The following is a 115,343-nucleotide window of genomic DNA, read 5'->3' as shown; positions in this document are numbered from 1 at the left end:
TATCCCGAGGGCATTTGGGGCGAGCGGGCAAGATGATCACGTTGTAGTGTTCCGCAAAGTCTTGATAACTCCGATTGATACCGGGCTCATAACGGCACGGATCTGTGACTCCTGACTTGAGGTTGTCTGGAACGATAGCGACCGGCACTCCACCAAAGAAGGCCAATGACCGTTGATGAGATCCGAGCCAGTTCTTGATGGTTTGGCTTTCGGTCGCCTCTGCATAGGTGTAGTTACTCGCTCCACAGCAGGCCACAAACACTTGAGCTTGAGTGACCTCACCGGTTTTGGGATGGACCACCGGCACGGTCATACCACAGTAGTCTACAAAGATTTTTTCCGCTCCCTTGTGGGTCTGGCGCATGGATAGCGAGTGCTGTTTTTTCCACTTGCGGTATCGACGGCAAAAGCCACTATAGCTACAGTTCCAATCCCCTCTCTCTTTACCTTCCATCCACAGTAGGCCGAGGGTGACCCCTTTACGTTGCATCTCTCGATGCACATACTCGAAGTCAATCGCAGGCTTCTTACGGGAGGACTGACGTTGACCTTTTCCCAGCAGATGCTGGATATCACTATCACTTAGTCGGCTTAACTGGTCATAACTGAGGGATTGACCCTGAGCACGATGCAGATAGTCTCGGACAGCGGTACGGGAGATGAAGCAGCTACGGGCGATCTCCGATTTATTGTGGCCGAGTTCATGTAAGCGAATAATTTCTCTAAATTTACTCATCGACAGGGTTGCTCCTTGACGTTTATAGGCCATTGCCATCTCCATTCCTCTGGCTAATGCACAGAAGTTTAGAGGATGGCCTGGCTAGGGATAATGACCTGTCGAAATGATGGTTAGGGGGGTGGAGAAGTTAACTGCCACTTATCCGGTGAAGATAACTTCCACAAGGGTGGAGAAGTTTATTGCCATTTGACTGGCGAAGATAACTTCCACAGGGGTGGAGAAGTTACTGCCATTCGACCGGAGAAGTTACCCTCCCAAGGGGTGGAGAAGTTACTGAGAATATGCAGCAACTTCGCTTTTTGCGGGACGGCCAGATCAATCAGTAAAGCTTATAGAAAAAGGTTTAAAATCTCTCTTTCCTAAGACTTCGCCAGATGCTTATTCATTGTGGGTGTCTAAAGCTTCAGATGAGTTATTATTTCTGGGTGATAACCAAGCAGCTATAAATTCTTATTTGAACGCTGCCCAGTGGGCCCAAGATAGCTCAGAGCCTGGTGCTAAAAGAATCGGAGCTATTGTTACAAAGACTGCTGAATTCCTGAAAAATAACCCTGATAGCAAGAATGCACGAATTAGTGCTTGGCTGATGATATTAAATAACGTACCTGATGAGGAGTCTCGTCAGCGAGCTATAGCTGAAATACGTGCTTTAGGTGGTCAGATCACTGTCACAAAGCAAAATACACTTAAGATCCAATTTCCTGAAGAAGAGTAAGAATAAGCGAAGGGATTTTAACTGGTTTCAAGCTGTAGCGTAGGTCTTTTTTTATAGAAGTAGTATTGCTGATAGTCATTTAAAATTTGACTATGGTCAAAACAAAGGTGTTGGGGAAGCTGCCACGTTTCAAATAGTTTTAGAGTCTTAGCATCATCTGCGGCTTGTGGTTCACCGATGGCTTTTGCAATAAATACTAAACTGAGAGTATACTCTAGACGGCTAAGATATTAACTTCTTTAAAAGACTGAAACTTGAGTGATAGAAGGCTTGTTAGTTTCGCCTTGTGCTCTCCATTGCATTGATCAATGCAATGTTGAATGGCCCCTTTGAAAGAGTGAAAATCGGCATAATACTTCGAGTAGAGACATTCCTTGCGCACAAAGCGCCAAAGCCGCTCAATCAAATTCAAATGGGGTGAATAGGAGGGCAAATAGACTAACTCAATATCGACGATCTCAGCAAAGTCAGTCACCAGCTGGCATTTTTGATATCGGGCATTGTCTAAAATGACGCTGATGGGTATGACTGGGTCGAGTAGTGCCAGCTTGGCTAGCAACAGACACATGCTATGAGAGTTGATGTAGGTGTGGTTGGTGATACTGGTGACTTCTTTGGTGACAGCGTTGAGTGCACCCAGAACATTGAATCGTTGACGGCCAGAAGGAGACGGGATGAAGATCCGACGAAGGCACCAGAGAAACCCCAGATAAGCCCGGTGAACAAAATGAGCAGCATCCACAAAAAAGACAAGACGCTCTTGGCGTTGAGCTTCCTCTAATAAGGGTTCAAGGCGAGTTTGTCGAAACTGCTCTTGCTCCTCAATTTTCTCGGGCAGACTCGACTTTCCCGGCACATACCCCACTTTTCGATAGCGACAACCAATGCGCTTGAGGAAGGCTTTGATCTGGGTTGGAGAACGCTTAATGCCTGTCAATTGTTCAATGACTGCTTGGGCTTCTGCACTGGTGCGGGGCGGGTGGTGCTCAAAGTAGGCTCTCACACTATCGCTATGAGCATTGAGTGAACTAGGTTGACCTTTGTATTCCAGGGTCTTCAGTCCTTCAATTCCGCCTTGTTGATACTGACGAAGGGTTTTAGCTAAGGTCGGACGACTAATCTGACAAAGCTGACAAATCTGGGCATGGGGAAGACCCTGACTTTTCAAGTAGAGCACTTCCATCCGTCGCTGCACCCGTGGGTGAGGATGATGATAGCGTTCGTAGTTGAGGTGTTGGATTTCCTCTGCGGTGAAATCAATTTTAATCATGCAAGTAAGAGAGTAGGTGGGGGATACTCCCAGTGTGCCAAATCTCTCCGCTACTATGTTAAGTCACAAGTCGTCTGCAGTATATGCTGACGTAAATCTCGATCTGGAGATGAATAAACGTGAAATTGTTCTAGCAAATCGACTGATAAACTGGTTTCTTCTTGAGCTTCTCTGATTGCTGCGGATTCCATGGACTCTCCATAATCAACAAACCCCCCTGGTAAGGCCCAACCATAGGGTGGGTTTTTGCGCTCGATTAAGACAATAGGGCGATGTGGTCTATCCCACATTTCAATGATGATATCGACTGTAGGGATAGGGTTGCGAGGAGGCACTCAATGACACCTAATTCTTTGCTTTACTGCAATAGTTTTTGATAGGAGGCCCCTGGTTGAAATCACACCTTATATTTCAGATGCTTGGATAAATTGGGTGTGTCACCAGGTAAAAAAAGTAATCTAATCATCTACGAAAATATATTTGTAGAGATCTTCAGGCTTAGGATCAGGACTTTCCTCAGCGAATTGAACGGCTTCTTCTATCAAGGTTTGAATTTTCTTGTCAATGTCGAGTAACTCTTGCTCTTTAACAAGTTTTTGATCGACTAAGTAAGACTTAAATTTTGTGATCGGGTCGCGGGCTAACCATTCTTCTTTCTCTGTTGCAGATCTCAGTTCATCTGGATCGGCAAGGGAGTGACCTCTAAAACGATAGGTCAATGCTTCGATTAAGGTGGGACCTTCACCTGCACGGGCTCTAGCAATGGCTGCTTGGGCTACTTCATGGACAGCCAATACATCCATGCCATCAACTTCAACCCCTGCCATGCCAAAGACTTTTGCTTTTTTGTAAATCTCAGTCTCTGAGCTAGCACGTTCATGGGCCATACCAATTGCCCACTTATTATTTTCCACGACGAACAAGATAGGCAATTTCCAGAGAGAGGCCATATTTAGGCACTCAAAGAACTGGCCATTATTACTAGCGCCATCCCCAAAGAAACAGGCTGTGACGTGATCGGACGCTGCATCCCCCATCGCTTCTCGACGATAGCGGCTTTGAAATGCCACTCCAGTGGCAACGGGAATCCCTTCTGCGACAAAGGCGAAGCCACCGATCAGGTTATGCTCTGAGGAGAATAGGTGCATGGATCCTCCCCGGCCTTTGCTGCAGCCAGTCTCTTTGCCAAATAGTTCAGCCATGACTTGTCGAGCTGGGACACCTGCACTCAGGGCATGAACGTGATCCCGATAGGTACTGCAAATGAAGTCATCTGGGCGCATGGCCTTGGCAATGCCTGTAGAAACAGCCTCTTGACCGTTATAGAGATGGACAAAGCCAAACATCTTGCCCCGGTAATACATCTCGGCACATTTATCTTCAAAAGCCCGTCCCAAAACCATATCCTCATAAAGGATAAGCCCCTCATCATGAGTAATGTTGATGGTAGGGGTGGGAAATTGGGGTAGAACTCTTTCTTGAACCATTGATGTATAGTGTCCTCAGTTGGGGTGATGTTGCCAAGGCTTAGTTAATTGAGCCACCTGTCAGGGTCTAGTATTTGGGGATGCTTAGATTTCAATAATCCAACATCATAACTAACAAGGAGTAGCTGATATTTGTCAACCTTCTTGTTAAGCTGCTATGAATGTACGTTGCTGAACCTCTATAGAGTATACGTTTACAAGCAGCAGGTTATGATATTTTCAAGTGCTTTGCTGTCTTGTATTTTCATCACTCATCTGTTGTTCACGTCCGGTAAATGGCTCACAAGGATACTGAATTGTGCGTATTCCTTTAGATTTATATCAAATATTGGGTGTGCCAATTCAAGCGACACCAGAGCAAGTTGAACAGGCATTTGCCGATCGGTGTCAGCAGCTCCCCCGTCAAGAGTACTCTAAATCAGCAATTGCAGCTCGAACACAGCTATTGCAAGATGCCCATGCTGTGCTGTCTAATTCCGATGCACGCACTGCCTATGACCAGTCTATTTTAGCGGAATCTGCCCCTCCAGATATAGGGAGCATGGAACTGCAAGAATCTCAGTTGGTCGGTGCTTTATTGCTTTTGCAAGAGCAAAGTGATTATGAGCGAATTGCTCACTTAGGAGCAGAATATCTAAAGCGTTCTATTGATCTCAATCGTTTACCATCTGCGAACAATGGCTCTGATGAAGATGTCATCTTAGCGATGGCGTTAGCGAATTTAGAAGCAGGACGAGAATGTTGGCAGCAAAAGCAGTTTGAAAAAGCTTCGGATGTTTTGCAGTCTGGTTTGAAGTTGTTGACTCAAGAGCAATTGTTTTTTGCGGTACAACGAGAAATTGAATTGGATTTATATAAGCTTCGCCCCTATCGAATTTTGGAATTGCTGGCTGAGCCTGAAGGGGATATAAATAAGCGACAGCAAGGCTTTTCTCTTCTCCAAGTTATGTTGGATGAACGGGGAGGAATTGATGGGCCGCAAGATGATCTGTCAGGATTGAGCGTTGACGATTTTCTGCGATTTATTCAGCAGTTACGATGTCATTTAACGGTAAAAGAACAGCAAGACCTTTTTACAAAAGAGAGTGAACGCCCGTCTGCGGTGGCAAGCTATCTATTGGTTTATGCACTAGTTGCTAAAGGCTGTTCCCAGGGAAAGCCGGAGTTTATTCAGCAGGCAAAGTTAGCGTTGACAGAGTTGGCTGATCGGCAAGATATTCAAGTCGAAAAGTCTATGTGCTATTTGTTGCTAGGCCAGCCGGGGGCTGCAATTCAGACCCTTCCCTTGAGTCGAGACCAAGAATCATTAGAGTTTATTCATCAGTATTCTGAAGGGTCTGAAGATTTAGTTCCAGGCTTGTTCCTATATACAGAGCGCTGGTTACAGCAAGAAGTTTATCCCTACTTTAGGGATCTTGCTGACACCCAAGTTTCTTTGCAGAGTTATTTTAATGATGAGCATATTCAGGCTTATCTGAATGGATTAGCACCGGAGCCTGTGTCGCCTCGGATGCCCGCAGCAACAACATCTGCAGATTTACCTCTATTGGCCAAGCAAGGGAGCGACACTCTTAGTTCTGCTCGAGAAGGACGTCTTTCTACCCAGGCTGCCCATCGCCAGGATGTAAAACGTTCAAGACCTCAAGGGAAACAGCCGGTACCGACTCAAAACGTTACTCCTTTGGCTGCTGTGAAGGGGCTAGACGGCAGTCCAAAACGACCTATCACGCCAATAACACCTGCCTCTGCACCAAAGGTTGAGTCGAGTGATGATGGCCGACGGAATGAAGGTGTCTCTAAAGCTCGACGCCAGCGATCGCAACTTCAATACCGCCGCTGGTTTTTTGCAGCAGGGGCTGTAGCACTGGTTTTATTAGCCTTATTTGGCCTCATCAGTCAGTGCTCTCGCCAAGAAGACCCTGTGCCAGGTGTAGAGAATCCATCTCCTGAACCGGTCAGCCCTGACCCCATTCCTACTCCCGCGAGCCCTAGTGTAAGCCCGACGGCCAGTCCGCCAATCGCCATTCCAACGCCTTCTCCTGCGCCAGCTACTAGTGAAGAAATCACGACAACGAGTGCTCGGCAAATTATTCAGTCTTGGCAATCGGCTAAAGCTGAGGCAATGGGTAAAGATCACCAACTGGCTTCCTTGGACAAAATTTTGGCAGAGCCCAGCTTATCGGAATGGAAGACGGGTGCTCAATCGGATCAAGCGAATCGGATTCATTTGGAATATACCTTTGATGATCTGAAAATTAATGCGATTAAGCAGCAGAGCCCTACTGAAGCTACTGTCGAGGCAACGGTGACCGAGACGGCGAAGGTTTTTGAAGGGGGGCAACAGACAACCGATGCTTATACGGGTGATACCTATCGTGTCCGCTATCAGCTTGTTCGGGAACAGGAGCAGTGGAAGATCAAGCAAATGAAGGTGCTGAATTAAGGGTTAGAAGTCTGAGTCAGACGGGAGTGGAGGGATTACCTCAATTATGAAGTTGAGTGAGCTGATTGAGCGGCTTGCTATCACGCCTGTAGCAATGAGTTCTCCCTTAACCGATCCAACTTTGCATGGATGTGCCGCGCTGGATCAGGCTGGCCCTGGAATCCTTAGCTTTGTTGAAGGAGCACACCGGGCTCACCTGATTGAAAAAACTCAAGCCAGTGTCTTGATTTTGCCCCCTGATGCTGACTTACAGGCTCTGGCCACTTCTAGGGGGATGGCTTGGTTTGCGGTAGAACATCCGCGATATTGGTTTGCCCGAGCCCTGACCTGTTTTTATCAACCTTGGCGATTGCCGTCGAACTGTCATACCACCGCTGTTATTGATGCTGAAGTCCAAATAGGAGAAGGTGTGGGGGTTGGAGCTCATGTGGTGATCCATGAGGATGTCAGGTTAGGAAATGATGTGCAAATTTTCCCTAATGTGGTGATTTATCCAGGGGTAACGATTGGCGATCGCACCCTTCTCCATGCCAATTGTGTGATTCATGAGCATACGAGTATTGGGGCTGATTGTGTCATTCATAGTGGAGCAGTGATCGGGGCAGAAGGATTTGGGTTTGTCTCTATCGTGGATCAAGCTCGTCGTTGGTATCCAATGCCCCAATCGGGTCAGACGATTCTTGAAGATCAGGTTGTGGTGGGCTGTAATACGACTATTGATCGGCCAGCTGTGGGCGAGACTCGTATTGGTGCAGGGACGAAAATTGATAATCTCGTCCAGATTGGCCATGGCAGCCAGATTGGAGCAGATAGTCTAATTTGCGCTCAGGTCGGTTTGGCGGGGGCAACGAAGTTAGGGCAGCAGGTGATTTTGGCGGGACAAGTGGGTATCTCGGGGCAAGTCACCTTGGGGGATCGAACGACCGTTGCTGCCCAGAGTGGGGTTCACCAGTCTTTAATGCCAGATTCGAAGGTAGCGGGCTATCCAGCGATTAATCACCGGCTATGGTTACGGGCAATGGCGGTGGTCAAAAGGTTACCCCAGCTGGTCCAGAGAGTGAGGGTGCTAGAACAGAAAATTGCCAAGCTGTTAGGGTCTCATTAACCTGCAATTTGCTTGGATGTCAGAGACCTGCTGTTAATTCTGGGGGGAAGGCAACCTGCAAGGTAGAATAGGAGGACGAAATGCATAGGACTTCGTCCTTGAGGCTGTATGCCAGCATGTTCTAAACCCCTTGGACTTGACTAAATATCCAATTTCTATGGTTGTTAATTTAATCCTCTTATTGGGACTGTTGGGTGGCTATCTGCTGGTGATGCCCGCCATTACCTATTTCTATCTGCAAAAGCGCTGGTATGTTGCTAGCTCTTTTGAGCGTGGATTTATGTACTTTATGGTGTTCTTTTTCTTCCCCAGTTTGCTGTTGCTCAGCCCTTTTTTGAATTTCCGTCCCCAACCTCGCAAAATTTGAGCCCATGCGCCGAATAGATGCGATCGCAATTGGTATCGGTGTGTTTTTGGCCGGGGGACTCATTTATGGAGGACTGCGATACGCCGGTATCGAACCCCAAAGTGCAGGAGTCTGGAGCCAAGTTGTTTTTGCTGCAGGGCTGCTGGGCTGGGTAGCCTCTTACTTTCTGCGGGTGGTCACAGGTAATATGACCTATAACCAGCAGCGAGAAGACTATGAAGATGCCATGCTGGAAAAGCGTTTGAAAGAAATGACTCCAGAAGAACTTGAGGCCTTACAAGCTTCTATTGACGATGAGACTGATTCGTAATGACCTCTGTTTCTGATTGTTTTGCTCAGCTGCGCAACCGTGGCCAATGCGCACTGATTCCGTTCTTAACGGCTGGAGACCCAGATTTAGACACCACAGCCAATGCCCTACGCCAATTGGATGTGAGTGGTGCAGATTTAATTGAGCTAGGAGTGCCCTATTCCGATCCCTTGGCAGATGGACCCGTCATCCAGGCCGCAGCGACTCGGGCATTGCAGCGAGGGACCCGTCTGGATCATGTTTTAGGGATGGTGACAGAGCTATCTCCTGAAATTCGAGCCCCCATTATTTTATTTACCTACTACAACCCCATTTACCATCGAGGGGTTACTGAATATCTGCAGCAGATTGCCAAAGCTGGGGTGCGGGGTTTAGTGGTTCCTGATTTACCTTTAGAAGAATCAGAGTATCTATTGCAGCAAGCGACTGACTTGGGGATTGAAGTGACGCTGTTGGTCGCACCGACTAGCTCAAAAGAACGAATTGAGAAAATTGCCTTGTGTTCCCAAGGCTTTATTTACCTAGTGAGCACTACTGGCGTCACGGGGATGCGGACCAAGGTGGAAAATCGCGTTCAAGATTTAATTGCAGATTTGCGACAAGTGACAGATAAGCCGATCGGTGTTGGCTTCGGTATTTCGCGAACGGAACATGCTCGTCAGATGATGGAATGGGGAGCAGATGCTGCTATTGTGGGTAGTGCGTTTGTGAATCGTTTGAGTGAGGGTAGCCCCAGTCAAGGGCTATCAGCGATCAGTACTTTTTGCCGATCCCTCAAGTCTTCACTACTGATGGAAGTATAAATTGCCAAGGGGAAAGCAATTTCCACTCCCCAGAAAGCGATTAACTCAAAAGCCGATGATGCGATTTGAACGCACGGCCGCTCGATTACGAATCGAGTGCTCTACCACTGAGCTACATCGGCATGAAATTTGAAAACCCAGTATATCAGGTTGTTCATTGCCAGTAACAGGTTCTGGAGAATTAGGCCCAAGCTGTTTGCGGACGGGCAAAAATCATGCGACCTGCTGAGGTTTGTAAGGCACTGGTCACCACGACTGGCACCTTATCACCGATATGGTTGCTGGCTTCTTCTACCACCACCATCGTGCCGTCCTCTAAATAACCTACTCCTTGGGCGGGTTCCTTACCGACCTTGATGATTTTGAGATCTAAGCTATCTCCAGGCAGATAAACCGGCCGTAGTGATTTCGCCAAATCATTGACATTGAGAACCTGGATACTTTGGACACTCGCCACTTTGTTGAGATTGTAGTCATTGGTGACCATGGATGCATTGATATCTTGGGCCAGTCGCACTAACTTAGCGTCTACGGTAGAGACATCCTCGTAATCAGCAGGATGTATGGTGATGCGATCTGGGTATTCCATTCGTAGGCGGTTGAGAATATCCAACCCTCGCCGCCCTCGAGCTCGTTTTTGGTCATTGCCTGCATCGGCTAAAGTTTGTAGTTCTTGCAAAATAAAACGAGGAACTAAAATTTGGCCATCCAAAAATCCCGTCAGTAATAGACCCTCAATCCGGCCATCAATAATGCAGCTAGTATCCAAAACCTTCGTTGGGGAGGGTTGTAGCGTTCCTTCCGCCAGTAGCATGGTTTCAAGGGAGTTGGGATTGATCAACCGCAAAATGGTTTGGCCATGAATATCGGCTAGGGTTAATCCCAAAAATGCAAAAATGAGGCTGCCTAAAACCGCTGCAGTGGGTTTAATAAACGCAAACTCTTTGGGTAAAGGAAATAGAAAGATGGGGGCCAACATCAGATTGGCCACTAAAAGCCCTAAAAATAGACCGGCTGATCGGCTGAGTAAGACATCCGTGGGTAAGGCTTTAATCCTTTTCTCAATCCGTCGGCAAGAGACCTGAGCGGCAAACCCAATGCCCAAGCTGAGAAGGGCCCCAAAGCCCGTGGCCACCCACCGCAGACCATCAATGTTAACCCCTTCTAATTCGCTGGGGGTCAACAGGTCGGGTAAGATATCGACGCCCCGAAAACCCACTGCTGCACCCACAGCAATGAAGGTCAAGATGATAAATAGGTCTAGCATTGTCCTAGCTTACCGTTTAATAGGAGGGGCACACTTTTTCGGAGATAATAAGGACACGTCATCGGACTTGTTATTTTCTCAGAGGAAAATACCTCTAATAATTATTATAGTGTCCTTAATTCAGGACCTTACGGCGTTTTTTCCCTTGGCCAAAAAGATTCTATTAAAATACATAGATCTAGATCAACGTTGGCGGTCAACGGTCTGATTTAATCCTGAGGCAATCCAGTTTGTGAAAATAGTTCAACCCTCACGTTCTTCACGGATTGTTCGCCCTTGGCCAACGTCGGCTTATATTCACATTCCGTTTTGTCGGCGGCGATGTTTTTATTGTGATTTTCCCATCTCGGTGATTGGGGATCGAAAGCGGGGAGAGACTTCCCTTGCCATTGCCCATTATGTCGATCTTTTATGCCAGGAAATTGAGGTCACTTCCACGGGGCCACACCCGCTAAAAACCATCTTTTTCGGTGGTGGGACGCCTTCTCTGTTATCTGCTCAGCAGTTAGGGCAGGTGTTGCAGGTTTTAGAACAACAATTTGGCTTTGAACCGGACATAGAAATTTCGATTGAAATGGATCCAGGAACCTTTTCTTTGCTGCTAATGCAGCAGTTCAAAGCTTTGGGGGTTAACAGAGTCAGTTTAGGGGTTCAAGCTTTTACGGAGGAGCTGTTGCAGGCTTGCGGGCGTTCCCATACGGTGGCGGATATCGATGATGCGATCGCAATTCTCCACCAAGCCGGTATCACCAATTTTGGTCTGGATTTGATCTCTGGTTTACCTAACCAGACCCTGGGCCAATGGCAAGCTAGTTTAGAGGCAGCCATTGCTTTGGAACCGACCCATCTTTCAACCTACGACTTAGTGATTGAACCCACGACAGTCTTTGGAAAAAAGTATCAGCCAGGGATGCAGCCCCTACCGTCAGATGAAACCGCAGCTCAGATGTATCGTCTCGCTGCTACCACCCTCAGTGCTGCTGGCTATGACCATTACGAAATCTCTAACTATGCTCGTCAGGGCTATACCTGTCGGCATAATCAAGTCTATTGGCAAAACGGTCCCTACTATGGTTTTGGCATGGGGGCGACCAGCTATGTTCATGGGCAAAGGGTCAGCCGTCCTCGGACCCGTAAAGATTACGCCGACTGGGTGAATCGGCTGATTGCTGCTCAAGGGCAGATGGACGATGAAGTGAGTTCTGATCTGGATATTTTGTTGGAAACGTTAATGATGGGACTCAGATTGGCGACGGGTGTCTCCCTCGCCACATTGCAAGATCTTGCCAGTCCTGAGTCAGTGGATATTTTGTTAGGTTGCCTAGTCCCTTACCAGGAGCAGGGCTGGGTTCAGTTGCCTCACCATCCAGAGGATGCTATCTGTTTAACGGACCCAGACGGCTTCTTGTTCTCCAACACGATTCTGACGACGATCTGGCAAGCATTAGATCCATAGGTTGTTCCACCAGCCCTGGCGATTGGAGATTTTGTGCAAGAGCGGGTGGAACATTGGCGATCTAGGTGGTTAGATCCAAGCCCGCTTGGATGGTTAACTCTAAGGATGCTGGATCGACCACGATCACGCTGTCTTTGGGGGCAGAGGGACTGGTGCCCACACCGCTCAGCAAAGCGCCAGTAAGTAAACTGCCTAAGTTAAACCCACTTCCTAGGACAGAGTTGAGGATGGTTCGACCGGCTGCTGTGCTAATGGCACCCTTAATATCATTGGGTTTGACGGATTGACGAGAAACCGCCACCTGTGGATCAGAGCTGGCCCTCATATCGTAAGTGCGAGTCCCGACTTTAAGGGTTTTAGCCACAAACTGTGTTCCAGGGGTTGTGCCGACATTCACTGGCACTAGCGTTCCTTCGATTAGACTGCCTTTAGGAATGAGCACTGTCCCTGCAGCATTGGCAATGTCCTCTGCGACTTCCAGCGTAGTTTCTACTGTCTCTCCTGGAGCAACAATCAAATTAACTTTGTTGGGACCTGGATACCGAACGGGAATCTTTGAGCCAGAGGCAATGATACTACCCGTATTGATCGGTGTGCTGGGTTCCCCAGGGGAGGAGGTGCCATCTAGTTTGACAATGTAATTATTGGCACGAGCCTTGTCAGGGATCGGCTCTAAATCTCCTTGATCGACCAATGCTTGGTAGACAAAGGCTGCAATTTCGGCCCGGGTAGCTTGCTGGTTTGGATTTAGAAAGTTGGCATTGGGATAGTTCACGACTAACCCCGCTTCTGTTGATGCCGTGATGCCTTTATCGGCATAGCCAGGGATATCTGCTGCATCACGAAAGGTGGCTAATACTTCATCAGTGGGGGCATCGGGTTCTAACTCTAGACCACTGGCTAAGGCTACTAGCGCTTGGACCTTGGGGATTCTTTGATTGGGCTGAAACAAATTTCCAGGGTAGCCTGATAAAAAGCGAGTGCTATAAGCCTTATCAATGGCAGGCTGAGCCCAATGATTGGTGGGAACATCAGCGAAGCCGCGATACTGGCGAGTAGACTCACGATCAAAGGCTTGGCGAACAATTGCCGCAAATTGAGCGCGGGTTACGGGCTGATCAGGTTTGAAGGTCCCATCAGGGAATCCTTTAATGACATTCTTTTCAGCTAGTTTTTCGATAAATGGGCGCGCCCAATAGCCAAGGCTGACATCAGAAAAATTGGTTTGGGCTGATGCCGGGAGTGTAGAGAAAAGGGGAGCCATGGTACTGAGGGAGACTCCCCAGGCCAGAGCAATTCTAGGAAGTTGTGGGGAAACACGCAGCATGCAAAAAGACCTTCCAGGTAAATGATGTAAAATGTATTTTTTCTTTCCCTTGAGTATCGAAGAAATTGGTTTAGAAACCAGAAAGCCTGGGATTTATTTTATTTTATTTGCAAAAAATAAATCTGTTATTGCTATGAACCCGCTGCATAGCAGTCATCGTGAGCGTTAGGGATTTAACAAACACTGGTGAAGTGTTTGAGCAATCTTGGCAGAGGCACCGGGTAATCCCATGCGGTGGCGACCATTCTCAATCCAACCTTGTGGATGTCGGCCTTGTTCCTGAACGACCGACAGCATATGAGGCAACTCTTCCGGTGTTTTGATTTGATAAATAGAGGGGCCCAGTAGCTGGGCTTGGGCTGCTGCAAACTGAGCAGTGAACTGCGGTCCATGACCCGGCATCGTGATCACGGGTTTACCGAGGCCAACTGCTTGCTCTGTAGCGGTGCCAGCCATCCCCAGCACGATATTGGCAGCAGACAAACAATCTCTAAAACCATTGGGAACCAGTAGTAAGGAATGGTGCTGGTGCTGATAATAAGGAAATGCGGTGTCTTCCTGAGGAGTCCATCCATATTTCACCAGGGTTTCTTGAAGGGGCAGCCCATCAATACCGGGTGAGATCGCACCTAAAAATACGTACTTCTGTTGTGTCTGATGTAAGTCTGCAATTGCCGAGATCATTAACTCCCAATTCCTAAAGACTTCAGGAGTATGCGATCCCGGTAACAGCAAGATTTTGCAGCCAGGGGGCAACTCAGGTAAATGACCTTGAGGCTCTAAGTCGTCCATCATTGAGTTGCCGCAGTTGAAAACGGGGATGGACCAGCGTTGTAAGGTTGTTGCCGTGATGCGATCGCGAGGAAATACTCCCCGACATTGCTTATGGGTCATGAGCCACCGTTCCCAAGGCCAATAAATAGAAGACCTTAAATAGGGCGGATGACTGCCTCTGTAATATTCAGACTTGGCAGTACCCACGAAGGCATAGGGCAAACCACTCCACCATGCCAACATCAAAGGCACAATATCCCCAACGGCTAGTACTGCCCCGCCCTTGCGAGACCACTGCTGCATCGCCCTGATTTGCTGCAGAGTGAAGCCCATGAAGCCATCCTGTAGATCTTGGCCAAATTCACGCCCCCAAAAACCTCCCGATAAAAAGACCTTGCCCTTCACCAAATAGGAGACATGCTGCGTTTGATAAGCCAGGCCTTGGCCCACCATCGGTAATACGGCAATCTGGAGTTTTGGCTGGGCTTGAATTAATGCTTGCAGAATACGAACCGCAACTTGGTCTTCGCCATGGCCATTACTAATGACTAGTAGTTGACCTTTTCTATATGGAGAGGTCTGCATACCCATCAGCGCCACTTCTTGAAGTAATCATTGGAGGCTGTGGTCTGTCTACATCAGTTGAGATAGAGGAGCGGATCCCATGCCTGCTAGATAACCTACGGGGATGGCTGGAAAATCACCTACATCTTTACCCGTAATCGCGCTCTGGAAATCTTATGAATAAGAGGGCAGTGATATTATCCCAACCTCTGTATAAATGGATCCCGCTACTTGAAAGGCTTTGCGTACCTGAGAGTACTTCATAAAACATTACATTTTGTTACTTTCAGTACAGGATCTTAGTGCTGGAAATGCTAAAGATTAAGTAGTCTTAAGTGTTATCCCGATTCCTTTCATCAACAACAGTTTGGAGGTGAAGGCCTGTTGATCTGGATATTCGGTCTAATACTGAGTATGGATAACGGATTGAATGCATTCTGCAAGGTATACTTGAGCTTCAATTGGCTGGTCAGATAGTGGGCTTCCCGCATTTGCTGGTTCCTTACGAGTCGCCTTAACAATAGAGCGCTAATGGATAAATACCAGAACCGCTTGTTGTACAGGGCATGGCGTCGTAACATTATTTCATCCGCCTGTTTAAGATAATTGCATTTTCCTGTGACATAAGTTTTATCAGGCGAAATTTTATAGAGTCGTTTTTCCTCAAAACATTATCCTTTTGGAATAAAGAAAATGGCAACAAAAGTCGATACTTCTCCTGAATATCCCTGGTATCAGGGTAATAGCCGGTTAGTAGACACCAGCGCGCAGGGCAAATGGTTAGCAGCTCACATCCTGCAGATTGGTTTGATCATGTTTTGGGTTGGGTTTAATACTTTTTCTGAAAATCAAGTGTTTGACCCCAACCTTCCCATGTTTGACCAAGGGTTGGTTTTAATTCCCCACCTTGCTGCAGAAGGCTTTGGTATTGGGCCTGGTGGTGTTGTTACTAACACTTTCGTTTACACACAAGTTGGTGCTATCCACATGGTGGCTAGCTTAGTGCTGTTTGCAGGTGCTTACTTCCATGCCAAGCTTGGTCCTTCCGCTCTATCAGATGGCGGTCGTGGAAATACTGAGCGATTTTCCTTTGAATGGGATGATCCCAAGCAACTCGGTTATATCCTTGGTAACCACCTACTCTTCATCGGATTCGCTTCCTTGATCTTTGTCGGTTGGATGAAGTTCCACGGTCTTTACGATCCAACAGTTGGTGAAGTGGTTAAAGTTGCTGCTCCTGGTTCTACCATCGCTAACGTCTTTAAGTATGGTTGGTCTACTCCTGGATACAATCCTTTCTTCGTTGACAACCTTGATGACCTAGCTTCTGGTCACCTGTTCATTGGTTTGTTTGATATGGCTGGTGGAATCTGGCACATCAACGTTGCTCCTTTCAAGTGGGAGCAAGACCTCGGATCTCGCATCAGTATCTACACTCCTGATGGTTTGATCGGAACTTCCCTTGGTGGTGTTGCCATCATGGGTTTCATCTCTGCCTACTTCTGTGCAGTGAACACCTTTGTTTATCCTGTTGAATTCTACGGCGCTGCTTGCGAAGTTAAGTTCGGTATTGCCCCTTACTTCAAAGACACTGCTGATTTAGCTGAAGGTTTTTACACGTCTCGTGCGTGGTTGGCTAACGTTACCTATTATGTTGCTTTCTATTGCCTACAAGGACACCTTTTCCATTCCTTGAGAGCAATGGGCTTCAAGTTCGAGAATATCCCTGCTGTTATTGCTCGTGATACAGGTAATGCTCCTGCATAAACCATCACCTATTGTCTGATAATTGAGAATCTGCTAGCTCTTGAAGCTAGCAGATTTTTTTGTGGCTAAACCTGAGCTCAGAGTCTTAAGGATGCTGCCATCTGATCTAGTTCTTGGCGAGATGGGGTGGGAATATCTTTATCACCGAATTTGGCTTCTCCACCCTCACAGTAGGCATAGTGTTTATGCATAATATCTAGGGGGCCATATTGTGGAATGAGATGGAGATGAGCGTGGGCTACTGTAAAGCCATGTACTAGCATGCCAATCCGCAGCGGTTTATAAACGGCCATGATCCTCCGCCCCACCTGTTGGGCAGCGACCATCACTTTTGCCGCGAGTGGATCAGGAATATCTGTGAAATGGTCAATATGAGCTTTAGGAATGACCAAACAGGCCCCCGGATAGACCGGATGTAATGGGATAAAGGCCATCACCGCTTCATCTTCATAGACGGTGCTGACGGGCGCATCACCTTGTGCGATCGCACAAAAAGGACAATTATCCATCACATTGATCACTCCAACTTTTCAGGGGGCTTGCCTAGGTTTCCCATCCTTCGGGTAAACCTGGAGTAGCCCACTTAAACCCTAATTTTTTTTGCCTTTCCCATGATGACTGCAGGGGAAGCTTCTGTCCAAAATAGAATGCAGATATTAAGTCCTACTAAGACAAGGAGAGCCATTGACAGATTTGTCAACAATATGGGTGCTTTAATTTCTGTGACTACGGCCAAGTAACCATTGATGTCTATGCCATTTGATCCGAGTTTTGCTCAAAAGCGACTAGAAAAATTTTGGCAACTGTCTGCCAATTTTGGCATGGAAAGGAATGCCTATCACAATTACCTCAACGAAATTGTCAGTGATCGGTATGCTCTGATCAATGGGCTGCAGCTACTCCGAGATGAACTACAATTTGCGGCGGCTAGCAAAACTGATATCAACGTGTGCGGTGCCGATTTAAGCTTACCGAGTGTCGTCACAACCTTGGCCTATACCAATTGTGGTGATCGGATTCATCAAGGTGAAGCGACAAAGCGATATCGAGACGTTGTCGCCTCAAGGTTTGCAACCCTATCGGAAATTGGAGAGCTGAAACTAGAAGCTTTTTTCCCCGCAGGTGGAGGGACGGATAATGGGGCAACCCTTGCCCATGTCACTGTTGCTCATCAAATTGATGAATCCCTCCGCCGTCGTCTATATGCAGGTAATCCTCAATCCATGGTGCTAGTTGCCATTGATCTCAAAACCCATGTAGGGCGATTACGAGAAGACGGGCAACGAGTCTATGGTAAAACCCGTGAGTCTCCCTGGCGGGAACCTCGGGCAGCCTGTGGAGCCATTGCAGATGCCTTAAGTCACTATCATCCCCATAACTTGATTCATAGACGCATTCGGGATGACTTAGGCGAAAAAAATTTCCAGTACCTTTCCACCCAAAAAATTTATACAGAAGAAGGCGTAGATATTACCTTAGCTGTTGCATCCGCTATCGTAGCCATTCGTGGGATTCGCAATACCTCCATGGCCTTGACCCAAGAGATGGATGAGAGAGGGCTGGCACACTTAACAGCTAGCACCACCGTTAATAGGCCTTCAAGAGATGATCTCGTGATCTATCTTGCTCGGGCAACGGTTTTTCAAGGGAAAGTTCATATCCAGAGCCTTGGCTCAAAAGCAGAACTTTATGGGGGGAAATTAGTAGATTACGCAGGTGAACGTCGGCTACAACTAACGTATGACGACCATGACATCAATAACCTGCCGATAGAGGAGATATCCTACCAAATTCATGCCTCTGGTCTATAAGTTGCAATGCCCTCTCTTCAAAAGTGGTTGCATGAACAACCTGCCGTCATCAAGCAGATTTATTTTATATGGCCTACTGAATGTGGAGAGTACCCTTGAGGGGGCAAGCCTTCAACTTGAATGATGGCCTCTGGGTGGGTAGGCAAAGAATTTAGAATTTGTTGTTCATCTAGACATAAAGAGACCTGAATCCGATTAGACGCATTTTTTACTTCTAGCTGTATCCGATCTTCAGAAATGGATTGATACTGAACATCAAGTTGTGGTACAACACCCAGCGCAGGGCACAAAATCCAGGCAAACGTTGCTGTTGTAGAAATATTGGATGAATAGATCACTGTTGGATTAGGTTGTTTATGGTTATATTCTTTACTCCACCATCCTTGAACAGGTTGCATACGACCTTTGGCAATATCGATATCCCATGACAGATTATCAGTCGGGACAATTCGTAAATTGCCGCAATTAGCATTAGTGGTGACGATAGAGGGACCTTGAACTTCAACATCACAATCAGGATGAAAGTGCCAGAGTGCTTGAATTTGATGAGCAGAGCTAGCAGACACACGATCAATCACAATCCAATACTTATGGCGCAGATAGACTAGAAATCGTGAATGTATGACTTTGTCTGCAACGCCTTGATACCCTTGATCAAACTTGCCATAGGCAAAATCAAACTCTGATGTTGAATAAAATTGCTGTTCGACGGGACTTAGTGCTTCACCGATGTCCGGATTTTGGCTCTGACCATCAACGAGAATTGTATTGTGGCTAGCTGAGTTTCTAAAATAATGCCAGAAGGGATCTCGTTTGTAGTGATAGCGTCCGCTATCTACTAGGAGATCTCGACCAAATGCGGCAATAGAAAGGTGTAATTTATCGTTGTGGGTATGGTAATTAATGCCGTGGGGACCCACATCAAAAAATCCCCAATGGGCATCTTTTTCCCAACTACTCCGCATAATCACTTGGCCTGCCCAAGGAAAGATAATAGAGGGGGAGAGAGGACATTCTCCTTCTTGTCCATTGGATGCAATATATTGCCAATCAGAGCGGTTATATAGCTTTCCCTCGTTCTGGACAGCTGTTTGGATCTCATCTCGATCCGAATCATTATTGAGGGGGGCACTGCCATCTGGCCGCATCGTAAATGCAAGATAGTTCCACATCCTCTCCAATGTTTTGGCAAAAGAAATAGGTAAGTTGTGGCCAGAAAGCTGTATTAATTTTGCGAAATTATTGAAATCTAGCAGGGTCACTCGATGGTAGTGACTCGTTAATTCTTTATGACTCCCATCTGGATAGACTTGCAAGTTGATCTCACGGGACATGTGAAATTGCGCGTAAGTCAACCAAGATTGGGAGAATTTAAACTCAGGCCAGCATATTGCTAGAGTGGCTAATCCGTTCATCTCACGAGCAAGCCAGTTTGCTCCCCAGGTGTGGCAATGCCGCAGAAAATTGCCATGTACCGGCAAGATCGCGAGCATCAGCAGATGATCGACTTCTGAAAAGCTTGGACTCTCCAGCAAACCATAAAATATGGGAGCCCAGTGCAGGATACGGCAAGCGACTTCCCGACCTCGCCATTGAGCCCAGTAGTGTGTATTGGGGGCTGCAATGCTAGTTAATATCCAATCTCTGATACTGAGGTAAATATATTGAACATAATCTGAGTTTCCACTTCTTAGATAAGCATGAAAAAGGTCGACAACATGGTAGTGCCTGTTCAAAAACCATGCCCACTCAGAATCCTCTTTAGAACCTAGATAAGACCAGTTAAAACTGTCATTGTCTTGGGGAACGATGCCACTAATACGTTGGAAGATAAATTCATTGTTTAAGATGTGATCTGCATCTAAATCCTTGTTAAATTTTTGTTCTGGAAGTAAATTCTTCCAGCCTATTTTATCCGGCTTCTTCCGGAAATATTTAATTAATGAATGGCTAGCTTGAGTATAGTCACCATTATTGATATATTCTCTGACTTCCTCTAGGCCAGGATGTTCAAGGTTAATGTTTTCAAATAGATTGGCAATAAGCTTTGGATGTTCTTGGCATAGCTCATCAACTGATGTTAGTCGATTCCCCTCAAGCTTTTTGTTCGATAAAGTTAAGCCAATATAGTGTTTAAAGAAACTAACAAGAGTGAGTTTCTTAACTTTACTACTTGTAATTGCTACTTTATTGAAAGCCTGTTGAATATACGGCTGCAAAATTAACATCAGTTCTAATTTACTAAACTCAAGCAGGAGATTTTATAGATGATATTTTTTATGAGTTGAGGGCTACATGCTTAGATCTTTGAATTTTAAGAGAGTGTGACTAGGCATTTCTATATTATCCCTCAATTGATTCGTAGAAAAATATCTAAAATGATACTTATAATATTGCCATAGAGAATAAGGATTTGATAATTCGTGTTTTGTGTTCTATTTGACAAATAACAGAAACTACCTTAAATAAGCAAGTAGAGAATGATTAGTGGATCTAAGAGATATTAGGCTTCTATGTTCCAATAAATCACTATGAAAATCGACTAATTGCACAGATAATAAGTAAAAAAATTGCTGATTGAGAGTAAAATAAGTGATTTTTGAAGTATAAGAATTGATTGTTTTTTTAATTAATCTTCATGCTTAAAAAATAAATCACTTTCTTTATTCAAGCAAAATATGAGTCATTGGAAAAAAAAGTTTTTATCTTTACCTCATTAGATATTGACCTGGAGAAAGTCTAAATATTATACTGGAAGGCCAATCAAAGACTAGTTTCTATCTCTTTTCTGCTTGTTTTCTCGTTTTCTGGTCTAAACTCCTTTAAGATAAGTTTGAGGCAATATTTTACACCAAAAAACAGTCTAATAATCAGGTTTGCTGCTTTTGAAATAGATAAGAGAACTACCAATATTTTCTGTTAGCTCAAATAAAAAAGATTGATCTTAGCTTTTTTTATAATGCGAAATTCTCTAAGCTTGGGAGCACGGAATAGACTTCCTGTCTAGGTCGGTTAAGGCCCATACTAAGTGGCTGATTGCTCAGAAAGACATAAATATCTGAAAAATCGTGAGTAATCTAAATCAGGTATCTGAAAATCGCTGTATTCTCCACTAGTAATAGCAATACCTGTGATTTGAATGGAGAGACATTGGTAGAGAGAGTAGCTGTAGAATCAGATTCTGTGGTTTGCCAAGTCAATTCAACTTATGCCGTCATGCATAGTCAGGATTGTCTACGATAGGTTGACCGTATTCTTGCTGCGATACAGTCTGGTTTTTTAGTGTTGTGAATACAGTGTTTTCTGGAGCTGATTGCCTGACAGAAGTAGGTCAAAGCCTTTATTTACATAGTTTATGAGAAAAGAGTGGAGAGACATGTGAGGCTAGATTTAATCACAAATCAGCGTTATTCAAATGTCAGGCCCCACCCAAATTTATCGTCAACTGTTTTCCTTTTTTACGTCAACACAGCCATTATCGAGATTTACGCCATCTCATTGCTCTGGGCTGGATGGTAAGCGCCTTAATCTGTAGTGAACGCTTAAGCTTATCTGCCTGGGAATCCTATGTTCCCTGCCGAGCCAGAAAAGCCCAAAGTGTCGAGCGTCGGTGGCAACGATTTATAGCCAATCAACGCATTGATATTAACAAGCTATATGTACCTCTAGTCCTGCTAGCCCTTAAGAACTGGCAATCTCATCGTCTATACCTGGCAATGGATACAACGGTGTTATGGAATGAATATTGCATGATTCATCTATCCGTCGTCTGCTGTGGCAGAGCAGTACCATTGTTGTGGAAAGTATTAGAGCACAAGAGTGCAGCTGTCGCTTTTGAGGAATATCAACCGCTATTGCGCCAGGCCCGTTGGTTATTGCGGCAGCATCCAGATGTCATGGTGTTAGCAGATCGTGGGTTTGCGAACCATCAACTGATGAGCTGGTTACAACAGAGCCATTGGCATTACTGTCTGCGTGTCCCTTGTGATGTCCTTCTCCATGGTCCACGTCAATGTCCAAGAGAAGTCCGACAATTGTGGCCATCCAAAGGCGAAGCCCTCCTCTACCGCAATGTGGGGCTTTGGGAAGACGGCATCTATCGGTGCAATCTGGTGTTGGCTAATATCCGAGGAGTGAAAGAACCATGGGCGGTGATTACAGATGAATCACCCACGCTACAGACCTTGTGGCAATACGCTTTGAGGTTTCGGGTCGAAGAATTATTTCTCGATAGTAAGTCTGGAGTGTTTGAGCTAGAAGAGTCGAAAATTCGCTGTGCTGATGCATTAGAGAGGCTTTATCTGGTTGCTGCTGTGGCACTGCTATTCAGCACGACTCAAGGAATGGCTGTTCACATTAAAGGGCTGCGCCAACAGGTTGACCCACATTGGCGACGAGGCATTAGTTATCTCAAAATTGGATTACGGTGGCTCAAGGGAGTCGTCCATAAAGGACGGGAGTTGTTGATGCCAGTCCCCTTGCTCTGCCATGATCCACAACCGTGTTTTGCGTCTAAAAAAGCTCAAAAGAAACACTACAACAAAATCTGGTTCTCTCGCATCCGCTCTTTACAGTGCAAGGCTTTATGAGCAGGGGAAGGCGAAGATCTGTCAGGCAGTCAGTTTCTGGAGACTATGAGGAAAGTTACAAATAGGTCCCAGATCGTTTCTGTAAGAGAATCTGCTAGTGCACCCTTTCAATGGAAGAGGCATCTCAAGCTATAGGTATTTTTCCAAGCTGCCCCACCTTAGTTCGTAAACTATAGTTAGGATTAGCCGACATTCAGCAGGTACTAACCATCAAGGGATAATTTTGAGGTTGTCCCTCAACGCAAGTCCATGTATTCACCTCAAGAGATAGACGTTCAGGATATTGACCATCTCGGTATTATTGCCGGTATCGTCGATGAGATCGGCATTGTCGAAATAGTGGATCGATTATTAGGTACTCACGAGCAAGAGAATGTTAGTTGTGGTCAAGTTGTCAAAGCCCTGATTCTAAATGGTATGGGCTTTTTGAGTGCTCCATTGTACTTATTTAGTGAGTTTTTCGAAAGCAAAGCAACCGAGCACTTACTCGGTCAAGGTGTACTGCCAGAGCACCTCAACGATACCCGTATCGGTCGAGTCCTCGACAAGCTCTATGCCTATGGTGTGACCCAGATATTTATCCATGTGGCAATGGCAGTCGTTCAGAAATTCGATGTAGCTCTAAGGTGTGCGCATCTAGATGCGACAAGCCTTAGTGTTGAGGGGCAATACTTAGATAAACCACAGGTTGAGGCGTCAGACGAATCCCCCCTCTGCACCTGAGTCCCCCCTCCCCTGCACTGGCTGAATCAGAGGAGCCGATACCCGTGAAAATCACCTACGGCTACTCACGGGACAATCGTCGTGATCTCAAGCAGTTTGTATTGAACCTACTGGTGAGTGGGGACGGGGGTATTCCTTTATTTTTACAAGTGGGCAACGGTAATGATGCGGACAAAAGTACGTTTGTGCCTATCATCCATGAATTTAAGCAACAGTGGAGTCAGCAACAGCCAGAGGTGATTGTTGCTGATAGTGCCCTCTACAGTGCCGACAATCTGCAAGCATTAGGAAGTACATCTTGGATTAGCCGAGTTCCAGCAAGTTCAACGGCAGCCCAAGACTTACTACAAGGGCTGCCGGGTTCACAGTTTCACCCTAGTGCTCTCAACGGCTATAGCTTTGTCGAAGTATGTAGTACCTATGGAGAGATTCAACAACGGTGGCTGGTGGTTGAAAGTAAAGCTCGCAGAGACTCTGGACTCAAACAAGTGCAAAAGCGGATTGATCAGGCGTTTAGCCAAAAAACTACTGCACTTAAAACCCTCTGCAAACAGACCTTCTTGTGCCCTGCAGATGCTTTAGCTGCAGCCCAAGATTTTGGCAAAATCCTCAGGTATCACACCCTTGACGATCTCAAAATCCATAAAAAACCCTCATTATCCAAAGGCTGGACGACCGACAAAAGCAACGGTTGTGACTCACTACACCTATTCTATTGAGGCTACCTTAACCCTCAATGAGCCAGTCATCGAACGCTATCGGCGGCAAGCAGGTCGTTTCATCTTAGCCACCAATCTCTTGGAACAAGAGCAATGGAGCAATGATGATATTCTGCGCGAGTATAAGAACCAGCAGGCGTGTGAAGGAGGCTTTCGCTTTATCAAAGATCCACTCTTCTTTGCCTCTAGTGTTTTCCTGAAGACACCTCGGCGTATCGCTGCCTTAGCCATGATCATGGCCTTGTGTTTGATGGTCTACAGCTTAGGACAACGACAGTTAAGAAATGCACTAGAACAAGTACAAACAACTCTCCCTAATCAGAAGGGGAAACAAACTACGAAACCTACGTTACGTTGGATTCTCCAATGCTTTCAGGCCGTCCATTTAGTTTGGCTTGATGGTGCCAAGCATCTCATCAAGCTCAACAGCAGGCAGCAACTTATCTTGCCGTTCCTTGGGAAGGGCTGTAAAAAATATTATCTGCTCTGCTAGCTAGCCTGCTGAATGTAGGATTAGTCCCACTTTTCACGAATTTCCACTAAGTCAGGCTGTGATAGATAAGAATTGGAAACGCAGCTCGGATGAAGCTGCGTTTAAAGACAAAATATAAGGGTGTCAGTATTTCAGCTTCGTTCAATGATCAAGCTGCACCAGTCTTGTTCATGATGGATATCGCAAACTTTCCAGCCATGAGCATGTAGGGCCTCAATAATCATGGATGCTTGAGTATCTAAAATACCGCTAAGAATCCCCCAACTGTCCCGGCCAGTGATATCAGTAAATTGAGGGATTAAGTCAAGAATGATATGGGCCAAAATATTGCAGCAAAACCCTTGGACTGGATGCTGAAGATGCTGTGCCACTTGGTCAAGACTTCCTTCCGTAACCCATAGTTGGTCTGACGTAAGGCCATTCAGCTTTCGGCTAGCCTGGGTTGCACCAATGGCGAGCAGATCTAGATCAACTGCATAGGCTTTGTTGGCTCCCAAAAGAAGAGCAGCAATGGAAAGAATACCGGTGCCACAACCAATATCAGCGATGGCGAGGGGATTAGATTGTTTCTGAATCTGCTGTTCTAGGGCTCGTAAGCATAGCTGAGTGGTTGCATGAGCACCTGTGCCAAAGGCAACTCCAGGATTGAGGCGAATCAAGAGACGTTCACACTTCTCTGGCACTTCTAGCCAAGCTGGATAGATCAGTAACCGATGGCCGACTTCTTGAGGGTGCCAATAGTTTCGCCAGTTATGGGCCCAATCTTCCTCTGTAATTAACTGCCAGCTAATGGCTGGGGCAGGATGTCCCACGGATTGAACATCCTGATGTAAGCGCTCGGCAATTTTTTGCAGATCAATCGATTGGACCCGGTCCAGGGACAGATACCCGCAAACAGTCAGCTCTTGATTGACCACTTGACTCGCTGTGCCTTGGCATCCTTCCTCTTGTAGTCGCCAAAACAATAGATCATCTATCAGGGGCACCCCCACAACTTTAATTTCCCACCATTGGCTAGGAGGTAAAGTCGCAGGAGTGACCGACTGATTTTGATTGCCTTGAGAATCAGGCATTACTGCAAATTCACAATATAGGCATCCCGAATCCCTTCTACATTCGTGATTTCAGACAGCACCCCTTCTGGTAAAGGATCATCTAGGCTGAGGACCATGACGGCAGAACCTCGCACCAACTTACGACCCACCTGCATACTGGCGATGTTGACGTTGAAGCTACCCAACTGAGAGCCAATTTGGCCGATAATGCCCGGCATATCCCGGTGTACCGTCAGCAGCATGTGCCGAGTAGGGACAACATTGATGGGGAAATCATCAATGTTGGTAATCCGTAGTTCATCTTCACCCAAGATGGCGCCTGTAACCGAGCGAGTTTCAGAGGGACCTTTGGCAGAGAGTTGAATCGACCCAGAATAGTCTCGGACTGAAGCATCGCGGGTCTCTACAACACGAATACCGCGATCTTTGGCTTCAATTCCAGCGTTCACATAGTTGACACGCTCTCTCAAGGCAGGAGATAGCAGTCCTTTGAGGGCGGCAACAACAATCGGCTGACTATCATTGGAAGCCAGTTCTCCTTGGAGACGGACGTCTAACGATTCAATCCGGCCGCCAGCCAGCTGACCGACTAGATTGCCCAGGGTCTCTGCTAAGAGCATGTAAGGCTTGAGTTTTTCCAATACGTCAGGACGTAAACCGGGAATGTTCACGGCTGAACGGGCGGGTAGCCCCAAGAGGACATCGCGAATTTGTTCGGCTACATCCACTGCCACATTGGTTTGAGCCTCTTCAGTCGATGCCCCTAGGTGTGGGGTCAAGATGATGTCTTGCTCTAGGTGGCAAAGGGGAGAGTCGCCTAAAGGTTCACTGGCATAAACATCCAAGGCGGCGGCGGCGATTTGTCCAGATTCTAGGGCTTTGCCGAGAGCCTCCTCGTCAATGATGCCGCCCCGAGCACAGTTGATAATGCGGGCGGTGGACTTCATTTTGCCGAGGGTCTCAGCATTGACTAAATTCTGTGTTTCTGGTGTTTTGGGAAGGTGCAATGTGATGTAGTCCGATTCTTGGAATAAGAAATCTAACTCCACTAGCTGGCAGCCTATCTGTTCTGCCCGTTCTTGGGATAAAAATGGGTCGTAGGCTAGCAGCTTCATGCCCATTGCCCGGGCAACTGTGGCGACGTGGGAGCCGATCTTGCCGAGTCCGACAACGCCCAGGGTTTTTTTATAGACTTCTACGCCAGTAAATTTTTTGCGTTCCCATTTGCCCGCTTTAACGGACTGGTTGGCATCGGGAATATGGCGGGAGAGGGACAGCATTAAGGCTAAAGCATGTTCTGCGGCAGCGATGGTGTTACCCTCTGGGGAGTTCACCACCACAATCCCTTTTTTGGTGGCTGTGGGTACATCCACATTGTCGACACCCACACCAGCTCGACCAATGATTTTGAGCTGAGTGGCTGCTTCAATCACTGCTTCTGTAACTTGAGTGCCCGACCGAATCATCAGGGCATCGTACTCAGGAATAATTTGGATTAATTCTTCTGGAGAAAGCTTGGTCTTAACATCGACTTGGGCGACTTGACCTAAAAGGTCAATGCCGGAGGGGTCAATTGGATCTGAGACGAGAACCTTGGGCATAACAGGAAAGGAGAATGAAAGTTCACAGGGATGAGCAGAACGGAATTACCCTGTTTCTGACACCTCAGTTCGCCATTCTACAAGAACCCCGATGGAAGAACTAGGGTAAAAAATATAAAGCTGTTCAACTGAAAAAGCTATTCCTTCTCCAGTACGTCAGCAAAGGCCAAATTTTGAGACGCCAGCACAAATAAGGTGGTGGGCAATCCCATGGTTCGAGTCTGTAAACTCTCGTAATATTCGCTGAATTGTTCGTCTGGACGAGCCATCCCAAGAATGACTAAGTCAGCCCCTTTGGAGGAGGATTTTAAGATTTGGGCGAAGGGACGATCGTTGGCAATAATGACCTGTGATACGGCACGGATACGCAGCCGCTTGACGACATCATCTAAGTTGCGCTGAGCTGCTTGAGCTGCAGACTGATCGGGCACCACGAGCTTGAGCCAAATTTCTGTTTGCCGCCACACCATACTGGTGCGTAGTAAGTCGGCCAAGATCAGCATGAGCCCGCCGTTCTGTTTTAAACCTCCCCACCAGACATCAATCCGGCGGCAAAAGTTGGGAAAGCGGTTTTGATGGGTGTCTTGATAGCGCAGAATAGCAACATTCCGTTGAGCCTGATGGAAATGGGCAATCATTTGACAATAGCGATCGCGGCTCGTTGCATTTTCCGTATTGCCCAACAGAATTGTGTTGGGAACCAAGGCCCCAAGCCCATACGCTTCGACTAAACGTTCCGCCCCAGCAAAGGGATCGCTATCGCGGACAAATCGGACTAAGGCTTTAACGCCTTTGCGATCCAGATAGTCTTTGACCATAGATTCCATGGTGGTTTGTTGGGCCACATCTCTACCCTTAACGGGCAGGACGCTAGATACCGTAATCAGTCCACGATTGTGGGTGAGGGCAGAGGCTACCTGAACCAGATGCCAACGACGGGTGGGCACGCCCGATAACACTAGAATATGGGGCCGCCAGTTTTTAGGGTCTGGGGTACTGCCCAGCTGGAACAGTCCCATTCGGACCACGGTCATCCACACCCCTCGCCGCACATCTCCCCAGGCACTTTCCAATTGCTGCCGCTCTAGCCAAAGGTAAATGGCTAGAACTATCAGGGCTGCCATAATAGTCGCCAACCCATTGATCAAAAACATGACGGCGATACAGCCGAATGCGCCCATTAAGGAAAAAATCCAGTGGATGCGAAAGGTGGGTCGGAAAGAGGGACTCTGAAGAAAGCTTTCGACTCCAGCTGCCACGTTCAGGACCATATAGGTGGTCAAGAAAAACATACTGAGGACCGGGGCGATTAAATTCAGGTCACCAATGGAGACTACAGCTAAGGCGATTCCTAAGGTGAAAAGCGTTCCTAGCCGGGGTTCGTCATTGGGGCCGCTGCCAATTCCCAGCCATCGGAGACTGCGAGGCAAGATGCGATCGCGTGCCAATGCCTGCAAAACTCGGGGTGCACCTAAGATACTGCCAATTGCACTCGAAAGGGTTGCCCCCCAGACCCCGAGTAGGATGGCGTCGCCCCAAAAGGCAATTCTTCGCATCACCAAAGGATCTTGCATCAGAGTGCTAGGTTCTGCCCGCATGGTGAGGAGAATTGGCAACACCATATAGATCACATATCCCGTTCCAATCGCAGCCAAAGTTCCCTTCGGAATCGATCGGGCTGGATCTTTTAAATCTCCTGACATACTTACGCCAGCCATGATCCCGGTAACCGCTGGGAAAAAGACGGCGAAAACTTCCCAAAAACCTTTGGCTTGGGGAATGGCGTCTGCCCCTGTTTCGACGGGAACTGGATGACCAAACCCAAAAGAGACCAGCGATACTGCAATCGCTGCCATAATTCCGAACTGGGCTTTGATGGCAATATCAGCCGATTTGAGAGCCAGACCTGCAACGAACAAAGTGGTCACGACTGCTACTAAGGTTTGATTGAGGTTGGGAAAAATGCGGACTAGACTTTCGGCAAAGCCAATGGTGTATAGCGCTACAGAGACGGCTTGGGCAAAAAACAGCGGAATCCCGACTGCACCTCCGGTTTCAATGCCCAGAGAGCGGCTAATCATGTAGTAGGCTCCCCCTGCACGCACCACTTGATCCGTTGCGATCGCAGAAATAGACAGGGCAGTTAAAAAAGTGATCGAGGTGGCTAAGGTGACGATCACTAGGGTATTGAAGAGGCCAACATTGCCCACGACCCAACCGAAGCGTAGGTACATAATGACGCCTAGGATGGTCAGCAGGGAGGGGGTATAAACACCAGCAAATGTGCCTAATCCAGGAGTCTCTTCGGTACTGGCCGTTTTGGCTTTAGACCGACGCAAAGGGAATTTGGGCATAGACAAATTTGCACTTGAAGAAGTATTGCAGGCCTCAGTTACTATCCCACACTCTTTTAGTGAAGATATTAATTCTGAGGTGTGTAGCATTGTACTTCGGTTTTCTCTTCCTTAGCTGGGTTATGGGCTAGGTTGCCAGGTGCCATGAAATCCCATGGGGACTACACTGGGTAACCCCAAGCGGCAAATAGGACCATCCTCTAAATGATCTGCAGCCAAAATCCATACCTCACTGGTATGGGATGCGGCTTGGTAGACCACAGAGATAATCCAACCTTGTCTAGGTTGTCCAGGCTCGGGGGCATAGATGGGTTCGCTGCAGTAGGCTTGTTCACCGACTTGAATGCTGCTCAGTCGATGAGAAGCGTGATCGAAACAGACAATCTCTCGAAATAGCTCTGTGGTCGGATCTGATGCGGGGCGAGTGGAGAGGTAGGTATGACTGTGGGCCAGTCCGACCTGGTGGGGATCAACTATGGGAAACTCACCTGTCCGATCTATCAGGGCATAGGTCTCCAAAACTTTGCCAGTTCGGGGATCAAGATGGAGTCGCCAAAGTTGACCGTCTGCTTGGGTTTGTGGATGACCACTGATGACTTCTTTCAGGAACTGATTCGTGCTGAAATCGGCATAGCGGACGAAATCGATGATCACGTGTCCTTGGTCATCGATATAGCCATTTCCAAAATGCCATTGATACCAGGGATCGGCTTCTCCTTGGCTGACCACTTCTAGGGACTCGCGATCAATCACTAAGATTTGAGTGCCTTGGTGTGGTTTCCATTGGAGACAATCGCTATAGCTTTTCATCTGTGCCAATAACGGCAACGGATTCATGGAGACGGGGGGAATACAAAAAATCAGGTAAGGCCCCGCCATCACAAAATCGTGAATCATCGGTAGGCCCTTAAGGGGAATTTTGGTTTGACGTTTGACCTTGCCCTCTGCTGAGCAACGATAGATATGCAGTTGACCTTGCTTGCCGTAGCTAACCCCAAAGTTATAGATTTCGCCACTGTGAGGATCGCATTTTGGATGGGCAGAGAAGGACTGATCCGGTGCTAGGAATCCTAAGTCATCTAATCCTTGGGTTTCTAGAGAGGCTAGGTCCAAAGCATGGGGATGTCCCCCTTCCCATAAGGTCAACAGCTTATCGGGAAGGGCAAGCACAGAGGTATTGGCTGCATTTTTGGTTGCTCCCTGCTGCAACCGTCGCCAGAGGGATCCGGCGGGCAGCATGCCATAGCCCCCCATCAAAAATTGATCGGCCTGTTCTTCGGCCTGATAGCCTGCGGTTTGAACATATCGATAGACGCCCGATGCTTGGTCGCTATCGAAATGCACCGCTAAAACGGCTCCATCCCCATCAAACCAATGACCAACCCGTTGCCCGCCTCGCTCTAGGCGACCTGGTCCATTTCGATATAGAGAACCTTTGAGGTTTTCGGGTATAGCCCCGGACAAGATAGGTAACTGGGTGGTCGAAAATTCGGGTGCAGCCTGGGCAAACATGCCATACCAAGGTTGCTGAGATTGTTGAGGACGAGACTGGGTAATCATGGGTGGGTCTCCTAGGCAACAAATACAATGTAATATGCAACAAAGTGCATATTCTTACTATATGCAATTATTTGAATATGTCAATCAGTGCATATGAGTCTTTCTTACGCAATTTTGGCAACCTTGGCGGATCAAGCCTGCAGTGGCTATGAGTTGGCGAAGCGGTTTGATGGGTCAGTGGGCCATTTCTGGTCTGCAAGTCATCAGCAGATCTATCGAGAACTCAACCGTTTAGAGGAGCGACAGTGGATCACGGGAGAGGTGATTCCCCAAACGGGTCGTCCTGATAAAAAGTGCTATCACCTGACTGAAATGGGTAAGGCGGAGATGGCCGAGTGGATTGCTCAGCCCAGTAAAAGTAGCCGCACGAAGGAAGAAATCCTAGTGAAGCTGTTTGCCGGGGATTTAGTAGAGCCTGAGGTATTACTGGCAGAACTCCGTCGTTACCAGCAAGAACATCAACAGCAATTGCAGATCTATCGGCAGATTGAGCAGCAGCATTTTGCTGAGCCAGAGCAGTTATCTTGGGCAGCAAAATGTCAGTATCTAACGCTGCGGCAAGGCATTCGCCATGAAGTGGATGTAATTGTTTGGTGTGAGGAAGCCTTGGCTTTATTAGAGTTTTGAGATCTACATGATTGATCGCAATGGTTTAACCTCGAAAACTCAAGAGTCAAGGTCAGCGATGTTGATAATCATCACAGGTCCAAGATTGATAGTCTTGCTCAGTATCCGTTCAAATGCAAAGGGCAAGAGCTGGTGAGCCAATGACTTCTATGATGAAAGATATTGAACGGCTTTGGCCTCACACATCCTATGAAATTGAAAATCTAGCGTTGTCTGCCTAAATTGAATCATGCTGATCTCTGACGATCGCTCTGCTACAAGTCTTTGCCCCTGCGGTAGTCAAAAGTTATTCAACCAGTGCTGCGGTGTTTATTTACAAGGGTCGCTCCCTGCCCCCACCGCTGAGACACTGATGAGATCGCGCTACGTTGCCTATTGCCTCAAAAATATCGATTACCTATTCAATACCGAGCATCCCAGTCACCGACAACCCAATAGCCGACAATTGATCGCTGCCACTGCCAATCATCTGACTTGGCTGGGTTTAACTGTACTTGCCACTAAAGCTGGACAACCTGAAGATAAAACCGGAGTTGTTGAGTTCTTTGCGGTGTACCAAGAAGGGAACTCTGTGGCCCAACTCCACGAGCGATCGCGCTTTATCAAAGAAAATGGCAAATGGTTTTACACCGATGGGGATAGGTTACCGCCCTTCCAGCCGAAAAAGAATGAGCCCTGTTGGTGTAAAAGTGGCAAAAAGTTTAAACAGTGCCACCGTAAGAAAATCTGATAGCTCTAATGTCACCAGAAAAATGAACGAGGTGATGACCCGCCAGCTGCGATGATTTTGTCGCATTTCGATCTAAGTTTTGCGTTTGACACTGATTGGGACAGATGAGCAGCAGATTCCGGATTGAAACGGTAAAGTATGCCTATTGCGTTGACAGTGGCGCGATCGCAACGCCAATTCGAATGACAATCAGTCACTCGGACAACCATCTTAGCTACAGTTTCGACCGCATTAGAGTTGATGTGGGCTGCAGCACTCAGCAATAAGATAAGCGCCTCGGATCGGGATGAAGGCGGTTCTTCTGTCGGGCTTTAGATAGTACAGCCTGGAGCCGAGAGGCAGCAGATTTGGTATGGGATCTTTCAGCCAGTGCGGCGATTTCCCAAGCGCGGACAGCGCACTGTTGGTAAGTGTCCACGCAAGCTTCTGCCGCTTTAGCTGCCTGATTAGCGACCGATGTTGGGGCTTGGTCGCAATAACGGGCGACATAAGCCAGTGCTTGAGCACGAAACCAAGGCTCGCTGATTTTTCGGGCCTTTTGCAGAGCACGCGGTGAGTCAGTTTTGGCTAAGCGTGCAACGAGGTCTCGCTGTTTAGTCGCACTCATTTACTGCAGTTGGTTAACGTCTTTGAGTTGAGCGGCGCATAGAGAAGTAAAAAGTGTCCCGAGGCTGTCTGAATCCGAATGTCTGTTTTAAGCAAATGGTTAGACATCAAACCACCAAGTTCCAGGGCCTCCAGCAATAACATCATCGAGCCAATTTTCATGCCACTCCAGAAAACTGACACCAAGAGGGTAATATCCCTGCTCACTACATTCACCGTCCAGCCACATTTGCCCACGGGTTGGTCCACTCACTACTAATCTATGTAAATACCCACACCCTTCATGGCAAAGAGTAAGAGTGCCTGAAGTTAAATACAGTTGGTATCTATCAATTTCTGCTTCGGTAATGTCTCCTGTCTCAGCTCGATCAAACATGGCAATAACTGCGTCGTCCTGATCAGGGTTGTATGGGGAAGTATGCTGAAACGCTACTTTCAAAATATCTGTTGGAAACTCATCAAGAGAAGAGCATGTTAATCGACACCTCAAGGCATCATCAAGTGAAAACATGCCATAAGCAGGACCCAGACCACCATTAGCGACTTGAGTGATAAAGGTGCGATAGCCGGTAGGGAGTGCTACAGCATATTGAGTTTCAAATTTTTCTACTTCAGAAATTTTCAGTGGTTTTCGGCATGAGAAGCCATGTCCTTCTTTCCCAAATGCATGATTAGGTTTTTGCCGGATAACCTTTGCCAACTTCTCTGAAATGCGACTGACTTGTGGGCCAACTTCTTTCACAATAATTTAGACGTTTAACTTCGATAGCTCGTTTACAGTATTCGTTTCATGATGTCCTACCAACTCAATTAATGCTGTGATCTGATTTGGATTTTTAATCTTCTACTATCGGCGTAAGTTTAACGTCTCGTAATTGCTAATTGGCTTGTGTAATAGAATGTGTGAATAAATGTGTGACTAGAGTCTGACCATGGCTACCAATCTTTCTATCGATGCTGACTTGCTCGAAGAGGCCCTGCGAGTTGGTGGATTTTCCACCAAAAAAGAGACCGTAAATCAAGCACTGACTGAGTTTGTACAACGTCGACAACAGCGTGAAATTATCTCTCTATTTGGCCAATTACCTCAAGATGCCGATTATGACTATAAACAAGAACGACAATGAGCGGCATCCTGGTTGATACCTGTGTTTGGTCCATTGCTCTGTGCTGTAGTTCTGCAGATGAAACCTCTATAGCTAAACAACTCACCCGACTCATTGATGAGAATCAAGTAAAAATAATTGGTGCCATCAGACAAGAATTGTTGTCTGGCTACACGGATAAAAGCCGATATGAAAAACTGCGACAGAAACTGAAATATTTCCCAAACGAACCATTGGTGGATTCTGATTATGAAGCTGCTGCAGAATATTCGAATTTCTGTCGCTCAAAAGGGATTCAAGGCTCCCACACAGATTTCTTGATTTGTGCTGTTGCTATACGAGCTAAATTCGAAATTTTTACTACCGATAAAGACTTTAGTCATTACGCCAAGCATTTACCAATCACACTCTTCAAGACAAGCTAATACTTTTCAATTAATATCACCTTGCATAGCCTCTGATTCCATTTTCTAGCCTCCCCCTGGATAAAAATGAGCTGCCCATATTCATCCATGTTTGATTCTCGTCCTGTTTTCGACAACCACAACTCATAAAACTGATCAAAGTCTGTTTCATTGAATTCTGGGATTTTATATTGAGAAATATCAATTAAACCTGAAAAATATTCGCTATTTGGAAGGTTCTCTATCACAAAGTCATTTATTCCCAATAGACTAAGTAATATCTCAAGTTCCTTTATGCTAGATAGCGCTATATCCAAAATACCTTCACAAACGTTATCCCAATCTTCTATTGAATAGAAAACACTCCTGTCAGATGTATTTGGTGAAGCAAATAGGAAATGAAGCACAGATCTTTCCTCAAATGCCATAACTATAATTAGAAGGCAAATTTTCTCGCAATATGAAATGGGCTACTAACCTGCCTACCTTCTAAAGCCAAACATCTACATTTGATATCAGCACTCTTAGAGGATAAAAGTTTCAGCTTTCGTGAGATAGCTGAATTTTTCTTTTTACTGCAAAGAATAGAACTGTAGCTAAGGAACAGGTCTTACCCGCTACTCATATGTTCAGCAAAGCAATCATGACACTGCAGATCAACAACAAAATTCATTTGGTCAGTTATCCCAATGGCAATCGAACAAGTCAGCAACCCACCCCCGAGATCGCAACTTGATGCAGGATATAAATTGGATATTCCGACTTCACTAAAAACTAGAGATCGTCTGTAGAGGGTTGGCTGAGGGCTGAGGTTATCTGGGGGAAAGGGGGGTTGGTTGAGGGGAGGTGCGATCGCACTCCAGTATCTCTAGGTCTGATATTGGTATGCCAGATCACGCAGGGCTTCTTGGCTTTGAGGGGTGTTTCAACCGCCAGTAAAAAAGCGAAGTTATGAGGGGTATTGTGGTTGAATGCGTATTGCAACTACGATACGCATCTCCCTCTTTCAAAATGATGGGCATAGCCCATTGAGCGACAAACAAGACCTTATGTCTGAATGGCATCTCTATATCATCCGTACTCGGAACGGGGCTCTTTACACAGGCGTGACTACAGACGTTGCTCGTCGCCTGGATGAGCATTCCCATAGCAAGAAAGGAGCCAAGTTTTTGCGCTCCAAAGGCCCATTGCAGCTGGTGTATCAGCAGCTCGTGGGGAGTCGATCTGAAGCCCAGCGATTGGAATATCAAATTAAACAATTATCGAAGCAACAAAAAGAGAAGTTCATTGCTACTCACAGCGCTTGATTACACTGGGAGAATATCGCTGATATTCATTGCACCCAGATTATTCCGACTCACTCATGTTGAAGATTACCAAGCGCACCTCCATACCCCTCAGTGAGATTGAGTTGAGTCCCATCCGTTCTCAAGGTGCTGGGGGACAAAACGTGAATAAAGTGGCGTCTGCGATTCATCTCCGATTTGATATCAATGCTTCTTCTCTATCACCTTTGTACAAAGAGCGTCTCCTCAACTTGGGCGATAGACGTATCACCAAAGAAGGCATCATTATTATCAAAGCTCAGCAACATCGTACCCAACAACAAAATAGAGAAGATGCCCTGAATCGTCTGCAAACGTTGCTGCAAAGCGTGACCACGACCCCCAAAAAGCGGAAGCCTACCAAAACCTCCTATGGTGCCAAGCAACGGCGGCTGGATAGCAAAAATAAACGAGGGAAGCTCAAGAAGCTGAGAGGTAATATCAAACCCTAGCTCCATTCATGCCCATTCATTGATTTAGACAAAATTGCACAGAGGATGCCATGCCAGGACTACTGCCTAATATTGATCCAGAAGGACTATTGGAATATTCAGTGGTGTTTACAGACCGCTCACTGAATCATATGTCTGGAGCCTTCCAAACGGTGATGACAGATATTTCTGGCACCCTCAAACAGGTCTACAATGCCAAAGCCGTGGCCATTGTTCCGGGGGGTGGCACCTTTGCCATGGAAGCCGTTGCTCGACAGTTCGCCACAGATCAATCATGCTTGGTCATTCGTAATGGCTGGTTTAGCTTTCGCTGGAGTCAAATTTTAGAGAGGGGTAAGATACCTGCTCAATTATCGGTACTCAAGGCTCGTCCCGTAGAGGATAGTGACCCTGCAGCCTTTGCCCCTGCCCCCCTTGAAGAGGTCGTTTCCAGGATCCAGGCCGAAAAACCGGATCTGGTTTTTGCGCCCCATGTGGAAACGTCCTCGGGCATGATCTTGCCGATGGATTACCTACAGGCCATCTCTGAAGCAGTCCATGCTGTAGGCGGCTTGTTCATTTTAGATTGCATTGCCTCCGGCACGATCTGGGTGGATATGGAAGCCTGCGGTGTCGATATTTTGATCAGTGCTCCCCAAAAAGGGTGGAGTAGTTCACCCTGTAGTGGATTGGTGATGTTCAGTGCTCTGGGGCGAGAGCGGATCGAATCAATGACGAGCAGTAGCTTTGCCTGTGACCTGCTGAAATGGCTGCAGATTATGGAGGCATATGAAAAAGGTGGACATGCCTATCACGCCACCATGCCCACCGACAGCCTCAGACTATTTCGGGATGTGATGCAGGAAACGGCAGGGTGCGGGTTCGATACCGTCTGTGCTCAGCAACAACAGCTAGGGGATAAGGTCAGAGCACTTCTAACTAGTAAAGGCATCAAGAGTGTAGCGGCTGAAGGATTTCAATCGCCCAGCGTTGTGGTTAGCTACACAGGTGATCCAGCTATCGGCCAAAAGTTTAAGGCCTTAGGGATGCAAATTGCGGCGGGTGTCCCTCTACGCTGTGATGAACCCGAAAACTTTCAAACCTTTCGGCTGGGCCTCTTTGGCTTAGATAAATTACACAATATCGATCGCACCGTTGCTAAGTTAGCCGAGGTATTAGATCAGATGGAATAATCCAATGCGATAGCCAATATCCCTGATGTATAGCGGTCAGGGGTATTGGTTTGATACATCAGCCAGATGCTTCTCATATCAGGAGCATCAATCCTTAAGCTGACAGTCCCTTTCCATTTCCTGAACCATCTCTGCCAGAGACTTTTCTAAGGTTTGCAGTCGCTGACTTTCTTGCTCCACCTGGATAGAATGCGATTCTTTTTGGGCGACAAGATTATTCAGTTCTCCTTGCCGACTGACAATATCTTGATTAATTCGCTCGATGACTTCGATCTCATAGGTATCAAAGCACCGTTGCACAGCTTGATGAATGGGTTCCCATTGATCATTGGCAATTTGAGGGAGGTATTTGGCAAATTCCTTACGGGTTGCTTTAAGGAACTCTTGGCGAACATATTCTGCCTGCCCAACAAAAATGCCTGTTCCCACTAACAACACAGCGAAGATATTCAAAAATAGGGATGAAAATACCAAGCCGATGACCTGTAAAACAATCACAAGTACGGCGGTTTGCATCACGCTTTGCCAAAACATGTTGAATTGTCCAACGGCACCATTCATATTGCCAGGAATGGCCTCGAACACATCCTTGAGAATATCGGCCCATAGCTGGACTTCATTGGGGTCATAGCGATGCCCTGCTGCATAAAAGCGATTTCCCAATAGTTTGTCATTCATCACCTCCACGACCTGCTCATAGGCCACCCGATATTCGTCAGCGGCTTCATTAAGTTCAGAAAAGGCCCGGCTAATGTCCTGCTTGGCGATAAATTCCCAAGCTGCCAAGCGATCATTCATATAGCGTTCAAAGGCCCGCTTAAAGGAGGTGTAAAACACCGCTCGATTGTTTTTATCTAGAAACTCCAGAAACTCCAAATCCGGTTGAGCAGCTATGAAATCCTCGTCAAAGGTAGTTTCTAGATTGAGAATATAGGTCTTAAAGGAATCAGCGATGGCCTGGGATTCCTGATCGCGAGTTTGGCGAATCTTAGTTTGAAAGTCATCCCGAATGGATTGCAGTTGTTCAAAGTCGGACTGGACTGAGACCAGTTTTTCCTTTAGGAGATCGAGGTCTTCATCCAGTAAGGGTAAACGGCGAGAGACCGCAGCCCAAACCTGTTTATGGGTCATTTGAGCTTTGTGTAGGGCATGGTCTAGCTCTGACTGAATTCGATCCTGGGAAAGAAATTCGAACAAACTGTCTAGAAAGGCTGGCACACCTGACTGGGCTAAGGTCTCGGGGTCGTTTTGAAGTTGAGATCGCAACGCCTTCAGTCCCGACACCTCAAAGACCCGCTGATCATATTGATGGGGGCAATAGTCTGCCAAATGAGTGTGAAAAACTCCTCGGAGTCGATCTTCTGCTGAGGCAAGCGCCTCACTATCGTCAGGATTAATCAAATTGCTTTGAACTTTATCCCAGGCATTAATCAAGAAAAAGATGGTGATGCCCCGATCCTTCAGGGTATTTTGCAAATACCGTCGTTCATCCAACGTGCAGGGCTGAGTCGCATCCATGACAAACAGCACGGCATGACAATCCTGCAAAAAATTGAAGACGAGCTGATTACGGGCTTCCGTATCATTCAATCCTGGGGTGTCAATCAGCTCTAGACCTTGTTGTAACAAGGGAAGGGGATATTCAATCTCGGCATGACTAACATTGGGAAAAGCAGCCTGGTCCTTAGAAGCCAAAGCTTTGGCCTCTTCAGGGTCAATAGTGTAGATCTGCTTAAAGTCCTCTAAAGCAATCTGCTCCGGTGGCGAATCGTCAAGATGGTGGATGGTGACTTGCTTTTGGGGACCATATTTGAGCACCGTCAACACTGCTGTACAGGGATTGACATCGCTAGGCAATAATCGCTCCCCTAATAGTGAATTTAAGAGCGTACTTTTCCCCCGTTTCAAATCACCTAACACCACCAACCGAAAAATCCCTTGCTGGAGGTTGTCCGCCACACTGCGAAGGGTCTCCACTTGCGGGGCTAAACTTAACGGTCCTGAAGCGGTGGCCCCTGCTATTTCCGCCGTGGACAAGGTGTTTGCCATGGCTTCCAGATGATGGGCCACTTTCTGACGTGAATGCTGGGCTTGATCTAGTTGAGCAAGGGATGTGGCTGACAACTGGGTGAGATCCAGAAAAGTGCTCATAAATGTGGCGGCGAGACTGCAAACTTTAACTCCACCATCATAGCTACCCCAAAATAGACTGGAACAGAGCCGCCGTCCTATTGGTTTAAGATCGGTTCATATCTGCCAATTTCCGAGTTTTATCGAGTCGCAATCGATGAAAATTGTGAATAGACCATCAACAGTAATACGCTTGCTTTATTTCCGGTCTCCATTGGATATTGAGGCGAAAATTAGGATGTGCTTCTCATTCAACGGTATCGAATTTTTCATGTCTGATGTCCTGATCAATGACGATAAGGATGGCTAGCAGCAGTTAGCCAAAAGTGATAATGCAACAGCATTCTGCACAGCTGACGGTGAATAACAACCAACATCCCCGATGGATGGATTGGATCAATTGGGGAGGGCGGCGACTTCAGACGATTGGTATTCAGTCTGTGCAATTGAATGAAGAAGCCTTACTCGCCACTGCTCAAAAACAGAGCCAGCTGACGGATTGGGGGGATGACTCTTTTCGAGTTGGGTTCAAAGTATTAATAACGGCTTTGAACGAAGAAGCGGACTTGAGCTTAGTCGGTAGGTTGTTTCTACGGGCAGATTTGAGTCGCTTACCTGAAGGGGCGACATGCGCCGTAAACCTCTTGCTATTCGTGCAATAACCCGATAGACAAGAAAAAAGATGGGCTGCAAATGATGTATCTCCAGCTCACCTTATTGACAATGATATTGCCACTATACCAACCTCATTTACGCCGTCAACTGTCTCCTGCCCAGTATCTTCTCCTAGAGATCCTCGTTCATCTATTACAAACACTTCGCTGCGTCAAAATCGAGACGCTAGCAGAAGGGCTGCCACTGCCGATTCTTTTTGACAGTCGCCGAAAAAAATCCAACGGTTCTTATCCTTACCGACCCTTGAGCTTGAAACGCTTTGGCTACCGCTGGTTAAGCTGTGGCTGAGCCAGCAGTATCCTCAAGGCTCCCAGCTTTATGTCGTCATCGACCGTACGAGTTGGGGAGTGATTAATCTATTGATGGTCAGCGTGGTCTGGCAACATCGCGCTATTCCCGTATGGTGTGAAGCCCTCTGCAAAAAGGGCAGCAGCAATTATGACGAGCAAACCGCTGTTTTAAGCAAAGTTATCCGCCATTTATCAGCCTATCGTCTGGTCATCCTCGGTGACCGAGAGTTTTGTTCCGTCAAGCTGGGGGCAGTGGTTAGGCCAACAGAAGGTATACTTTTGTCTGCGACTCAAGCGCAATACCGAAGTGGCTCTGGCCCAGCAGTTTACTCAACAACTCCAACAGTTTGGCCTTGTCCCAGGTCAAAAGCTATTTCTCAATGATGTGCGCGTCACTCAGGCTAAAGGCTTTGGAACTTTCAATGTAGCAGCCAAGTGGAAACGACGGTATCAGGGCTTTGCACCTGATGAAGCATGGTTTATTCTCACCAACTTCTGTGACCTCAATAGTGCTATCGTCAGCTACCAAAAACGCTTCTCTATCGAAGAAATGTTTCGGGACTTCAAGCAAGGAGGCTATTGTCTCGAAGGCTCTCAAGCCATGCAAGAACGGTTGGTGGCTATCGTTATTGTGATTGCCATTGCCTATACCAGTGCGGCACTGCAAGGGCAAAATCTCAAGCAAAAAGGACTACAGCGCTATATTACTAGACCCGAATCCACCACTTCACCGAACAAGCGTCATAGTGCATTCCGAGTCGGACTATCTGCTCATCTGTGGGCCATAACGGGGGATGGAGTTCTGGCTCGATTGGTGGATGAGCTAATGAAACTCTCTCCCAATAAGCTACCTGAGTATCAACGGGGGATGAGAGCGATGGAGCTTGTCTGTGCTGGGTTGTAGCCTTCATGTCGCCCCCTCAGGTCGCTTACTCATCAATCGCTTGCAAATTCAAGCGACCCTCAAACGTCATCCTGAGATTCTTGAGGTTCCTATCCGACGTCCCCTAGTGATTACTGGATTGCCTCGGACTGGAACTACTTTTCTTCACAGGCTGCTGGCCCAAGACCCGCAGTTTCGCTGGCTGCGACTCTGGGAGTTATTACAGCCTTGCCCTCCATCTGAAAAGCATATGGGCGAGCCAGATCCCCGCATTCAGGCTGCTGAAAAAATAGCTCGCCAATACCAGACTCTTTCGCCTGTCTTCTCTACCACCCACCATCTCCAAGCACAGCTGCCGGAAGAGGGGAATCAGCTGTTTGAGCATGCTTTTTCAACCATGTTGTATGAGCTGAGAGCCCATGTGCCCAGCTATCGAGACTGGTTACGGACTCAGACCCTGCGATCGCAATATCACTACTATCGACAGCAGTTACAACTATTAAGCTGGCATTGGCCAGGTCGATGGCTATTGAAAGCCCCAGCCCATCTCACTTATCTAGAATCTCTGACGCAAGTTTTTCCAGATGCTTGCATTATTCAAACCCACCGAGATCCTTGCTCCGTAGTCCCATCCATCTGTAGTCTGGCAACGCTTGTCCGCAATATCTATACCGAACAAGTTGATAGGTCAGCCATCGGGAAATACTGGCTAGAAGCTTTGTCCTATGGTTATGAGAAAGGGCATCAATATCGTCGTCAAACGCCGTCTACATTGATTTGTGATGTCAACTATCCTGATCTTATTCAAGATCCGATCCAGACCGTTCACAGAATTTATAATTTTTTCAATGATTCTCTAGACTCATCTACAGAGCAAAATATGGTGAATTGGCTAGATGCTAATCCTCAGACAAAACATGGCGTGCACCGTTACTCAATTGAGCAATTTGGTTTAACTGAAACCGAAATTAGGCAAGCATTCCCTTTTTTGTGAATTTTTTTTTGTTGAATATTGCTGTTATTAAAAAAAATATAGCTCCTGGCTGCGTTGAATTCATACTGAGTCTAGATGCGTCTCCATTAAGAGGCTGACATGGAAATAAATAAGATTAATGGAGAAGTAAAAAAAATTAAATAGTTGCTTTTTTAAGGTATAAATTCTAGCAATGAGTTCTTATGGTTATAAAAGCTGTAAATAATAGATTTGATCGTTATATAAGTATTTTTTGTGAAGAGATTTTGATTCGAGGCTGATATTTTCTCAGGACAATAATTCCGTCAAAATACGGATTCTAATTCTGATGTCAAAATTTATTATGAGAATAGGAAAATGTGTTTACCCTAGTCCTCATAGTCATTTGTCATGCAATGCGAGATCCAATCGACTTCCGCCGTAGACGTTACAGAGACTTCTACAGGAGGAATTATTCCACCAGGCCTTGAAAAAGGAATTGGATTTTATAAAGCAATCATTAACCATCTACCCGATCTCATCTGGTTGAAAGATTCTGATGGCGTATATCTGGCCTGTAATCATCGTTTTGAAGATTTTTTGGATGCCCCTGAACAAGAAATTGTTGGTAAAACCGACCAAGATTTTGTAGATGCTAAGTGGGCCGATTTGTCTCGAAAACATGACCAGGACGTCATATTGAAAGAATGCCCATCTATATTAGAAAAATGGACAACTTTTACTAGTGATGGTCATCGCGAACTCCTAGAAATCAGTCGATATCCCTTGTATGACGAGCATGGAGAATTGATAGGTGTATTAGGTATTGGGCGCAATGTGACCGCTAGAAAAAGGTCAGAGGAAAAGTTACAAGCCAGTGAAGAACGGTTTTCATTGGCGATGTGCGGAGCCAATGATGGACTTTGGGACTGGAACTTAGAAACCGATGAAGTCTACTATTCACCGCGCTGGAAAAGCATGTTGGGGTATGAAAACGATGAACTTCCTGATGATTTAAGTACTTGGGCAAACCTCGTACACCCTGATGATAAAGAGACTGTCTTGAAACAGGTCCAAGACTATCTGGTGAGCAACACAGATTCATTTGATGTTGAAATGCGGATGCAGCACAAAGCGGGGCATGAAGTGTTTGTGCTCTCGCGGGCATTTTTGGCCTATCGAGCGTCTGATGGTAGGGCTGTTCGTTTGGTGGGCACCCATGTCGATATCACCGCCCGTAAAAAGATAGAAGCATTTGATGACAAAAATGCTGAAATTCTGGAGATGGTCGCGACAGGGAAACCCGCATCACAGATCTATGAAGAAATTGCCTTGCTTTATGAAGGGCTTCATCCTGGACTGCGATGTTCAATGCTTGAATTGCAAGATGGTCGACTGATGCATGGTGGTGCCCCAAGTCTGCCAAAAGCCTATTGTGATGCAGTTCATGGCCTGGAATATGGTCCAAATGTTGGCTCTTGTGGTACCTCGACTTATACCGGCCAGCGGGTTCTGGTTGAGAATATTGACACCGATCCCAAATGGGCCAAGATCAAACATGTCGCATTGCCCCATGGCATGCGTTGCTGTTGGTCTGAACCGATTAAAAGTTCTTCAGGTACCGTATTGGGCGCATTTGGCATGTATTACAATCATCCCGCCTTGCCCAATGAGGCGGAGTCAAACGATCTGAAGTCGGCAGCAAGGCTGGCTGGGATTGTGATGGAGCGGGACCAAGCCCAGAAACGGATTCGAGAATTGGCGTTTATCGATAGCTTAACGGGGCTGGCGAGTCGTGCTCATTTTTACCAAAGCCTTGAAGCTGCCATCAAGCGTTCTGATCGCAACGCATCTCGCTTGGGTCTGCTCTATATCGATTTAGATAACTTTAAGGGAGTGAATGACAGTCTGGGGCATGATGCGGGAGACTTATTACTTCGGGAAATTGGCCAACGGTTGCAACAGGTCGCTCGTGATATCGATTTTGTCGCCCGCCTGAGTGGAGATGAATTCTGTATTTTGGTGACGGATGTAAATGATGACTATGCAGCCTCTTCGGTTGCTCAACGTTGCCTTGAGGGGGTTTCCCAACCCATCGAGTTATCGGCAAGAAAATTTACCCCCGCTTGCAGTATTGGGATTGCCCACTATCCTGATGATGGTCAAGATCTCTCAACCTTGATTAAAGCTGCTGATACGTCCCTTTATGCGGCAAAGGAACGAGGAAAAAATCGGTATGCCTTCTATAAACCAGAGCTAACCGAGCAAGCAGAGTATCGGTTCCGTGTGGAGCAAAACTTAAGGGAGGCCGTCGAAAAACAGCAATTGTTCTTGGTGTATCAACCCCAGGTTGAGATCCGCTCCGGCAACATTATTGGGGTTGAGGCTTTGTCCCGCTGGCACCATCCCCAACTCGGTGAGGTTTTACCGTCTGAATTTATTGCCACAGCTGAAAGAATAGGGATGATGAAGCCCCTAACGGAATGGGTTTTGAAAGCAGCCTGTAATCAGGCTGTTGCCTGGAAAAAGGCTGGCTTGCCGGCGATTCGGATGGCCGTGAATATTTCTCCTGCCCAATTTCTGGATAAGGATTTTGTGTCTTTGATTAAGCATGTTCTGGATGAAACAGGCATGGTGCCAACGGAACTAGAGCTGGAGGTGACGGAGAGTGTGGTGCAAACCGATCAACAGAATCTTTCTATTTTTCGAGAATTAAAAAAATCTAGGTGTGCTCCTAGCTATTGATGATTTTGGTACCGGGTATTCATCGTTTGCTTCACTCAAACATCTCACGGTGGATTGTCTAAAAAATTGATAAATACTTTATTGATGATATGCTCGTCGACCGTAAATCGGAGACGCTCATGGGGAGCCATGATTGATATGGGTCACAATCTAGATCATGAAATTATTGCGGAAGGTGTGGAGACATTAGAGCAATATCAGATGCTCCAAAAATTGGGCTGTGAGATGGCCCAGGGATATTTGTTGAGTAAACCTGTGAGTGCTGATTCAATTGCCAAACTTCTGGATATCAAGGGTTTGAACCATCTGATCAGTGCCTGACATGCGGTACCCCTTCTTTTGGGGTAAATTCAGGTTCAGACATCATACGCGACGAACCCATGACTCCTCTTATTACGGCTCACCGAGGATATTCCCAGTTAGCCCCAGAGAATACGATGCCTGCCTTTGAGCTAGCCATTGAAAACCAGGCTGATTTGATTGAACTGGATGTCCAAGAGACCCAAGATCATGAATTGGTGGTGCTTCATGACAGTCATTTAATGCGTCTTGCGGGATGCGATCTCAACCTCTGGGACCTAACCATGGCTGAACTGACCAACCTAGATGTCGGCCAGTGGTTCGGGGATGATTTCAAAAATACCCGAATTCCGTCCCTAGCCTCGGTGATGGATTTGGCTAAGGACCGAGTCAAGTTGAACCTGGAGCTAAAAATTCATGGCCATGAACAAAAACTTGGCAGCCAGGTTGTTGAGCTGATTCACAAAAAAAATTGGCAACAAAACTGTGTGGTTTCTTCCCTCGACTTCGATATTCTGCAGCAGGTACGAACGCTAGATCCGGAGTTGACCGTTGGTCCTGTAATACCGCCGTCTCGACCTGAGTATCCTGATTTTGAGGTCGATTTTTACTCGATTCACTTCACTCTAGCCACACCAGACCGGGTAGAACGAGTCCATGCGGAAGGCAAGACCATCCATGTATGGACGGTTAATCAGGCCTCAGATATGCAGCATATGATTGAGCTTGGAGTAGACAATATCATCACCGATCAACCCTTGGTACTAAAAGACTGGTTGAATAAGCCAAATAAGTGAGGTCGACCTAAATCGATACGACGCTTTTGGCTGGGTCGATTGCGAGGAAGGTCACAGGTCCTTTATAGGTAATACTGAGCTTCCCACCATAAACATCATCAATGGCTAGCAAATTCTGATCAGAAATCACGATGTTTTCAGATGTGAAGATGGACCTTTGCATATCTGTCATATCACCATAGTTATCTGTTGTGATTGAATGAGCTTGTGCGATGCGAATGAATAAATAGGGCCAATCGCAAACTGTACTTGAACTTTGGTAAATCTCATCAGGAAGCCAGTTAGCGTTCCAATGAATGGCTAGGGATAAAGTTTGTCTAAATGCAATCTCATAAAACAGTCCAAGCCAGATAGAGTCATGCAAACTGTACTTCGAATGAAATTGATCGAAGCTCATTTGTTTACCTTGATCCCAGGGCAAGTCTCCTTCTATCCAGTCATGATAAAACCAGGCTGGTTCTTCTAATTCAATCAAGCTTTAGTTCCTTGATGAGATTGATTCAGGTATAGAGTCTAAGCACTGAAGTATTTAGCGACAGGGTGATAAACCATAATTGCCGTGGTGGATTGTTCAGGATAAAGCTGTTCACTTTCGTCCATATGTAAATTAATCCGATCCGTTTGCAATAGATCAAGCTGCTTATATTGGTCTTGCATATCAGGGCACGCCGGGTAGCCAAAACTATACCGAGAGCCTTGATAGCGCTGAGCCAGCATATCCCGAATATTGTCCGGTTCACCCTCGGCAAATCCCAACTCTCGTCGGATGCGGGCATGGGTCCATTCTGCTACTGCTTCAGCAGTTTGGACGGCTAGACCGTGGAAGTAGAGATACTCGGTGTATTCGTCATCGGCAAACAGCTTTTGGGCAAACTCCGTGGCAATGTCCCCAACTGTGACGGCCTGCATGGGAAAGACATCAAACCGTTTTTGGGCGATGCCTTGCTCCTTGGGTAAAAAGAAGTCGGCAATACACAGTCGCCGCATAGACTTCTGACGAGGAAAGGTAAAAGTGGTGACCGGGTCAGGCAAGGTATCGCCAGGGTTCTCCGCTACTTTTGGATCATAAATGTGGAGGGAATTCTCTTCCGCTAGACAGGGAAAGTAACCATAAATCGCCTGGGGATGCAGCAGCTTTTCCGTAACAATGCGCTGTTTCCACTTCTCCAAAATGGGATAGACCTTCTCGTCTAGGAAGGCATCATAGTCTTCTCGGGATTGATCCTTGGGCTTGCGGAATTGCCATTGTCCTGCAATAAGGGCCTGAAGATCCAAATGCCAGAACAGTTCGTCGAAGGGCAGATCTTCCGGCTGCAAAATAGTGGTTCCCCAGAAAGGTGGGGTGGGCCGATCGATGTCGATATCAACGGCTTCCGAGCGCTTGGTATCAATAGGCGTCGCCGCAGTCGCGACTTCTTCGGTTTTTTCTGGCGGTTGAGCGCCGTTAGAGACTGACGTAGGGGCCAGATCTTGCTCATTTAAGAAGCCTTTGAGGTTATCCCACTGCCCTTCAGTTTTGGCGGGCATCAGTTTATCCATAAAATGCAGGTCTGCAAAGGCATCTTTGCCGTAAACGACCTTGCCGTTATAAGCGTTTTGACAATCCTGGTTGACAAACTTGGGGGTTAGGGCGGCACCCCCCAGAATGACAGGGACGTCAATCCCTTCTTGGTTGAAGGTTTCTAGATTGTCCTTCATAAAGGCCGTGGACTTCACCAGCAATCCACTCATGGCAATGCAGTCGGCGTTGTGCTCTCGGTAGGCGGCAATAATCGTATCTACAGGCTGCTTGATGCCCAGATTGACCACCTGATAGCCGTTGTTGGACAGGATAATGTCCACCAGATTTTTGCCAATGTCATGGACATCGCCTTTGACGGTGGCAATCACAACAGTGCCTTTACCACTATCGTCTGCTTCATCCTTATCCATCATCGGTTCCAGATAGGCAACCGCAGCTTTCATGGTTTGGGCGGACTGCAACACGAAAGGCAACTGCATCTGTCCCGATCCAAAGAGTTCACCCACCACTTTCATACCATCTAACAAAAAGGTATTGATGATGGCTAAAGGAGCGTGATCCTTGAGGGCAATATCTAGCTGTTCTTCCAGGCCAATCCGTTCGCCGTCAATGATGTGGTTTTTAAGGCGTTCTTCTACGGGGAGGGATGAATCGACACTGCGATCGCGTTTCGTAGTTTTACCTTCAAACAGAGTCGTCAGCTTAGTCAGAGGGTCATAGGTACAAACATCCCCATCAAACTGGCGCTGATCAAAAATCAAATCTCGACAGACCTGCTGGTGTTCCGGCTCAATTTTGGCCAAAGGCAGAATTTTGCTGGCACTGACAATGGCGGCATCCATGCCCACGGCCATCGCCTCATTTAGGAATACCGAATTGAGGGCGACTCGGGCCGCAGGATTTAAACCGAAGGAGACATTCGACACCCCTAAGATGATGTGACAACCCGGTAGCTCGTTTCGAATCTGCTGAATGCCCTCTATGGTGGCTTTGGCATTATTTCGATCTTCTTCAATCCCTGTAGATGCAGGCAAGGCTAAGGGGTCAAAAAAGATCTCATAGGCAGGAATGCCATAATCAATGGCGTCATCATAGGCCCGTTTAGCAATTTCAAACTTCTTCTCAGCGGTGCGGGCCATGCCATCTTCGTCAATGGTGCCAACTACCACGCCCGCCCCATAGGCTTTGGCCAGCTCCAAGACTTTAAAGAAGCGTTCTTTGCCGTCTTCGTAGTTGGTGGAGTTGAGGATGCATTTCCCCCCTGCGACCTTGAGGCCCGCCTCCATTTTGGTCCATTCCGTGGAGTCCAACATTAGGGGCAGAGACACGGTATTTACCAGCCGGGAAGCTAGTTCTCGCATATCTCGTTCGCCGTCCCGACCCACGTAGTCCACGTTGACATCGAGGACGTGGGCACCTTCTTTGACTTGCGATCGCGCCAACGATACCAACCCATCCCAGTTTTCCGCATTCAGGGTTTCGCGACATTTCTTCGACCCGCTGGCATTCAGCCGTTCCCCCACAATTAAGAAGGAGTTGTCCTGATCGTAGGGCTGCATGCTCATAATCGAGGCTGCAGCCGGAACATGGGGCAAGGGAGCGTAAGGCGGTAGGCTCAACCGGGAGCCAATTTCTCTCCCTTTGGGCTGCAGATCTTGGGCTAGTTCCACTAACTGTTGAATATGTTCAGGGCGAGTACCACAACATCCCCCAATCACCTGTACACCTAGATCCTCAACGAAATGCATCAGTGCCATTCGTAGTTCCATTGGAGTCAAGCGATAGTGCCCTACACCGTCAATATTTTCTGGCAGACCCGCATTAGGAATACATGACACTACGAACGGGGAATACTCTGCCAAATGCTTGATATGCTCTTTCATCAAGTCCGGCCCTGTGGCACAGTTGAGGCCAAAAATATCAATGGGGAAGGGCTCTAAAATAGTGAGCGCTGCTGCAATATCCGAACCAGACAGCATCGTGCCTTGAGGTTGCTCAATCGTTACCGACACCATTAGAGGGCGTCGTTCTCCCTTACTGGCAAAGACTGCTTCAATCCCATTTAGGGCTGCCTTGATTTGCAAGACATCCATGCAGGTTTCAATTAAAAATAAATCGACTCCGCCATCGAATAGTCCTTCTGCTTGTTCTTGATAAGTCGCCAGCAGGGTATCGTACTCGATGTCTCCAATCGTCGGCAGTTTGGTCCCTGGCCCCATGGATCCGGCTACAAACCGAGGTTTTTCAGGGGTCGAAAATTCAGCGGTCACCTGTTTAGCTAATTCTGCCGCCGCTTTATTGAGGTTATAGGCCTGGTCTGCCAAATCGTACTCGGCTAAGACAATCGAAGTGGCACCAAACGTATCAGTCTCGACGACATCTGCTCCGGCCTTGAGAAAGTTGCGATGAACCGTGGCAACGGCTTCCGGCTTTGTCTGGATCAGATATTCATTACACCCTTCCAGGTCTGGGCCACCAAAATCTTCTGCAGTCAGATTTTGCAGCTGTAGAGAGGTTCCCATGGCACCATCAAAGACAATGACAGGGCGTTCGGGACTATGGAGCCGATCTAGGAAAACACTCTTCATGATCCAGTCAAGATAGAAACTACTGTCCCCCGCTGTGCTGCTGTTTTCTGACACAAGGCATATCGGGTTAGATATACACTTTAAATCCATTTAGCCAGATTTTTTGGAGAGTTGCCCTGGAAAACCCTAAATATTTGTCCTAGACGATGAATAAGAAAGGGGCCTGGCCGCATGATTTTTGTGTTTTTCTAGAATGTCGATTGGCCTATAAATCATGACTGTAAAGGCTTTACATGAGATGCTGACAAAGCTCTAATTCCATTCATTCAAGTTTCACCAAATTAAACTTGTAGGACTTCAATAGAAGTGATATGGTAATAGTTTTGTAGTCGTCTAATCTAGTATGAAAGTTCGTTCATCCGTTCGGAGAATGTGTGACAAATGCCGAGTCATTCGTCGGCGTGGTCGCGTGATGGTGATTTGTTCTAACCCCAAGCATAAACAACGCCAAGGTTAACCAATTGCTATCAACCGAGTGGTCTCTAAACCCATCGTGTTAGCAACCACACAAATTTTTGATTAAACAGCCTAGGGAGTAAGAAAAGAGTGGCACGGATTGCCGGAGTAGACCTGCCCCGCGACAAGCGGATCGAGATTGGTCTGACCTATATATATGGAATTGGCTTGACCAGATCCCACGAGATCTTGGCAGCAACGGGCGTTAACCCTGATACCCGAGTTAGAGAATTAGGCGATCAAGATGTCGCTGCTCTTCGTAATGCTGTGGCTGGCTATCAGGTGGAGGGTGACCTACGCCGATGGGAATCCATGAACGTCAAGAGACTCATGGATATTGGTTCCTATCGAGGGCGTCGTCATCGAGCTGGCTTACCGGTTCGAGGTCAGCGTACTCGGACAAACAGTCGAACAAGGCGGAGTGCCAAGCGGACTGTAGCTGGTAAGAAGAAAGTTCCCAGCAAGAAATAACCCTCTCAAATTCTTCTGTTTTTTATCGCTGATTTAGTTGGTTCAAAAGAATATTAGGTATGGCTCCACAATCTAAACGCTCCGGTGGACGGAAACAAAAAAAGCATGTTCCCAACGGGGTTGCTCATATCCAGTCCACATTCAATAACACAATTGTCACCATTAGCGATGCCGGTGGTGATGTCGTATCCTGGGCCTCTGCTGGTTCAAGTGGTTTCAAAGGAGCAAAAAAAGGCACCCCTTTTGCGGCTCAAACTGCTTCTGAAAGTGCAGCTCGTCGGGCAATGGATCAAGGCATGCGCCAAATTGAAGTGATGGTCAGCGGTCCTGGCGCAGGTCGCGAAACGGCCATTCGTGCTTTACAGGGTTCGGGGCTTGAAATCACTTTGATTCGAGATGTCACCCCCATTCCTCACAACGGCTGTCGTCCTCCAAAACGACGTCGCGTCTAGGGCGAAGCTTCATCAGGCTGGCTGGCTAGAGCAGTGTTCTGCTGCCTCGAAGCGAGTCAAACACTGATAAAAATTCCTTGAATTTGATGGCATACCTCATCCATCTACAAAGTTAAACACTTTGCTTTTGCTGACCTCAAGCTAAAGCTGACTTTTAAAAACTTTTTTCTCACTCCACAGGTTCAGAGAACCTACCTACATTTCGAGCACAGCAACAAGGGAGGGATTTTCGTGGCGCAATTTCAGGTTGAATGTCTGGAAACTACAGTTGAAGAGGATTTTAGCCAGTATAGCAGGTTTATTCTGGAGCCCTTGGATCGAGGGCAAGGCACGACAGTTGGAAATGCTCTTAGACGGGTTTTACTCGCAAATCTGAGAGGAACTGCGGTCACAGCTGTTCGTATTGCTGGCGTGAACCATGAATTTGCAACCATCCCTGGGGTGCGTGAGGATGTCCTCGACATTCTGCTAAACATGAAGCAGGTTGTCCTTAGGAGCCATACTAACGATCCTCAGATTGGCCGCTTATTTGTTCAAGGTCCAGCGACTGTAACGACCGATGACTTTGAGTTACCCACTGAAGTTGAGATTGTGAATCCAACTCAGTATGTAGCCACTCTATCTTCGGATGCCACCTTAGAGATGGAGTTTAGAATCGAGCAGGGTAAGGGATACCATGCGGTGGGTAAGAACCGAGATGAAGCCGCAGCCCTCGACTTTCTCGAGATTGATGCGATTTACATGCCTGTTCGTCGGGTCAACTATGAAGTAGAAGATGCTCGGGTCGGTGGAGCCTTAGAAAAGGATCGACTGATTCTGGATATCTGGACTAATGGCAATCTAACGCCCCAGGAATCTTTAAGTCAGGCAGCTACTATCTTGGTTGATCTGTTCAATCCTCTCAAAGATGCCACCTTTAATGTGGTTGAGGATATTGAACTGGAGGAAGAGGATGAGACCAATCAAATTCCGATTGAAGGTCTAAATCTTTCTGTCCGGGCCTACAACTGCCTCAAGCGGGCTCAAATTAATAGTGTTGCCGATCTTCTGGAGTATTCCCAAGAAGATCTCCTAGAAATCAAGAACTTTGGAGCTAAGTCTGCAGATGAAGTAATCGCAGCTCTCCAAGATCATCTGGGTATCACTATGCCGACTGAAAAATCGAAAAGTTAAGGTTAATTTCCATGCGTCATCGTTGTCGAGTTCACATGTTAGGCAAACCTGCCGATCAACGTAAGGCTCTGCTCAGATCCTTGTCTACTCAGCTTATTCGCCATGGTCGAGTGAAGACTACTAAGGCTCGAGCCAAAGCCGTGCGGTCCCAAGTTGAGAAGATGATCACCTTGGCCAAGGATGGGTCATTGTCCTCTCGTCGTCAGGCTTTGGGATACATCTACGACAAGCAATTGGTTCATGCCTTGTTTGACCAGGTGCCGGACCGTTATGGCGATCGCAACGGTGGATACACTCGGATTATCCGCACGATCCGTCGGCGAGGCGACAATGCTGAAATGGCGATTATCGAACTCACCTAAGGATTAAACCGCCTCGGTTATGCCATTGCCATCCCCAACATCCCAACGAGTTGCCCTGGTTATTCAGTACCTGGGCACTCATTTTCATGGTTGGCAGCGGCAGGCTCAACATCGGAGTGTGCAGGCTGAGATCGAAGATACCCTGGCCGACATTGTTCAGTATCCTGTCACCTTATATGGTGCGGGCAGGACTGACTCAGGGGTGCATGCTGCGGCTCAAGTGGCCCATTTTGATATCGATTCTACGATTCCGGCCCATAAGTGGGCGAGTGTGTTAAATTCTCGTTTGCCCCAGGATATTGTGATTCGGGGATCAGCCTTGGTACCCTCGGATTGGCATGCTCGGTTCTCTGCAACTTGGCGGCGGTATCGGTACACTTTATACACTGATCCTTGCCCAAATCTGTTTTTGCGCCCCTATAGCTGGCATTATTATTACCAGCCCTTAAATGTGCAGTGGATGCAAGCTGCCCTGGATCCTCTGGTTGGCCATCATCATCTGGCTGCCTTTCATCGTACGAATTCTGGCCGCCCCCATTCCTGGGTGGATGTGCATGAAGCGACTTGTATACAGCGGCCAACTGTCGAAGCTAAAGACAGCAGCCCTGTGGTTCAGATTGAAGTACAGGCAAGTGGCTTCCTTTATGGAATGATGCGTCTGCTTGTAGGCTTGTTGGTTCAGGTGGGACGGGGGTTACGCTCTCCAGATAGCTTTACGGAGCTGTGGCAAGCTGAGCGGCGTGATCAGGTGAAATATTCTGCTCCAGCCAAAGGGCTTTGCCTATTGCGAGTGGGATATCCTGAATTTCCCTTTTCTCCTGACGTTTGGTTTGATACCTTTCCGCATTTGATGATGTCAAGTGTGCCCTCTGAATATTGCTGGAATCCAGCGTCCTAAACCCTCTTCCTGTTTTGAAATAGATAACTCTCATGGAAAAAACCTACTTACCCACCGTATCGACCGCTGACAAGAAGTGGTATGTCGTTGATGCTGAAAATCAGCGGCTAGGGCGTCTGGCAACCCAGATTGCAATGATTTTGCGGGGCAAGAATAAGCCTACTTACACCCCATTTATGAATACCGGCGACTTTGTGATTGTGATCAATGCCGAAAAGGTGACCGTGACCGGGAATAAGGGTGAACAGAAGCTCTATCGCCGTCATTCTGGCCGACCCGGTGGCATGAAGACTGAAACTTTCGACCATCTACAGCAGCGAATTCCCGAGCGCATTATCGAGAAAGCAGTCAAAGGAATGTTGCCTAAAAATTCATTAGGTCGTCAGTTGTTCAGAAGCCTCAAAGTGTATGCGGGTCCTGATCATCCCCATGCCGCCCAAAACCCCGAAATTCTATCTATTCAGACCATCCCAGGAGCTAAATCATAATGCAAGCCACTGATCAATCTAACGCCGTCGCTTACCGAGGCACGGGCCGTCGTAAATCCTCTATTGTTCGGGTCAGACTGGTTCCTGGCAGTGGCGTGATGACCATTAATGGCAAGCCTGGGGATTTGTACTTGCAATTTAACCCCAGCTACATTGCCAGTGCGAAAGCACCTCTAGAATCCCTAGGGTTAGAGAATGATTACGATGTGTTGGTCAATGCCCATGGTGGTGGTTTGACGGGGCAAGCCGATGCCATTAAGTTGGGTGTCGCTCGGGCCTTGTGTGAACTTGATCCCGACAACCGGAAGCCCTTGAAGCTGGAAGGCTATTTAACCCGAGATCCAAGAGCGAAAGAACGTAAGAAGTATGGCTTACGCAAGGCTCGTAAGGCTCCTCAATACTCCAAGCGTTAATTGGCTGGATCACAATACATAGACATTTAGATTAGAGATATACCGATGGCAAAACCTGATATTCATCCCAAGTGGTACCCCGAAGCCAAAGTCTATTGCGATGGGAAAATCGTGATGACAGTGGGGTCAACCCAAGAAGAGCTTCATGTTGATGTTTGGTCTGGGAATCACCCTTTCTTTACGGGTACCCAGAAGATTATTGACACCGAAGGTCGGGTGGAACGCTTTATGCGCAAGTACGGTATGGATGAAAGCCAGGGTGCAGGCGGTAAAGGCAGCGCTAAGAAAAAAGACGAGAAGTAGGACAGCTAAACCTGAGCTTCCCCTTCTTCTTGTCCTTTCGCCTAGTACCGATCCATGGCCGAAGCCTATCTGCTTGAAAAGCTGAAATCAGTTGAGCAAACGTTCCATGAGTTGACTCGCCGCCTCGGTGACCCGGAGGTGGCCACGAATCCGACTGAGTTTCAGGAAGTAGCCAAAGCCCGAGCGTCTTTGGAAGAAACTGTCAATACCTTTGAGGACTGGAAGGCCACTCAGCAGGAATTGACGGATACTCAGCAGATGGCAAAGGACAGTGCTGAAGATCCAGAGCTGAAAGAGATGGCGGCGATGGAAGCCGCTGAGCTGAGTGAAAAACTGGACTCTCTGGAAGATCACCTCAAGGTTCTACTGCTACCTCGTGATCCCAATGATGAGAAAAACATCATGTTGGAGATTAGAGCGGGTGCTGGCGGCGATGAAGCCAGTATTTGGGCTGGGGATTTATTCCGTATTTACTCAAAGTATGCGGAAACTCAAAAGTGGCGGGTCAAGTTGCTGAGTGAATCCGGCGGAGAAATGGGGGGCTTCAAGGAAGCGATTCTGGAAATTCAAGGCGATCGCGTTTATAGCAAGCTCAAATATGAAGCTGGCGTGCATCGGGTGCAGCGAGTGCCAGCTACTGAAACCTCTGGGCGGGTGCATACTTCTACCGCAACAGTGGCGGTCATGCCAGAAGTTGATGACGTTGAAATTGAGATCGACGCGAAAGATATTGAGATGTCGACGGCCCGATCCGGTGGTGCGGGTGGACAAAACGTGAATAAGGTGGAGACGGCGGTTGATCTGGTCCACAAACCGACAGGAATTCGGATCTTCTGTACGGAAGAGCGATCGCAACTGCAAAACAAAGAGCGGGCCATGCAAATTCTGCGAGCCAAGCTCTATGAACTGGAACTGCAAGAGCAGCAAGCCTCGGTGACCTCTATGCGTCGGTCCCAGGTGGGCACGGGTGCCAGATCTGAAAAAATTCGCACCTATAATTACAAAGATAATCGCGCTACGGATCATCGTCTCAATCAAAACTTTGCCCTAGAAAAGGTGCTTGTGGGTGATATTGAGCTGATTTTAGAGACCTGTATCGCTCAAGATCAGCAGGCTCAGTTAGCAGAGCTAGCAGCAGCAATTTAAGCCTGCGCGATACCCCATTTCGATGGGGAAATCTAAAGGTGGGGAACAGAATCGGTCTTTTTCTATTCGCTAGAATAGAATAGCCATTCTAAAACCTGGCTTGCTAAAGATAACTGATCTGAATCATGCGCCATCCTTCGATAAAACTGATTGCCCTGAGCTTGGTGGCAGGTGCTCTAACCCTTGGCCAACCGGTACGAGCTGCAGAAGAAATTGCGATCGCACCCCCGTTACCGGGTCTAGACAATATAACGGATCATTTGCCCCCTGCCATTGACCCCATGCGGTTAGAGCTGAATTTGTCCAAGCGGCGGGTGACGGTGTATCAGCATGACCAAGCCGTTAAATCGTATCCCGTTGCCATCGGACGAGCGGGTTGGGCAACCCCTGCGGGTGAGTTTGCAGTCAAAACGAAATATCGGAATCCACCTTGGCTTCATCCTTTTAAGGGATATGTGATTCCAGGAGGAGATCCTGAAAACCCCCTCGGTCGTCGTTGGATGGGATTTTGGACCGACGGCAATAACTGGATTGGTTTTCATGGAACGCCCAATCGCGATTCTGTTGGCAGATCTGCCTCTCATGGCTGTGTCCGCATGTATGACGAAGACATCGAAGAGATGTTTGAACTCGTCGCCGTAGGAACGCCCGTAAAGGTAATTCGCTAACGGAGCTAATCAATTTTCTGAACGTTAACCCTGCCCTTTATGGGCAGGGTTTGTGCTTTTTTAACCTAGCCGTTTTTCAATTTCAGCTTTGACTGCATCCGCACTAGCAGGCAGGTGAACGGCAGGGTTTGCATGTTGGCTGTTGACATCTGCCAGGGTCGATTCATGGTAGCCGACTTTGAAGTCGGTAAACTTCAAACCATGGGCCGTGCTAATCACCACGGTTTTATCACTGGATTTGATATCACCCCGTTTGATCAGCTTAGTGAGTACAGCTAGGGCAACACCCGTATGGGGACAGGTGAACATCCCTGTTAAATCAGCCGTAGCAGAAGCGGCGGCCAATTCATCTTCCGTGGCCTGTTCGACAATACCGTTGGTTTCCTTGATCGCAGTGACGGCTTTTTCATAGCTGACTGGGTCACCAATCCTGATGGCGTTGGCTAAGGTGTCTTGGGCTGTCACGCTAATCTTCTCTTTGAATCCATTTTTAAAGGACTCATAAAAAGGATTAGCTTTCTGGGTTTGGGCGGCGACGAGTCTGGGCATGCGGGTGATCATGCCTAGGTCCATCATTAACTTGAAGCCCTTATAGAGAGCGCTGATGTTGCCCAGGTTGCCCACTGGAATCACGATCCAGTCGGGGACTTGCCAATTAAACTGGCGAATAATTTCGATGCCAACGGTTTTTTGTCCTTCGATGCGCAGGCTATTCATCGAATTGGCGAGATAAATGGAGTTGTCTTGCGTGACCTCTTTAACGATTTTCATGCAACCGTCAAAGTCTGTGTCGAGGGCCAAGACATGAGCGCCATTACAGACGGGTTGGATCAGTTGAGCCGTACTGACTTTACCCGCAGGTAAGAAAATCACTGCCGGAATGCCTGCATAAGCGGCATAGGCGGCTAGAGCGGCACTAGTATCTCCGGTACTCGCACAGGCCACGGCTTTGACCGAACTGCCTTGGGCCATCATTTGTTTGACAACGCTGACCAATACGGTCATGCCCAGGTCTTTGAAGCTGCCCGTATGGCTGTTGCCGCAGAGTTTAATCCACAAGTCGGGGAGGCCCAGCTGTTTCCCTAAGCGTTCAGCCCAAAATAAGTTGGTGTTGCCCTCGAACATGCTGACGACGTTTTCATCAGCCAAGGAAGGAACCACCCACTCCCGCATGCCCCAGACACCACTTCCATAGGGCCAGATTGAGGTACTTGCTCGCGAGCTGAGCAGTTGCTGCCATTGGAGGGCGTTTCGCTTTTTGAGAGGTTCCCGCTCATGATGCACCTCAAGCAAACTGCCACAGATGGGACAGGTATAGATGACGTCGAAAATGGAGTGCTTGCCAGGGCAGCCGGCAATACAGCGAAAATAAGTCGTCAGTTTATCGGTATCGGGTTTGGAGTCTAAGGCTAGCGACATGGGTGTTCCTGGAGGTGGGTTCATCACTTGAGATTATTTTATAGCTGTATTGGAAGGCTTTGGACTGCTGTTTTGCTGCTCGTTCAGTTTAAAGACATCAGAAAATAGAATAGTGAGATAGTGCAAGACTCTGAAATTGATGTCTTTGAATCAGATCATTTCACTGAAGACAGGCAATGTCATCAGCATGGCTGGCTGGTGAGTGTTATGGGAATCCGCTCCAAGGCGTAGGGGCTATTCACTCCCCTGATATTCCCTGTTCACTGGGTGAGTGACCTAATGTAGTATGCCCTTGTATCGTAGATGACTTGAGAAGGATAGGAAGATTATGTCTACCGAAACTGCATCACTTCCCATTGAGCATCCTCGATCCAAGCCAGCTATTGTTTCTGCCTGTTGGATTTTGTCAGACTATTCACGCCTGGGCTAGCAAGAGGCAGTGTTATGGACCTCTTGTTCTTTCCTTTGCTTCGAGTGAATCAGCGTAAACTCCAGCGTTTGCTGGCAGGTAAAACGGTCCTGATTACTGGAGCGAGCTATGGGATTGGAGAGTGTTTGGCCTTACGTCTAGCTTTGCCCACGACTCGGCTAATTCTAGTGGCACGAACTGAAGAGAAGCTATTGACTGTTCAGGCCCAGGTGGAGGCACGGGGAGGACAGGCAGATGTTTTCCCTTGTGATTTGAGGCAGCCAGCAGAGGTTGAAGCCTTTTTAGAGCAGCTTCTTCAGCTCCCTAATGGCATTGATATTCTGGTGAATAATGCCGGGGAGAGTGTTTAGATTTTTGTGTAAGCCGTAACGTATTCAATAGTTGAATCGTGTTGGGAACAGAATAGCAAAATGGGACAGCGCCGCCTTCCAATTCAAAATCGGTCTGGTCCATCTCTTCGAGATATTCCTCATCGCCAGAAACATCAATTTGTAGACAGACTCTTCATTCGGGAAGACAGCTTTGGTCTTAATCACCTTTCGCAGTGAGCGATTGAGCGACTCAATGGCATTAGTGGTGTAGATAACCTTTCGGATGGCCATTGGGTACTTAAACAACGGAGCAATATTATCCCAATGCCGTATCCAGATTTGGCTGATGCCAGGATACGTCTGGTCCCATTTGTTGGCAAACGCATCCAAGGCAGCCTCAGATTCCTCCAAAGTGGCCGCTTGATAAATGGGCTTGAGGTCTGCAGCTACGGCTCGACTTTCCTTCCAAGGCACATGGCGCAAACTATTGCGAATGAGATGAACGATACAAACTTGAACTTGAGTATCGGGATAGACCGATTCAATCGCCTGGGGAAAGCCTTTGAGACCATCACAGCAAGCAATCAAGATATCCTGAGCGCCTCGGTTTTTAAGGTCTGTGAGCACTGAAAGCCAGAATTTTGCTCCCTCCCGCTCGGCAGCCCCTATCCATAATCCCAACAGCTCTTTGTTTCCCTCCACAGTTACCGCTAGCGCGACATAGACGGCTCGCTTGCTGACTTGGCCATTGACTTTGATGTTCACATACAGGGCATCGAGATAGACAATCGGATACACCTCATCCAATGGTCTTGAGCGCCAGTCTTTAACCTCCTCCATGACACTATTGGTGACGTCACTAATCAGACCCTCAGAGATATTGGCCCCATACAGCTCCACCAATTGAGCTCGAATATCACGAGTGGTCATGCCACGAGCATATAAGGCGATGATTTTCTCGTCGAGTCCCGCGATACGTCGCTGGCCTTTGGGCACGAGGACAGGCTCAAACTCACTGCAACGGTCGCGAGGAATCGATAGGTCCATCTCTCCTTGTTCAGTCTGGACGGTCTTTTTCGAGTAACCATTGCGACTGTTTCTAGGGCCATGAGAACGCTCATCGACGGAGGATTGATGCAGGTGATGAGTCAATTCACCTGCCAAGGCTCGTTCCACTAGGCGTTTGCTGAGTTGTTTGAGCAGTCCTGATTCGCCCAGAATATCCTCTGGCTGTGGATTCTCTCCAATGAGTTCATCCAATAGCTCATCAACTCGATTGGGTACTTGTTTCTTTCTAGACATGATGCGGTCTCCTGGTGTGTTTGGATTCTAGACCGCTTACACAAAACTCTGATCAGTCTCCCTTGTGGGTTCCCCGTTGCTTTCGCATGCGTTGATAAGTGGAGTCCACCAAGTGCAAGACGGTATGAAATAAGAATGCGAACAGGTTGAGTACCAATAGCACAGCAGCAAGGTTCTTCTGACCATGACCAAAATTATGTTCTAAGTGATAGCCCTTGGTTTTGAGGACATTGTGTCCTTCATTCTCCGCTTTCCATCGGGCACGTCCAGCACTGACAATCTCGGCCACACTTTGGTCATTGATGAAATGGTGAGTAATGAACGCGTTGTGATACATAGTCTTTCCATCAGCAGCACGAGTAACAGAGACTTCGCACCAGTTGACCATCACTGCTGGTAGCTCCTCACGCAGGGGGATGCGATTGTAATAGCGATACTGACAAATTTCATGATAGCGACCGTTCCAGCCCCGAGTCTCTAGATGCTCAACATCTCCAATACCTTCTAAATACTCTACCCATTCATATAGCTCTGGATGGGAGGAGGGCAAACAGACAAAAATGAAGTTCAACTCATCCTCTAAACAAGTCTCCACCATCGGTTGACGGCTATAGAGGTCATCGCCAAGAACCGTAATCTTGGCTCCGTCAAACCCTTGAGCATGCCCCTTGATCCACCGTTTGGCCGCAGCGGTTTCACTATCCTGTTTCTCCGCACCATCTTGAGGACGAATGAACTCTGGGGCCAGAGAAATGACATGTTCAATTTCCGGACAAACGAGGACGGGCAACACGGCGGTGTGCGTATAGGTGACACTCCCATCCCGATGGGTTTTGGTAGAACACTGATCGCAACAAATCCGGTTTGAGGAAAAATACTCGCTGCCGTCTAGCCCTACCAACAGGTGTCCACCTAGAACCTTATATTGCTCTAGATAACCTCGTCGTAGGAGAACGCTATAAATTTGATAAAAAATGGGAAACAGAAGACGAAATGCGATCAAGTCCAAAACATTCTTGATTTGGTTGCTCGTGGGGAGTTCTGTTAACTCAAAGAGGGCTTGGGCGTTGTCACGACCATGACGACTATGAACATGGCGTTGGTACTCCAGAAACGAAGGACATTGCATAAAGAAGACAGCAAATGCGCCTAATACAATATCTTTGAGACTAAATTTGGTGCCATTACTGGGTTGACGTGGATCATCGAGGTGCTCAATGAGCTGATGTAGCCAGTGCAGTAAGAGAGGGAAATTTAGAACACCTTCATTCATCGTCTGGGGCTCTGCAAGTGTATGAATACATCCTCAACGACTACAACCTAGCTTGCCAAAATTTTGAATTTACAATTGCTGTTATAAATCGGGCCGAGTTGATCGGCTGTCAGCATAGCATCCGGAGCAAATGGCTGATCGTGATGGGCATCATTTGCACGTAGCAAAGCATAGATGCCGTTGGCCAGCCAATCGGGGCGTAATACCGTGGTGTTGTGGAGACGCTCGTTCTCGACATAGTTGATTGCGATACCCAGATCGTTCAGCCATGCGGCCAACGTTTCCTGCTGTTGGGAGTCCTGCTCGCCAAGCTTGTGGCACAGTTGCTGATACGTAGCAAAGTCGAGATATGGCTCTTTCATGCTTTCCAACCTCTTTTTGATCGTCCACCATTTAGCAGGGAACCGATCGCGGACCTCTTGCATACCGTCGGCCGCTTCGGTTAACGCCGTGCGCAAGTTTTCGACCGTATCGTCAAACCCCTCTGAGCATTCGGTGGAAACCCAGGCCAGGATCGGGCCATAGTTGCGTTCTAGTGATTCTCGGTCCATCTCGCGGGGCCGACCCTTGTTTTTGTTTAGAGCGATAACAACCGGAGCCTTCCCAGCATAGCTACGGATAAGCTGTAGCCATTAAGCAGCATCGCGTTCAGCCATGTCTTCGCGTTCGCCGAGCACCAATAGATATAGACTGCGGGCTGTGAGAAAGAACTCGTGCATGGCATGTAGCACATGCTGGCCGCCAAAGTCCCATACCCGAGCTGTCACTAGCCCATCGTGACAGGTTAATTCCAACGGACTGATGTTGATTCCATGGGTTTCGCATTCCGCCAGATCGAGGGGCTGTCGATTGAGGCGTTTGACCAAACTGGTCTTTCCCGCCGACGATTAGGAGTTTTAATTAGCGGAGGGCAGAGCCGCGATCACCCTGTGTAGAGAAGTAGTAGTTGAGGATTTCTTGCGCAGAATCTTCCCATTGTTCTGCAATCTCGCTCGGAATGCTGACCTCAGCATTCCCTCGCAAGTCCAATCCTAAAAGTTGTTCCAAGTGCTTCAGTGACACTGGCAGCGTTGTCAGCTGGTTGCTGTCGAGGTACAGCTTCTGCAACTGTGAGAGCTGGCCCATCGACTCCGGCAGCGTTGTCAGCTGGTTGCTGTCGAGGTACAGCTTCTGTAACTGTGAGAGCTGGCCCATCGACTCCGGCAACTCGGTGAGTTTCTCTGAGTCATTAGCTAACCAACTACATTCCAGATTGAGTGTGGTTGCTCCAGTCCGAAGTGCTTCTGCGATTTTGCGTTCAGCCTCTTGATATGGCTTGTCTTGTGCCATGGTCAGTATTCCTATGCCCCACCTTGTTGAATGATTTTCACCGAATACTGATGTTTAACAGTTTTTGATAATGGGCAACCGAATCGATAGTGCAGGAAATGTACTGTTAAACGCCTTGGCAACAACTGGTTCGTTCTCCAGACATCTATAGAAAAACGGCCTTTCTTTTCTAGCCTTTAATATTTGCTAAAACGCCCTAGCAAAGAATTTACCATAAAAAATCTTATTGATTGAGTTGATAATATACAGACCTGTCTGTATATTTAAGATAACTAAAAAAATTAGTTTCCATCTTCTAAACACATACCTCTAATTACTATTAAGGAATCCACCATGACTAACTCCGCAGTCACTCAAGGCGCTCATCATATTGGATTAACAGTTCCCGACCTCCAACAGACTCGGGCATTCTTTATTGACACTCTTGGATTCAAGCAAGTCGGTGAAAAACCGGATTACCCTGCTGTATTTGTTTCCGATGGCACGATCATGATTACCCTGTGGCAAGCCGTGAACCCAGAGCAGGTCACCCCCTTTGATCGCAAAAATGTGATTGGCTTACATCACTTTGCCCTCAAGATGGAAAGCCTGACTGCGTTAAATGAATTGCACCAAACCCTGACTCAGACCCCTGGCGTTGAAATTGAGTTTGCCCCCGAGTCCCTAGGCGGTTCTCCCCTGCACCACATGATGTGCTCCATCCCTGGTGGTATTCGGATGGAATTGATTGCGGCGGGTTAATGGATTTTTAGAGTGAATTGAAGAGGTCATCCCTATGTCAGGTTGGACAAGAGAAACATCTCCCTTTCATGCGGGAGAACAGGCGGTTCAAGAACGGTATGGGATTCGCGATCGCATGGAAAAACAAGGGCGTCGCATTATTCGCGACTTCCTGCCAGAACAGCATCGGACCTTTTATCCGCAGCTCCCCTTCCTGCTCGTGGGTAGCGTTGATCAAGAAGGACATCCTTGGGCTTCGATTGTGGTTGGACAGCCCGGTTTTATCTCTTCCCCAGATCCGCAAACCCTGAGCATTCAAGCTCAGCCCATTCCAGGAGATCCACTCCATCAAAACCTAACGGTAGGTGCTGATGTGGGGTTGTTAGGGATAGAACTACCCACCCGACGACGCAATCGGATGAATGGAGTAATTCAACAGATCACCCCTGCAGGATTTGTGGTGGAGGTGAAACAAACCTTTGGTAACTGTCCCCAATACATCCAGACCCGTGACGTGCAGTTTATACCTGAACAAGCGAACTCAGCTGCATTGACTGCCGTTGACGCCTTGGATTCAGATCTTCAAGCTGTGGTTGAATCGGCTGATACCTTCTTTATTACCACTCGCTATGCTGACAGTGCGCCTAACCTAGCCCATGGCGTCGATGTCTCCCATCGAGGCGGTAAGCCTGGATTTATCCGGGTTGATGATGCCAAAACCCTGACCTTCCCAGACTTTGCTGGCAACTTGGCTTTTAATACCATTGGTAACCTAATCCTCGACTCACGAGTTGGGTTACTTTTCCCCAATTTTCAAACGGGTGATTTGCTGACTTTGACAGGCAAGGCTGACGTGATTTGGGAAGGCGACGATCTGCAATCCTTTGTAGGAGCAGAGCGACTCATTCAAATCAGTCTGGAAACAGGCTTCTTACTGAAATCAGCATTACCCTTTCAGATGGAATTTCAAGAGCTTTCTCCCTTTCTGCAAAAAACAGGAAGCTGGCCAAAGGCCGTTTAGCAGCCGAGTGCAGAAGAGAATGGCAATCCTAACCCCTGACTTTAAGAGCGATTTGGCTCAGACCCATTAAGGATACTCCAACCCAGGAATATGCAAACTCTCTCCTCTGAAACAGATGATAAGCTGAAGCCTATTACACCTTCTCATTCGTCCATGCCTACTTCAAAGTCACCTCGAAAACCTGTTCGTGAGCGCATTCTGGAGACAGCCTGTGAGCTGTTTTATCAAGAAGGAATCCAGAATGTTGGCATTGATCGAATCATTTCTGAATCTGGCGTGGCGAAGATGTCACTCTATAACCATTTCAAGTCTAAAGACGCCTTAATTGAAGCGTTTTTGCGTCAGCGAGATCAGCAATGGCGGGACTGGTTTGTCGTTAGGGTTGAGGAACGTAGTTCTGAACCGAAACAGCAGCTCCTTGTTTTGTTTGATGTCTTGCAAGAATGGTTTGAAAGCCCTAATTTCCGAGGCTGTGCCTTTATAAATGCCACGGTTGAATTAGCCAATCCTCATCATCCTGGTTGCCAAGCCGCTTTGGACCACCAACTCACGGTCTATCAATATATCCTTGATTTAGTGGAGGCAGAGGGACTCGACTCTGCCGAACTTGTAGCCCGTCAGTTGTTGCTCCTCGTCCAAGGCGCCATCGTAATTGCCATGATGCAAGATCGTCCCCAAGCAGCCGCTGAAGCCAAATGTGCAGCGATCTTATTGTTGAAGAGTGATGTGAGTTAATCAATATTTCAAGTCACCTGTTAAAGCTGTTAGAGAGTTGGTGGCAAAGAAGCAATGTTGTTTATTTTAGATGTGAGGCTAAAAAATTCTTTTGCCTAGAGTTTAATTGGATTTACAGTAGCCTGCTGTTACTTATTTTGAAAGATTAATTTTTCTTGGTAGTAAGACTATTTCCCATTAATTATGTGATCTACATTACATAATTAATGGGCCAGATGTTGTTAAAAAATACGAATAAATCATCAGTAATGGCATATAATAAATCTGCAAATTTTAGCCATAAGTATTTGCAGTGTTCTAAGAAATTGTATGTGGGCATCCAAAATATTGGTGCAAATCCCATATTTAGAGATGCTATATATGCTTGTGTAAGGGTATGACATGTTCTATAAAACATTCGTTGATAATAAAAACGAAATATCGGTAGCGAATAAGTTGCGTCGCCAAAGATTCCAGATTTTCTTGGATATTATTAAGGAACTTGATCGTCCCATTCAAGTCCTTGATATAGGGGGGTAGGCCAGAATTCTGGGAAATGATGTTTTCTGAGTTCAACATTAAGGATGATCTGTTTATTACTTTAGTTAATATTGAAAAATATAATATTTCATTAACCAATATTCAATCAGTGATGGGTGATGCAAGGGATCTATCTCAGTTTGCTGATCAACAGTTCGATATTGTTTTTTCCAATTCCACCATCGAGCATGTTGGAGATTATGATGATCAACATCGCATGGCGAAGGAAGTTAAGCGGTTAGGAAAGCAATACTTTATTCAAACCCCCAATAAATTCTTCCCTGTTGAACCTCATTTTGCTTTTCCACTATTTCAATTTCTTCCGATTTCAATGCGGGCATGGCTTGCCCATACTTTTGCGATGGGCTGGCGAACTAATCCCATTGAAGACTATCAAGCTGCTGTAGATGAAGTGAGTAGTATTCGTTTATTGTCTCAACGTGAATTCAACAATCTTTTCCCTGAATCAAATATCTACCAAGAGAAGTATCTGGGGTTAAATAAGTCTTTCGTCGCTTACACAGAGACTGCTAACTATAGCGTCGCCGCCAATCTCGTCAATGTTTAGCTGTGATCCTTTTACCAGGATCGATTTGTAAGAAGAACTAATCTCAACCTGTTGGCCTATTATCTATTGGGTAGTAAATTTGGGCGGTGGATAGTCCTGATTTTATTGTGTGACTAGACCTCTTGAATAATTCAACTAACGATATGGTGGAGGACTAAAAATCCAAGTCAGATCGCAGCATTTTTTGCATAAACAGCACATTATGAAACGAATATTGCAAGAGGTCTACCGCAGAAAACCTGAAGTGACTGGGATATTGTGTATCTAGATAGGCATCAAGCTTCTTAAGGATTTGAAGGATGCCACTATTTAATAGGTATAACAACTAGTACAGCGTCAAGCTAAAAGATTAGGGTAGGTAACAATGGTGGCAGTATTGCAGTCAGACCGAGAAAACACCTATCCCTATGCCGAAAAAATATATTGTCCGACTGAGTGAAGATGAGCAGAAGCATCTGCAAGCCGTCATCAAAAAGCTCAAGGGCAACAGCCAAAAAGTACGACGTGCTCAAATTCTTTTGAAAGCAAATGCCGACGGGCCAAATTGGACCGATGAACGCATTTCAGACGCTTATTCTTGTCGAGTTAAAACAGTTGAGAACATCCGTAAACGTCTTGTAGAGAGAGGATGTGAGGAAACCCTTAACGGTGCCCAACGTGTCAGAGCACCTCGCAGTCAGTTACTCGATGGTGAGCAGGAAGCTCAAGTCATTGCCATGCGATTAGGCAGCCCTCCTAAAGGCTACGGGAATTGGTCATTGCGCTTGCTGGCCCGCAAAGTTGTGGAACTGGGTATCGTAGAATCTGTCAGCGATGAAACGGTTCGTCAGACTCTGAAAAAAACGGGATGACCAACCGCAAGATTGAGTACTGGGTGATTCCGCCTGAAGCAGATGGAGAGTTCGTTGCTCAGATGGAAGAAGTGCTGGAAGTGTATGCTCAGCCTTATGACCCAAGTTGTCCGGTGATTTGTATGGACGAACAGCCTGTCCAACTCCACAAAGAAATCAAGTGCCCTATTCCAGCCACCGCTCAACACCCTAAGCGGGTTGATTATGAGTACGAGCGTGCAGGTACCGCCAATATCTTCATGTTTAGCGAACCTTTAGCGGGGTAGCGACAAGCAACTGTTCGTGAGCGGCGAACAAAAATCGATTGGGCCAGTGAAGTCGCAGTCTTAATGGAAGGACGCTATGCACAATGCCCACAAGTCATACTCACCTGTGACAATCTCAACACCCATACCAAAGAGGCTTTCTATGAGGTGTTCGAGCCTGAGCGTGCCCGGCGGTTCGTTCAACGCATCCACTTTTGCTACACCCCTAAGCATGGCAGTTGGCTGAACGTGGCCGAAAACGAACTGAGTGCAATGACTCGACAGTGTATTGATAGGAGGCGCTTTGGGACGATTGAAACTCTAAAAGATGAAGTTCAAGCATGGGCGATTGATGTGAACCACTCGCAACGCGGTGTGGATTGGCAAATGAAAATTGAAGATGCCAGGTGTAAGCTCACTTCTATCTACCCTAAAATTAAATATTGACGATGCACTAGGTGCAAAAGAAATTTTAGGTGTAATAAGCGAAATCTTGTACTAATCTGCTTCGATTAAGTACCCACAGCGATGTTCGCCATTGACGAGCCAGTGGGTGCGTTCCACCTGGCAGTCTTTGAGTGCGATCGCAAACATTTCCAGCTCATTGTCACAAACGCTGGGAAAAGTCTCTGCCACTTGAGAAATCGCACAATTATATTCTGTGAGGATAAACCGCGTTGCTGTTATGGGGTCGGCATCTTCGGGCATTGGATAATATTCGGCCATAAAGCCTTCTGCTTCCCGGAGTTTGACGAGTTTGGCAACTCGTTCTGCCAAGGTGCCCCGACCTAATTTTTGCTGGTATTCAAGGGCTTTGCGTTCCCACTGCTTGCGGAGAATAACCTGCATTTGCTCCTGACCCACAGTTTCAGAAAGGGTATCGAGTAAATCGATCGCAAAGGTATCGTGATGATCCGGGAAGCGATCTCGCCCCGCTCGGCTCAGTTGATAGACATGCTGAGGGCGGCCTGTACCAGATTGGACGCTTTCAAACAGAATCAACCCTTCTGTTGCTAGATCCTTGAGATGGCGGCGAATGGCTTGAGGCGTGACCTGTAATTGCTCAGATAACTCATGGGTATTGGCCTGACCCTGCTTGAGCAAATGCTGAAGGATATCTTGTTTTGTGGAAGATGCTGTGTTCACAGTTGAGATGCCCAAGCAGAAATCAACATTGACAGGTTGGTGACAGAACCCCAACCGGAACAGTTCACGGTGTAACCCATTACAACAATTTCTCTCGACTTTGACAACATGTTTGTTGCTAAAGTACTCTAAGATGAAGTTGAACAACACAGTTGTTGTTTTTTCGATTATACACGCGCGCTACCCGTCCTGAGAGAACACACCCCATGACCGCATCCGTTGAGAATCTGGTTAATCAACCTTATAAATACGGCTTTGTCACGGACATTGAAGTTGAGACGATCCCCAAGGGACTCAGCGAAGACGTTGTTCGTCTGATCTCAGCTAAGAAAAATGAGCCACAGTTCATGCTCGATTTTCGTCTGAAAGCCTATCGTCAATGGCTAAAGATGAGTGAACCCGATTGGCCCCATGTTCATTATCCGGCGATTGATTACCAGGACATCACCTATTACTCGGCTCCCAAAGAGCCTGAAGAGAAAAAGCAAAGTCTGGATGAGGTGGATCCGGTTCTTTTAGAAACCTTTGAGAAATTAGGCATTCCTCTGTCTGAGCAGAAGCGATTGAGCAATGTGGCGGTGGATGCGGTCTTTGATAGTGTGTCCGTGGCCACCACCTTCCGCAAAGATTTAGCCAAGGAAGGGGTGATTTTCTGCTCCATTTCCGAGGCCCTCCATGACTATCCCGATCTCGTGGAAAAATATCTGGGCAGCGTCGTTCCCATTAACGATAATTTCTTCTCGGCCCTGAATGCGGCCGTGTTTAGTGATGGCTCGTTTGTCTATATTCCCAAGGGCGTCAAGTGCCCCATGGAACTGTCTACTTATTTTCGGATTAATACCGAAGGAGCAGGTCAGTTTGAGCGCACCCTAATTATTGCGGAAGAGGGTAGTCAAGTCAGCTACTTAGAAGGCTGCACCGCCCCCATGTTCGATACCAATCAGCTCCACGCAGCCGTGGTGGAACTGGTGGCTCTGGATGATGCCGACATTAAATATTCCACGGTCCAGAACTGGTTCGCGGGGGATGAAAATGGCAAGGGTGGGATTTATAACTTTGTGACCAAGCGGGGTCTTTGTGCCGGTAAGAACTCCAAGATTTCTTGGACACAAGTAGAGACCGGATCGGCTATCACCTGGAAATATCCCAGCTGTGTGTTGGTGGGGGATAACTCCGTCGGTGAATTTTACTCCGTGGCCCTGACCAACAATCTGCAGCAGGCTGACACAGGCACCAAGATGATCCACGTGGGCAAAAACACCCGCAGCACGATTATCTCCAAGGGAATTTCCGCAGGCCGCTCCCAAAATAGCTATCGCGGTTTAGTCCGTATGGGACCGAAAGCCGATGGCTCTCGCAACTACTCCCAGTGTGACTCCATGCTGATTGGCAGTGATGCCGAGGCCAATACCTTCCCCTATATCCAGGTGCAAAACAACCAAACGAAGGTGGAGCATGAAGCCTCCACTTCCAAGATTGGGGAAGACCAGCTCTTCTACTTTGCCCAGCGGGGTATTTCTGTAGAAGATGCCGTGTCGATGATGATTAGCGGCTTCTGTCAGGATGTGTTTAATCAACTGCCGATGGAATTTGCCGTGGAAGCCGATCGGCTCTTAAGCCTGAAGTTAGAAGGAAGTGTGGGATAAGGTTTCCCACCGATATTAAATATTAGACGCAGTTTGAGGTTCAGGCGTGATTATTGATAATAGCGATGTGATTCTGTCCGTCCGTAACTTGACGGCAGATGTGGGTGGAACTCCGATTCTCAAGGGGTTGAATCTAGAAATTAAAGCGGGAGAAATCCATGCCATTATGGGGCCGAACGGCTCCGGAAAAAGCACCTTTTCTAAAGTATTGGCCGGACATCCCGCCTATACGGTTACCGGAGGCGAGGTCCTTTACAAGGGACAGAATCTGCTGGAACTGGAGCCGGAAGAACGGTCCCGCTCTGGTGTGTTTCTAGCCTTTCAATATCCCTTGGAAATTCCTGGCGTTAGCAACCTCGACTTCCTACGGGTATCCTGCAATTCCAAGCGCCAGCATGAAGGTCTAGAAGAACTAGACGCCTTTGATTTTGACGATTTGGTGCGGGAACGCTTAGACGTGGTCAAAATGGACCCGGCTTTCCTCGATCGCAGTGTGAATGAAGGCTTTTCTGGCGGGGAAAAGAAGCGCAACGAAATTTTGCAGATGGCTCTCTTAGAACCCACTTTAGCCATCCTGGATGAAACGGATTCAGGCTTAGATATTGATGCCCTTAAGATTGTCGCCAATGGGGTAAATCAGCTCGCCAAGCCCGACAACGCCACTCTGATGATTACCCACTATCAGCGGTTGCTGGACTATATTGTCCCCGACTTTGTGCATGTGATGGCCGAAGGCAAAATCTTGACCACGGGTGGTAAGGAACTGGCCCAAGAGCTGGAAGCCAAAGGCTATGACTGGGTGAAGCAAGAGGAGGTGGCAGTCTAATGACCGTAGAAGTAAACCCAGAAGCCGTCGTGCCTAGCTCGTCAGCAGTGCAGGATCGGCAAGCTTATTTAAACCATCTTTTGGCCCAGCGGCCCAGCCTGACCGGATTGTCAGAGGTGCGAGATAGCGCCCTCAGCATTGTTCAAGAACGGGGACTCCCCAGTAATCGAGATGAGGGCTGGCAATTTACGGATTTGTCGGGCCTGTACAAAACTTCTTTTGCAGCTCCAACTGCCGCATCGCTATCCCTAGAAGAGATTGACGCCTTTATCTTGGCAGATGCCCCCGTGCGGTTGGTCTTTGTCAATGGCTTTTTTGCCCCTGATTTATCTGCTGTTGATAATTTGCCTGCGGGCCTGAGGGTCAGCACCTTAGCGAATGCCGATAGTCTAGCTGAGCTAGGACATCAGCCGGGAATGACGGAAGTCTTTACGGCCCTGAATACTGCTAGCTTTGCCGATGGTGCGGTCTTGCACATTGCCAAAAATCAGGTGGTTGAAGCGCCCATTCATCTTTTGTATTTGACGACAGGGGATACTCCGATCATCACCTCTCCTCGAGGGCTGGTGGTGGCTGAAGCGAATAGCGCTGCTACCTTGATTGAAGAATATGTGGCGGTCAAGGCAGAGTCCTACTTCACGAACGCGGTAACGGAAGTATGCTTGGGGCAAAATGCTCAGATCCATCACCATCGGATTCAGCGAGAGGCTAAAACAGCATTTCATATTGGTACAACGGCGGTTTCCCAGGATCGCGATAGTCGCTATTCCCTGACGAGCCTGAGTTTGGGTGGACAGATGTCCCGCCATAATCTCGTGGTGGTGCCCACAGCAGAGCAGACGGATACCACCTTAAATGGATTGACTCTAGCGGTGGACCAGCAGGTCGCCGATACCCATTCTGATCTATCCTTTACAGGGCCCCACTGTACAGCCCAGCAATTGCATAAGTGCATCGTTGATAATCGTGCTCGCGCGGTGTTTAATGGCCGAGTGTTTGTGCCCAAGCTGGCCCAGCAGACCAATGCGAGCCAGCTTAGCCGCAATTTGTTGCTGTCGGCCAAGGCACGGGTGGACACGAAGCCACAGTTGGAAATTATTGCTGATGACGTCAAGTGTGCCCATGGGGCTACGGTGAGTCAGCTGGACGATGAAGAAGTTTTTTATCTACAAAGCCGGGGGTTAGACCGCAATAGCGCTTGCGATTTGCTGGTCGAGGGGTTTGCGGCGGAAATTATTGAAAAATTGCCCATTGCTGAACAGCGCCAGACTTTGCTGAACGCTGTATTGTCCCAAATACGTTAGATTTGTGATTCTGCACCTATGATTGCCATCCAAGAAAAGTCTCTAGCCCTTCAGGTTCGTCCTGACTTTCCTATTTTGCATCAGCAAATTCAGGATAGTCCGTTGGTCTATTTGGATAGTGCGGCGACCTCTCAGAAGCCGACGTCCGTGTTGGATGCGTTACAGGCTTATTACGAACAGGATAATGCCAATGTCCACCGCGGGGTTCATACCCTCAGCGGTCGGGCAACGGATTCCTATGAAGGGGCACGGGATAAGGTGGCAGCCTTTGTAAATGCCGCTTCTCGCCAGGAGATTGTCTATACCCGCAATGCCAGCGAAGGCATTAACCTGGTGGCCTATAGCTGGGGATTGAGCACCCTCAAGGCTGGGGATGAAGTGATTCTGTCGGTGATGGAGCACCACAGCAATTTGATTCCCTGGCAGTTGGTAGCCCAGAAGACGGGGGCGGTGCTTAAGTTTGTGGAACTGGACGAAAACCAAGCTTTTGACTTAGAGCAGTTCAAAACCCTGGTGAATGATCGCACGAAGCTGGTGAGCGTGGTGCATGTATCGAATACTTTGGGTTGCGTGAATCCGGTAGAAGAGATTATTGCGATCGCACATCAATACGGTGCCAAAGTCCTCATCGATGCCTGCCAGAGCGTCCCTCATATGCCCATCGATGTTCAAAAGATGGACTGCGATTGGCTAGTTGCTTCCGGCCACAAAATGTGTGCGCCTACGGGTATTGGCTTTCTCTATGGCAAGCTCGATTTGCTACGCAGTATGCCTCCCTTCTTAGGGGGCGGCGAGATGATTGCCGATGTGTTTCTAGACCATGCTACTTATGCGGATTTGCCCCATAAGTTTGAGGCTGGAACTCCTGCCATTGGTGAAGCTGTGGGTCTAGGCGCAGCGGTTGATTATTTGACTCAAGTGGGTATGGATAAAATTCATGCCTATGAAGCGGAACTGACAGGTTATCTATTCAAGCGGCTCCGCGAAGTTCCTGAAGTGCAAGTCTATGGTCCTCAACCCCAAGCAGATGGGACAGGTCGAGCTGCACTAGCATCATTTACCGCAGGTGATGTGCATCCCCACGATCTCTCGACGATCTTAGATCAAGCGGGCGTAGCGATTCGGGCGGGACATCACTGCACTCAGCCTTTGCATCGACATCTTAAGGTGCAGTCTACAGCGCGGGCGAGTCTCTATTTCTACAACACTCGTGAAGAGATTGATACCTTCATTACTTCACTTAAGGAAGCTGTGGAATTTTTCGGTAGTATTTTTGGGTAGACGGTGTGTACGTCCTGGCATTCTGTCGTCTGTCGTTGCTCTAGATTAGGTTCAGTATATGAAGTTCTCTCTTAGTCAATGGGGCTGAGAGAACTGTAAGAGGTTTCCTGTGTCTGCGGCGTATGATCTTTTTCAGCCATTAACATTGCCATAAAATAGCGATTGGCCTCAAAAATAGCTTGTAGGTAATGGTAATACTGAGTCATCCCTGAAGAATTGAGGTTATGCACCATCAATGATAGGAACGGCTTCAAGAAAGCTTATCTGCTTTCTCAAGTTGAAACTGTATCCAACCAGCTGTTCAGATTACTTAAAGCCCTTCAAGTCTCACGGGTAAAACGAGTGGCTTTCCTCTCATACTCAGTGCTGTACTCCTGCACCGCAAGACCTAGGAAACACTAATGAAATTAATATTAGGTTATCTCTTCTTATTTTATTTAATGAGTAGTTTTTTTTAAGTAGTATTCTAGGGACAAAAAACTTCAAAATATTTTTAAATACTGGATATTAGGTGAGTTTTGACTGAGGGCTTTGCTAGATAGGGCCACAAACATCCCTTCAACCGGGCAAGCATATTGGGATCCACTTATAGGACTGAGTATGAGTAGAGATCTCTCATATTTAGTCTGGTGCCCAAAGACTGGAGGCAGTTTAATTTGCTTTGACGAGATGACGGATAGGGAGTGAGTTGCAGAGAAATCTGCTCCTTGAATCAGCTCTATACACAGAATAGAGTCCAGAAACGACAGATACGCTTTTACAAATATTAATATTAATTTTTTGTGCAACTTGTTCGCGAACCTCTAACCTCAGATTATATGGTTAAGTTGCTCTTGCAAAAAGATAGACAAGTGCAAGCTTTGAAAATTCACTTGTTAAACCCCTATTTACTCTTAATCATTACGGGATTTTAATTATGGCTAGTTCAAAAAATAACGCTGCTATCGAAAACGGCAATATGTCGGCGATTACGACAATTATTGTTACAGTTGTAAGCTTATTTGTCGTAGGACTAATATTTGCAGTGCTTGTTAAAACATCCACAGTTTGTGATGCCGATAGCGCCTATTTTAGTTTAAGAACTTTGTCTTGCCGTCCACTTGGTTAGTGAGTAATAATAAAACAATTGTCTATATGACGACTCACAAATAGTTCTTTAAAAAGACTAAAGATAAGGGGGTAAGTATAAATTTATACTTACCCCCTTATCTTTAGTCTTTTTAGCTGATCACTACTAGTAATCAACCCGACTTTTTTGATTTCTATTCCAGTAGAATAATAATCATTTGTTGTGAATTTAGGAATCAATTTATATAAATAAGTCTGAAGAAAGCGCTATAAGGAGTATTTTTTTATTTTCAAAATAAAAAATAATTTCTCTAGTTTTATGTTCTTCAATTACTGCCAATTTAATGGGTTTGAGCGCAGTTTAGATATTCTTTCAAGAAGATGACATGTTCCCATAGTGTGTAAACAGCATCAATTTCTTGTATTTGTAGAAAAGTACTTTTCACATCTTCGAGTAGATGATAAATAAAAAATGGATTGATTATTGCTCTTTTTATCCTATTGACGACAATCCTAATGATTGGCTATGGTTTTGGTGTTAAAGCTCAATACTTACCCTTCACGGCAGAAATTGGGTTTAGTACCAGCCAACTGCAATTTCTAAGAGGGTGGTTACTTCTAGCCTGGGTTGCTGGAATTTTGTTGCCTATTATTCTGCTTCTTCAGGCTTGGAATCAACCTGCCTCGCGGTTATTCTGGGGTGGATATTTACTGACATTGGTGATTCAAATATTCTCTGAAGGTTTCTTGAGCCGACAGTTGGTACCCAGTATTGTGGTCCCCATTGGCTTTTTCTATACAGCTTTTCGCTTGTGGCAACTAGTGGATGGATTTGGACGGTTAACATTTTCTTCTTTGCCATTGGCTGCCTTTCGCATTGTGGTTCTGTTTTGGGCTGCAAACTTAGTCATGTTGTTGTTGGTCTCTTGGCCAACGATCTTTGTAGGGTTTAAATCAAGCTAAGAACTTTAATCCTGTAGCAGCTTAGAGCTTCTAAGAGGCGTTTCTGATAGGGATCTGAAAGGGAATCTGGGGACAGAATCAAAACTAATAACGACTACAGAGATCTTCAGGGTTTGCAATAAAAATGCGATGGCAGAAAACCATCGCATTATCCAATGTGCAGTGTTTGTAGCTTATGGGTGCAAAATTATGAAACTTTTTCTATCCCCTATCGGATTGTTGGGTGACAACGGACTGACTAGAAGCCATTGAAACCAATAGGAGCCTGTACATTCACTAAATCGCCTCGGATCCAACCGCGAGCACCGGAGGTAAACTCAACGTAATACCAGTGGTAGCCATCATCACTATAGGTTGCGTCAATGACTTGAACGCGATCGCCCGCGATGCCGTAGTGAGGAGAAGAAGCTGAAGTGCTAGGGGAGGACCGAACATTGATCCGACTTCCAGATTGCCCCACCAAATAGGCGGGAGCTGCGAAGACAGGGGCAGCTGCCATGAGAGACATAAAGGAAATCGAGAGGATAGAAAGGGCTCGGTGAGTTAGCTTCATGCTTTTCTCCTGGTTCGTTGCGGTTGTGAATAAGCTTGTTATGGCTATAGTCCTCAATTTCACCCTTTGGCACCGTGATCCCTCCCTCAATACAACGGTGATGTTCAGCACGTTATAGAGTGATGCAGGGAACAGCACTTTTGCAGTGGGGGAAAAGCTATATCACTGATGAGAGGATAGCCCCCTGGTGCTGATGACTCAAAATCACTTTTGAGTCATATTGGCCCAAAAACTTGTCTATCTTGAGTTAAGACACTCCTCACCGATCCATATCAGATGCAGAAATCCTGGCACCCCATTTTCACCGTTTCCCTGTGGATTGTGGTGGGGGGTGGATGGTTAAGTAGTTGTGCTCAATTAGCGCCAAAAATCTACAAGCCATCCTCACCGAAGATTGAAAAGTTGGCGATCGATACGACAATGACGCCAAAGGCTCAGCAGTTGTTTTATAAACAAGAGCCAAGAATTGAGTCCAAGAAAATATTCCATAAGCTCTGTAGAAAAGCAGGACATAATACGGAGAAAACCATTCTGCTGGGATGTTTTACCAGTAACGGCTATGAAGGCTCGATCATCATCCAGTCAGTCACCGATCCGCGGCTGGATGGAATGATGGAAATGGTGGCGGCCCATGAGATGCTCCATGCGGCTTATCAAAAGCTGGGTAACAAAGAGCGATCGCAACTGGCATCCCAATTGAAACGGGCCGCAAAACAGGTGAAGGATGAACATTTATTGGCGGTGCTTAAAGAGTATGAAACGGGTGATCAAGATCTTTATGTCAATGAGCTACATTCCCATTTGGGCACGAGTTTAGCGAACTTGGGCGATCCAGAATTGGAGAAATATTATCGGCAGTACTTTCGCGATCGCAAACAAGTAGTGGCTTTTTCAGACCGCTCTCGCAGTGTCCTATCCGAAATTGAGTCCCAGGTTGATCAGTTAGAACCTGAATTGAATCGTCTGGAAGTCAATTTGCAAGAAGAAAAAGACTATATTCAGCGCACAGAAGATGACTTAAAGGCTAGCTATCGAGATTTGGAGCGCATGAAGGCCAATCTGGGTAACTTGAAACTGCAGGCTGAAGCCTCCCTGAGTCGGGGAGATGATCGTTTAGTGAATGATTTCGAGCAGGCCCGATCGCGGTTTAATGCTGAAGTGGGGGAATTCAACTGGCAAGCCCAACAATTGCAGTCTCGGATCTCGCAGTTCAATCAGCAATTTGAAACCTATACCCAAAAAGTAGATTTCTATAATGAATTGGCTGCAACCAATCGATCCATCCTCAGCTCCATCAAGCTTGCTCCCTCGGAAGTTAAAGTGCAGCCTGTTGCACCTTGATGTTCTAACGATTCAAGAGACGGGCAGGCTTCCATGAAACGGGTTGCCGGGCAAAAGGTTAGTCCAGATTGAAGTACAGATATTATCGATGACCGTACTCGCATTTGACTTGGATGGAACCTTGAGTGATCCAGCCCAAGGCATCACAACTTCAATCAACTACGCTCTAGAAAATCTCAGGGCTTCCACTATAGCCCCCCATAATTTGACGCAGTATATTGGCCCTCCTCTGAGCAGGACATTCGCTCAGTTGCTGAATACTGAAGATGAAGCAGTCATTAGCCAAGCGGTGGCTCTGTATCGAGAACGATATAGAACCATCGGCTATACCGAAAATATTTTGTATCCTGGGATTCCAGACCTGCTCAAGGAACTGACAAATCAAGGGCATCGTCTGTATGTTGTGACGGCTAAACCGACAGATATTGCTCAAGCTGTGATTGATTATTTTGCATTGCGTCCCTATTTTATAGATGTTTGGGGCTGTAGACTGGATCGCAATAAAGCTGAGCTATTACGTGATATTCAAGAGCAGGAGCATACAGATCTGTGGATGATTGGCGATCGTGCTAGTGATATGGCAGCGGGGCAAGGATTTACCAGATGTCTAGGGGGTTTGTGGGGCTACGGCAGTTTAGCGGAGTTAGAACAAGCAGGTGCTGATGCACTGATCCATACCCCTAGTGAACTATTGAAGCTCATTTAATCTACCCAAACTTGAAGGATGCAAAGCCGAGATTCGATCATCATTCGTGGAGTCGTACCCGCTATCGTTGTGATACTGGGGACAACCGCCTGTGCCCCGAGTTGGGATGCCCATGAACTGATCACCCCAACCCAACTGTTGACACAAATTAAAGCAGGTAATCCTCCCGTTATTTTGGATGTGCGTACGGTCGAAGAATATGAGGCAGGGCATATCCCAGGGGCTATTCAGATTTATTTCCAGGATGTACCCACACGGATTAAAGATCTGCAGACTTTTGCTGAACAAGATGTTGTTATCTACTGCGAGCGAGGATTTCGTGCTCAGATTGCGGAAACAGCGCTCCTAAAAGCAGGCTTTGCTCAGATCTACCATCTGGAGGGAGATATCAAAGCTTGGCGTAGGGCTAATTTCCCAGTGGAGAAAGGGACAGGGACCCAATTCTAATGGGGCAGGGTTTTAGCGCTGCTTGAGGGCAAAGGCACCGGGGCCAAAAGCGGTGGATACGGCACAGGCTACCAAAATCATTAAGTCTCGTTCTAGACCAGCGATATAAGCACCTTCGCTCAAGGCTTTGGGGAATTGAACCGTTGCGATCTCACCTGCCATAATTGCCACCAACACCCAGTTGGCCCAGAAGTTCTGAATCCCAATCAGAATCAGAACACTGGCAATCACTTCCACAATGCCTGTAATCGGACCTAAAAATCCGGGTAAGCCAAAGCCAATAAATTTCTCGCTTGCCATGGCCCAGTTAATTGCTTTGGGAATTCCGTGGTAGAGGAAGATCGATACCACCACTAGGCGTAACAGCAATAAGGCAAACTGTTGCATAGAGAGATTGGAATCCGTAGAAGTTGGGGTCATGGTGATCCTCTAAATGATGGTTAAAAGCAAAAGATATTGATTGGGTAGAGCAGCCTGGCTGGGGCCAAAGCTGTTGATGTTCTGAGTGCTTGATCTAGCAGGACTCTATGTGGGGCTGGGGACAGGACGCGAAGGACCTATAAAACGCCTCTACCTCTTAAATTGGACGGGAGATTTAGCATGGGACTTTGTCAATAATTTCCGCGCTAATTTATCTCGGGTGCTAAAGGATTGCAGCCAGGTCATCAAGATCATGAGGCGATTGCGATAGCCAGGGGTATAGACCAGGTGGACGGCTAACCAGAGAAACCAACCCAGAAAACCCCGAATGGGGAAGGGGCCAATCTTGCCTACTCCAGAAAAGCAGCCAATGATCGCCAATCGGCCTTTATTGAGATATCGAAAGGGCTGGGGAGAGCGACCTTTGAGTTGACGGCGCAGATTTCGGGCGGTACACACACCCTGCTGTAAGGCTTCGGGTGCAACGCCTGCTAAGGTCTGACCGGGAACTTGGGCGGTATCACCGAGGGCATAGACCTCGGGATACTGCTGCAGTTGTAAGGTCGGCAGAACCGAGATTTTATCCCGATTCTCCAGGGGTAGCGTTTCTGTAGGAGGATGGACTGCTTTCACCCCAGCGGTCCAAAGGGTGGTCGCACAGGGAATAAGGGCACCACTCTCCAGTTCTAGATGGGTGGCATGAACAGATGCGACTTTGGTCTGCACCTGAATGTTTACACCTAAAGTAGCGAGCTTTTTATAGGTGTAAGTTCGCAATGGATGGGGAAATTCAGGGAGGAGTTCCGGGCCTGACTGCACCAAATTGAGCTGGACTGGATCATCCCGAAGCCAGGGATAGTCTTTGGGCCAAGACTGATGGCAGAGTTCCACTAAGGCTCCCGCCATTTCAACGCCTGTGGCCCCACCTCCCACAATCGTGATCGTGAGGTACTGACGCCGTTCGGCTGGATCTGAGGTCTGGGCAGCCCGTTCAATGCACTGTAAGAGATGATGCTTGAGTGCGATCGCATCTTCCAAACTCCGTAATGGAAAAGCATGTTCCTTTGCCCCCGGCACCCCCTGGAAATGAGTTTGACTCCCTGTAGCCAGCACCAGATAGTCATATTGCAATGTCAGTTGCTTGGTTCGCACTTGCCGAGCGGTTAAGTCAACCGTCTCAACGTTGCCCTGAACAAACTGAACATTTTTATATCGACGCAGCAGTTTGTGAATGGGCAATGCAATCCACTCCGGCTCCAAGGTTGCCGTTGCCACCTGATAGAGCAGGGGCACAAAGGTGTGGTAATTATTCCGGTCAATCAAAGTGACCCGAGCAGCCGCTCCTCCCAGGGAAACCGCCGTTTGCAGGCCACCAAAACCAGCGCCAATAACCACAATATGAGGGAGAGGGGAAGAGACCATCTAAAACCCTAAGCGTCATCACTCGCTACAACAAGAGAAGTTATAGCTTGAAGACATCTGGTTAGCTTTGCATGAATTGCCATGATAATCTGGGTCCTAGAAATAAAGTGATGTTTGGGGGCAACCATGCCCCCTTTTTTTTGGGCTTACTTTCAGTACGGGCCAGTGAGTCAATTGGATGTGGTCAAAAATAATTGGCAATACCGACATCCGATCGCAGACCTGACTCGTATATAGAATGAGTGCAACGATGCTGTGGGCAGATGCTTTTGAAAGTTCCCCAACCCAATCCATCTTCAGAGGAGAACCGCCCTGTTCCCTCTTCTCAATATGCAGATATCACTGACCTGGTTGCAGCGATTAAGCGACAGGAGTTAAACGCGCTTGGGTATCTGTTCGACCAGTATTCCAGCTTGGTTTATACCCTGGCTTACAAAATTTTGGGCAATTCCTCGGAAGCAGAAGACTTAATGCAAGAGATCTTTCTGGGGTTGTGGGAGCGTTGCACTTACAATCCCAGTCGGGGCAGCTTATCGAGCTTTTTGGCGACAGTGACTCGGTCTAGGGCCATCGATCGACTGAGGATGAAGGGGAATCGGCGTCGTATTTTGTCCCAGTGGCAAGACAGCCTGTCACCTAATCCTTCTCCGACGCCCTTGGACCATGCCAGCCAGTCCGAAAAACGCCAAGCCCTTCAGCAGGCTTTAACGGAACTGCCGGAAGAGTATCGTCAAGTTTTGGAACTCAGTTATTTCGGGGGATATAGCCAATCTCAAATTGCCGAGCAATTGAACAAGCCCTTAGGCACGGTCAAAACCTGGGCAAGGAAAGGATTGATTCAACTTCGCCAGTCGCTACAAACGCAAATGGAGCTTTAGTTTTATGGTCGATCCAACCCCCCATCACCGATTTGAAGAACTCGCGGCGGGCTATGTTCTGGGCAATCTCGACTCGGATGAGATGGCTGAGTTTCAGCAGTTAGCGGTAGAACACCCCTCCCTATGGGAAGAGGTGGCTGGGTTGCAAGAGACCCTGGATTTATTCCCCTTTGCCCTGGCTGAATCCCAACCTCAACCCTCGGCTCGGGAGCGGATGATGCAGACGGCTCAAACCCAATCCCCTGCCTCTAAACAACCCAAAGTAAGCCCCAAACCTCAACGCCCTTGGGCCAAAATCTTTGGCAGTATTGCAGCCGTTACAACGATGGCTCTAGGGTTGCAAACGGTCCACTTTCAGCAACAGTTGGCTCAAGTTCGCCAGGAGTTGGCTGAACAGAAAAGTCTGATGGCTACTCTGCCCTCGACGATGCCCCAGACCGCACCTAGAAATGTGGTGATTACCACGACGGATACGTTTGTGAACCGGAACTGGCAAGGGGTAGAACAGATTCTGGTGGATCATCACAAGTCGCTCAAAAAAGGGCCGAAAGCGGTGGACATCCCCAGTAATCAGCCGATAGAGCTAGCTGCCTTACTCAGGGCGCAGGCCCCGATGCCCTCAGCGATGCCCATTCTTTCCCAAATGAGTTCTAAGTTATTGGGGGGCAGTGTTTGCACGTTTGGTAAGGCCAAGGGGGTCCGGATCATGTACGATACGGAGCACCATGGCAAGGTCTCGTTTTACCAAATTGCTCGTTCTCAACGGCCAGAACTACCGCAGTTCACGCCAGAGAAGCTCTATCTCGCGATCCAAGATGGACCGGGAGGGGTGTTTTGGAGTGATGGTGAGTTTCACTATGCGATCGTGTCTGACCTGTCGGCAGATGAGTTAAAGGAACTAACTTCCGCCGTTGAGATTGTAGAGAGCTAGGGATAAGCAGAATACTGAGGCTTGCTTGCTAACTGAAGCATATCCACTGGCAAAGTTGCGGGGACTCCTAATCGTTACAGTAGGCTCCCATCGCCTCCAGTGCAATCTTTTGGGCTTCTGTTAAGCCCAAGGCACCACTAAAGTCCAGACCACCACATAAACCTGTTTGAACGACCGCTAAGCATTTACTGGTATCGACCTGCCAGAGCCTGAAGGTTTGATCATAACTTCCACTAACAATCTTCTGGCCATCCGGGCTAAAAGCTACTGATAAGATAGAATCCGTATGTCCTCTCCAAGGTTCGCCGATGGCTTTTCCTTGGATATTCCAAAGTCTAATGGTTTGGTCAGAACTTCCACTGACAATCTTCTGGCCATCCGGGCTAAAGGCTACTGACTGGACAAAATCCGTATGTCCTCTCCAGGGTTTATCGATGGGGTTTCCCTGGGTATCCCAAAGTCTGAGAGTGTGATCAGAACTTCCACTGATAATCTTCTGGCCATCCGGGCTAAAGGCTACTGAAAATACGGCAGATGTATGTCCTCTCCAGGGTTTATCGATGGGATTTCCTTGGGTATCCCAGAGTCTGAGGGTTTGATCATCACTTCCACTGATAATGTGCTGGCCATCCGGGCTAAAAGCTACTGACAAGATATGGGAGGTATGTCCTCTCCAGGGTTGGCCGATGGGGTTGCCCTGGTTATCCCAGAGTCTGAGGGTGTGATCAAAACCTCCACTGATAACCCTCTGCCCATTTGGGCTGAAGGCCACTGCAAAAACAGAATTCGTATGTCCTCTCCAGGGTTCGGTGATGGGATTTCCCTGGGCATCCCAAAGTCTGAGGGTGTGGTCAGAACTCCCACTGACAATCTTCAGGCCATCCGGGCTAAAGGCTACTGACCGAACAAAAGACGTATGTCCTCTCCAGGGTTTACCGATGAGGTTTCCCTGGACATCCCAGAGTCTAATGGTTTGGTCATCACTTATACTGATAATCCTTTGGCCATCTGGGCTAAAGGCTACTGACCTGACATAATCCGTATGCCCTTTCCAAGGTTCGCCGATGGGATTTCCCTGAGCATCCCAAAGTCTAATGGTTTGATCATAACTTCCACTGATAATCCTTTGGCCATCCGGGCTAAAAGCTACTGACCTGACATAATCCGTATGCCCTTTCCAAGGTTCACCGATGGGATTTCCCTGAGCATCCCAGAGTCTAATGGTTTGATCATAACTTCCACTGATAACTCTCTGACCATCCGGACTAAAGGCTACTGATCTGACAGAAGACGTATGGCCTCTCCAGGGTTCACCAATAGGTTTCCCCTGGATATCCCAGAGTCTGAGGGTGTGATCAGAACTTCCACTGATAATGCGTTGGCCATCTGGACTGAAGGCCACTGACCGAACAAAAGATGTATGGCCTTTCCAAGGTTCACCAATAGGTTTCCCCTGGGCATCCCAGAGCCTAATGGTTTGGTCATCACTCCCACTGATAATGCGTTGGCCATCTGGACTAAAGGCTACTGAGAAAACGGAATCAGTGTGGCCTGTCCAGGGTTTGCTGATGGGGTTGCCCTGGATATCCCAGAGTCTGAGGGTTTGGTCATAACTTCCACTGACAATTCGCTGGCCATCTGGGCTAAAGGCCACTGAAAAAACAGGAGATATATGGCCTCTCCACGGGGCACCAATGGCATTCCCCTGAATATCCCAGAGTCTGAGGGTTTGGTCATAACCTCCACTGACAATCCACTGACCATCTGGGCTAAAGACCACAGATTGAATAGCACCGTAACTTTCGTGCCTAATCCATAAGACACGTCCTGTTAAAGCATCCCACATCTGCAGTCTGCCGTTACTCTCCCCAATAGCCCATTGGTGGCCATCTGGACTCACGGCAATTGTATTAATGCCCATTAGCACCTTATTGAAACAAGAGTCTGCCAATCTGGCTCTAGCTAAATTCACTCGTAGCAAGCTGACATCAGCAAAAGTAACCCCTTTCAAATGGGTGTCGCTCAAATCATGGGTTTCTAATGCCCAAGGATTCCTATCAACCAAAAGCTGCGCTAGGTTCCCACCCCAATACCCCGCCTGTTCCTGAGTTTGCTGTCGAGTTGCTTGAATTTGGGGAAGCAACCGTTCCACCATAAGGGCCGAATCGAGCATAGGAACTGCCAGATCCAAGATCGCCTTAGCTAGTGGGGCACGTACAAGCAGTGGTTGAAGATTTTCCGTATCTTGTGAGCTAAATCGAATAAGAGGTGCAATTTGTTGGATGGCACCGCTTTCACTTACTTGCCGCTGGTAATAATCCCACCAGCCATATTCCTGGGCAGGCAACGCTTGATCAACATGGGTTTGCTCCCGCGCTACCTCAAGAAAATCAGACTCTAAAACCCCCAACATGGCCACCAGCTTGTAAGCGACAAAAAACTCCAGCAACGATCGATGGGCAGGGCTGTAATTTCCCTCCGCATCCCGAATTAGCATCGACTGTCCCATCATGTCGTAGTGCCAATGGTCCAGATCCGTTTGCTCCTGCACCACCGAGCCAAATAACTGCCGAATTCGTTCTGGGAAAAGCTTATAGTTCAGCCGCATCTGATTCGACAGAATCATTTCCCAAGACAGCTCACACAGAAAATAGAGCTTGTCTGCCAAGGAGGTAAACGTCCGATCTGCCCTAATATCCCGCTCCATCTTCCGCCGCACAGCATACAGATACACCCGTGCTAAATCACTTGGCTTACCCGCAGTAATCTCTGGCAACGCTTCCAAAATTAGTTCTGTCATCACTGGGCGACGGGCCAAATCCAAAAGCTGGGGATAGCCCATAATTTGTTGTACAGCTCTCTCATCCGCCCGAAAGGACAGCACTTGCCGAATTTGGTCCTCATTAAACTTTTCCAGTTCCAGGACTTCAAATTGAGGCGGTTCCCCTGTTAAAGCAGCGGTTGAAGCCTTTAACTCGGCACCCAATAAATTTCGCCCTTCCTTGGCTTCCGGGAAATGCTCTGTCCGACAGGTCAGAATGGCCTTTGAACCTGGCACTACCACCTTGGCCAGCTCCCAAAAATTGTTGATCATCTGCTGCCGATCGACCCGCGCTGCCATCTCATCAAAGCCATCAAAGATCAGCAGCAGTTTCCCCATTCGATTCAACTGTTCAAAAGCCGAATATCCCGGAAGCGGAATCTCATACTTCCGAAAGAAAAACTCCGAAAACAGCGACTCTACACTCACCGCTTTGGCATAGTCTCGCAGCGGAATCACCAAAGGCAGGCGAGGGCGTTCAGTCCCCTTTTGCTTTGCCTTTTGATAGGCTTGCAAAGCCTTCCAGGCATAGTGCAGTGTAAACCAAGTCTTTCCTGTCCCAAACTCCCCCAACACCGAAATATGTTCTTTAGCGGGGTCATCCAGCCATACATCCACATAGCCATCGATCCAGCCATCAGCTTTGCCATAGAAATTTGAAGCAATCTGCTGCTGGGTTTCGGGACTATATTCTTCCTTAGTGCAGGCTAGCGGTACATATTGCTCATTTATCTTTCGTCTTAGAATTTCCTCTTCTAACCATGACAAATAGCCACTAAAGTCTGCATCTTGATCCAACAATTCATCAAAGGTGTAACACGCCAAATGCACATTCTCGGCCTGAGTCACCCAATCTCGTGCTGCTTTGCTCATACGGCGACTACTTACCAACCATCCTTCGTGTGTTTGCTGATCTTTAACGGCCTGAGCTAAAGCCTTAACATCAGCAACTCCACCTTCGCCATCCACCCCTCTAATCAATACTCTGTTGAACTGCCGCCGAACTCGATAGGTAATAATCCACTCAAAATAGTCTGCTTTCCAAGTTTCATAAGACTCAAACTTAAAATCCAAAGTCTTAAACCACTCCCGCATTTGCTGAGCTAAACCATATGCTCGACATTGCGCTTCAAGAGGGCCTTCTTTAGCTAATAGTTGGGTTATCTCAGTAAGCTTTGCCTCTAAAGTTGGTAACGTCTCTAGCCGTGCCCAAATTACTTTCAAGTCTTCTTGAAGATACTCAATATTCTGATCCCTAAGTGCGGCTTCAGGCTTACGAGTCTTGCATGCTACCGCCAAAAAGATTGCACTAAACCGTAATAGCCCCAACTTATAATCAATCTCTGCAGCTCTGACCTTATCAGCCGCTGCAAAATCACGTATGCAGCTTTCTCCTTCAGCTTGTAACAAAAGAGGATTATCCTTCTCAAGCGGTGTTCGAAGAACTTTGCGAATTTCTTCATGCTGAAGAAATTCCAACATTAGATAATGATCCTTCACTGCCTTCTCGATTTCTTGTTCAGCCCCCTCCCTAAGAGGATCTTGCTGCTCTTTCATCAAAGGATGTTCTTGCATCCCATACTCCACAAGAGCATAGGCATATACCCCCCTAAAGTCAGCAGGTGGATATTCAGGATCCAGGCCAAATTGCTTGAGCAGCTTAATCACTTCCTCATTCCGTTGCAGTTTATTGACTGCAATAGGTGTGGCAATTTTTGCAATTGCTCCAACAAGCTGCCCTATTTCGATTGGCACAAATTCGCTCCAAGAATATAGCTCAGGCCGTAATCTGCCTAGCTGTCATTATGCAAGCAATTTTTTGCCAACACCTTCAGTGCTTATTTTTTGTTTAACGATGCAGAAACAAATCAATGAATAAATGGTCATTTAATAAAGATACTAAAAACATGAATTTTTGACTTTTACCTAGCCATAATTAAATCCTAAACAGTTTTTCGCAGGCATGATAAAAATTGGAACTTAACAAAAAGTTCAACACTATCTCTCACGCTCTATTGCACATAATCTCAACACTATAGAGAACCCACAATTCAAAGATGCTTCTATCTCTCTTATTCGTTGATAAAGCAGTTAGACCTAAGAGACACTGTGTAGCTGAATATCACATCAATAGGGTGAGCTAACGATATTTATTCCCTAGTGCTTATCAGTAAGGGCAAACTCTAAAACCACTTTCTCAAATGTGATGTTTTACTAAAATCGCATAATTTTTCTGTCAATCCCTGACAGCTTATCCAGAAGTACATAACTGACTACTCTATACATACCAAAGGAAGATTTCTATGACAGATCGTCGACAAGATTCCTATGCAGTTCGAGTTGAAGCCGCAGAGCTAGCTAGAAGTCGAAATCATCCTGACCATAAGGCCAACGGCGATGAAGAAAGATATGCTGGCGCACAATATTTTATGTCCTTCACAAAAGGACTTCCTCACAATCCTCAAACTGGACTTCTTGAAGACCCACAAGATTTCGTTGAGTTCCGTCGTGCTATTGATGATGGCTTTATCGACCCTTTTTCAATATCAGTCCGGCATGGCGCAAAGTTTGTCGTTCCACTTGGAGGAGGAGTGGAACCAGAACCCGATCCAACAGATAACTTCAGACAGTGGGAGGCCCCAACCGCAGGCGTTGTTTTTGATTTGGAAGGACCTGATGCCCAAGCAGTAACCATGCCTCCTGCTCCTCCATTACTAGATGCCAATGGCGCTCCCAATCCAGAGCTGGTACTAGAAATGGCAGAAGTCTATGAATTAGCTGTTCTCCGAGATCAACCTTTCAATAATTTTGAAAACGGCAGCGCAACTCCTGAAATAACTGCATCCATAGCTCGACTCAACGCCCTGAGTTATGTTGGAAATCAAACCGGACGTCCCCGAAAGGTTAATAGTGCTGGTGAACTGGATGCACAAACAGTATTCCGGGGTTCATCCCCAGGGGTCGAAGTTGGTCCCTATCTGTCTCAGTTCCTTTTAATTGGCAATACTGACCGCAATGGTAACGGTAATGTTGACCAAGGCTTGATTACATACGGAGTACTACAGATCGATCAGAAAGTCCCCGTTGCTCAGCCTCAAGAAGATTACATGAGAACTATGGAGACGTATGTCAATGTTCAAAGAGGGATAAGACCAGACCCAGAAAATTATGTTCCAGACCCTGCTGGTGGCCCCTCTCCTCGTCCAGCCCGACGCTTTATAGCGACCCCCCGAGATTTAGCCACTTATGTCCACTATGATGCACTTTATGAGGCATACCTCAATGCGTGTATCATTCTCTTGGAAATGGGAACTCCATTTGACCCAGGGTTTGATCACTTGTCTGGTGTAGGTGCAGCAGCGAATGATGCCAACACACGACGTAATGCTGGAGGCTTTGCACTGTATGGTGGACCTCATATTTTGAACTTAGTGACTGAAGTTGCAACTCGGGCGCTCAAAGCGGTGCGTTTTCAGAAGTTTAACAACCATATCCGCTTACGACCAGAAGCATTGGCTGCTCGGATTGAACTAGAACGCTTACGAAGTTCTGGTGCTGTACCAACAGCATTAGTTCCACCTGCCTTACAAGCGAGCATGGCAGGCTATAGGGAAATTTTAGAGACTAACGGTACATTAACTGCTGTTGCTGCTATTCCTGGGCCTGGAGCTGGTAGTTATTTCCTACCCATGGCATTCCCTGAAGGTTCCCCCATGCACCCTGCATATGGAGCAGGGCATGCAACAGTTGCTGGAGCCTGTGTGACTATCCTTAAAGCCTTCTTTGATACTTCGTCAGTTCTCGCTCAGTCCGGTGGTAGGGTTGCATTTAAACGATTGAATACTGGTGACGCTCGAATTGCTTTCCGTGCCCCTGCCGCAGCTGGTGCTGACACGCTTGATCCGTTTGTTCCTGAGCAATTCTTAACTCTAGAAGGAGAGCTGAATAAGTTGGCAGCTAATATTTCAATTGGTAGAGATATGGCAGGGGTTCATTATTTCACTGACTACTACGACAGCTTACGAATGGGTGAAGAAATTGCAATTGGGATTCTAGAAGAACAGGCTCTAACCTATTCAACCGATCCCTTTGTATTATCTGTGCCTACCTTTGATGGTGACGTTAGAAGGATTGGCCGCCGATGAGTCGTCCAGCCCGTCGTCCCGCCAGAATTCGGCCCCCTCAGCGGGGGAGAACGCCATCAGTATCATCTGCCAATCGGCTGAATCGTGAAGTACAGCCGTTTGTGCGCCCAGATCCTCCTCGAACCGGAGGTCGTAGAATGACTTCAAGTCCGCCACCACCACCTCCACCATTCCCTTGCAGACGTTTTATTCAAGAACGGGTGGAGCTGGTAGTGGCTATTCTCGCTATCTTAATAATGCTGATTATTGTTCAAATGAACTCAAACCTAATCCCCCATTAAGTCTGCAATAGATAGAGCAAAGACCAGGAGGGTAAGCACCGTAGCGTGAGTTCCCTCCTGATTTTTGTTTGAAATGTATTTAATGTTTTAGATGGTGTGTTAATCAATAGGGCAATCGCGTTAGCAACTCTTCCAAGCTCGATTGCCAAGCTTCAAAATCCTCTGACTCTTGCCATAAATCCTTGAGTTCAGAGTTAGACATAATGACTTCTACCGCTTGCCTCGCCTTAGCCACCAACGTAGCTGAAGGGGAGGTTCGCTCCTCAGCCCACACATCAATTTCATCCGGGCAATCGTCATGGGGTTTCCCTAGGAGTGTTGCAATGGCCTCTGCTGCTGCAACAGCACCCGAGCAATCTGGGGCTTCGGGATAGTCATCGGCTTGGTCAATGATCGTGTTGAGCGTATCGATAATCATGCCATCGTCCGAGTAGCCCTCTAGGTCGGCCACCCAATCCATTGCATCGTCATTTTCAAAGTTGCCATATCCCCATGCACCCATAGTTATCCCCTCTAATATTCACGGATAATTTATGCCAATCGATATTGATCAAAGAAAAGTATGGTTGTAGCATCAATATCAGCATTATTCGCGTGGGGACAAAAAGAAACCCATATTCCTGAAAAAACTGACCTTTATAGGATAGATGCTTGAATATGCTTGCTTTTCGACAGTCTTGGTAGCATTCTGGGGCTAAATTTTGCTAGCCATTAGGAGTTGTTGGTCATAAGCCTGTTTAAGAAAAGCTTCAATATTCTCCAGATCTGAATGCTTATCCACCTTCAGGCGAATGCTATAAGTTCCGCCATGTTTTTTTTCAACATCGCGAATTTCAATCTCATCCTGCTCAAATTCAGTACATAGCGATTGAAAGGCCGTTAGAAAAGCCAGCCAGTTAATACCATCCATAAAGATTAAATCCAGAGTTGCTAGCTTGGGTTGCACCAGCTTTCTGAACACATCGGCGGTAAAGTCCCCTTCCGGTGGCTGACGATCTTGTTGGTCTGCTTGCAGATAGATGTGGAGACACTCAATATCATCGAGTTTGGTGTCAATACTGATTTCCCAGTTCTGTAAACAAGCCCCTGTAAAAATGGCCTGGGTAAAATCTGCAGAAATAGCAATAGTAGATTCAAGGGCAGCAGATCTGAGATCAGCACCCCGGAGATCGGCCCAGGTTAAGTCAGCTTCCAATAGGTCGGCCCCTCGCATATCGGCCCAGCGAAATTCAGCCCGTCTAAAGTCAGTCTCCGTTAAGGTGGAGTGACAGAGATTGGAGCCGCTTAGGGTTGCGCCCTGGAGATTCGCTTGGGTGAGATTGGCAAAGGAGAGGTCTACCCATCGCATTGTTGCCCCCTGGAGATTGGCTTGGCTGAGGTTCACATGTTCCAGATTGGTGCCGCTTAAATCTGTCCCCGTTAGCTGTGCGCCGATCAATTGAGCTTGACTCAGGTTAGCCCAGCGGATAAAGGTGCGGCTCAGGTTGGCTTGGTTTAAATTGGCCCCACTGAGGTTAATCTCGCAGCAGTCTTTCCCACTCAGATTGGCCCCTTGTAAGTCTGGACTCACTGTTGGGTTGTCCTTCCGCCATTGATTCCAGGCTTCAGTCCCTTTTTCCAGGATTTGCACATGCTCTGAATTCACCATACCTGCTCCCAAAGCTGGTTTGTTCGATCAGTTCTACTAGTCTGCCCTGTAATACTTGAGAAGAAACCCTAAAAGAATATGTTTGAAGAACAGCCCTCCTCTGTGCAAAATCGAGTTAAATCTTTAGCCTCGGAAGCCCAAGCCCAAAACCAGCCCTACGCTTGGTTTGAACCCCTATATGCTCAAGCGAATGGCAATGCGGATCAGGTGCCTTGGGCCAAGTCGACGGCTCATCCTTATTTACAAGCTTGGTTACCCGAGCAACCCCAACCGCCAGCCCATAGCAAAGCCCTGGTGATTGGCTGCGGTTTGGGGAATGATGCTGAAGCGCTGCAAGCCCATGGTTATCAGGTGACTGCGTTTGATGTATCACCCACTGCGATCGCATGGTGCCACCAGCGTTTTCCTCACTCAGCAGTAGACTATCAAGTTGCCGATCTTTTTCATCTAGACCCAAGCTGGAACCAGGCTTTTGATTTGGTCTATGAATGCCGAAATATTCAGGCCTTGCCCATCCCTTTACGTCAGCAAGTCGTGGGTGCGATCGCACCGCTCGTAGCCAAAACAGGACAACTGCTTGTCGTTACCCGAATTCGTCCTGATGAACAAGAGTGTGAGGGGCCACCCTGGCCCTTGTCGCCCTTCGAACTCGCTGAATTTGAGAATTATGGACTGGTCGAAACAGATCGAGCAACTTTTGTAGAGGGCGAAACGGTGACGGTACAGCAGGCGCGAATCATCTACCAATATGCCTAGGGCTAGTTGTTATTCAAACAGCGATCATGAACCCACAGCACGTCCTTGAGATAAGGCGCCGTTGAATTTGAGATTGCACCTCGGCGTCGATAGTAGTCGAAACTTGCCAAATCTGTAATAAAGGCATATTTAGGAGCCTGTGGTTCTCGTCCAAAAACACCTGGTGTCGCCGATTGAAAGGCTTGACTGAAAAAGTTCAGGCGAAAACTATGGCGTTCAGACTTAGGTTGTTGCCGCCACATCAAGGAGATGGAACCATAGCCATTGGCTTGGGTCAGGTCAAATCGATACAGTGGGACTTGCTTTGGATGCTGAAGCGTTACGGTTTCCCCGTGGGTGCGGCCCCGAATACCAATTCAAAACCTTGGCCATCAGCCTCTCGATAGACACTTTCAGAAATTTTACAAGGGGCAGCCAATACTGATTCCGATAGAAGGAGTACCCCCATACTGCATAGGGAAATTTTCATAAACATCCTTTGATCCACGCCATAGTCCGGCGTTTGAGTGAAACACCTAACAGCCATTATTCCTCAAATCCCAGTCCCCAGAGATTTGAGCAACGTTGATTCGCACCCGTGCCCCATCCTCTATTTTTTAACAAGAGTAAATGCAAAAAAATGAATACCGATTCATCAGCCTGATTGGGTAATTTTATTTTGAGGACAGAGATATAAAAAAGAAGATTATCCTTGTGTTTTGATTTCATGATATTGCAAGTCATTGTATCAAGGTATACATATGCTTTGCACTTATTCCATTACATTCACTGCAGGTAAAAAAATAATACTTTGAGTATTATAGGTAGGCTAAAAAAAACTATTTTTCTAGTGATACAACCTGCTATTCAAATCTATTCCAGTCAAATCATTTGATACATCCTGACCCGATATCCTGAGGTTCAGCTAGGTGATAAAACGTCGTAGATTTATTCAAACTGCCGGATTAGGGAGTATTGCCCTTGCAGTTGCAATTCAAGACAAGCTAACAAGTGTCAGTTTTTTTTAACCCTAATTCTTTGTCTTTAGCTGATATACAACATTTTGAATATGAGTTTCCAAGTCTTAATAAAAAACGGTCAGTTAGTTGGCCTTAAAAAGCTAAAAAAATAAATACTTTCTAGAAGAATTAAAATCCGGGCATAGCCTAGAAATGGTAGCCATTTCATCGGGTAAATCCTGGATGGGATCCTCCCGTTCTGAAAACCTGGCGTTGGCTCAAGAACGGCCTCGACATGCCGTCACCGTCCCTGCCTTTTTTATTAGTAAATATCCCATTACCCAAGTGCAGTGGGCTGCAGTCGCGGCGTTGCCAACCGTGGAGCGAGAGCTAGATCCATTCCCTGCTCATTTTCAGGGGTCGCTCCGTCCCGTAGAAAGCATCTCTTGGCTAGAGGCCGTTGAATTTTGTACGCGCCTCAGTCATAAAACCGGACGGACCTATCAATTGCCAAATGAAGCTCAGTGGGAACAGGCTTGTCGAGCAGGAACCCAAACCCCCTTCAACACCGGAGCCACGATCACCAGTGAATGGGCAGATTATGTGAGCACTTATTCCTATGCCGGTGAGACAACGGGGAACTATCGGCGACAAACCCAAGAGGTCGGGAGCTTTGCCCCCAATCCCTTTGGGTTACACGATATGCATGGCAATGTTTGGGAATGGTGTGCCGATTGTTGGCAGCCAAACTATCGCCGTAAAGCCCTCCCTCAGGGAACCGTGCGAGCTATTCGTGGAGGTGGTTGGCTAGACCCTCCCGAGAGACTCCGCTCGGCCAGCCGTTCGGGATATGACCAACAGGGCTTAAACCGGACCATTGGGTTTCGAGTCATGACGGTGTTGAGTTAATTCAGGAGAGGCTATGGCATTGATCCAAAAGATTCCAGTCACTGTTTTAACAGGGTACTTAGGGGCCGGGAAGACCACCTTACTCAATCGAATTCTGACGGAAGAGCATAACCAGCGCATCGCTGTGATCGTCAATGAATTTGGTGAGGTCGGTATCGACCATCAGCTAGTGATCGACGCCGATGAAGAAGTCTTTGAAATGAACAATGGCTGCATTTGCTGCACCGTTCGAGGAGACTTAATTCGGATTATTGGTAACCTCATGCAGCGGCGAGACCGCTTTGACCATTTGGTGATTGAAACCACGGGCCTTGCCGATCCGGCCCCCGTGATTCAGTCCTTTTTTATGGATGAAGTGATGCTACGGCAAACTCAGCTGGATGCCGTCGTGACGGTGGTGGATGCCAAGCATATTTGGGACCACTGGGAGAGTAGTGAAGCCCAAGAGCAAATCGCCTTTGCTGACGTAATTTTGCTGAATAAGCAGGATTTGGTGCCGCCAGAAGTGCTGACCACTCTGACCCAACGGGTGCGCAGCATGAATGCGATCGCAACCCTACATCCCACCACCAACTGCAATATTGATCTGAACCAGCTCCTAGGAGTCCAAGCCTTTAACCTCAGCCATGCCCTCAGCATCGATCCAGAGTTTTTAGACGAAGATGCCCATGAACATGATCAAACCGTTTCTTCCGTCGCCATTACCGAGACGGGGACCGTGGACAGCGTCAAGCTTAATCGGTGGCTTTACCAGCTGGTCCAAGCTCGGGGTCCAGACCTGTTCCGCATGAAAGGCATTTTGGATATGGATGAAGCCGATCGTCGGTTTGTCTTTCAAGGGGTGCATATGACCTTGGACGGCAGACCTGGCAAACCCTGGCGTCCCGGTGAAACCCGCCGCAATGAACTGGTTTTTATTGGCAGAAACTTAGAGGAAGCAGAGCTGCGTCAGGGTTTTCAGACTTGCTTGGCTTCCCGCCCATTGATGGCAGAGGTAACCGCATGAAACTACAGCATAATCTTGGGGGGCCTAGAAGGACTAGATCCCGTTAACGTCGAAAAACAGGTATTTGTTGAACCCTGGGAAAAGCGCATCTTTGGCATCCACACCGCTATGATGGCCCTCAGCAATCATCTCAATACCTCCATCCCGAAATATGAGATTGCCAAGGTTCCCACCCAATTCAAGAGCTTCTGGACTTGGGGGCACCTGCGCCAAGGGGCCGAAGCCATGCATCCCTTTGAGTATTTTCGGCTGCGATATTACGAAAAATGGTTGGGGGGCATTTCTGGCTTCTTTGTGGAAGAAGGCTACATTACCCAGGAAGAACTAGATACCCGCACCGCAGAGTTCTTAGAAGACAGTGCCAAAGCTGCTGCTCCCCTACTCAAGGGCGGCAAAGCTGGGATCGATACCCAAGTAGAAAAGTATCTGCGAGAAGGGGACTCGCCGAAGCGACCCGCCCCAGCTCCTCCCAAATTTAAGGTGGGAGATCGGGTCAAAGTCAAAAATGTTCACCCCGGTGCCCATAGTCGTTTGCCGGGGCAGTTGCGAGACAGAGAAGCGGTTGTGGTCCGGGTCTACGAAGGAGCCTTCACCTACTTCTTCCCTACGGAAGATGGGATTGGTACACCCATGCCTGTGTACAGCTTACTGTTCCAGCCCGAAGACATTTGGCCTGAATCCCTAACAGAGCCGAAGTCGGTTTATTACAACGACATTTTTGAAGTTTATTTGGACGCCGCCTAGATTATGCCGAGTAACTACCCTGGATTTAAATATGGCGCTGATCGTGAAACCTACAGTGCTGCTAAGGTCAAAGCCCTGGAGTCGTTGTTGATCGAAAAAGGGATTATTACGGGTAAGACGGTCGATCAAATTCTGGGCTATTTTGACACGGAAATGGGACCGTTTAATGGGGCCAAATTGGTCGCCAAAGCCTGGGTCGACCCGGAATTCAAGCAGCGGCTCTTGGCAGACTGTAATGCCGCCTGCCAAGAACTGGACTTTCCCGCAGGGATGTCTGGAGCGGAAGGGGAGCATATGCGAATTGTCGAGAACACCCCTGAAGTACATAACGTCATTGTTTGTACCTTATGTTCTTGTTATCCCTGGCCCACCCTCGGGTTGCCTCCCTACTGGTTTAAAGATCCGACCTTTCGGGCACGGGTGGTGAGGGAACCTCGTGTCGTCCTCAAAGAGTTCGGCGTCACCTTGGACGATTCTGTAGAAGTGCGAGTCTGGGACAGCAGTGCCCAAATTCGCTGGTGGGTGCTGCCCATGCGTCCAGCGGGAACTGAGGGCCTCAGTGAAGCTCAACTAGCTGATTTACTGACCCCAGAAGCAATGATGGGTGTTGCCACCGTGCAAGTCTAGTGGGAGGATGACGGTCATGTTTACTCAATTTGAGCACTTCGCAGCGACGAGTTTGATGGGGTCTCCGGAAGAAGCGCCTCCACGCCAAGACGGTCACCTGCATTTTGATCGAGATTGGGAGAAAATGGCCTTTGGGGTTGCTATTGCCCTATCAAAGCAAGGCCATTTTGAATGGGAAGCCTTTCGTCAGACCCTGATCGAAACCATCAATGAGTGGGAAACCACCCATTCCCTAGATGACCCAGAATGGGACTATTATCACTGTTGGTTAACCGCCCTAGAAAAAGTGGCTGTTGAGTCAGGGGTCATTGCTGCTGGTGAGCTGGAGGCTCAAATGACCCAACTGCTGGATTGTAAAAGTGAATCCTGTTCCTAATTGAATTTGCATCATCTACCTGAGGAAAGCCAATCGATGACCATTTCCACCCTATCCCGCAGCACTATGCCCAGCCGACGGCTAGGACTTGGCATTACTTTAGGGATTATCACTTTATTAACCTGTTCATCCCCTGCCCTAGCCCATCATCCTTTGGATGGGCGTCTACCTGCCAACGCTTTTGAAGGGTTTATGTCTGGGATGGGACACCCCGTGATTGGGATTGATCACCTGGCCTTTGTGATTGCCGCCGGACTCGTCGCAGCCCTGATGCGCAAAGGAGCGATGGTGCCGATTTTGTTTGTATTGGGGTCCCTGGCAGGAACAGGCATCCATTTACAGGCCCTTGACTTACCGGCTCCTGAAGCCTTTATTTCGACTTCAGTTCTAGCATTTGGCCTGATTTTAGCCCGAGGATCACAAACGAATGTCTGGCTGATATCGCTGTTGGGGGCCGTTTCCGGTATGTTTCATGGCTATGCCTATGGTGAAGCCATCGTTGGCGCTGAGATGACGCCTACCATTTCCTATCTGCTAGGGTTTGTCTCCATCCAGCTAGCAATTAGTTTGGCTGCCTGGGCCATTGGCAGAGCCCTTCAGAAAAAGAATCAGAGCCAAGGTCTGTTGAATCTGCGATTTGCCGGGTTTGTTCTGAGCGGTATGGGTGCTGTATTTCTCAGCTCGGTTGTCCTGGGTTGAGTGAAATTGTAGGCCTTACACTCCAAGCAATTAGCTTGATTTAAATCTGAAGAGCGCCGTGGAATCCCACGGCGCTCTTGTTTTGATGCCGTATATCTGAATTAACGAGAGGTACTCATTTGGGGCATTGAAGAATCTTGGCTAGATAGTCCGACTAGACCTTCACTTAATTCCCAAAGCCGCTGTGCTTTAGCATCATCTAGAGATTCATTAGACATCTCTTGCTCAAAGGAGGGGCGGTCTTTTTTCTGCTTGTTACCCCAGCTCCAGTACACGCCAGACTTACCGAATAGCGGATCAGAAACAACCTGAGCCACTCGGGTCCCAGCTAGTTCTTCCGTCACAAAGCCGCCGGTGATAAAGCGCTGGAACTTCGGAAATAGGAACCTAAACAGAGGGAAATGATTGCGGAATAACCCCGTTGTCGCCACACATCCAGGATAGAGAGCACTGAAGGTAATCCCCGTAGAGTCATGGAAACGACGATGGAGTTCGCGCATGGTCAGCATATTGCAAAGCTTGCTGTCCTTATAGGCTTTACCTGGCTTGAATTTCTTGCCATTAATCATGGAGATAGGTGCTTTGAAGCCTGCTTCCAGACCCCTCATATCGCCTAAATCAGGCGGTGCCGGAATGGGGATTCTACCCCCTAGCTCTTTGGGGTTGGCAGTCACGGTTCCCAGAATAATCAGACGGCGCTGATCAAAAGAAGACCGCATCAGGTCTTCGAGAAAAAGATTACAGAGTAGGAAGTGACCTAAATGATTGGTGCCTACGTTTAACTCATACCCTTCTGCCGTATGTAGCGGCTTCTTGAGCAGGGGCATGTAGATGGCTGCATTACAGACAAGGGCATCTAAGGAGCGACCCATTTCCCGAAAGTCTTTTACAAATCGGTGAATGCTCTCAAGGCAAGCCAGATCAAGATGGATCACTGAGTAACTGTCCCGGGGAATGCCCACAGACTGGGCAGCCGTTTCTGCCTTCAGAAAATTGCGGCAAGCCATAATCACATGCCACTTACCGGTAAGTGCTAAAGCTTTGGCTGCATATAGACCGACGCCCGAAGAAGCTCCGGTAACCACCACGGTTTGTTTTTGATGTTGTTCCATTTTGTGAGGCTTCTTAAGCTTTATTGACTTAAATTTACTAATCTTCAGGTTCACACAAGAATGGGGGGTTCAGGGGATTCCGCAATAAACCTTAAGAAATCTTCGACCAAAAGCTGATAAATGGTTTCAGAAATTTGCTTATTGTTTTCTATTTTATTTATCTAATGCTCTTCTAATTTCAACAATTAAGGGTTCTACTTCCTTTCCGTTTCAAGATTTCATATAACTAGCAGCTCAAAAAATATTCACCATGCAAGGGTTATACTGCAGACGACTTGTGACTTAACATAGTAGCGGAGAGATTTGGCACACTGGGAGTATCCCCCCACCTACTCTCTTACTTGCATGATTAAAATTGATTTCACCGCAGAGGAAATCCAACACCTCAACTACGAACGCTATCATCATCCTCACCCACGGGTGCAGCGACGGATGGAAGTGCTCTACTTGAAAAGTCAGGGTCTTCCCCATGCCCAGATTTGTCAGCTTTGTCAGATTAGTCGTCCGACCTTAGCTAAAACCCTTCGTCAGTATCAACAAGGCGGAATTGAAGGACTGAAGACCCTGGAATACAAAGGTCAACCTAGTTCACTCAATGCTCATAGCGATAGTGTGAGAGCCTACTTTGAGCACCACCCGCCCCGCACCAGTGCAGAAGCCCAAGCAGTCATTGAACAATTGACAGGCATTAAGCGTTCTCCAACCCAGATCAAAGCCTTCCTCAAGCGCATTGGTTGTCGCTATCGAAAAGTGGGGTATGTGCCGGGAAAGTCGAGTCTGCCCGAGAAAATTGAGGAGCAAGAGCAGTTTCGACAAACTCGCCTTGAACCCTTATTAGAGGAAGCTCAACGCCAAGAGCGTCTTGTCTTTTTTGTGGATGCTGCTCATTTTGTTCACCGGGCTTATCTGGGGTTTCTCTGGTGCCTTCGTCGGATCTTCATCCCGTCTCCTTCTGGCCGTCAACGATTCAATGTTCTGGGTGCACTCAACGCTGTCACCAAAGAAGTCACCAGTATCACCAACCACACCTACATCAACTCTCATAGCATGTGTCTGTTGCTAGCCAAGCTGGCACTACTCGACCCAGTCATACCCATCAGCGTCATTTTAGACAATGCCCGATATCAAAAATGCCAGCTGGTGACTGACTTTGCTGAGATCGTCGATATTGAGTTAGTCTATTTGCCCTCCTATTCACCCCATTTGAATTTGATTGAGCGGCTTTGGCGCTTTGTGCGCAAGGAATGTCTCTACTCGAAGTATTATGCCGATTTTCACTCTTTCAAAGGGGCCATTCAACATTGCATTGATCAATGCAATGGAGAGCACAAGGCGAAACTAACAAGCCTTCTATCACTCAAGTTTCAGTCTTTTAAAGAAGTTAATATCTTAGCCGTCTAGAGTATATGTAAGTTGGCCACCCTATTCACTCTTTTATCGGGATGGGAGTAGCCTTCTAAGGTAATTCCTTTTTAAAAAGGGTATTTCTACTGCTTACAGGACCATGGAAAATAACATTGATGTCAGAATGTGCTCTGCTTATGACTTTATATAAAACAGCTTGCTATTTGGCTTTGAGCGATTGGTATTCCTTGGTGTCGTAGAGAAAGTTTGCCAACGTCTTGGCGGAGTTAACAACTAGTACCGCGTGATGTTTCGATGGTTTGTACGATCTCACATGAGCATCGCTCATGCGATTGCGACTTGCGGCAATGCCACTGATGATATTGACCAATCCCGACAACACCTGTTTTAGCGTAGAATCGATATCTTTACGTGATGGTTCCAGATACAGAATCTTTTGCACACGCTTGTAGAGTTTCACCATGTCGCCATCGTATTTCTCTGGCACATCAGAGTCGAGCGTGCTCTCAATATCGAGCATGATTGCTTCAAGCAGCGACCGAGCATTGGTGATCGCCCCATCGTAATCACCTGCAAGAACCTTTTGTTCTGACTTCTCAATCTGCTCATCGATGAACGCATGGGCATCGTTTGTGCTGCTGCCATAGGGGGATGAGAATTGAACTGCAGAACCTTCGACATTACGGATTTTGACTGTGCCACGGTTAATAGTGACTTGGTATCCATCGTATTTAAGCCGCTTGTTGACGAATTCGATTGCTGGTTTGAGTTCTTTTTTTGTGTCCATAAATTCGCGCGGATCAAGGATATGGCAGATTACCGCAGCCAGATTGTCGGTTCCGTTCAGGGCGAGCAGGCATTCCTCCGTATACATCCAGCGTGATGGAAAATCTTGTCCATAGGTGTCGTTGAAGCCGTATTTGTTGAACAAATCAACGAGCTTGGGACCACTACGATACGGTGAGAGTTCTTCGTCACCTGTGACGATCTTGCTGAGAGCCTTAATTGAGTGTTGAGAGAGTTCCATATCCGAATTTCAGTTTGGATGGGTATCTCATCCAAGCAAGGTTAGCTAAGTGCTGTTGACAAATAACTATGATAGCGACTGATAACTACGTTAAAAGGGGAACCATTTGTCAATAACCTGGAAAACAGCTTGTGCTTCAACATGACTGGCTACAGCGGAAAATCCAGGCTGGAACAGTAGTGAGATCGAGCTGACATAGGCGGTTGATGAATATGACGAAATTTTGTGGCTATCAGCGCCATGTCTGTTTGTTGTCGGCTTTTATGGTGGGATTGCTGGTTCAACCCGCCTGGTCTCAGGCTCAGCGCTTGACCCCTATTGCCCAACCCTTCGTGCATCCAGCAGAGAAGAAGATGGACTATGGCCTGCTGGTTCGGGCTATGCGACAGTTCTTAGCCAACGATCGTTACTTGCTCAAATCAGAATTGACCCTTAAGGCCAAAACACCTGGAGCAGATCTGGTCTCAGTGGCCCAAATTCAAACGATTTCTGAAGAGCCTAATCGGTTCAGAACCCAAATTACCTTTATGGAACAGACGGGCGAAGTGGGGAGAGAATATCTTTTAGTCTCAAATGGCCAACAGGTATGGACCCATGATCTTACTAACAATGTCTATGCCATTATTAGTTACCAAAAATTTCAAAATGCCAATGACAACTTCCTCTCTGGCATGTTGTCCAGACTTTTTTCCACCATCCGCAATAGTGCGGGGAAAGACAATATTTCTTTGTTGGTGAATGTCCCTGAAGATAAATTGGTGGAGATTTTGGAAACTAAATTGGCACCGAATCAGGCTGGATTACAGTCCGAGACCCAATATTTAGAGGGGGCTAAATACACCACCTACTCCTATTTGGATCAAGCCAAGGGATATCAGCTGCAAGCCTATATTGATGCCTTGACGTCTGAAATTAAGTATTTGCAAATGGCCAGTCAAGACCACCAAACCTTAAACTTCAACATTCAAGAGAAAGTGATTCATTACACCAATCCCCCTTCGGTCCCAGCCGATGCCTTTCGCTTTGTCCCCCCTACAGGGGCTAAGCTGCAAAAAACACCAATTTCGATCAATCCATTTCTGCAGTGATTATTCATTTTTTTACCTCTACACCAGGGTGGGATATACCCTAGCTTCTGGATGTCTATTAAAATTGCCAAACCAAAATTTTGGGAGATTCTGCGGACTGTGAACACGGTATCCTCTTCAGATCAAACGCGGGTTCAAGAGCTGCGGCAGTTGCTGCAAAAAGCGAGCTATGCCTACTACGGGTTAGATGCGCCCATGATGGAAGATGCCATCTACGACCAGCTCTATCACGAGCTAGTGGATTTGGAGACCCAATATCCTCAACTGATCACGTCTGATAGCCCTACTCAGCGAGTAGGGGAGCGACCTGCTACTCAGTTCTTTTCGGTTCAGCACCGGATTCCCCTCTATAGCCTGGAAAATGCCTTTGATCGGGGAGATATGGAAACCTGGGATGAGCGCTGGCATAAGTTGGTTCCTAACCTGAAGAAAGCGCCAGGGTATGTGACCGAACTCAAAATTGACGGCTCGGCCTTAGCCTTGACCTATGAGAACGGTGTATTGGTGCGAGGTACCACCCGAGGGGATGGTACTGCAGGAGAAGAGATTACCCAGAATGTGAGAACCATCCGCTCGATTCCCCTGCGCTTGAATATTGAACATCCGCCCGAATGGCTAGAGGTGCGGGGGGAAGCCTTTTTAGGATTACAAGTGTTTGACCAAATTAACCGCGATCGCATCCAAGCGGGAGAAGCCGAGTTTGCCAATCCTCGTAATGCCGCTGCAGGTACCCTCCGGCAGCTCGACTCCAAGGTGGTGGCTGAGCGCAAGCTGGATTTTTTCGCCTATACCATTCATATTTCTGGCCCCACGAATGACTTGTCTCTTCCTCAATCTCAATGGCAGGCGTTAGAGACCCTGAAGCAGCTGGGCTTTCGGGTTAATCCCAATCGACGCCAGTGCAAGAGCTTGAAGGACGTTCAGACCTATTATGATGATTGGTCCTTAAAGCGTTTGGATCTCCCCTATTTGACGGATGGGGTGGTGATTAAACTGGATGACCTAGGGGTGCAGGACGAGTTGGGATTTACCCAGAAGTTTCCCCGCTGGGCCATTGCCTGGAAATATCCCCCGGAAGAGGCGGCGACCCGCATCGAGCAGATTACGGTGAATGTGGGACGGACTGGAGCGCTCACCCCCGTAGCGGAATTCAAGCCGGTGCAGTTAGCCGGGACGACGGTATCGAGGGCAACGCTGCATAACCGCGATCGCATCTCGGAACTAGACATCCACATCGGCGATACGGTAGTGGTCCGTAAAGCTGGAGAAATCATTCCTGAAGTCCTGCGGGTTTTGCCTGAGTTGCGTCCTGCCGATGCCCAGCCCTACCAGATGCCCACAGAATGCCCGAGCTGTGGGCAACCTGCCGTTCAGCTGGAAACTGAAGCGGTGACCCGCTGCGTGAATGCTTCTTGTCCGGCTATCTTGCGTGGATCGCTAATTCACTGGGTGAGTCGAGGGGCCTTAGATATTGATGGTTTAGGGGAAAAGATTGTCGGTCAACTGGCCGACTCCCATATGGTCCAATCTGTCGCTGACTTGTATGAGCTAACGGAAGATAAGCTGATGAGCTTAGACCGAATGGGAACCAAGCTGGCGCGGAAGATCGTGGGTGCGATCGCAACTTCAAAACAACAGCCTTGGCATCGGGTTCTTTACGGATTGGGGATTCGACATGTAGGGAGTGTGAATGCTCAACTGTTAACGGAAAACTACAGCACCGTTGAAGCCTTAATGGCCGTAGACGGGGACGCAATTGCCACCATCCACGGCATTGGCCCTGAAATTGCTCAATCTGTCTATGAATGGTTTCAAACCCCCACTAACCAAACCCTCATTCAACGGTTGCAAGTAGCAGGGCTGCAAACTGCAGCCATAGTCTCTGAACCTACTCGTCCTCAAACCCTATCTGGGCAGACTTTTGTGGTGACAGGGACGTTGCCTACCTTGAAGCGAGATCAGGCCAAGCAACTGATCCAAGATGCAGGGGGGAAAGTGACGGGATCCGTGAGTAAAAATACATCCTATGTGGTCGTAGGTGCAGATGCAGGCTCTAAACTCACCAAAGCACAATCTTTGGGCATCCAGCAGCTCTCTGAAGCAGATTTACTTGAACTTTTACAAACTGCTTGAACTCTACTGGCCGCTGGAAGCCAGTTTCAACCCCTAAGCCTTGGCTTTATCCACTGCTGCTTGTAAAAAGACTTGAATTTTACCCACTTCGAATTGCTCTGACCACCGTAAGAGCTGTTGGCAAAAATAGTGGCATTGGGGATCCGTGGACTGAATCACTAATAATTCATCCATAATCTCAAACACACTGCCTCTGCTTGCCATGTCTAACAGCCGCTCTAAGTTTTCCGGAGATGGATAGGTCTTTGGGGCCTGTGCGTTGTTCGGTAGATCTGATAGAGGTGAAGACTGTTGTTCTTGGTATTGCTGCAATAGCGCTGCTATTTCCTCAACCTTAGACCCTTTAGCCAGAGATGAGATCTGCTCAACAAATGGTTCGTAGGCAGCATTAACGTGAAGCAACGAGTCGAGTTGCTGTTGTAGATCTTGGATCAAACCTTGCTGGGCCAACATTTGCAAAGATGCCAATATTGGGGAGGAGGGGAGCAGTAATGCCGTTGGCAGCGGTTCGATTTGCTGAGTTTCTAATGTTGTTTCGTACACCCACTCCAGTTGCAGCTGCTCGGCAATCGCCTCTAGTAAATCTTGCTCTTGAATAGGTTTAACTAAAAAAGCATTACTCCCTACAGCCAGAGCCATTTGCTGATTGGATGGGTCAACCGATGCAGATGAAGCAATGACTTTTATTGGTGTCAGATCTGGATCATGACGAACCTGTTTCAAAAATTCAAAACCATCCATCATGGGCATATATAAGTCAGTAATCACCAGATCAGTCTGCTGCTTGCGTATATGGTCTAACCCGTCCTGACCCTGCTCGGCCTCACAAAGATTGAAACCCAGCGGTTGTAGTAGATTGACGATGACTTCCCGATTCTCCTGGAGATCGTCAATGACCAAGATCTGCTGCCGTTTTCCTTGGTAACCCATAATGTTCTGGTGGCTGAGATGGGGTTGAAGCCGTCCCCTATCTCCAGTGAGAGAGAGCAGCAAACTAAAGGAAAACTCACTCCCTTTGCCTGGTTGACTAGCAACCTGAATTTCTCCCCCCATCAGTTGCATAATCTGTTGACTAATCGCTAATCCTAGCCCTGTTCCTTCCCCTTGCTTTTGTAGAATTCCGACCTGTTCAAAAGCTTCAAATAGTTTGGCTAGATCGGCAGAGTCAATGCCCACCCCCGTATCAATAACTTGGAATAGGAGTGACGCCTGAGTCTCAGTGATGTTGAGGACATCGACGCGTAGGGTAACACTGCCTTGGTGGGTAAATTTAACCGCGTTGCCCAATAAATTGATCAACACTTGCCGCAGACATTTTTCATCGACAAGCACCACTTCGGGTAGCTGAGGACTCGGTACGTAGCTAAACCCTAGGCCCTTTTGCTGAGCCTTGACTTTACACATTTCGACTACACTGGCCAGCAAGGTAGGTAAGTGAGTGTTGGTAGGGCTCAGTTTAAGTTTGCCAACCTCAATTTTAGAAAGATCGAGAATGTCATTGATCAGGGTGAGGAGATGGGAACCACATTGATGAACGACCTGGACACCATGACGTTCCTTGTCCGTCAAGGTGGTGGAGCGATTCAGGATTTGAGCATAGCCCAGGATACCGTTGAGGGGAGTGCGGAGTTCATGGCTCATACTGGCAAGAAATTTACTTTTGGCTTGGCTGGCATTATCTGCTCGTTCTTTAGCCATCTGCAGGGCTTGAGTGCGTTCTTTAACTTTTTGTTCCAGGGTTTGGGAGTACTCTGCTAGCTGTTGATTGGCCTGCTTTAAATCATCTTCTGCCTGCCGCCGTTGGGTGACATCTACGGCCATGGAAATGACGATTTGACGGCCATCAGGTAAGACCTCTAAAGCCGCAGAACTGAATTGCCAAAGGCAATTTTGTCTATCTCGGGTGTGAATAAAGAACTCGCCTTGCTCCCAGTTTTTAGGGTGGATTTCTTCCCCAAATGCTTTGAGTGTCCAGTCGGCTGTTGTCCGAATATCTGCTTGAGTGTAGCCTGTTAATGCTGTCCAGGTGGCATTGACTTGGAGGACTTCACCATCTTCCGCATGGATCATGATGGGGAAGGGGGCATCTTCAAAGGCACGGCGAAATCGTTGTTCGCTGAACTGCAGGTTCTCTGCTGCCGTTTTGCGATCGCTCATATCTCGACAGATACAAATCAGCTTGCCATCATCTAGCAAAAATAAACTGATTTCTTCGGCAAATGAACTGCCATCTTTGCGAGTTGCGGTGGCTTCTCCTGACCATTGCCCTGTCTCTGCCAAGATTGAGAAGGCGATGGTCTGTAGACGTTGTATCTCTGCTGAAGAATAGAGTGTTTCCCAGCTTTGCCCCATCAACTCATCTACTTCGTAGCCAAACAGAGAGACATGGACTTCATTTAAATAGATATATTTATCGTCTTCTAATATCGCCATGCCATCAATGGCAGCTTCGATGATGGAGGATCTGAGGGTGGCCGCTTCATAAAGTCTGGCATTCTCTAGGGAGATGGCAGCTTGGGAACAGAGGAAGTTGAGTACAGTGATGCGATCGCACGTAAAGACCCCCGACGCCAATTGATTCTGTAAGTACACCAGACCCTTCAAATGCCCTTGATGCAGAATCGGTAAACATAGAATACTCCGAGGTTGATGGGTTTCAAGATAGTGATCGATGATCGGCAAATCCGTCTCTAACTCATCGATGAGCAGGGCTTCTTGAGTATTTTTAACAAACTGAATCAGCTGCAGGGGGAGATCGGGATGATCAGCCAGAGGGACTGAAGACAGTTGGATTATTTCAGGCTTGGCAGTGGCCCTGACATGCCAAGTTTGATCGGCTTCAGGGAGCAGAAGAACCAACCGATCTGCACCCGAATTTTGCAGCATCATCGGAGCGAGCTTTTCCAGCAATTCATCTAGGTGCAAGCTTTCTGACAGAGCTTGAGCACCTTTAAGAATTGCAGCAAAATCAAACGCCACATTGAGGCTAGCCTGGGTTGAGTAGGCTGAAGTAGAAGAATGAATGGATAGGTTGGGGGCGCCAAGTCTAGCAAGGGTGTCTAGGGGGGTGGGAGAGCGAGGCGTTTGCTGCAAGATGGGTTGAATTAACTCGGGATAGCGTTTCTCAAGATCATCCGTTTTCGCTTTAGCGCCCCAGCGGGTATAACAGCTATAAGCTGCTTGCATATAAGCTGCGGCAGATTTATCTTTGCCCCAGATCAGATAGAACTGGGCCGCAAGCTCATTGCCCAGGGCTTCTTCTTGGGTGTAACCATTTTTCCTCGCACCCGCAATCGCGAGATCGTAAGCGTCAATCGCCTCCAGCCTTTGATCTAACACCCGATGTTTTTCAGCTTTAATTAAATCGACCTGATGCTGAAAATTCATCGGAGCCTGGCGTGAAAACCGCTCCAGATTTTCTATGTCGTTGTCAACCTGAGACAAGCGAGTGATGCGTTCTTCAGTCGTATCTTGATCGAGAATTGCTAAATAACAGAGTGCCCGAAAAAAGTGCAAGTATGAAAGTTGAATTTCTCCTGTTAATCCGTCATAAGAATTATTTGCTATCTCTGCATATTTCACGCCCAAATCAGGGTTGTAAAATAGGTAGCTGATTACTAATTTATTGATATACAGTGATGCAATAAAAACATCTAAATTATTATCTCGCCAATCTTGTAAATGTTTAGATTCTTGAAAAAATATCACCCTCAATTTCCCAGGGTTTATCCCTAGAGTTGATCAGATTTAAGACTGTTTGGTGGAATAATTGGCTACCCAATAGTATTCCTTCTTGTCGACAATTTTCTAGGACTTTGCTACTGGCATGACTCTCTTGGTCGACGGTGGCTAAATCAGCACCAGACAAGAATAGAAACTGAATATAGTGGTGGATGCCATAAGCTGTATATTCAAGGTCTCCAGCTTCAATACCAATCTTAAACCCTTGTTTTAACTGAGGGATGCAGTTTTTGAGGGGTTCCTGCCAAGGAGTAACATAGGCATAAATCAGATTCCTGACCCTCATCTCAAATTGTTTGGCAGGAAAAGCCTCCATTACCGCCAGAGAGACGTCACCTGCAAAACAACCTGATTTAAATTCTTGAAAACCGCACAATAACATGCCAAACAAAGCATAGATTGAAGCTGAAGCAGAGCTATTGCCATGCTGTAATAAGAGCGAAATTTGTTTGCAGATAATGACTGGTAAAAGCTCAGGTTTAGACTTGTATGCATATCCCACCATTAGGGTGAGCAAATCCTGAGTTCTCAAAAGCTGAGGATCATTTATTTGGGGTAAAGCAACGAATTCATCAATCGTTCTAGATTGAAATTCAGATAGAGTTTGATGCAGAATTTCCTGGATAGTATCCTTGCTAATGTCTACCGAAATATCAATACCAAGGGATTGCAAGATAGTGAGAGACAACTCTAGACCTGCCGACATCTTTCCCTGAGCTTGCTTGCTTGCAATTTGGGCAATGTAAATAGGCAGTGCATCTGCAATAGTGGAGATATGTTCTAAGGTACTGGAGCTAATCGTCTCAACCGCTTCAAAATTGCCCCTTAGATATTGCACATCCACCCACTCTGAATGCAGAGAAAGGGTCAGGCTGTACTGTGTCTGCCACCCTTGATGACTCAGGAGTTGAATCCCACTCTCTAAATACGAGGCAGCTTCTGTATAGGCCATCGAGGCTTTTGCTTTTTGACCCGCTTCTAGGTTGAGCTGGGCTAGCTTTTGGCGCTGGGATGGGTCATCAATTAAGTGAATGCCTTGATTGAGACTATTAACAATCGTGAAAATGCTGATGCTGCTATCTAAGCTGGTACTGCTCGGCAGCAAGAGCTGACCAATTTTGAGGTGAGCGGCTTTCTTGTCTGTCTCAGGGATGAGAGCGTAAGCAGCTTGTTGAACTCGGTCATGCAAAAAACGATACCCAATCTTCCTCTCATTTTGAGACATCTCTGAGCAGGCATTTCCTTGGAAAAACTTATAGTTTTCTGTTTCTGGAATCACTAATCCGGTCTGAAGCGCAGGCCATAAATCTGTCGCGATCTGGGCTTGACTCTCCTCACAAACGATGGCCAAGGTGCCTAGCTCAAACTGATTGCCAATACAAGCTGCTATTTTCAATACCGCCTGAGTGGCCTCTGATAGAGTCTGCAATCGACCTACCATAAATACGATCACATCATCCGTGAGAGCGGCCTGCTGCACTTGAGTCAAATCACAGTGCCAATATCCAGCTTCAGCATCAAAAGTGATGTGGTTATCCCTATGGAGTCCTTGCAAAAATTGGGTCGTAAAAAAAGGATTTCCTTGGGTCTTTAGATACACCAACTCAGACAAGGGCAAAGCAATATCAGAGGCACACAGCAGCGTATCAGCGACCAATTGGTTGGTGTCGGTTGGGCTTAGGGGGGCTAGGGTGACGGTGTGGAGCGAAGCATCTTGCTGCTGCAAATCAGCCAATGTCAGCATCAGGGGATGGGCGGGAAAAACCTCATTGTTTCGGTAAGCGCCCAGAACTAGCAGATGGTCTGTGTCTGAGCGACTCATCAACAGATGCAGCAGGTTCAAGGAAGCCGAATCTGCCCACTGTAAGTCATCCAAGAATATGACTAGGGGATGATCTATTGTGGAGAATATCTGGATGAATTGGCCCAACAGCAGATTAAACCGATTTTGAGCAGCTGTCCCTGAGAGTTTAGGGACAGCTGGCTGCTCACCAATGATACGGTCTAGCTCAGGAATGACTTCAATCAGAACTTGCCCACTTTCGCCTACAGCCGCTAAGATTTTGGCTCGCCAATGTCTTAAGTCAGCATCTGATGCCCCGAGCAGTTGACCTATCAAACGACGAAAGGCTTGGACAAAGGCAGAAAAGGGAATATTTCGATTGAATTGGTCAAACTTGCCTTTGATGAAATAGCCCTGTCTCTGGGTGATAGGTTTGTGAACTTCATTGACGACTGCCGTTTTACCAATCCCAGAGAAACCTGATACCAACATCAGTTCTGAACTGCCCTGAGCGACTCGGTCAAAGGCCTCTAGTAAGGCTTTGACTTCTGCCTCACGACCATAGAGTTTTTCGGGTATCAAGATGCGATCGCACACATCCTTTTTACCCAACTCAAACGGTTCAATCCCTCCCTGCTCCGTTAATTGAGTCAGACAATGCTTTAAGTCATGCTTCAACCCCAACGCACTCTGGTAGCGATCTTCTGCATTTTTAGCCAGTAGCTTAGTCACGATATTCGCAACAGCTTCTGGTACCCCAAACTCCGTTAGAGAAGGCGGCACTTGGGCAATATGACAATGTAGCCATGCCATCGGCTTATCCACTTGGAACGGCAATTGCCCTGCAAACAACTCGAATAGCGTGATGCCCAAGCCATAGAAGTCACTTCTAAAATCAATCCCTCGGTTCATTCGCCCCGTTTGTTCTGGGGCCATATAGGCTAAGGTGCCTTCTAGGGTATTGGGGTTTTTGATCTCTTGGGTCTCTTTGGGTAAGAGGGAAGCAATCCCAAAGTCAATGAGTTTAACCTGCAGCGTTTGGGGATGAATCAGAATATTGGCAGGCTTGATATCCTTGTGAAGGACACGCTGTTGACCAAGGTAATGCAGCACTTCTGCCAGTTGTAGAGCAATATTTAAGCCATCTGTGAGAGAGACAGAAGACTGCAAGAACTCAGACAGAGGAATCCCCTGCATATCTTCCATCACTAAAGCATAGGTATGGCTGCAAGGTTCTAGACTAAAAAGCTGGATAATTCCAGGATGGTCAAGATGGTGGCCAATGGTGAATTGATTCCGAAAAGCCAGATAATCGGAATACTGTAGGGCTACATGAGGCGAAGACGTTTTAATAATGATAGGGGTGCGATCCTCAATCCGCAGGGCACGGTAGATCAGCGTGTTTGGCCCTTTATGCAGAATCTCAAAGGGTTCGTATCCTTGGAGAATTATATGATGAGGTAAGCGAACAGATGAATGCTCCATATTCCCTGTAATAGCCCTTACTATTGAGAATGCCCAGAAAAGCAGAAGTTGCATAATCTAGTAATGAACTGCTTTCCGGCACTCTCCCCAAAATCCATTGCCTCATAGTTTGAATGAAGGAACGTGAATCGGGGAAAAAGATGTGCGGTCATCGCCACTACCTTGGATGCAAAATCTCAGGAAAGGGGCCGCTAAGAGGCTCATCTGCAAATCTCAAAAACTCATAAGCTGCAATAGATTTAAGGTGCAATGGGATCATGTCAGCACATCATCCTGGGTCCGATGGGTTTAGATAATCTTCAAGCAGAACCTCTATCTCTTCAATCTTGAACTGTTTGGATAGAACCATTAGAGGTTGGGCAAAGGCTGCATACTCTAGGTTGGATGCCACTAATTGAGCGAGCTGCTCGCGGAAATCTTTGATGATGCCGCTAGCAGCGAATTCAAGCAAAACTTCCAGTTCCGCTGCTGTGGGAATCTTTATTTGGGCAGTATTGTCTGCAGGTGTCGAGGGATGCCCCTCTGCCGGTGTTTCATAAATCCACTCCAGCTGTAGTTGTTCTGCAAGGGTGTTATAGAGTTCCTGAGCATCGATGGGTTTTGGCAAAAAAGCATTACAGCCTGCATTAAAGGCTCTCTTTTGTACCTTTTGGGTAATCGTTGCCGATGAAACAATCACCTGAGTCCCTTGAATATCTTCAGACTGACGAACCGCCGCCAAAAAGTCATACCCATCCATCACAGGCATGACGAGATCCGTAATCACTAGATCGGGTTTTACCTGTTTCAGAATGTCCAGTCCGGCCTGTCCCTGTTCTGCTTCAAGTACCGCCAGGCCCACAGACTCTAACAAAGTGGATAGAACAACCCGATTTTCCCACCGATCATCAATGATCAAAACCTGACGTCGTTGACCTCTGTAATCGACAATAATAGGGTCCCTTTGCTGCTGAGCCTCCATGGGCTCTCCTAAGGGAAGATTGACCGTAAAGAAAAACTCACTGCCTTGTTCAGGTTGACTGGCGACTTGAATTTCGCTGCCCATCAGTTGGACAATGCGCTGACTAATGGCGAGTCCCAAGCCCGTCCCTTCCGCTTGTTTATGTTGATTGCCCACCTGTTCGAAGGACTGGAAGAGTTTTGCCACATCTTGGTGAGCGATGCCTATCCCTGTATCGACAACCCGAAAATCTAAGGCAATACGTTGATCCGAAAGGGGGGAGACCTCGACCGAAAAAGTAACTGAGCCATGATCCGTAAATTTAACAGCATTCCCTAATAGATTGAGCAGGACTTGCTGTAGGCGCTTGTCATCTACTTCAACCTGCTGAGGGAGCTGGGCGCTGGGCTGATAGGTAAAGACAATCTCCTTTTGTTCTGCTTTAACTCTGCACATTTCCACAACATTCTGTAGCAATGAGGGCAGATTGACAGCTTTAGGAGCCAGCTTCAGCTTGAGGGCTTCAATCTTAGAAATGTCGAGAACATCATTAATCAGGTTCAGGAGGTGGGAACCACACTGATAAATGGTGTCAACTCCCTCTCGTCCTTTACCCGATAGGGATTCTGAGCGGCGCAGGATTTGGGCATAGCCCAGGATGCCGTTGAGGGGCGTGCGTAATTCATGGCTCATATTGGCCAGGAAAAGGCTTTTGGCTTCGTTTGCAGCATCGGCTTTTTCTTTGGCTTCAGCCATTGCTGACAGCAACTCTGCTTGTTTGAGGGCAACGCCTAAATGGCTACTCACCTGTTCAAATAGCCTGACTTCACCGGGCTGCCACTCTCGCGGTTGGGAATGATTGTAAGCAGCCAGTAACCCCCACAACTTATTGCCAACATAAATCGGTACGACGAGGTAAGCTCTGATGTTAAATCGTTCCAGAACCTCAAGATGACAGAGTGAAAGTCCTTTCTCGTAAATATCCTCAACCTGATAAGTGGCGTTAAAAATGCAGAGATTTCCCTCGTCATTCACTAAGAAGGAATCATTCCATTCAGCTTGACGAGAACTGAACACTAGCGGTTCTAGAGTCTCTTGTTTGGATTCAAAGATAAACTTGCCGCCCCAATCCGCGTCAAATTTATAGACCGTGACCCGTTCACAATCCAGAATGGGTCTGACTGCCTGGGTTGTTGTGGCAAAAATATCCTTGAGGTTTAAGCTGCGGCGAATATCTTTCGTGATGCGGTTAAGGGCCTGTTCATACTCATTGGCTTTTTCGACCTGTTCTTTGGTGATCTGTAGAGCAATAGTGCGTTCTTTAACTTTCTGTTTTAGGGTTTGAGAATAGTCTGCCAATTGTTGATTGGCTTGCTCCAGATCTTTTTCGGCTTTTTGCCGTTGAGTAACGTCAACCGCCATGGAAATGACAAGGCGGCGATCATCGGGTAGTGTCCCTAAGGGAGCAGAACTAAACTGCCAGAAGCAGTAGTCGCCATCTTTTTTTCGAATAACAAACTCACCTTCATCCCAACGAGTGGTTCGACTATATTTCAACGCCATTACTTCAAGGATGTGAGGGGCATCTGTGCCATAGGCACGCTGAGCCCAGTCCCTTGTGGTAGGAATATCGGCATGGGTGTAGCCCGTTAATTCGGTCCAGGTGGAACTAATCTGTAAAACCTCTCCGTCTTCGGCATGGATCATAATCGGGAAAGGGGCATCTTCGATGGCCCGTCGGAACCGTTGTTCGCTGGCTCGAAGGTTAGTTTCTGCCGCTTTGCGATCGCGAATATCTCGCATGATCGTTGAAAAGTTTTCTACAGTGCCATCTGCTGCTTTATGGGCAATAATCACTTGTGAAACAGGGATCTCATTCCCATTGCCATCTAGGAGTGCTAACTCTCCTGTCCAACTTCCTGCTTGGATGGCGGTGGGTAAAGCCTCCTCGACAATAATTTGCCTGACCCAATCGGGATGACAATCTGCAATTGAACGATGATCTTTCTGCTGTTCTAGATCTGAACGGAGCGCTCTAAGCTGCCTGTTGTGCCAGAGGATTTCTCCTGTTGCACTGGCTATCCCAATGTAGTCAGGGGTTGCTTCTAAAACAGCAGTCAGTCGGGATTGATCCTGCTCTAGTCGTTTGCGATCGCTAATATCTCGGCAAATACAAATCACTGTGTTGTCTTTGAATGTAGACAAACTCACCTCTTGGGGAAAATAACTCCCATCTTTCCGGCGAGCTGTTGCTTCCCCAAGCCAGCGTCCCTCGCTAGCCAGTTGAGGGAAGATATGTTGATTCAATCGCTCAGCTTCTTCAGGGGCATAAAGTATTTCCCAACTTGCCCCTATTAGCTCATGGGGCTCGTAACCTAGCAGGGATAGATGACTGTCGTTGAGATAAATATATTTTCCATCCTGGAGAATCGCGATACCCGCGTCCGATGCCTCTATGGCAGAAGATTTGAGGGCAAGTGACTTGTAGAGCTGGGTTTGCTCCAGTTCGAGCTGTTTGCGAACGCTAATATCACGACAAATGCAAATGAGTTTGCCATCTTCCAGGAGGAACACACTCATCTCTTCGGCAAAAGAACTGCCATCTTTGCGAGTTGCAGTTGCCTCCCCTAA

At 47.3% G+C, this 115,343-nt stretch carries 104 protein-coding genes, 1 tRNA gene and 5 pseudogenes (2 of these 110 only partly in view); 68 read left to right on the top strand and 42 right to left on the bottom strand.

What is annotated here, in order from left to right:
- Window positions 1–769, bottom strand: partial view of an IS21 family transposase gene (gene istA, locus HRE53_RS05060; protein WP_235109311.1) — the beginning only. The gene continues 785 nt to the left of window position 1, outside the view; 769 of the gene's 1,554 nt are visible here — the first part of the coding sequence; the start codon lies at window positions 767–769; its stop codon lies off the left edge, out of view.
- Between the two features lie 361 nt (window positions 770–1,130).
- Here istA and HRE53_RS05055 point away from each other — a divergent pair, with 361 nt between their 5' ends.
- Window positions 1,131–1,454, top strand: a complete 324-nt coding sequence (locus HRE53_RS05055) for a hypothetical protein (protein ID WP_235109309.1) — start codon at window positions 1,131–1,133, stop codon at window positions 1,452–1,454.
- A gap of 214 nt (window positions 1,455–1,668) precedes the next feature.
- Here HRE53_RS05055 and HRE53_RS05050 read toward each other — a convergent pair whose 3' ends face one another.
- From HRE53_RS05050 to pdhA, 3 genes and pseudogenes are all read right to left on the bottom strand, one after another.
- Window positions 1,669–2,724, bottom strand: coding sequence for an IS630 family transposase (locus tag HRE53_RS05050; protein ID WP_235107354.1), 1,056 nt, complete (start codon window positions 2,722–2,724; stop codon window positions 1,669–1,671).
- 77 nt (window positions 2,725–2,801) lie between these two features.
- Window positions 2,802–3,014, bottom strand: a pseudogene (locus tag HRE53_RS05045) (NUDIX domain-containing protein); the annotation flags it as partial.
- Window positions 3,015–3,182: 168 nt separating this feature from the next.
- A complete protein-coding gene (pdhA, locus tag HRE53_RS05040) occupies window positions 3,183–4,211 on the bottom strand; it encodes a pyruvate dehydrogenase (acetyl-transferring) E1 component subunit alpha (RefSeq protein WP_212662489.1) in 1,029 nt (342 codons plus the stop codon).
- Between the two features lie 298 nt (window positions 4,212–4,509).
- Here pdhA and HRE53_RS05035 point away from each other — a divergent pair, with 298 nt between their 5' ends.
- The 5 genes from HRE53_RS05035 to trpA all read left to right on the top strand — a co-directional run bounded on the left by HRE53_RS05035 (window position 4,510) and on the right by trpA (window position 9,239).
- Entirely contained in the window at window positions 4,510–6,654 is a 2,145-nt protein-coding gene (locus tag HRE53_RS05035; RefSeq protein ID WP_235109308.1) for an IMS domain-containing protein, read from the top strand.
- A 46-nt stretch (window positions 6,655–6,700) separates the two neighbouring features.
- Window positions 6,701–7,759 carry a UDP-3-O-(3-hydroxymyristoyl)glucosamine N-acyltransferase gene (gene lpxD, locus HRE53_RS05030; RefSeq protein WP_235109307.1) on the top strand — a complete coding sequence of 353 codons (1,059 nt, stop codon included), beginning with the start codon at window positions 6,701–6,703 and terminating at the stop codon, window positions 7,757–7,759.
- Between the two features lie 157 nt (window positions 7,760–7,916).
- Window positions 7,917–8,126 (top strand): NAD(P)H-quinone oxidoreductase subunit L, encoded by a 210-nt coding sequence (gene ndhL, locus HRE53_RS05025; protein ID WP_212662486.1) that lies wholly within the window; start codon window positions 7,917–7,919, stop codon window positions 8,124–8,126.
- Window positions 8,127–8,130: 4 nt separating this feature from the next.
- The gene (locus HRE53_RS05020) at window positions 8,131–8,436 is read left to right on the top strand and encodes a DUF3007 family protein (protein ID WP_212662485.1); all 306 of its coding nucleotides are present in this window, start codon (window positions 8,131–8,133) and stop codon (window positions 8,434–8,436) included.
- Window positions 8,436–9,239, top strand: coding sequence for a tryptophan synthase subunit alpha (gene trpA / locus HRE53_RS05015; protein ID WP_235109306.1), 804 nt, complete (start codon window positions 8,436–8,438; stop codon window positions 9,237–9,239). Before HRE53_RS05020 ends, trpA begins: the two co-directional genes overlap by 1 nt.
- Before the next feature lie 50 nt (window positions 9,240–9,289).
- Here trpA and HRE53_RS05010 read toward each other — a convergent pair.
- Window positions 9,290–9,361 (bottom strand) — tRNA-Thr (locus tag HRE53_RS05010).
- Between the two features lie 59 nt (window positions 9,362–9,420).
- Window positions 9,421–10,506 carry a PIN/TRAM domain-containing protein gene (locus HRE53_RS05005; RefSeq protein WP_212662483.1) on the bottom strand — a complete coding sequence of 362 codons (1,086 nt, stop codon included), beginning with the start codon at window positions 10,504–10,506 and terminating at the stop codon, window positions 9,421–9,423.
- A gap of 232 nt (window positions 10,507–10,738) precedes the next feature.
- Here HRE53_RS05005 and hemW point away from each other — a divergent pair, with 232 nt between their 5' ends.
- Window positions 10,739–11,962, top strand: a complete 1,224-nt coding sequence (gene hemW / locus HRE53_RS05000; RefSeq protein ID WP_315876301.1) for a radical SAM family heme chaperone HemW — start codon at window positions 10,739–10,741, stop codon at window positions 11,960–11,962.
- Window positions 11,963–12,023: 61 nt separating this feature from the next.
- Here hemW and HRE53_RS04995 read toward each other — a convergent pair whose 3' ends face one another.
- Window positions 12,024–13,289 (bottom strand): S-layer homology domain-containing protein, encoded by a 1,266-nt coding sequence (locus HRE53_RS04995; RefSeq protein WP_235109305.1) that lies wholly within the window; start codon window positions 13,287–13,289, stop codon window positions 12,024–12,026.
- 165 nt (window positions 13,290–13,454) lie between these two features.
- Window positions 13,455–14,648, bottom strand: coding sequence for a lipid-A-disaccharide synthase-related protein (locus tag HRE53_RS04990; protein ID WP_235109304.1), 1,194 nt, complete (start codon window positions 14,646–14,648; stop codon window positions 13,455–13,457).
- Between the two features lie 672 nt (window positions 14,649–15,320).
- Between HRE53_RS04990 and HRE53_RS04985 the strand changes: the two genes are divergently transcribed.
- Complete coding sequence (locus HRE53_RS04985; protein ID WP_212662480.1) at window positions 15,321–16,394, top strand: chlorophyll a/b binding light-harvesting protein; 1,074 nt, start codon at window positions 15,321–15,323, stop codon at window positions 16,392–16,394.
- A 77-nt stretch (window positions 16,395–16,471) separates the two neighbouring features.
- Here the strand turns inward: HRE53_RS04985 and HRE53_RS04980 are convergent, their stop codons facing one another.
- Window positions 16,472–16,903 (bottom strand): HIT family protein, encoded by a 432-nt coding sequence (locus HRE53_RS04980; RefSeq protein WP_235109303.1) that lies wholly within the window; start codon window positions 16,901–16,903, stop codon window positions 16,472–16,474.
- A 237-nt stretch (window positions 16,904–17,140) separates the two neighbouring features.
- On the opposite strand from HRE53_RS04980, the gene HRE53_RS04975 reads away from it, so the two are divergent.
- Window positions 17,141–18,205, top strand: coding sequence for a hypothetical protein (locus HRE53_RS04975; protein ID WP_212662478.1), 1,065 nt, complete (start codon window positions 17,141–17,143; stop codon window positions 18,203–18,205).
- Window positions 18,206–18,264: 59 nt separating this feature from the next.
- On the opposite strand, the gene HRE53_RS04970 is transcribed toward HRE53_RS04975, so the two are convergent.
- Window positions 18,265–20,433: an alginate lyase family protein gene (locus HRE53_RS04970; RefSeq protein WP_235109302.1), complete on the bottom strand. Its 2,169-nt coding sequence runs from the start codon at window positions 20,431–20,433 to the stop codon at window positions 18,265–18,267.
- A gap of 1,284 nt (window positions 20,434–21,717) precedes the next feature.
- Here HRE53_RS04970 and HRE53_RS04965 point away from each other — a divergent pair.
- Together HRE53_RS04965 and HRE53_RS04960 are read left to right on the top strand one after the other, a co-directional pair.
- Window positions 21,718–22,794 (top strand): transposase, encoded by a 1,077-nt coding sequence (locus tag HRE53_RS04965; RefSeq protein ID WP_235109301.1) that lies wholly within the window; start codon window positions 21,718–21,720, stop codon window positions 22,792–22,794.
- 249 nt (window positions 22,795–23,043) lie between these two features.
- Window positions 23,044–24,729 (top strand): annotated as a pseudogene (locus HRE53_RS04960) (IS1634 family transposase).
- 131 nt (window positions 24,730–24,860) lie between these two features.
- Here HRE53_RS04960 and prmA read toward each other — a convergent pair.
- From prmA to HRE53_RS04940, 4 genes are all read right to left on the bottom strand, one after another.
- The gene (gene prmA, locus HRE53_RS04955) at window positions 24,861–25,802 is read right to left on the bottom strand and encodes a 50S ribosomal protein L11 methyltransferase (RefSeq protein WP_235109299.1); all 942 of its coding nucleotides are present in this window, start codon (window positions 25,800–25,802) and stop codon (window positions 24,861–24,863) included.
- Window positions 25,802–27,385: a phosphoglycerate dehydrogenase gene (serA, locus tag HRE53_RS04950; protein WP_212662475.1), complete on the bottom strand. Its 1,584-nt coding sequence runs from the start codon at window positions 27,383–27,385 to the stop codon at window positions 25,802–25,804. The genes prmA and serA overlap by 1 nt, the downstream gene beginning before the upstream one ends.
- A 137-nt stretch (window positions 27,386–27,522) precedes the next feature.
- Window positions 27,523–29,739: an amino acid permease gene (locus HRE53_RS04945; RefSeq protein ID WP_212662474.1), complete on the bottom strand. Its 2,217-nt coding sequence runs from the start codon at window positions 29,737–29,739 to the stop codon at window positions 27,523–27,525.
- A 120-nt stretch (window positions 29,740–29,859) separates the two neighbouring features.
- Window positions 29,860–31,299: a carotenoid oxygenase family protein gene (locus tag HRE53_RS04940; RefSeq protein WP_235109298.1), complete on the bottom strand. Its 1,440-nt coding sequence runs from the start codon at window positions 31,297–31,299 to the stop codon at window positions 29,860–29,862.
- A gap of 93 nt (window positions 31,300–31,392) precedes the next feature.
- Here HRE53_RS04940 and HRE53_RS04935 point away from each other — a divergent pair, with 93 nt between their 5' ends.
- Window positions 31,393–31,926 carry a PadR family transcriptional regulator gene (locus HRE53_RS04935; protein ID WP_212662472.1) on the top strand — a complete coding sequence of 178 codons (534 nt, stop codon included), beginning with the start codon at window positions 31,393–31,395 and terminating at the stop codon, window positions 31,924–31,926.
- 229 nt (window positions 31,927–32,155) lie between these two features.
- Window positions 32,156–32,656: a YchJ family protein gene (locus HRE53_RS04930; RefSeq protein ID WP_212662471.1), complete on the top strand. Its 501-nt coding sequence runs from the start codon at window positions 32,156–32,158 to the stop codon at window positions 32,654–32,656.
- 256 nt (window positions 32,657–32,912) lie between these two features.
- On the opposite strand, the gene HRE53_RS04925 is transcribed toward HRE53_RS04930, so the two are convergent.
- Window positions 32,913–33,263 (bottom strand): hypothetical protein, encoded by a 351-nt coding sequence (locus tag HRE53_RS04925; RefSeq protein ID WP_235109297.1) that lies wholly within the window; start codon window positions 33,261–33,263, stop codon window positions 32,913–32,915.
- Window positions 33,264–33,362: 99 nt separating this feature from the next.
- Window positions 33,363–34,004, bottom strand: a complete 642-nt coding sequence (locus HRE53_RS04920) for a hypothetical protein (protein ID WP_235109296.1) — start codon at window positions 34,002–34,004, stop codon at window positions 33,363–33,365.
- 190 nt (window positions 34,005–34,194) lie between these two features.
- Between HRE53_RS04920 and HRE53_RS04915 the strand changes: the two genes are divergently transcribed.
- Both HRE53_RS04915 and HRE53_RS04910 read left to right on the top strand, forming a co-directional pair.
- Complete coding sequence (locus tag HRE53_RS04915) at window positions 34,195–34,389, top strand: type II toxin-antitoxin system VapB family antitoxin (protein WP_235109295.1); 195 nt, start codon at window positions 34,195–34,197, stop codon at window positions 34,387–34,389.
- Window positions 34,386–34,793: a PIN domain-containing protein gene (locus HRE53_RS04910; RefSeq protein ID WP_235109294.1), complete on the top strand. Its 408-nt coding sequence runs from the start codon at window positions 34,386–34,388 to the stop codon at window positions 34,791–34,793. Before HRE53_RS04915 ends, HRE53_RS04910 begins: the two co-directional genes overlap by 4 nt.
- Here HRE53_RS04910 and HRE53_RS04905 read toward each other — a convergent pair.
- Both HRE53_RS04905 and HRE53_RS04900 read right to left on the bottom strand, forming a co-directional pair.
- Window positions 34,790–35,200 (bottom strand): hypothetical protein, encoded by a 411-nt coding sequence (locus HRE53_RS04905; protein WP_235109293.1) that lies wholly within the window; start codon window positions 35,198–35,200, stop codon window positions 34,790–34,792. The genes HRE53_RS04910 and HRE53_RS04905 overlap by 4 nt on opposite strands.
- 346 nt (window positions 35,201–35,546) lie before the next feature.
- On the bottom strand, window positions 35,547–35,756 hold the full coding sequence (locus tag HRE53_RS04900; protein WP_235109292.1) for a hypothetical protein: 210 nt from the start codon (window positions 35,754–35,756) through the stop codon (window positions 35,547–35,549).
- 65 nt (window positions 35,757–35,821) lie between these two features.
- Between HRE53_RS04900 and HRE53_RS04895 the strand changes: the two genes are divergently transcribed.
- Genes HRE53_RS04895 through HRE53_RS04885 form a run of 3 tightly spaced genes read left to right on the top strand, consistent with a single transcriptional unit; the run spans window position 35,822 to window position 37,721 of the window.
- Window positions 35,822–36,079, top strand: a complete 258-nt coding sequence (locus tag HRE53_RS04895; protein WP_315876556.1) for a GIY-YIG nuclease family protein — start codon at window positions 35,822–35,824, stop codon at window positions 36,077–36,079.
- A gap of 56 nt (window positions 36,080–36,135) precedes the next feature.
- Window positions 36,136–36,549, top strand: a complete 414-nt coding sequence (arfB, locus tag HRE53_RS04890; protein ID WP_235109290.1) for an alternative ribosome rescue aminoacyl-tRNA hydrolase ArfB — start codon at window positions 36,136–36,138, stop codon at window positions 36,547–36,549.
- A gap of 50 nt (window positions 36,550–36,599) precedes the next feature.
- A complete protein-coding gene (locus tag HRE53_RS04885) occupies window positions 36,600–37,721 on the top strand; it encodes an aminotransferase class V-fold PLP-dependent enzyme (protein WP_235109288.1) in 1,122 nt (373 codons plus the stop codon).
- Window positions 37,722–37,808: 87 nt separating this feature from the next.
- On the opposite strand, the gene HRE53_RS04880 is transcribed toward HRE53_RS04885, so the two are convergent.
- The gene (locus HRE53_RS04880) at window positions 37,809–39,872 is read right to left on the bottom strand and encodes a dynamin family protein (protein ID WP_235109287.1); all 2,064 of its coding nucleotides are present in this window, start codon (window positions 39,870–39,872) and stop codon (window positions 37,809–37,811) included.
- A gap of 311 nt (window positions 39,873–40,183) precedes the next feature.
- Here HRE53_RS04880 and HRE53_RS04875 point away from each other — a divergent pair, with 311 nt between their 5' ends.
- The 8 genes from HRE53_RS04875 to HRE53_RS04850 all read left to right on the top strand — a co-directional run bounded on the left by HRE53_RS04875 (window position 40,184) and on the right by HRE53_RS04850 (window position 46,493).
- Entirely contained in the window at window positions 40,184–40,513 is a 330-nt protein-coding gene (locus tag HRE53_RS04875; RefSeq protein ID WP_235109286.1) for a hypothetical protein, read from the top strand.
- Window positions 40,514–40,574: 61 nt separating this feature from the next.
- Entirely contained in the window at window positions 40,575–40,814 is a 240-nt protein-coding gene (locus HRE53_RS04870; protein ID WP_235107289.1) for a transposase, read from the top strand.
- A gap of 219 nt (window positions 40,815–41,033) precedes the next feature.
- Window positions 41,034–41,720 (top strand): hypothetical protein, encoded by a 687-nt coding sequence (locus tag HRE53_RS04865; RefSeq protein ID WP_235109285.1) that lies wholly within the window; start codon window positions 41,034–41,036, stop codon window positions 41,718–41,720.
- A complete protein-coding gene (locus tag HRE53_RS04860; RefSeq protein WP_235109284.1) occupies window positions 41,707–42,693 on the top strand; it encodes a sulfotransferase in 987 nt (328 codons plus the stop codon). The genes HRE53_RS04865 and HRE53_RS04860 overlap by 14 nt, the downstream gene beginning before the upstream one ends.
- A 369-nt stretch (window positions 42,694–43,062) precedes the next feature.
- On the top strand, window positions 43,063–45,396 hold the full coding sequence (locus HRE53_RS04855) for a diguanylate cyclase domain-containing protein (RefSeq protein ID WP_396133415.1): 2,334 nt from the start codon (window positions 43,063–43,065) through the stop codon (window positions 45,394–45,396).
- Window positions 45,380–45,466 carry a hypothetical protein gene (locus HRE53_RS35115; RefSeq protein WP_396133443.1) on the top strand — a complete coding sequence of 29 codons (87 nt, stop codon included), beginning with the start codon at window positions 45,380–45,382 and terminating at the stop codon, window positions 45,464–45,466. Before HRE53_RS04855 ends, HRE53_RS35115 begins: the two co-directional genes overlap by 17 nt.
- Window positions 45,467–45,480: 14 nt before the next feature.
- Window positions 45,481–45,717, top strand: coding sequence for an EAL domain-containing protein (locus HRE53_RS35110; protein ID WP_396133414.1), 237 nt, complete (start codon window positions 45,481–45,483; stop codon window positions 45,715–45,717).
- Window positions 45,718–45,776: 59 nt separating this feature from the next.
- Window positions 45,777–46,493 (top strand): glycerophosphodiester phosphodiesterase, encoded by a 717-nt coding sequence (locus HRE53_RS04850; protein ID WP_235109283.1) that lies wholly within the window; start codon window positions 45,777–45,779, stop codon window positions 46,491–46,493.
- Window positions 46,494–46,500: 7 nt separating this feature from the next.
- Here the strand turns inward: HRE53_RS04850 and HRE53_RS04845 are convergent, their stop codons facing one another.
- On the bottom strand, window positions 46,501–46,968 hold the full coding sequence (locus tag HRE53_RS04845; protein ID WP_212662459.1) for a hypothetical protein: 468 nt from the start codon (window positions 46,966–46,968) through the stop codon (window positions 46,501–46,503).
- Window positions 46,969–47,006: 38 nt separating this feature from the next.
- Window positions 47,007–50,603: a methionine synthase gene (gene metH / locus HRE53_RS04840; RefSeq protein ID WP_235109282.1), complete on the bottom strand. Its 3,597-nt coding sequence runs from the start codon at window positions 50,601–50,603 to the stop codon at window positions 47,007–47,009.
- 343 nt (window positions 50,604–50,946) lie between these two features.
- On the opposite strand from metH, the gene rpmJ reads away from it, so the two are divergent.
- From rpmJ to HRE53_RS04785, 11 genes are all read left to right on the top strand, one after another.
- Entirely contained in the window at window positions 50,947–51,060 is a 114-nt protein-coding gene (rpmJ, locus tag HRE53_RS04835; RefSeq protein WP_010480573.1) for a 50S ribosomal protein L36, read from the top strand.
- An 89-nt stretch (window positions 51,061–51,149) separates the two neighbouring features.
- A complete protein-coding gene (rpsM, locus tag HRE53_RS04830; protein WP_212662457.1) occupies window positions 51,150–51,530 on the top strand; it encodes a 30S ribosomal protein S13 in 381 nt (126 codons plus the stop codon).
- Between the two features lie 59 nt (window positions 51,531–51,589).
- Window positions 51,590–51,982 (top strand): 30S ribosomal protein S11, encoded by a 393-nt coding sequence (gene rpsK, locus HRE53_RS04825; protein WP_212662456.1) that lies wholly within the window; start codon window positions 51,590–51,592, stop codon window positions 51,980–51,982.
- 231 nt (window positions 51,983–52,213) lie between these two features.
- The gene (locus tag HRE53_RS04820) at window positions 52,214–53,155 is read left to right on the top strand and encodes a DNA-directed RNA polymerase subunit alpha (RefSeq protein ID WP_010480579.1); all 942 of its coding nucleotides are present in this window, start codon (window positions 52,214–52,216) and stop codon (window positions 53,153–53,155) included.
- Window positions 53,156–53,166: 11 nt separating this feature from the next.
- A complete protein-coding gene (gene rplQ, locus HRE53_RS04815) occupies window positions 53,167–53,517 on the top strand; it encodes a 50S ribosomal protein L17 (RefSeq protein WP_212662455.1) in 351 nt (116 codons plus the stop codon).
- A 19-nt stretch (window positions 53,518–53,536) separates the two neighbouring features.
- A complete protein-coding gene (truA, locus tag HRE53_RS04810) occupies window positions 53,537–54,415 on the top strand; it encodes a tRNA pseudouridine(38-40) synthase TruA (protein WP_212662454.1) in 879 nt (292 codons plus the stop codon).
- Window positions 54,416–54,447: 32 nt separating this feature from the next.
- Window positions 54,448–54,903: a 50S ribosomal protein L13 gene (rplM, locus tag HRE53_RS04805; protein WP_212662452.1), complete on the top strand. Its 456-nt coding sequence runs from the start codon at window positions 54,448–54,450 to the stop codon at window positions 54,901–54,903.
- Window positions 54,903–55,316 (top strand): 30S ribosomal protein S9, encoded by a 414-nt coding sequence (gene rpsI, locus HRE53_RS04800; protein ID WP_212662451.1) that lies wholly within the window; start codon window positions 54,903–54,905, stop codon window positions 55,314–55,316. The genes rplM and rpsI overlap by 1 nt, the downstream gene beginning before the upstream one ends.
- A gap of 45 nt (window positions 55,317–55,361) precedes the next feature.
- Window positions 55,362–55,619, top strand: a complete 258-nt coding sequence (gene rpmE / locus HRE53_RS04795; protein WP_235109280.1) for a 50S ribosomal protein L31 — start codon at window positions 55,362–55,364, stop codon at window positions 55,617–55,619.
- A gap of 54 nt (window positions 55,620–55,673) precedes the next feature.
- Window positions 55,674–56,765, top strand: a complete 1,092-nt coding sequence (gene prfA / locus HRE53_RS04790; protein WP_235109279.1) for a peptide chain release factor 1 — start codon at window positions 55,674–55,676, stop codon at window positions 56,763–56,765.
- Between the two features lie 125 nt (window positions 56,766–56,890).
- Window positions 56,891–57,433 (top strand): L,D-transpeptidase, encoded by a 543-nt coding sequence (locus HRE53_RS04785; protein ID WP_235109278.1) that lies wholly within the window; start codon window positions 56,891–56,893, stop codon window positions 57,431–57,433.
- Window positions 57,434–57,493: 60 nt separating this feature from the next.
- Here HRE53_RS04785 and thrC read toward each other — a convergent pair whose 3' ends face one another.
- Window positions 57,494–58,852 (bottom strand): threonine synthase, encoded by a 1,359-nt coding sequence (gene thrC, locus HRE53_RS04780; protein WP_212662447.1) that lies wholly within the window; start codon window positions 58,850–58,852, stop codon window positions 57,494–57,496.
- Window positions 58,853–59,296: 444 nt separating this feature from the next.
- Between thrC and HRE53_RS04775 the strand changes: the two genes are divergently transcribed.
- Window positions 59,297–59,632, top strand: a complete 336-nt coding sequence (locus tag HRE53_RS04775) for an SDR family oxidoreductase (protein WP_235109277.1) — start codon at window positions 59,297–59,299, stop codon at window positions 59,630–59,632.
- Between the two features lie 24 nt (window positions 59,633–59,656).
- Here the strand turns inward: HRE53_RS04775 and HRE53_RS04770 are convergent, their stop codons facing one another.
- The 5 genes and pseudogenes from HRE53_RS04770 to HRE53_RS04750 all read right to left on the bottom strand — a co-directional run bounded on the left by HRE53_RS04770 (window position 59,657) and on the right by HRE53_RS04750 (window position 63,497).
- Window positions 59,657–60,895, bottom strand: a complete 1,239-nt coding sequence (locus HRE53_RS04770; protein WP_235106803.1) for an IS256 family transposase — start codon at window positions 60,893–60,895, stop codon at window positions 59,657–59,659.
- A gap of 52 nt (window positions 60,896–60,947) precedes the next feature.
- The gene (locus tag HRE53_RS04765) at window positions 60,948–62,168 is read right to left on the bottom strand and encodes an ISNCY family transposase (RefSeq protein ID WP_235109276.1); all 1,221 of its coding nucleotides are present in this window, start codon (window positions 62,166–62,168) and stop codon (window positions 60,948–60,950) included.
- Between the two features lie 47 nt (window positions 62,169–62,215).
- Entirely contained in the window at window positions 62,216–62,719 is a 504-nt protein-coding gene (locus tag HRE53_RS04760) for a COR domain-containing protein (RefSeq protein ID WP_235109275.1), read from the bottom strand.
- A gap of 81 nt (window positions 62,720–62,800) precedes the next feature.
- A pseudogene (locus tag HRE53_RS04755) lies at window positions 62,801–63,043 on the bottom strand (hypothetical protein); the annotation flags it as partial.
- Window positions 63,044–63,068: 25 nt separating this feature from the next.
- Window positions 63,069–63,497 carry a leucine-rich repeat domain-containing protein gene (locus HRE53_RS04750; RefSeq protein ID WP_235109272.1) on the bottom strand — a complete coding sequence of 143 codons (429 nt, stop codon included), beginning with the start codon at window positions 63,495–63,497 and terminating at the stop codon, window positions 63,069–63,071.
- A 333-nt stretch (window positions 63,498–63,830) separates the two neighbouring features.
- Here HRE53_RS04750 and HRE53_RS04745 point away from each other — a divergent pair, with 333 nt between their 5' ends.
- From HRE53_RS04745 to HRE53_RS04715, 7 genes and pseudogenes are all read left to right on the top strand, one after another.
- A complete protein-coding gene (locus tag HRE53_RS04745; RefSeq protein ID WP_235109271.1) occupies window positions 63,831–64,238 on the top strand; it encodes a VOC family protein in 408 nt (135 codons plus the stop codon).
- Between the two features lie 34 nt (window positions 64,239–64,272).
- The gene (locus HRE53_RS04740) at window positions 64,273–65,238 is read left to right on the top strand and encodes a pyridoxamine 5'-phosphate oxidase family protein (protein ID WP_235109270.1); all 966 of its coding nucleotides are present in this window, start codon (window positions 64,273–64,275) and stop codon (window positions 65,236–65,238) included.
- 153 nt (window positions 65,239–65,391) lie between these two features.
- On the top strand, window positions 65,392–65,973 hold the full coding sequence (locus HRE53_RS04735) for a TetR/AcrR family transcriptional regulator (protein ID WP_235109269.1): 582 nt from the start codon (window positions 65,392–65,394) through the stop codon (window positions 65,971–65,973).
- Window positions 65,974–66,508: 535 nt separating this feature from the next.
- Complete coding sequence (locus tag HRE53_RS04730; RefSeq protein WP_235109268.1) at window positions 66,509–67,060, top strand: class I SAM-dependent methyltransferase; 552 nt, start codon at window positions 66,509–66,511, stop codon at window positions 67,058–67,060.
- Window positions 67,061–67,467: 407 nt separating this feature from the next.
- Window positions 67,468–67,911, top strand: a complete 444-nt coding sequence (locus tag HRE53_RS04725) for a helix-turn-helix domain-containing protein (protein ID WP_235109267.1) — start codon at window positions 67,468–67,470, stop codon at window positions 67,909–67,911.
- Window positions 67,908–68,177, top strand: coding sequence for a hypothetical protein (locus HRE53_RS04720; protein WP_235109266.1), 270 nt, complete (start codon window positions 67,908–67,910; stop codon window positions 68,175–68,177). The genes HRE53_RS04725 and HRE53_RS04720 overlap by 4 nt, the downstream gene beginning before the upstream one ends.
- Before the next feature lie 18 nt (window positions 68,178–68,195).
- A pseudogene (locus HRE53_RS04715) lies at window positions 68,196–68,603 on the top strand (transposase); the annotation flags it as partial.
- A 51-nt stretch (window positions 68,604–68,654) separates the two neighbouring features.
- Here the strand turns inward: HRE53_RS04715 and sufR are convergent.
- The gene (gene sufR, locus HRE53_RS04710) at window positions 68,655–69,302 is read right to left on the bottom strand and encodes an iron-sulfur cluster biosynthesis transcriptional regulator SufR (RefSeq protein ID WP_235109263.1); all 648 of its coding nucleotides are present in this window, start codon (window positions 69,300–69,302) and stop codon (window positions 68,655–68,657) included.
- A 206-nt stretch (window positions 69,303–69,508) separates the two neighbouring features.
- Here sufR and sufB point away from each other — a divergent pair, with 206 nt between their 5' ends.
- From sufB to HRE53_RS04690, 4 genes are read left to right on the top strand one after another with little or no spacing between them, the layout of a single operon-like run.
- Window positions 69,509–70,948, top strand: a complete 1,440-nt coding sequence (sufB, locus tag HRE53_RS04705) for a Fe-S cluster assembly protein SufB (RefSeq protein ID WP_212662431.1) — start codon at window positions 69,509–69,511, stop codon at window positions 70,946–70,948.
- 46 nt (window positions 70,949–70,994) lie between these two features.
- Window positions 70,995–71,774, top strand: a complete 780-nt coding sequence (gene sufC / locus HRE53_RS04700) for a Fe-S cluster assembly ATPase SufC (protein ID WP_235109262.1) — start codon at window positions 70,995–70,997, stop codon at window positions 71,772–71,774.
- Window positions 71,774–73,078, top strand: coding sequence for a Fe-S cluster assembly protein SufD (sufD, locus tag HRE53_RS04695; RefSeq protein ID WP_235109261.1), 1,305 nt, complete (start codon window positions 71,774–71,776; stop codon window positions 73,076–73,078). Before sufC ends, sufD begins: the two co-directional genes overlap by 1 nt.
- An 18-nt stretch (window positions 73,079–73,096) precedes the next feature.
- A complete protein-coding gene (locus HRE53_RS04690) occupies window positions 73,097–74,359 on the top strand; it encodes a SufS family cysteine desulfurase (RefSeq protein WP_235109260.1) in 1,263 nt (420 codons plus the stop codon).
- A 71-nt stretch (window positions 74,360–74,430) separates the two neighbouring features.
- Here the strand turns inward: HRE53_RS04690 and HRE53_RS04685 are convergent, their stop codons facing one another.
- The gene (locus tag HRE53_RS04685) at window positions 74,431–74,613 is read right to left on the bottom strand and encodes a hypothetical protein (RefSeq protein WP_235109259.1); all 183 of its coding nucleotides are present in this window, start codon (window positions 74,611–74,613) and stop codon (window positions 74,431–74,433) included.
- Between the two features lie 662 nt (window positions 74,614–75,275).
- Between HRE53_RS04685 and HRE53_RS04680 the strand changes: the two genes are divergently transcribed.
- Window positions 75,276–75,467, top strand: coding sequence for a hypothetical protein (locus tag HRE53_RS04680; protein ID WP_212662426.1), 192 nt, complete (start codon window positions 75,276–75,278; stop codon window positions 75,465–75,467).
- A 461-nt stretch (window positions 75,468–75,928) separates the two neighbouring features.
- Complete coding sequence (locus HRE53_RS04675; protein ID WP_235109258.1) at window positions 75,929–76,390, top strand: hypothetical protein; 462 nt, start codon at window positions 75,929–75,931, stop codon at window positions 76,388–76,390.
- 238 nt (window positions 76,391–76,628) lie between these two features.
- Here HRE53_RS04675 and HRE53_RS04670 read toward each other — a convergent pair whose 3' ends face one another.
- Complete coding sequence (locus HRE53_RS04670; protein ID WP_212662424.1) at window positions 76,629–76,943, bottom strand: SH3 domain-containing protein; 315 nt, start codon at window positions 76,941–76,943, stop codon at window positions 76,629–76,631.
- A gap of 276 nt (window positions 76,944–77,219) precedes the next feature.
- On the opposite strand from HRE53_RS04670, the gene HRE53_RS04665 reads away from it, so the two are divergent.
- The 3 genes from HRE53_RS04665 (at window position 77,220) to HRE53_RS04655 (ending at window position 79,437) form a co-directional block, all read left to right on the top strand.
- Window positions 77,220–78,284, top strand: coding sequence for a hypothetical protein (locus HRE53_RS04665; RefSeq protein WP_235109256.1), 1,065 nt, complete (start codon window positions 77,220–77,222; stop codon window positions 78,282–78,284).
- 88 nt (window positions 78,285–78,372) lie between these two features.
- A complete protein-coding gene (locus HRE53_RS04660) occupies window positions 78,373–78,990 on the top strand; it encodes an HAD-IA family hydrolase (protein WP_235109255.1) in 618 nt (205 codons plus the stop codon).
- An 18-nt stretch (window positions 78,991–79,008) separates the two neighbouring features.
- Window positions 79,009–79,437, top strand: coding sequence for a rhodanese-like domain-containing protein (locus HRE53_RS04655; RefSeq protein WP_212662421.1), 429 nt, complete (start codon window positions 79,009–79,011; stop codon window positions 79,435–79,437).
- 12 nt (window positions 79,438–79,449) lie between these two features.
- On the opposite strand, the gene HRE53_RS04650 is transcribed toward HRE53_RS04655, so the two are convergent.
- Both HRE53_RS04650 and HRE53_RS04645 read right to left on the bottom strand, forming a co-directional pair.
- Window positions 79,450–79,857, bottom strand: coding sequence for a DoxX family protein (locus tag HRE53_RS04650; RefSeq protein WP_235109254.1), 408 nt, complete (start codon window positions 79,855–79,857; stop codon window positions 79,450–79,452).
- 150 nt (window positions 79,858–80,007) lie between these two features.
- Entirely contained in the window at window positions 80,008–81,279 is a 1,272-nt protein-coding gene (locus HRE53_RS04645) for an NAD(P)/FAD-dependent oxidoreductase (RefSeq protein ID WP_235109253.1), read from the bottom strand.
- A 263-nt stretch (window positions 81,280–81,542) separates the two neighbouring features.
- Between HRE53_RS04645 and HRE53_RS04640 the strand changes: the two genes are divergently transcribed.
- Window positions 81,543–82,157: a sigma-70 family RNA polymerase sigma factor gene (locus HRE53_RS04640; RefSeq protein WP_235109252.1), complete on the top strand. Its 615-nt coding sequence runs from the start codon at window positions 81,543–81,545 to the stop codon at window positions 82,155–82,157.
- Between the two features lie 4 nt (window positions 82,158–82,161).
- On the top strand, window positions 82,162–83,088 hold the full coding sequence (locus tag HRE53_RS04635; protein WP_235109251.1) for a hypothetical protein: 927 nt from the start codon (window positions 82,162–82,164) through the stop codon (window positions 83,086–83,088).
- 67 nt (window positions 83,089–83,155) lie between these two features.
- On the opposite strand, the gene HRE53_RS04630 is transcribed toward HRE53_RS04635, so the two are convergent.
- Window positions 83,156–87,664 carry an NACHT domain-containing protein gene (locus tag HRE53_RS04630; RefSeq protein ID WP_235109250.1) on the bottom strand — a complete coding sequence of 1,503 codons (4,509 nt, stop codon included), beginning with the start codon at window positions 87,662–87,664 and terminating at the stop codon, window positions 83,156–83,158.
- Window positions 87,665–88,212: 548 nt separating this feature from the next.
- Here HRE53_RS04630 and HRE53_RS04625 point away from each other — a divergent pair.
- Both HRE53_RS04625 and HRE53_RS04620 read left to right on the top strand, forming a co-directional pair.
- A complete protein-coding gene (locus tag HRE53_RS04625) occupies window positions 88,213–90,054 on the top strand; it encodes a vanadium-dependent haloperoxidase (protein ID WP_235109249.1) in 1,842 nt (613 codons plus the stop codon).
- Window positions 90,051–90,335, top strand: coding sequence for a hypothetical protein (locus HRE53_RS04620; protein WP_235109248.1), 285 nt, complete (start codon window positions 90,051–90,053; stop codon window positions 90,333–90,335). The genes HRE53_RS04625 and HRE53_RS04620 overlap by 4 nt, the downstream gene beginning before the upstream one ends.
- Before the next feature lie 103 nt (window positions 90,336–90,438).
- On the opposite strand, the gene HRE53_RS04615 is transcribed toward HRE53_RS04620, so the two are convergent.
- Window positions 90,439–90,837, bottom strand: coding sequence for a DUF4259 domain-containing protein (locus tag HRE53_RS04615; protein ID WP_235109247.1), 399 nt, complete (start codon window positions 90,835–90,837; stop codon window positions 90,439–90,441).
- A 192-nt stretch (window positions 90,838–91,029) separates the two neighbouring features.
- Complete coding sequence (locus HRE53_RS04610) at window positions 91,030–91,983, bottom strand: pentapeptide repeat-containing protein (RefSeq protein WP_235109245.1); 954 nt, start codon at window positions 91,981–91,983, stop codon at window positions 91,030–91,032.
- A gap of 78 nt (window positions 91,984–92,061) precedes the next feature.
- On the opposite strand from HRE53_RS04610, the gene HRE53_RS04605 reads away from it, so the two are divergent.
- On the top strand, window positions 92,062–92,739 hold the full coding sequence (locus HRE53_RS04605; RefSeq protein WP_235109244.1) for a bifunctional 2-polyprenyl-6-hydroxyphenol methylase/3-demethylubiquinol 3-O-methyltransferase UbiG: 678 nt from the start codon (window positions 92,062–92,064) through the stop codon (window positions 92,737–92,739).
- 2 nt (window positions 92,740–92,741) lie between these two features.
- Here HRE53_RS04605 and HRE53_RS04600 read toward each other — a convergent pair whose 3' ends face one another.
- Together HRE53_RS04600 and HRE53_RS04595 are read right to left on the bottom strand one after the other, a co-directional pair.
- On the bottom strand, window positions 92,742–92,984 hold the full coding sequence (locus HRE53_RS04600) for a hypothetical protein (protein WP_235109243.1): 243 nt from the start codon (window positions 92,982–92,984) through the stop codon (window positions 92,742–92,744).
- Window positions 92,985–93,058: 74 nt separating this feature from the next.
- A complete protein-coding gene (locus HRE53_RS04595) occupies window positions 93,059–93,265 on the bottom strand; it encodes a hypothetical protein (protein WP_235109242.1) in 207 nt (68 codons plus the stop codon).
- Between the two features lie 625 nt (window positions 93,266–93,890).
- On the opposite strand from HRE53_RS04595, the gene HRE53_RS04590 reads away from it, so the two are divergent.
- The 6 genes and pseudogenes from HRE53_RS04590 to HRE53_RS04565 all read left to right on the top strand — a co-directional run bounded on the left by HRE53_RS04590 (window position 93,891) and on the right by HRE53_RS04565 (window position 98,038).
- Window positions 93,891–94,586 carry a formylglycine-generating enzyme family protein gene (locus HRE53_RS04590; RefSeq protein WP_235109241.1) on the top strand — a complete coding sequence of 232 codons (696 nt, stop codon included), beginning with the start codon at window positions 93,891–93,893 and terminating at the stop codon, window positions 94,584–94,586.
- 13 nt (window positions 94,587–94,599) lie between these two features.
- Window positions 94,600–95,592 (top strand): GTP-binding protein, encoded by a 993-nt coding sequence (locus tag HRE53_RS04585; RefSeq protein ID WP_235109240.1) that lies wholly within the window; start codon window positions 94,600–94,602, stop codon window positions 95,590–95,592.
- Window positions 95,589–96,336 (top strand): annotated as a pseudogene (gene nthB / locus HRE53_RS04580) (nitrile hydratase subunit beta). The gene HRE53_RS04585 and the pseudogene nthB overlap by 4 nt, the downstream one beginning before the upstream one ends.
- 3 nt (window positions 96,337–96,339) lie before the next feature.
- A complete protein-coding gene (nthA, locus tag HRE53_RS04575; protein ID WP_235109238.1) occupies window positions 96,340–96,963 on the top strand; it encodes a nitrile hydratase subunit alpha in 624 nt (207 codons plus the stop codon).
- Window positions 96,964–96,979: 16 nt separating this feature from the next.
- Window positions 96,980–97,339 carry a nitrile hydratase accessory protein gene (locus HRE53_RS04570; RefSeq protein WP_235109236.1) on the top strand — a complete coding sequence of 120 codons (360 nt, stop codon included), beginning with the start codon at window positions 96,980–96,982 and terminating at the stop codon, window positions 97,337–97,339.
- Window positions 97,340–97,375: 36 nt separating this feature from the next.
- Window positions 97,376–98,038, top strand: a complete 663-nt coding sequence (locus HRE53_RS04565) for a HupE/UreJ family protein (RefSeq protein ID WP_235109235.1) — start codon at window positions 97,376–97,378, stop codon at window positions 98,036–98,038.
- 101 nt (window positions 98,039–98,139) lie between these two features.
- Here the strand turns inward: HRE53_RS04565 and HRE53_RS04560 are convergent, their stop codons facing one another.
- Window positions 98,140–99,150, bottom strand: a complete 1,011-nt coding sequence (locus HRE53_RS04560; RefSeq protein WP_235109234.1) for a protochlorophyllide reductase — start codon at window positions 99,148–99,150, stop codon at window positions 98,140–98,142.
- Window positions 99,151–99,453: 303 nt separating this feature from the next.
- On the opposite strand from HRE53_RS04560, the gene HRE53_RS04555 reads away from it, so the two are divergent.
- Window positions 99,454–100,551, top strand: a complete 1,098-nt coding sequence (locus HRE53_RS04555) for an IS630 family transposase (protein WP_235107541.1) — start codon at window positions 99,454–99,456, stop codon at window positions 100,549–100,551.
- Between the two features lie 163 nt (window positions 100,552–100,714).
- On the opposite strand, the gene HRE53_RS04550 is transcribed toward HRE53_RS04555, so the two are convergent.
- Window positions 100,715–101,542, bottom strand: a complete 828-nt coding sequence (locus tag HRE53_RS04550) for an abortive infection family protein (protein ID WP_235109233.1) — start codon at window positions 101,540–101,542, stop codon at window positions 100,715–100,717.
- Between the two features lie 212 nt (window positions 101,543–101,754).
- On the opposite strand from HRE53_RS04550, the gene HRE53_RS04545 reads away from it, so the two are divergent.
- Together HRE53_RS04545 and ligA are read left to right on the top strand one after the other, a co-directional pair.
- On the top strand, window positions 101,755–102,630 hold the full coding sequence (locus HRE53_RS04545) for a hypothetical protein (RefSeq protein ID WP_235109232.1): 876 nt from the start codon (window positions 101,755–101,757) through the stop codon (window positions 102,628–102,630).
- Window positions 102,631–102,729: 99 nt separating this feature from the next.
- Window positions 102,730–104,763, top strand: a complete 2,034-nt coding sequence (gene ligA / locus HRE53_RS04540; protein ID WP_235109231.1) for an NAD-dependent DNA ligase LigA — start codon at window positions 102,730–102,732, stop codon at window positions 104,761–104,763.
- A 33-nt stretch (window positions 104,764–104,796) separates the two neighbouring features.
- Here the strand turns inward: ligA and HRE53_RS04535 are convergent, their stop codons facing one another.
- From HRE53_RS04535 to HRE53_RS04525, 3 genes are all read right to left on the bottom strand, one after another.
- A complete protein-coding gene (locus tag HRE53_RS04535) occupies window positions 104,797–108,471 on the bottom strand; it encodes an ATP-binding protein (RefSeq protein WP_235109230.1) in 3,675 nt (1,224 codons plus the stop codon).
- Window positions 108,449–111,772, bottom strand: coding sequence for an AAA family ATPase (locus HRE53_RS04530; RefSeq protein WP_235109229.1), 3,324 nt, complete (start codon window positions 111,770–111,772; stop codon window positions 108,449–108,451). Before HRE53_RS04530 ends, HRE53_RS04535 begins: the two co-directional genes overlap by 23 nt.
- Window positions 111,773–112,040: 268 nt before the next feature.
- Window positions 112,041–115,343, bottom strand: the 3' end of a protein-coding gene (locus tag HRE53_RS04525; RefSeq protein ID WP_235109228.1) for a PAS domain S-box protein. 4,770 nt of this gene lie beyond the right edge of the window; only the last 3,303 of its 8,073 coding nucleotides appear in the window; its start codon lies off the right edge, out of view; it ends in the stop codon at window positions 112,041–112,043.

Source organism: Acaryochloris sp. 'Moss Beach', assembly GCF_021497025.1.
GTDB lineage: Bacteria > Cyanobacteriota > Cyanobacteriia > Thermosynechococcales > Thermosynechococcaceae > Acaryochloris > Acaryochloris marina_A.
This window is presented reverse-complemented; position numbering and strand designations above follow the sequence as displayed.

Excerpts from the sequence above, each read along its gene's own strand:
- HRE53_RS04990 (WP_235109304.1), bottom strand. The coding sequence starts at position 14,648 with ATGCAGACCTCTCCATATAGAAAAGGTCAACTACTAGTCATTAGTAAT.
- HRE53_RS04590 (WP_235109241.1), top strand. The coding sequence starts at position 93,891 with ATGGTAGCCATTTCATCGGGTAAATCCTGGATGGGATCCTCCCGTTCT.
- HRE53_RS05005 (WP_212662483.1), bottom strand. The coding sequence starts at position 10,506 with ATGCTAGACCTATTTATCATCTTGACCTTCATTGCTGTGGGTGCAGCA.
- HRE53_RS04925 (WP_235109297.1), bottom strand. The coding sequence starts at position 33,263 with ATGAGTGCGACTAAACAGCGAGACCTCGTTGCACGCTTAGCCAAAACT.
- ndhL (WP_212662486.1), top strand. The coding sequence starts at position 7,917 with ATGGTTGTTAATTTAATCCTCTTATTGGGACTGTTGGGTGGCTATCTG.
- metH (WP_235109282.1), bottom strand. The coding sequence starts at position 50,603 with ATGAAGAGTGTTTTCCTAGATCGGCTCCATAGTCCCGAACGCCCTGTC.
- HRE53_RS04560 (WP_235109234.1), bottom strand. The coding sequence starts at position 99,150 with ATGGAACAACATCAAAAACAAACCGTGGTGGTTACCGGAGCTTCTTCG.
- HRE53_RS04665 (WP_235109256.1), top strand. The coding sequence starts at position 77,220 with ATGCAGAAATCCTGGCACCCCATTTTCACCGTTTCCCTGTGGATTGTG.
- lpxD (WP_235109307.1), top strand. The coding sequence starts at position 6,701 with ATGAAGTTGAGTGAGCTGATTGAGCGGCTTGCTATCACGCCTGTAGCA.
- HRE53_RS04745 (WP_235109271.1), top strand. The coding sequence starts at position 63,831 with ATGACTAACTCCGCAGTCACTCAAGGCGCTCATCATATTGGATTAACA.
- rpsK (WP_212662456.1), top strand. The coding sequence starts at position 51,590 with ATGGCTCCACAATCTAAACGCTCCGGTGGACGGAAACAAAAAAAGCAT.
- HRE53_RS04775 (WP_235109277.1), top strand. The coding sequence starts at position 59,297 with ATGGACCTCTTGTTCTTTCCTTTGCTTCGAGTGAATCAGCGTAAACTC.
- HRE53_RS04850 (WP_235109283.1), top strand. The coding sequence starts at position 45,777 with ATGACTCCTCTTATTACGGCTCACCGAGGATATTCCCAGTTAGCCCCA.
- HRE53_RS04760 (WP_235109275.1), bottom strand. The coding sequence starts at position 62,719 with ATGGACCGAGAATCACTAGAACGCAACTATGGCCCGATCCTGGCCTGG.
- HRE53_RS04905 (WP_235109293.1), bottom strand. The coding sequence starts at position 35,200 with ATGGCATTTGAGGAAAGATCTGTGCTTCATTTCCTATTTGCTTCACCA.
- HRE53_RS04875 (WP_235109286.1), top strand. The coding sequence starts at position 40,184 with ATGCAACAGCATTCTGCACAGCTGACGGTGAATAACAACCAACATCCC.
- trpA (WP_235109306.1), top strand. The coding sequence starts at position 8,436 with ATGACCTCTGTTTCTGATTGTTTTGCTCAGCTGCGCAACCGTGGCCAA.
- thrC (WP_212662447.1), bottom strand. The coding sequence starts at position 58,852 with ATGTCGCTAGCCTTAGACTCCAAACCCGATACCGATAAACTGACGACT.
- HRE53_RS04750 (WP_235109272.1), bottom strand. The coding sequence starts at position 63,497 with ATGGCACAAGACAAGCCATATCAAGAGGCTGAACGCAAAATCGCAGAA.
- HRE53_RS04870 (WP_235107289.1), top strand. The coding sequence starts at position 40,575 with ATGATATTGCCACTATACCAACCTCATTTACGCCGTCAACTGTCTCCT.
- HRE53_RS04585 (WP_235109240.1), top strand. The coding sequence starts at position 94,600 with ATGGCATTGATCCAAAAGATTCCAGTCACTGTTTTAACAGGGTACTTA.
- HRE53_RS04735 (WP_235109269.1), top strand. The coding sequence starts at position 65,392 with ATGCCTACTTCAAAGTCACCTCGAAAACCTGTTCGTGAGCGCATTCTG.
- HRE53_RS04635 (WP_235109251.1), top strand. The coding sequence starts at position 82,162 with ATGGTCGATCCAACCCCCCATCACCGATTTGAAGAACTCGCGGCGGGC.
- HRE53_RS04930 (WP_212662471.1), top strand. The coding sequence starts at position 32,156 with ATGCTGATCTCTGACGATCGCTCTGCTACAAGTCTTTGCCCCTGCGGT.
- truA (WP_212662454.1), top strand. The coding sequence starts at position 53,537 with ATGCCATTGCCATCCCCAACATCCCAACGAGTTGCCCTGGTTATTCAG.
- rpmJ (WP_010480573.1), top strand. The coding sequence starts at position 50,947 with ATGAAAGTTCGTTCATCCGTTCGGAGAATGTGTGACAAATGCCGAGTC.
- rplM (WP_212662452.1), top strand. The coding sequence starts at position 54,448 with ATGGAAAAAACCTACTTACCCACCGTATCGACCGCTGACAAGAAGTGG.
- HRE53_RS05020 (WP_212662485.1), top strand. The coding sequence starts at position 8,131 with ATGCGCCGAATAGATGCGATCGCAATTGGTATCGGTGTGTTTTTGGCC.
- HRE53_RS04770 (WP_235106803.1), bottom strand. The coding sequence starts at position 60,895 with ATGTCTAGAAAGAAACAAGTACCCAATCGAGTTGATGAGCTATTGGAT.
- nthA (WP_235109238.1), top strand. The coding sequence starts at position 96,340 with ATGCCGAGTAACTACCCTGGATTTAAATATGGCGCTGATCGTGAAACC.
- HRE53_RS04740 (WP_235109270.1), top strand. The coding sequence starts at position 64,273 with ATGTCAGGTTGGACAAGAGAAACATCTCCCTTTCATGCGGGAGAACAG.
- HRE53_RS04615 (WP_235109247.1), bottom strand. The coding sequence starts at position 90,837 with ATGGGTGCATGGGGATATGGCAACTTTGAAAATGACGATGCAATGGAT.
- HRE53_RS04640 (WP_235109252.1), top strand. The coding sequence starts at position 81,543 with ATGCTTTTGAAAGTTCCCCAACCCAATCCATCTTCAGAGGAGAACCGC.
- prfA (WP_235109279.1), top strand. The coding sequence starts at position 55,674 with ATGGCCGAAGCCTATCTGCTTGAAAAGCTGAAATCAGTTGAGCAAACG.
- HRE53_RS04885 (WP_235109288.1), top strand. The coding sequence starts at position 36,600 with ATGCCAGGACTACTGCCTAATATTGATCCAGAAGGACTATTGGAATAT.
- HRE53_RS04650 (WP_235109254.1), bottom strand. The coding sequence starts at position 79,857 with ATGACCCCAACTTCTACGGATTCCAATCTCTCTATGCAACAGTTTGCC.
- HRE53_RS04730 (WP_235109268.1), top strand. The coding sequence starts at position 66,509 with ATGATGTTTTCTGAGTTCAACATTAAGGATGATCTGTTTATTACTTTA.
- sufB (WP_212662431.1), top strand. The coding sequence starts at position 69,509 with ATGACCGCATCCGTTGAGAATCTGGTTAATCAACCTTATAAATACGGC.
- HRE53_RS04625 (WP_235109249.1), top strand. The coding sequence starts at position 88,213 with ATGACAGATCGTCGACAAGATTCCTATGCAGTTCGAGTTGAAGCCGCA.
- HRE53_RS04980 (WP_235109303.1), bottom strand. The coding sequence starts at position 16,903 with ATGGATAATTGTCCTTTTTGTGCGATCGCACAAGGTGATGCGCCCGTC.
- HRE53_RS04565 (WP_235109235.1), top strand. The coding sequence starts at position 97,376 with ATGACCATTTCCACCCTATCCCGCAGCACTATGCCCAGCCGACGGCTA.
- HRE53_RS04910 (WP_235109294.1), top strand. The coding sequence starts at position 34,386 with ATGAGCGGCATCCTGGTTGATACCTGTGTTTGGTCCATTGCTCTGTGC.
- HRE53_RS04530 (WP_235109229.1), bottom strand. The coding sequence starts at position 111,772 with ATGGAGCATTCATCTGTTCGCTTACCTCATCATATAATTCTCCAAGGA.
- arfB (WP_235109290.1), top strand. The coding sequence starts at position 36,136 with ATGTTGAAGATTACCAAGCGCACCTCCATACCCCTCAGTGAGATTGAG.
- HRE53_RS04645 (WP_235109253.1), bottom strand. The coding sequence starts at position 81,279 with ATGGTCTCTTCCCCTCTCCCTCATATTGTGGTTATTGGCGCTGGTTTT.
- HRE53_RS04970 (WP_235109302.1), bottom strand. The coding sequence starts at position 20,433 with ATGTTAATTTTGCAGCCGTATATTCAACAGGCTTTCAATAAAGTAGCA.
- HRE53_RS04935 (WP_212662472.1), top strand. The coding sequence starts at position 31,393 with ATGAGTCTTTCTTACGCAATTTTGGCAACCTTGGCGGATCAAGCCTGC.
- HRE53_RS04945 (WP_212662474.1), bottom strand. The coding sequence starts at position 29,739 with ATGCCCAAATTCCCTTTGCGTCGGTCTAAAGCCAAAACGGCCAGTACC.
- HRE53_RS04655 (WP_212662421.1), top strand. The coding sequence starts at position 79,009 with ATGCAAAGCCGAGATTCGATCATCATTCGTGGAGTCGTACCCGCTATC.
- HRE53_RS04725 (WP_235109267.1), top strand. The coding sequence starts at position 67,468 with ATGCCGAAAAAATATATTGTCCGACTGAGTGAAGATGAGCAGAAGCAT.
- HRE53_RS05050 (WP_235107354.1), bottom strand. The coding sequence starts at position 2,724 with ATGATTAAAATTGATTTCACCGCAGAGGAAATCCAACACCTCAACTAC.
- HRE53_RS04570 (WP_235109236.1), top strand. The coding sequence starts at position 96,980 with ATGTTTACTCAATTTGAGCACTTCGCAGCGACGAGTTTGATGGGGTCT.
- HRE53_RS04605 (WP_235109244.1), top strand. The coding sequence starts at position 92,062 with ATGTTTGAAGAACAGCCCTCCTCTGTGCAAAATCGAGTTAAATCTTTA.
- HRE53_RS04670 (WP_212662424.1), bottom strand. The coding sequence starts at position 76,943 with ATGAAGCTAACTCACCGAGCCCTTTCTATCCTCTCGATTTCCTTTATG.
- HRE53_RS04690 (WP_235109260.1), top strand. The coding sequence starts at position 73,097 with ATGATTGCCATCCAAGAAAAGTCTCTAGCCCTTCAGGTTCGTCCTGAC.
- HRE53_RS04545 (WP_235109232.1), top strand. The coding sequence starts at position 101,755 with ATGACGAAATTTTGTGGCTATCAGCGCCATGTCTGTTTGTTGTCGGCT.
- HRE53_RS04660 (WP_235109255.1), top strand. The coding sequence starts at position 78,373 with ATGACCGTACTCGCATTTGACTTGGATGGAACCTTGAGTGATCCAGCC.
- HRE53_RS04620 (WP_235109248.1), top strand. The coding sequence starts at position 90,051 with ATGAGTCGTCCAGCCCGTCGTCCCGCCAGAATTCGGCCCCCTCAGCGG.
- rpmE (WP_235109280.1), top strand. The coding sequence starts at position 55,362 with ATGGCAAAACCTGATATTCATCCCAAGTGGTACCCCGAAGCCAAAGTC.
- HRE53_RS04610 (WP_235109245.1), bottom strand. The coding sequence starts at position 91,983 with ATGGTGAATTCAGAGCATGTGCAAATCCTGGAAAAAGGGACTGAAGCC.
- HRE53_RS04550 (WP_235109233.1), bottom strand. The coding sequence starts at position 101,542 with ATGGAACTCTCTCAACACTCAATTAAGGCTCTCAGCAAGATCGTCACA.
- HRE53_RS04985 (WP_212662480.1), top strand. The coding sequence starts at position 15,321 with ATGGCAACAAAAGTCGATACTTCTCCTGAATATCCCTGGTATCAGGGT.
- HRE53_RS04965 (WP_235109301.1), top strand. The coding sequence starts at position 21,718 with ATGGTAAGCGCCTTAATCTGTAGTGAACGCTTAAGCTTATCTGCCTGG.
- pdhA (WP_212662489.1), bottom strand. The coding sequence starts at position 4,211 with ATGGTTCAAGAAAGAGTTCTACCCCAATTTCCCACCCCTACCATCAAC.
- HRE53_RS04975 (WP_212662478.1), top strand. The coding sequence starts at position 17,141 with ATGTCTATGCCATTTGATCCGAGTTTTGCTCAAAAGCGACTAGAAAAA.
- HRE53_RS04855 (WP_396133415.1), top strand. The coding sequence starts at position 43,063 with ATGCAATGCGAGATCCAATCGACTTCCGCCGTAGACGTTACAGAGACT.
- HRE53_RS35110 (WP_396133414.1), top strand. The coding sequence starts at position 45,481 with ATGATATGCTCGTCGACCGTAAATCGGAGACGCTCATGGGGAGCCATG.
- HRE53_RS04595 (WP_235109242.1), bottom strand. The coding sequence starts at position 93,265 with ATGGCTGTTAGGTGTTTCACTCAAACGCCGGACTATGGCGTGGATCAA.
- HRE53_RS04940 (WP_235109298.1), bottom strand. The coding sequence starts at position 31,299 with ATGATTACCCAGTCTCGTCCTCAACAATCTCAGCAACCTTGGTATGGC.
- HRE53_RS04915 (WP_235109295.1), top strand. The coding sequence starts at position 34,195 with ATGGCTACCAATCTTTCTATCGATGCTGACTTGCTCGAAGAGGCCCTG.
- HRE53_RS04765 (WP_235109276.1), bottom strand. The coding sequence starts at position 62,168 with ATGAATGAAGGTGTTCTAAATTTCCCTCTCTTACTGCACTGGCTACAT.
- HRE53_RS04720 (WP_235109266.1), top strand. The coding sequence starts at position 67,908 with ATGACCAACCGCAAGATTGAGTACTGGGTGATTCCGCCTGAAGCAGAT.
- sufD (WP_235109261.1), top strand. The coding sequence starts at position 71,774 with ATGACCGTAGAAGTAAACCCAGAAGCCGTCGTGCCTAGCTCGTCAGCA.
- HRE53_RS04680 (WP_212662426.1), top strand. The coding sequence starts at position 75,276 with ATGGCTAGTTCAAAAAATAACGCTGCTATCGAAAACGGCAATATGTCG.
- rplQ (WP_212662455.1), top strand. The coding sequence starts at position 53,167 with ATGCGTCATCGTTGTCGAGTTCACATGTTAGGCAAACCTGCCGATCAA.
- HRE53_RS04995 (WP_235109305.1), bottom strand. The coding sequence starts at position 13,289 with ATGCTGCGTGTTTCCCCACAACTTCCTAGAATTGCTCTGGCCTGGGGA.
- rpsI (WP_212662451.1), top strand. The coding sequence starts at position 54,903 with ATGCAAGCCACTGATCAATCTAACGCCGTCGCTTACCGAGGCACGGGC.
- serA (WP_212662475.1), bottom strand. The coding sequence starts at position 27,385 with ATGCCCAAGGTTCTCGTCTCAGATCCAATTGACCCCTCCGGCATTGAC.
- HRE53_RS04895 (WP_315876556.1), top strand. The coding sequence starts at position 35,822 with ATGTCTGAATGGCATCTCTATATCATCCGTACTCGGAACGGGGCTCTT.
- prmA (WP_235109299.1), bottom strand. The coding sequence starts at position 25,802 with ATGCCTGATTCTCAAGGCAATCAAAATCAGTCGGTCACTCCTGCGACT.
- HRE53_RS04785 (WP_235109278.1), top strand. The coding sequence starts at position 56,891 with ATGCGCCATCCTTCGATAAAACTGATTGCCCTGAGCTTGGTGGCAGGT.
- HRE53_RS04880 (WP_235109287.1), bottom strand. The coding sequence starts at position 39,872 with ATGAGCACTTTTCTGGATCTCACCCAGTTGTCAGCCACATCCCTTGCT.